General features: G+C 68.1%; 106 protein-coding genes, 1 tRNA gene and 2 pseudogenes (1 of these 109 only partly in view). 53 read left to right on the forward strand and 56 right to left on the reverse strand.

The features are described 5' to 3' along the window. The 11 genes from HZS55_RS06325 to HZS55_RS06375 all read right to left on the reverse strand — a co-directional run. Positions 1–467: the start of a histidine kinase N-terminal 7TM domain-containing protein gene (locus HZS55_RS06325; protein ID WP_179910866.1), read on the reverse strand. Its footprint begins 1507 nt before the window's first position; the window shows 467 of its 1974 coding nt (coding positions 1–467); it begins with the start codon at positions 465–467; the stop codon falls past the left edge of the window. Between the two features lie 131 nt (positions 468–598). Then, positions 599–2326, reverse strand: a complete 1728-nt coding sequence (locus tag HZS55_RS06330; RefSeq protein WP_179910867.1) for a helix-turn-helix domain-containing protein — start codon at positions 2324–2326, stop codon at positions 599–601. A gap of 195 nt (positions 2327–2521) precedes the next feature. Further along, positions 2522–2710 carry a hypothetical protein gene (locus tag HZS55_RS06335; protein WP_179910868.1) on the reverse strand — a complete coding sequence of 63 codons (189 nt, stop codon included), beginning with the start codon at positions 2708–2710 and terminating at the stop codon, positions 2522–2524. Next, positions 2707–3087, reverse strand: coding sequence for a hypothetical protein (locus tag HZS55_RS06340; RefSeq protein WP_179910869.1), 381 nt, complete (start codon positions 3085–3087; stop codon positions 2707–2709). Before HZS55_RS06340 ends, HZS55_RS06335 begins: the two co-directional genes overlap by 4 nt. After that, positions 3074–4363: a signal peptidase I gene (locus tag HZS55_RS06345; protein WP_179910870.1), complete on the reverse strand. Its 1290-nt coding sequence runs from the start codon at positions 4361–4363 to the stop codon at positions 3074–3076. The genes HZS55_RS06340 and HZS55_RS06345 overlap by 14 nt, the downstream gene beginning before the upstream one ends. 16 nt (positions 4364–4379) lie before the next feature. Beyond that, positions 4380–5336, reverse strand: a complete 957-nt coding sequence (locus HZS55_RS06350) for a hypothetical protein (protein ID WP_179910871.1) — start codon at positions 5334–5336, stop codon at positions 4380–4382. Positions 5337–5454: 118 nt separating this feature from the next. Next, complete coding sequence (locus tag HZS55_RS06355; protein ID WP_179910872.1) at positions 5455–6159, reverse strand: hypothetical protein; 705 nt, start codon at positions 6157–6159, stop codon at positions 5455–5457. Between the two features lie 211 nt (positions 6160–6370). Beyond that, complete coding sequence (locus tag HZS55_RS06360; protein ID WP_179910873.1) at positions 6371–8446, reverse strand: vWA domain-containing protein; 2076 nt, start codon at positions 8444–8446, stop codon at positions 6371–6373. A gap of 93 nt (positions 8447–8539) precedes the next feature. Continuing rightward, on the reverse strand, positions 8540–9373 hold the full coding sequence (locus HZS55_RS06365) for a hypothetical protein (RefSeq protein WP_179910874.1): 834 nt from the start codon (positions 9371–9373) through the stop codon (positions 8540–8542). A gap of 175 nt (positions 9374–9548) precedes the next feature. Beyond that, complete coding sequence (locus HZS55_RS06370) at positions 9549–10451, reverse strand: SipW-dependent-type signal peptide-containing protein (protein ID WP_179910875.1); 903 nt, start codon at positions 10449–10451, stop codon at positions 9549–9551. Between the two features lie 82 nt (positions 10452–10533). Then, entirely contained in the window at positions 10534–11670 is a 1137-nt protein-coding gene (locus HZS55_RS06375; protein WP_179910876.1) for a SipW-dependent-type signal peptide-containing protein, read from the reverse strand. A gap of 431 nt (positions 11671–12101) precedes the next feature. Here HZS55_RS06375 and HZS55_RS06380 point away from each other — a divergent pair, with 431 nt between their 5' ends. Further along, the gene (locus HZS55_RS06380; protein WP_179910877.1) at positions 12102–12635 is read left to right on the forward strand and encodes a DUF7344 domain-containing protein; all 534 of its coding nucleotides are present in this window, start codon (positions 12102–12104) and stop codon (positions 12633–12635) included. 65 nt (positions 12636–12700) lie between these two features. On the opposite strand, the gene HZS55_RS06385 is transcribed toward HZS55_RS06380, so the two are convergent. From HZS55_RS06385 to HZS55_RS06420, 8 genes are all read right to left on the reverse strand, one after another. Then, a complete protein-coding gene (locus HZS55_RS06385; RefSeq protein ID WP_179910878.1) occupies positions 12701–13288 on the reverse strand; it encodes a helix-turn-helix transcriptional regulator in 588 nt (195 codons plus the stop codon). A gap of 343 nt (positions 13289–13631) precedes the next feature. Continuing rightward, entirely contained in the window at positions 13632–15557 is a 1926-nt protein-coding gene (locus HZS55_RS06390) for a VirB4 family type IV secretion system protein (RefSeq protein WP_179910879.1), read from the reverse strand. Continuing rightward, on the reverse strand, positions 15554–16495 hold the full coding sequence (locus HZS55_RS06395) for a hypothetical protein (RefSeq protein WP_343063154.1): 942 nt from the start codon (positions 16493–16495) through the stop codon (positions 15554–15556). The genes HZS55_RS06390 and HZS55_RS06395 overlap by 4 nt, the downstream gene beginning before the upstream one ends. 74 nt (positions 16496–16569) lie before the next feature. Beyond that, entirely contained in the window at positions 16570–17928 is a 1359-nt protein-coding gene (locus HZS55_RS06400) for a hypothetical protein (protein ID WP_246308368.1), read from the reverse strand. Further along, the gene (locus tag HZS55_RS06405; RefSeq protein ID WP_179910881.1) at positions 17921–18766 is read right to left on the reverse strand and encodes a hypothetical protein; all 846 of its coding nucleotides are present in this window, start codon (positions 18764–18766) and stop codon (positions 17921–17923) included. The genes HZS55_RS06400 and HZS55_RS06405 overlap by 8 nt, the downstream gene beginning before the upstream one ends. Next, on the reverse strand, positions 18763–20388 hold the full coding sequence (locus tag HZS55_RS06410; RefSeq protein WP_179910882.1) for a hypothetical protein: 1626 nt from the start codon (positions 20386–20388) through the stop codon (positions 18763–18765). The genes HZS55_RS06405 and HZS55_RS06410 overlap by 4 nt, the downstream gene beginning before the upstream one ends. 95 nt (positions 20389–20483) lie before the next feature. After that, entirely contained in the window at positions 20484–20897 is a 414-nt protein-coding gene (locus HZS55_RS06415; protein ID WP_179910883.1) for a hypothetical protein, read from the reverse strand. A gap of 193 nt (positions 20898–21090) precedes the next feature. Further along, positions 21091–21516, reverse strand: coding sequence for an SWIM zinc finger family protein (locus tag HZS55_RS06420; protein ID WP_179910884.1), 426 nt, complete (start codon positions 21514–21516; stop codon positions 21091–21093). A gap of 265 nt (positions 21517–21781) precedes the next feature. On the opposite strand from HZS55_RS06420, the gene HZS55_RS06425 reads away from it, so the two are divergent. Together HZS55_RS06425 and HZS55_RS22580 are read left to right on the forward strand one after the other, a co-directional pair. Next, positions 21782–22297, forward strand: coding sequence for a DUF7437 domain-containing protein (locus HZS55_RS06425; RefSeq protein WP_179910885.1), 516 nt, complete (start codon positions 21782–21784; stop codon positions 22295–22297). 6 nt (positions 22298–22303) lie between these two features. Continuing rightward, a complete protein-coding gene (locus HZS55_RS22580) occupies positions 22304–22849 on the forward strand; it encodes a hypothetical protein (RefSeq protein WP_179910886.1) in 546 nt (181 codons plus the stop codon). A gap of 25 nt (positions 22850–22874) precedes the next feature. Here the strand turns inward: HZS55_RS22580 and HZS55_RS06435 are convergent, their stop codons facing one another. Next, positions 22875–23300 carry an SWIM zinc finger family protein gene (locus HZS55_RS06435; RefSeq protein ID WP_179911807.1) on the reverse strand — a complete coding sequence of 142 codons (426 nt, stop codon included), beginning with the start codon at positions 23298–23300 and terminating at the stop codon, positions 22875–22877. 149 nt (positions 23301–23449) lie between these two features. On the opposite strand from HZS55_RS06435, the gene HZS55_RS06440 reads away from it, so the two are divergent. Beyond that, positions 23450–24025, forward strand: a complete 576-nt coding sequence (locus HZS55_RS06440; RefSeq protein ID WP_179910887.1) for a DUF7342 family protein — start codon at positions 23450–23452, stop codon at positions 24023–24025. Then, positions 24022–24471: an immunoglobulin domain-containing family protein gene (locus HZS55_RS06445; protein WP_179910888.1), complete on the forward strand. Its 450-nt coding sequence runs from the start codon at positions 24022–24024 to the stop codon at positions 24469–24471. Before HZS55_RS06440 ends, HZS55_RS06445 begins: the two co-directional genes overlap by 4 nt. Positions 24472–24785: 314 nt before the next feature. Here HZS55_RS06445 and HZS55_RS06450 read toward each other — a convergent pair whose 3' ends face one another. Beyond that, a complete protein-coding gene (locus tag HZS55_RS06450; RefSeq protein ID WP_179910889.1) occupies positions 24786–25724 on the reverse strand; it encodes a transcription initiation factor IIB in 939 nt (312 codons plus the stop codon). Positions 25725–25816: 92 nt separating this feature from the next. After that, positions 25817–26371, reverse strand: coding sequence for a DUF6735 family protein (locus HZS55_RS06455; RefSeq protein ID WP_179910890.1), 555 nt, complete (start codon positions 26369–26371; stop codon positions 25817–25819). Here HZS55_RS06455 and HZS55_RS06460 point away from each other — a divergent pair. The 4 genes from HZS55_RS06460 to HZS55_RS06475 all read left to right on the forward strand — a co-directional run bounded on the left by HZS55_RS06460 (position 26355) and on the right by HZS55_RS06475 (position 30650). Further along, complete coding sequence (locus HZS55_RS06460; RefSeq protein WP_179910891.1) at positions 26355–27941, forward strand: hypothetical protein; 1587 nt, start codon at positions 26355–26357, stop codon at positions 27939–27941. The genes HZS55_RS06455 and HZS55_RS06460 overlap by 17 nt on opposite strands. Next, positions 27938–29797, forward strand: coding sequence for a hybrid sensor histidine kinase/response regulator (locus HZS55_RS06465; protein WP_179910892.1), 1860 nt, complete (start codon positions 27938–27940; stop codon positions 29795–29797). The genes HZS55_RS06460 and HZS55_RS06465 overlap by 4 nt, the downstream gene beginning before the upstream one ends. A gap of 92 nt (positions 29798–29889) precedes the next feature. Further along, positions 29890–30177 carry an AbrB/MazE/SpoVT family DNA-binding domain-containing protein gene (locus tag HZS55_RS06470; protein WP_179910893.1) on the forward strand — a complete coding sequence of 96 codons (288 nt, stop codon included), beginning with the start codon at positions 29890–29892 and terminating at the stop codon, positions 30175–30177. Then, positions 30174–30650 (forward strand): type II toxin-antitoxin system VapC family toxin, encoded by a 477-nt coding sequence (locus tag HZS55_RS06475; protein ID WP_179910894.1) that lies wholly within the window; start codon positions 30174–30176, stop codon positions 30648–30650. Before HZS55_RS06470 ends, HZS55_RS06475 begins: the two co-directional genes overlap by 4 nt. A gap of 1093 nt (positions 30651–31743) precedes the next feature. Here the strand turns inward: HZS55_RS06475 and HZS55_RS06480 are convergent. Continuing rightward, positions 31744–32922 carry a phage NrS-1 polymerase family protein gene (locus tag HZS55_RS06480; protein ID WP_179910895.1) on the reverse strand — a complete coding sequence of 393 codons (1179 nt, stop codon included), beginning with the start codon at positions 32920–32922 and terminating at the stop codon, positions 31744–31746. Between the two features lie 268 nt (positions 32923–33190). On the opposite strand from HZS55_RS06480, the gene HZS55_RS06485 reads away from it, so the two are divergent. Both HZS55_RS06485 and HZS55_RS22980 read left to right on the forward strand, forming a co-directional pair. Continuing rightward, the gene (locus HZS55_RS06485; protein ID WP_179910896.1) at positions 33191–34585 is read left to right on the forward strand and encodes an ATP-binding protein; all 1395 of its coding nucleotides are present in this window, start codon (positions 33191–33193) and stop codon (positions 34583–34585) included. A gap of 398 nt (positions 34586–34983) precedes the next feature. After that, positions 34984–35319 (forward strand): annotated as a pseudogene (locus tag HZS55_RS22980) (ion channel); the annotation flags it as partial. A 200-nt stretch (positions 35320–35519) separates the two neighbouring features. Here the strand turns inward: HZS55_RS22980 and HZS55_RS22585 are convergent. Continuing rightward, positions 35520–36737, reverse strand: coding sequence for a hypothetical protein (locus HZS55_RS22585; RefSeq protein ID WP_246308369.1), 1218 nt, complete (start codon positions 36735–36737; stop codon positions 35520–35522). 286 nt (positions 36738–37023) lie between these two features. Here HZS55_RS22585 and HZS55_RS06500 point away from each other — a divergent pair, with 286 nt between their 5' ends. Beyond that, positions 37024–37467, forward strand: a complete 444-nt coding sequence (locus tag HZS55_RS06500; protein WP_179910899.1) for a hypothetical protein — start codon at positions 37024–37026, stop codon at positions 37465–37467. 156 nt (positions 37468–37623) lie between these two features. Further along, positions 37624–39687: an alkaline phosphatase PhoX gene (locus tag HZS55_RS06505; protein WP_179910900.1), complete on the forward strand. Its 2064-nt coding sequence runs from the start codon at positions 37624–37626 to the stop codon at positions 39685–39687. A gap of 101 nt (positions 39688–39788) precedes the next feature. On the opposite strand, the gene HZS55_RS06510 is transcribed toward HZS55_RS06505, so the two are convergent. After that, complete coding sequence (locus HZS55_RS06510) at positions 39789–44090, reverse strand: FG-GAP repeat domain-containing protein (RefSeq protein ID WP_179910901.1); 4302 nt, start codon at positions 44088–44090, stop codon at positions 39789–39791. Positions 44091–44622: 532 nt separating this feature from the next. Here HZS55_RS06510 and dpsA point away from each other — a divergent pair. Then, the gene (gene dpsA, locus HZS55_RS06515; RefSeq protein ID WP_179910902.1) at positions 44623–45168 is read left to right on the forward strand and encodes a DNA starvation/stationary phase protection protein DpsA; all 546 of its coding nucleotides are present in this window, start codon (positions 44623–44625) and stop codon (positions 45166–45168) included. Positions 45169–45286: 118 nt separating this feature from the next. Here the strand turns inward: dpsA and HZS55_RS06520 are convergent, their stop codons facing one another. Next, positions 45287–45454, reverse strand: a complete 168-nt coding sequence (locus tag HZS55_RS06520) for a hypothetical protein (protein ID WP_179910903.1) — start codon at positions 45452–45454, stop codon at positions 45287–45289. Positions 45455–45507: 53 nt separating this feature from the next. After that, positions 45508–47034, reverse strand: a complete 1527-nt coding sequence (locus HZS55_RS06525) for a sugar transferase (RefSeq protein ID WP_179910904.1) — start codon at positions 47032–47034, stop codon at positions 45508–45510. A 288-nt stretch (positions 47035–47322) separates the two neighbouring features. Between HZS55_RS06525 and HZS55_RS06530 the strand changes: the two genes are divergently transcribed. Both HZS55_RS06530 and HZS55_RS06535 read left to right on the forward strand, forming a co-directional pair. Beyond that, positions 47323–48438 (forward strand): glycosyltransferase, encoded by a 1116-nt coding sequence (locus HZS55_RS06530; RefSeq protein ID WP_179910905.1) that lies wholly within the window; start codon positions 47323–47325, stop codon positions 48436–48438. Positions 48439–48607: 169 nt separating this feature from the next. Next, positions 48608–49822 carry a glycosyltransferase family 39 protein gene (locus HZS55_RS06535; RefSeq protein ID WP_179910906.1) on the forward strand — a complete coding sequence of 405 codons (1215 nt, stop codon included), beginning with the start codon at positions 48608–48610 and terminating at the stop codon, positions 49820–49822. Here HZS55_RS06535 and HZS55_RS06540 read toward each other — a convergent pair. The 5 genes from HZS55_RS06540 to HZS55_RS06560 form a co-directional block, all read right to left on the reverse strand. Beyond that, positions 49730–49999, reverse strand: coding sequence for a hypothetical protein (locus HZS55_RS06540; RefSeq protein ID WP_179910907.1), 270 nt, complete (start codon positions 49997–49999; stop codon positions 49730–49732). The two genes, HZS55_RS06535 and HZS55_RS06540, sit on opposite strands and share 93 nt — an antisense overlap. Before the next feature lie 83 nt (positions 50000–50082). Beyond that, complete coding sequence (locus HZS55_RS06545; protein WP_179910908.1) at positions 50083–50361, reverse strand: DUF7521 family protein; 279 nt, start codon at positions 50359–50361, stop codon at positions 50083–50085. Then, the gene (locus HZS55_RS06550; RefSeq protein ID WP_179910909.1) at positions 50358–50735 is read right to left on the reverse strand and encodes a winged helix-turn-helix domain-containing protein; all 378 of its coding nucleotides are present in this window, start codon (positions 50733–50735) and stop codon (positions 50358–50360) included. Before HZS55_RS06550 ends, HZS55_RS06545 begins: the two co-directional genes overlap by 4 nt. 142 nt (positions 50736–50877) lie before the next feature. Further along, positions 50878–51846, reverse strand: a complete 969-nt coding sequence (locus tag HZS55_RS06555; protein WP_179910910.1) for a transcription initiation factor IIB — start codon at positions 51844–51846, stop codon at positions 50878–50880. Between the two features lie 175 nt (positions 51847–52021). Beyond that, positions 52022–53212 (reverse strand): glycosyltransferase family 4 protein, encoded by a 1191-nt coding sequence (locus HZS55_RS06560; RefSeq protein WP_179910911.1) that lies wholly within the window; start codon positions 53210–53212, stop codon positions 52022–52024. Between the two features lie 359 nt (positions 53213–53571). Between HZS55_RS06560 and HZS55_RS06565 the strand changes: the two genes are divergently transcribed. Together HZS55_RS06565 and HZS55_RS06570 are read left to right on the forward strand one after the other, a co-directional pair. Continuing rightward, on the forward strand, positions 53572–54771 hold the full coding sequence (locus HZS55_RS06565; RefSeq protein ID WP_179910912.1) for a M20 family metallopeptidase: 1200 nt from the start codon (positions 53572–53574) through the stop codon (positions 54769–54771). Between the two features lie 36 nt (positions 54772–54807). Continuing rightward, on the forward strand, positions 54808–55476 hold the full coding sequence (locus HZS55_RS06570) for a DUF192 domain-containing protein (protein ID WP_179910913.1): 669 nt from the start codon (positions 54808–54810) through the stop codon (positions 55474–55476). Positions 55477–55704: 228 nt separating this feature from the next. Here the strand turns inward: HZS55_RS06570 and HZS55_RS22985 are convergent, their stop codons facing one another. The 3 genes from HZS55_RS22985 to HZS55_RS06585 all read right to left on the reverse strand — a co-directional run bounded on the left by HZS55_RS22985 (position 55705) and on the right by HZS55_RS06585 (position 59295). Continuing rightward, positions 55705–56781, reverse strand: coding sequence for an archaellin/type IV pilin N-terminal domain-containing protein (locus HZS55_RS22985; protein WP_179910914.1), 1077 nt, complete (start codon positions 56779–56781; stop codon positions 55705–55707). 146 nt (positions 56782–56927) lie between these two features. Continuing rightward, positions 56928–57989 (reverse strand): Gfo/Idh/MocA family protein, encoded by a 1062-nt coding sequence (locus HZS55_RS06580; RefSeq protein WP_246308370.1) that lies wholly within the window; start codon positions 57987–57989, stop codon positions 56928–56930. Positions 57990–58200: 211 nt separating this feature from the next. Beyond that, complete coding sequence (locus HZS55_RS06585) at positions 58201–59295, reverse strand: aminopeptidase (RefSeq protein WP_179910915.1); 1095 nt, start codon at positions 59293–59295, stop codon at positions 58201–58203. A 120-nt stretch (positions 59296–59415) separates the two neighbouring features. Here HZS55_RS06585 and HZS55_RS06590 point away from each other — a divergent pair, with 120 nt between their 5' ends. The 3 genes from HZS55_RS06590 to HZS55_RS06600 all read left to right on the forward strand — a co-directional run bounded on the left by HZS55_RS06590 (position 59416) and on the right by HZS55_RS06600 (position 62845). Continuing rightward, the gene (locus tag HZS55_RS06590) at positions 59416–60639 is read left to right on the forward strand and encodes an ABC transporter substrate-binding protein (protein WP_179910916.1); all 1224 of its coding nucleotides are present in this window, start codon (positions 59416–59418) and stop codon (positions 60637–60639) included. 110 nt (positions 60640–60749) lie between these two features. Continuing rightward, the gene (locus tag HZS55_RS06595) at positions 60750–61913 is read left to right on the forward strand and encodes a FecCD family ABC transporter permease (protein ID WP_179910917.1); all 1164 of its coding nucleotides are present in this window, start codon (positions 60750–60752) and stop codon (positions 61911–61913) included. Next, the gene (locus HZS55_RS06600; RefSeq protein ID WP_179910918.1) at positions 61910–62845 is read left to right on the forward strand and encodes an ABC transporter ATP-binding protein; all 936 of its coding nucleotides are present in this window, start codon (positions 61910–61912) and stop codon (positions 62843–62845) included. The genes HZS55_RS06595 and HZS55_RS06600 overlap by 4 nt, the downstream gene beginning before the upstream one ends. Positions 62846–62945: 100 nt before the next feature. Here HZS55_RS06600 and HZS55_RS06605 read toward each other — a convergent pair. Both HZS55_RS06605 and HZS55_RS06610 read right to left on the reverse strand, forming a co-directional pair. After that, positions 62946–63260 (reverse strand): annotated as a pseudogene (locus HZS55_RS06605) (type II toxin-antitoxin system PemK/MazF family toxin); the annotation flags it as partial. Then, positions 63257–63628 (reverse strand): MarR family transcriptional regulator, encoded by a 372-nt coding sequence (locus HZS55_RS06610; protein ID WP_179910919.1) that lies wholly within the window; start codon positions 63626–63628, stop codon positions 63257–63259. The pseudogene HZS55_RS06605 and the gene HZS55_RS06610, both read right to left, overlap by 4 nt. A 337-nt stretch (positions 63629–63965) precedes the next feature. Here HZS55_RS06610 and gnd point away from each other — a divergent pair, with 337 nt between their 5' ends. From gnd to HZS55_RS06625, 3 genes are all read left to right on the forward strand, one after another. Next, positions 63966–64880, forward strand: coding sequence for a phosphogluconate dehydrogenase (NAD(+)-dependent, decarboxylating) (gene gnd / locus HZS55_RS06615; RefSeq protein ID WP_179910920.1), 915 nt, complete (start codon positions 63966–63968; stop codon positions 64878–64880). A gap of 121 nt (positions 64881–65001) precedes the next feature. After that, positions 65002–65583, forward strand: a complete 582-nt coding sequence (locus HZS55_RS06620) for a 2Fe-2S iron-sulfur cluster-binding protein (protein WP_179910921.1) — start codon at positions 65002–65004, stop codon at positions 65581–65583. Between the two features lie 73 nt (positions 65584–65656). Beyond that, positions 65657–65729: transfer RNA gene (locus HZS55_RS06625), tRNA-Arg, on the forward strand. A gap of 244 nt (positions 65730–65973) precedes the next feature. Here the strand turns inward: HZS55_RS06625 and HZS55_RS06630 are convergent. Then, positions 65974–67530, reverse strand: coding sequence for a polysaccharide deacetylase family protein (locus HZS55_RS06630; RefSeq protein WP_179910922.1), 1557 nt, complete (start codon positions 67528–67530; stop codon positions 65974–65976). A 4-nt stretch (positions 67531–67534) separates the two neighbouring features. Further along, complete coding sequence (locus HZS55_RS06635; RefSeq protein ID WP_179910923.1) at positions 67535–67744, reverse strand: hypothetical protein; 210 nt, start codon at positions 67742–67744, stop codon at positions 67535–67537. A 265-nt stretch (positions 67745–68009) separates the two neighbouring features. Between HZS55_RS06635 and HZS55_RS06640 the strand changes: the two genes are divergently transcribed. The 4 genes from HZS55_RS06640 (at position 68010) to HZS55_RS06655 (ending at position 71309) form a co-directional block, all read left to right on the forward strand. Then, positions 68010–69527 carry an FAD-dependent oxidoreductase gene (locus tag HZS55_RS06640; RefSeq protein WP_179910924.1) on the forward strand — a complete coding sequence of 506 codons (1518 nt, stop codon included), beginning with the start codon at positions 68010–68012 and terminating at the stop codon, positions 69525–69527. A 75-nt stretch (positions 69528–69602) separates the two neighbouring features. After that, on the forward strand, positions 69603–69833 hold the full coding sequence (locus HZS55_RS06645; protein WP_179910925.1) for an MOSC domain-containing protein: 231 nt from the start codon (positions 69603–69605) through the stop codon (positions 69831–69833). A 55-nt stretch (positions 69834–69888) separates the two neighbouring features. After that, positions 69889–70725: a YqcI/YcgG family protein gene (locus HZS55_RS06650; RefSeq protein ID WP_179910926.1), complete on the forward strand. Its 837-nt coding sequence runs from the start codon at positions 69889–69891 to the stop codon at positions 70723–70725. A 2-nt stretch (positions 70726–70727) separates the two neighbouring features. Further along, entirely contained in the window at positions 70728–71309 is a 582-nt protein-coding gene (locus HZS55_RS06655; protein ID WP_179910927.1) for a cysteine hydrolase family protein, read from the forward strand. 6 nt (positions 71310–71315) lie between these two features. Here HZS55_RS06655 and HZS55_RS06660 read toward each other — a convergent pair whose 3' ends face one another. Next, on the reverse strand, positions 71316–73565 hold the full coding sequence (locus tag HZS55_RS06660) for a beta-glucosidase (protein WP_179910928.1): 2250 nt from the start codon (positions 73563–73565) through the stop codon (positions 71316–71318). A gap of 189 nt (positions 73566–73754) precedes the next feature. On the opposite strand from HZS55_RS06660, the gene HZS55_RS06665 reads away from it, so the two are divergent. Then, a complete protein-coding gene (locus HZS55_RS06665) occupies positions 73755–74390 on the forward strand; it encodes an IS6 family transposase (protein ID WP_179909309.1) in 636 nt (211 codons plus the stop codon). 180 nt (positions 74391–74570) lie between these two features. After that, entirely contained in the window at positions 74571–74765 is a 195-nt protein-coding gene (locus HZS55_RS06670) for a hypothetical protein (RefSeq protein WP_179910929.1), read from the forward strand. Between the two features lie 77 nt (positions 74766–74842). Here HZS55_RS06670 and tgtA read toward each other — a convergent pair whose 3' ends face one another. From tgtA to HZS55_RS06685, 3 genes are read right to left on the reverse strand one after another with little or no spacing between them, the layout of a single operon-like run. Further along, on the reverse strand, positions 74843–76318 hold the full coding sequence (gene tgtA, locus HZS55_RS06675) for a tRNA guanosine(15) transglycosylase TgtA (RefSeq protein ID WP_179910930.1): 1476 nt from the start codon (positions 76316–76318) through the stop codon (positions 74843–74845). 25 nt (positions 76319–76343) lie between these two features. Then, positions 76344–76631 (reverse strand): hypothetical protein, encoded by a 288-nt coding sequence (locus HZS55_RS06680; RefSeq protein ID WP_179910931.1) that lies wholly within the window; start codon positions 76629–76631, stop codon positions 76344–76346. A gap of 43 nt (positions 76632–76674) precedes the next feature. Next, positions 76675–77226 carry an NUDIX hydrolase gene (locus HZS55_RS06685; RefSeq protein ID WP_179910932.1) on the reverse strand — a complete coding sequence of 184 codons (552 nt, stop codon included), beginning with the start codon at positions 77224–77226 and terminating at the stop codon, positions 76675–76677. 100 nt (positions 77227–77326) lie between these two features. Between HZS55_RS06685 and HZS55_RS06690 the strand changes: the two genes are divergently transcribed. Further along, positions 77327–77803 (forward strand): NUDIX domain-containing protein, encoded by a 477-nt coding sequence (locus HZS55_RS06690; protein ID WP_179910933.1) that lies wholly within the window; start codon positions 77327–77329, stop codon positions 77801–77803. 99 nt (positions 77804–77902) lie between these two features. After that, positions 77903–79219: a hypothetical protein gene (locus tag HZS55_RS06695; RefSeq protein WP_246308372.1), complete on the forward strand. Its 1317-nt coding sequence runs from the start codon at positions 77903–77905 to the stop codon at positions 79217–79219. Between the two features lie 40 nt (positions 79220–79259). On the opposite strand, the gene HZS55_RS06700 is transcribed toward HZS55_RS06695, so the two are convergent. After that, positions 79260–80558 (reverse strand): outer membrane protein assembly factor BamB family protein, encoded by a 1299-nt coding sequence (locus HZS55_RS06700; RefSeq protein WP_179910934.1) that lies wholly within the window; start codon positions 80556–80558, stop codon positions 79260–79262. 129 nt (positions 80559–80687) lie between these two features. Between HZS55_RS06700 and HZS55_RS06705 the strand changes: the two genes are divergently transcribed. Beyond that, positions 80688–80885: a hypothetical protein gene (locus tag HZS55_RS06705; protein WP_179910935.1), complete on the forward strand. Its 198-nt coding sequence runs from the start codon at positions 80688–80690 to the stop codon at positions 80883–80885. A 107-nt stretch (positions 80886–80992) separates the two neighbouring features. Continuing rightward, complete coding sequence (locus HZS55_RS06710; protein WP_179910936.1) at positions 80993–81691, forward strand: type 1 glutamine amidotransferase domain-containing protein; 699 nt, start codon at positions 80993–80995, stop codon at positions 81689–81691. A gap of 23 nt (positions 81692–81714) precedes the next feature. Here the strand turns inward: HZS55_RS06710 and HZS55_RS06715 are convergent, their stop codons facing one another. Continuing rightward, entirely contained in the window at positions 81715–82143 is a 429-nt protein-coding gene (locus HZS55_RS06715; protein WP_179910937.1) for a DUF2391 family protein, read from the reverse strand. Positions 82144–82272: 129 nt separating this feature from the next. Here HZS55_RS06715 and HZS55_RS06720 point away from each other — a divergent pair, with 129 nt between their 5' ends. Further along, positions 82273–82953, forward strand: coding sequence for a class I SAM-dependent methyltransferase (locus HZS55_RS06720; protein ID WP_179910938.1), 681 nt, complete (start codon positions 82273–82275; stop codon positions 82951–82953). A gap of 108 nt (positions 82954–83061) precedes the next feature. Further along, the gene (locus HZS55_RS06725; protein WP_246308373.1) at positions 83062–84225 is read left to right on the forward strand and encodes an AI-2E family transporter; all 1164 of its coding nucleotides are present in this window, start codon (positions 83062–83064) and stop codon (positions 84223–84225) included. Between the two features lie 84 nt (positions 84226–84309). On the opposite strand, the gene HZS55_RS06730 is transcribed toward HZS55_RS06725, so the two are convergent. Then, entirely contained in the window at positions 84310–85152 is an 843-nt protein-coding gene (locus HZS55_RS06730) for a sulfurtransferase (RefSeq protein WP_179910939.1), read from the reverse strand. Between the two features lie 301 nt (positions 85153–85453). Between HZS55_RS06730 and HZS55_RS06735 the strand changes: the two genes are divergently transcribed. The 8 genes from HZS55_RS06735 to HZS55_RS06770 all read left to right on the forward strand — a co-directional run bounded on the left by HZS55_RS06735 (position 85454) and on the right by HZS55_RS06770 (position 89821). After that, the gene (locus tag HZS55_RS06735; protein ID WP_179910940.1) at positions 85454–86317 is read left to right on the forward strand and encodes a sulfurtransferase; all 864 of its coding nucleotides are present in this window, start codon (positions 85454–85456) and stop codon (positions 86315–86317) included. 180 nt (positions 86318–86497) lie between these two features. Further along, positions 86498–86764, forward strand: coding sequence for an AbrB/MazE/SpoVT family DNA-binding domain-containing protein (locus HZS55_RS06740; RefSeq protein ID WP_179910941.1), 267 nt, complete (start codon positions 86498–86500; stop codon positions 86762–86764). Further along, entirely contained in the window at positions 86740–87183 is a 444-nt protein-coding gene (locus HZS55_RS06745) for a type II toxin-antitoxin system VapC family toxin (protein WP_218927284.1), read from the forward strand. The genes HZS55_RS06740 and HZS55_RS06745 overlap by 25 nt, the downstream gene beginning before the upstream one ends. A 66-nt stretch (positions 87184–87249) precedes the next feature. Continuing rightward, positions 87250–87480: a hypothetical protein gene (locus HZS55_RS06750; RefSeq protein WP_179910943.1), complete on the forward strand. Its 231-nt coding sequence runs from the start codon at positions 87250–87252 to the stop codon at positions 87478–87480. 123 nt (positions 87481–87603) lie between these two features. Then, complete coding sequence (locus tag HZS55_RS06755) at positions 87604–88128, forward strand: HPP family protein (RefSeq protein WP_246308374.1); 525 nt, start codon at positions 87604–87606, stop codon at positions 88126–88128. 45 nt (positions 88129–88173) lie between these two features. Next, positions 88174–89106, forward strand: coding sequence for a DUF106 domain-containing protein (locus HZS55_RS06760; protein ID WP_179910944.1), 933 nt, complete (start codon positions 88174–88176; stop codon positions 89104–89106). 159 nt (positions 89107–89265) lie between these two features. Beyond that, on the forward strand, positions 89266–89547 hold the full coding sequence (locus HZS55_RS06765; protein WP_179910945.1) for a ribbon-helix-helix domain-containing protein: 282 nt from the start codon (positions 89266–89268) through the stop codon (positions 89545–89547). Beyond that, complete coding sequence (locus tag HZS55_RS06770; protein WP_179910946.1) at positions 89540–89821, forward strand: type II toxin-antitoxin system RelE family toxin; 282 nt, start codon at positions 89540–89542, stop codon at positions 89819–89821. The genes HZS55_RS06765 and HZS55_RS06770 overlap by 8 nt, the downstream gene beginning before the upstream one ends. A 30-nt stretch (positions 89822–89851) precedes the next feature. On the opposite strand, the gene HZS55_RS06775 is transcribed toward HZS55_RS06770, so the two are convergent. Then, positions 89852–90826 (reverse strand): aldo/keto reductase, encoded by a 975-nt coding sequence (locus HZS55_RS06775; protein ID WP_179910947.1) that lies wholly within the window; start codon positions 90824–90826, stop codon positions 89852–89854. Between the two features lie 103 nt (positions 90827–90929). Then, the gene (locus HZS55_RS06780; protein WP_179910948.1) at positions 90930–92372 is read right to left on the reverse strand and encodes an MATE family efflux transporter; all 1443 of its coding nucleotides are present in this window, start codon (positions 92370–92372) and stop codon (positions 90930–90932) included. A gap of 127 nt (positions 92373–92499) precedes the next feature. On the opposite strand from HZS55_RS06780, the gene HZS55_RS06785 reads away from it, so the two are divergent. After that, on the forward strand, positions 92500–93192 hold the full coding sequence (locus HZS55_RS06785) for an AEC family transporter (protein WP_179910949.1): 693 nt from the start codon (positions 92500–92502) through the stop codon (positions 93190–93192). A 39-nt stretch (positions 93193–93231) separates the two neighbouring features. Here HZS55_RS06785 and HZS55_RS06790 read toward each other — a convergent pair whose 3' ends face one another. After that, positions 93232–94509, reverse strand: coding sequence for an MBL fold metallo-hydrolase (locus HZS55_RS06790; RefSeq protein WP_179910950.1), 1278 nt, complete (start codon positions 94507–94509; stop codon positions 93232–93234). Between the two features lie 253 nt (positions 94510–94762). Here HZS55_RS06790 and HZS55_RS06795 point away from each other — a divergent pair, with 253 nt between their 5' ends. Continuing rightward, entirely contained in the window at positions 94763–96607 is a 1845-nt protein-coding gene (locus tag HZS55_RS06795; RefSeq protein ID WP_179910951.1) for a sensor histidine kinase, read from the forward strand. A gap of 81 nt (positions 96608–96688) precedes the next feature. Here the strand turns inward: HZS55_RS06795 and HZS55_RS06800 are convergent, their stop codons facing one another. Continuing rightward, complete coding sequence (locus HZS55_RS06800; protein ID WP_179910952.1) at positions 96689–98617, reverse strand: ABC transporter ATP-binding protein; 1929 nt, start codon at positions 98615–98617, stop codon at positions 96689–96691. A gap of 124 nt (positions 98618–98741) precedes the next feature. Between HZS55_RS06800 and HZS55_RS06805 the strand changes: the two genes are divergently transcribed. The 4 genes from HZS55_RS06805 to HZS55_RS06820 all read left to right on the forward strand — a co-directional run bounded on the left by HZS55_RS06805 (position 98742) and on the right by HZS55_RS06820 (position 102171). After that, positions 98742–99422, forward strand: coding sequence for a TetR/AcrR family transcriptional regulator (locus HZS55_RS06805; protein WP_179910953.1), 681 nt, complete (start codon positions 98742–98744; stop codon positions 99420–99422). 25 nt (positions 99423–99447) lie between these two features. Next, on the forward strand, positions 99448–99753 hold the full coding sequence (locus tag HZS55_RS06810) for a cupin domain-containing protein (protein ID WP_179910954.1): 306 nt from the start codon (positions 99448–99450) through the stop codon (positions 99751–99753). A 103-nt stretch (positions 99754–99856) separates the two neighbouring features. Then, a complete protein-coding gene (locus HZS55_RS06815) occupies positions 99857–100669 on the forward strand; it encodes an aldo/keto reductase (RefSeq protein WP_179910955.1) in 813 nt (270 codons plus the stop codon). Between the two features lie 65 nt (positions 100670–100734). Next, positions 100735–102171 carry an FAD-dependent oxidoreductase gene (locus tag HZS55_RS06820; RefSeq protein ID WP_179910956.1) on the forward strand — a complete coding sequence of 479 codons (1437 nt, stop codon included), beginning with the start codon at positions 100735–100737 and terminating at the stop codon, positions 102169–102171. A gap of 48 nt (positions 102172–102219) precedes the next feature. On the opposite strand, the gene HZS55_RS06825 is transcribed toward HZS55_RS06820, so the two are convergent. The 4 genes from HZS55_RS06825 to HZS55_RS06840 all read right to left on the reverse strand — a co-directional run bounded on the left by HZS55_RS06825 (position 102220) and on the right by HZS55_RS06840 (position 107403). After that, on the reverse strand, positions 102220–103224 hold the full coding sequence (locus HZS55_RS06825) for an oxidoreductase (RefSeq protein WP_179910957.1): 1005 nt from the start codon (positions 103222–103224) through the stop codon (positions 102220–102222). A 108-nt stretch (positions 103225–103332) separates the two neighbouring features. After that, a complete protein-coding gene (locus HZS55_RS06830) occupies positions 103333–104685 on the reverse strand; it encodes an MFS transporter (RefSeq protein ID WP_179910958.1) in 1353 nt (450 codons plus the stop codon). A gap of 93 nt (positions 104686–104778) precedes the next feature. Further along, positions 104779–105420: a thiamine phosphate synthase gene (thiE, locus tag HZS55_RS06835; RefSeq protein WP_179910959.1), complete on the reverse strand. Its 642-nt coding sequence runs from the start codon at positions 105418–105420 to the stop codon at positions 104779–104781. A gap of 141 nt (positions 105421–105561) precedes the next feature. After that, positions 105562–107403, reverse strand: coding sequence for an ATP-dependent DNA helicase (locus tag HZS55_RS06840; protein ID WP_179910960.1), 1842 nt, complete (start codon positions 107401–107403; stop codon positions 105562–105564). Positions 107404–107514: 111 nt separating this feature from the next. Here HZS55_RS06840 and HZS55_RS06845 point away from each other — a divergent pair, with 111 nt between their 5' ends. After that, positions 107515–108864, forward strand: coding sequence for a hypothetical protein (locus HZS55_RS06845; protein ID WP_179910961.1), 1350 nt, complete (start codon positions 107515–107517; stop codon positions 108862–108864). 97 nt (positions 108865–108961) lie between these two features. Beyond that, a complete protein-coding gene (locus HZS55_RS06850) occupies positions 108962–110344 on the forward strand; it encodes a hypothetical protein (RefSeq protein WP_179910962.1) in 1383 nt (460 codons plus the stop codon). A gap of 53 nt (positions 110345–110397) precedes the next feature. Here the strand turns inward: HZS55_RS06850 and HZS55_RS06855 are convergent, their stop codons facing one another. Beyond that, positions 110398–110601, reverse strand: coding sequence for a DUF7561 family protein (locus tag HZS55_RS06855; RefSeq protein ID WP_179910963.1), 204 nt, complete (start codon positions 110599–110601; stop codon positions 110398–110400). Positions 110602–110807: 206 nt separating this feature from the next. Here HZS55_RS06855 and HZS55_RS06860 point away from each other — a divergent pair, with 206 nt between their 5' ends. Further along, positions 110808–112301, forward strand: a complete 1494-nt coding sequence (locus HZS55_RS06860) for a sensor histidine kinase (protein WP_179910964.1) — start codon at positions 110808–110810, stop codon at positions 112299–112301. Positions 112302–112440: 139 nt separating this feature from the next. On the opposite strand, the gene HZS55_RS06865 is transcribed toward HZS55_RS06860, so the two are convergent. Then, complete coding sequence (locus HZS55_RS06865) at positions 112441–112935, reverse strand: DUF7573 domain-containing protein (protein ID WP_179910965.1); 495 nt, start codon at positions 112933–112935, stop codon at positions 112441–112443. Positions 112936–112984: the final 49 nt, after the last annotated feature.

The following is a 112984-nucleotide window of genomic DNA, read 5'->3' on the forward strand; positions in this document are numbered from 1 at the left end:
CTGTACGCCGCGTGCGGGTAGAACAGCGGGCCGTAGACTCTGTCGAGCCCGCCGCCGGGCAGGGGCGTCGTCCCCGGCGCCCAGAACAGCTCGTGCGTCCGGTTCGTCCACGCGAAGACCTGCGTCGCGGCCGGGATCGCGAACAGGGCGACCAGTGTCCGGCGCGACGGAAACCGCTGGCGGGTGTACTCCAGCGCCATGAGGAACCAGCCGACCGTCCCGATGCCGGCCGCGAGGATGACGAAGTTGTAGGCGACGACCGGCGGGACGACCGTCTCGAAGGCGAGCGCGATTCCGTAGGCCGCGAGCCACACTGTCATCCCGCCCATCGAGAGCGCGAGTCCACGGGCGCCGACCTCCGAGCGATGGGCCAGCGCGACCCTGGTCAGCCCCGCCGTGACGACGGCGCTCGCGAAGGCTAGCCCCGCGACCGCGTCGACGAACTCGATCACCTGACTGTGTACCATTCGGTTGCAGAGAAGTATATATCTGGTTACCACTTCGACGGTCCTCGGACCGGCTGGGGACAGGATTGGGACGGTCGAACACGGACGAGGGCGGTCGAAACGGATGATTTCGGACCGACGCGGACGGGCCGTCAGTCGGGGTCGAACAGCCGCGCGAAGACCTTCCGTTCGGCGGTCCGGAGGTGCTGAGTGAACGTGACTCGGCTGATCCCGAGCGCGTCGCCGATCTCGGTCGCGTTGTGTTCGCGGGGTTGTTCGAAGTACCCTTGGTGATACGCGGTCTCCAGCGCCTGTCGCTGTTTGTCGGTGAGGTCAGCCGCGAGCCCTTTGTCGACGACTGGTTCCGCGCCGGATTCGTCGGCCCTGATGCGTCCGACCTCGACCTCGGCGAACTCGTCGCGGAGCGCCCGCGAGAGCGCCTGAATATCCCCTTCTCTGGGATATGACACCGAGACTATCACCGCGTCGTTCTCGACGGCGGTTCCGGTGACTTTCGCCCCGCGGTTCGCCAGCAGACGCTCGGGCGTCGGCCCGTCGGCGACGAGTTCGACTCGGACGGGCGACGCGTCGTCGTCGACGCGCACCGATTCGGCGCCCGGCACGGTCGTCGCGTCCGGGATCGCCGACCCGGAAGCGTCCGACACCCGGAGGAGATACAGCAGCGACCGGTCGCTCTTGACCGCCGTCGAGGCCACCGACACCGACGTTCCGTCGGGAAGCTGGCGGCCGAACGCGACCAGCGGCACCTCCTCGCCGGAGATCCGGAACTCGACGGACACCGGGACCGACGATACCAGCGACCGCTTCCAGCTCGCCGTCCGTAGCGCGTAGGCGATGGTCTCCGCGTAGTCCGATAGCAGCCGACACTCTCGGTCGTCGAACGCGCCCGGTTCGGCCGCGAAGACCGTCAGAACGCCGACGCGCCCGCCCTCCTGACCCAGCGGAACGGCCGCGACGCTCCGGAAACCGGCCGCAAGCGCCGCCGACCGCCAATCGGGGTCGTCGGTCCGGCCGGCGCTATCCCCCTCCGACGGGGCCATCGCGTCGGGGTCGTCCGGTCCGATCCGGTCGACGACGCACACCTCGTTCCGATTCCGCGCGGTCAGGGCGGGGTTCTCCCCGTCACCGGCCCGCAGAGCGGAGCCGACGCAGTCGAGGTAGCCGCCGCAGTCGACCGCCGCCCAGGGGTCGAGACCGTCGACCCCCTCCTCGATCCCGATCCACGCGCCGGTGTAGCCGTGTTCGTCGACGAGGAGGTCGCAGAAGGCCTGACAGAGCGTCTCCCGGGACGCGGTCGTGGTCACGATATCGAGCATCGCTTCCTTGCTCCGGCGCTCGCGGGTCAGCGCTCGACGGGTCCGATAGGCCCGGATCGCGGAGGTGACTCGCTCGGCCAGCAGCTCCGGGTCGTCGCTGTGTCGGCCCTTGCGGACGTAGTCGGTCGCGCCGCGCCTGATGGCCTCGCTGGCGACCCCTTCGTCGCCCTCGCCGGTCACGAGGACGAACGGTCGGTCCGGGTCGACCCGGCGCACTGTCGAGAGGAACTCGAAGCCGGTCGCGTCGTCGAGCCGGTAGTCGCAGACGACGCAGTCGGGGTCGAGGCGTTCGAAGGCCGTCTCGGCCTCCGGGAGCGCTGTGGCCGTGGTGACGGAGAGCCGGTCGCGCTGGCGTTCGAGGAGCCGAGCCGCGGTCCGCGCCCACGTCCCGTCATCGTCGACGACCAGCACCGCCGCCCGCGACGAGAGGCCGCCGTCGGCATCGATCCTCTCGGTCTCGGCACCGGTCCCGTCGGAATCGACCACATCGGTGTCAGTTCCGGCTCCGCCGGTGTCGTCCCCCTGGGGGTTCTCACCGGTCATCTACACCCCCATCCGCGGCCGGGCCGCAAGGGAGGTCCGTGCCGAGCGGTGTCGATCCCGATCTCGCCGGTGATTCCCCTCGAGGGCGACACACCTGTCGTCGGTGGTCGGCTCCGGCATCGCGGGTGACGGCACATGGCCGGGTCGCTCGGTCAAACACTGGTGAAATCGTTGAACAGTATACAGGTTTTCCACTCATATTACCGTTTGTGTCCCGGCGAAGGCCCCCGCCAACAGCAGGTCGGCCGCGGCCGTCATCCCGGAGAACGCAGTGGCCAGCAGCAGCAGGTACGTCAGGAGAACGATGATGTTTCGTTTCGGCGTGTTCGGCCGTGTCCCCGGGACGACCGACGCGAGCGACCGGCTTGGCCGTCGCTCCGTCACACCGGGCCACCCCTGCCACCGTTCGGCCCGTCGGAGGAGCGGCGCCGTCGCCCGCTGGAGGACGGACGCACTACCGGCGCCTCGGCCGGAAGCTCGCCGGAAACGGGCGGCGGTCCCGCACTCCCCGGTGCGTTTCCGGCACCACTCGGCGCGTTCCCGGCACCGCCCGGTCCGGTTTCGGGGGCGTTCCCCGTCTCGATGGGCCCGGATAGCGGGGTGTTCCCGGCGCCGACGTTGCCGGCGAGCGTCGCGCTCACCGACTCCCGATCGACGAGGACGCTGTGGGTGAGTCCGCCGGTCGCCGCGGCAAACAGCAGCGCCGTCGACAGCGCGAGCGCCGCAAGTTTCGCCTCCGAGCGGCGCTCACTCTCGGCCATCGTCGCGCTCCCGGCCGTCGCGGTTCCGCGGCCCGTCAGCGACCCCGCCGGTGCCGACTCCGCCGTCGGTCCGCCCCGCGGCACCGTTCGCGTCCGCATCGTCTGTGGCCGCGCCGGCGGGTCTGACGAGCGGGTCGTCCGCTTCACCATCCGACGGAGCATCGTCTCGTTGCTCCGACTCCGTCGCCGCGGTCGCCGGGTCCGCCGACTCGGTCGCGACGAACGTCACGCCGTCTTCCAGCAGCGCGTACTCGCCGGCGTCCTCGTCGTGGACGACCCACGCGTTCGAGTCCGCGGCCAGCTCCCGGAACGCAGCAATGTCGCGGACTTCGACCCGCCTGGCGTGGGGGCGGTTCGAGACGACCGTCCCGGGGATGACCTGTTCGCCGCCGGTAGTCCCCGTGTCCGGGTCCGCACCGCCGTCGGGGTCGGACCCTTCCCCGGCCGTCTCCCCCGGCGCGGCGCCGACGAGAAACGCCACCAGCAGGAGCGCGCCGACGCCCGACCCGACGGCGACCACGGCCGCGAGCGGGCGGCGCGCCTGGAGGGCGTAGCGACCGGCGACGACCGCCAGCGCCGCCAGCGCGACGGCGAGCACTCCGCCGATTCGCGGGGAGAGCGTGACGATCGGGTCGGGTTCTCCACCAGCCGAGGCGTCCGTCGCTGCGCCGGTGTCCGTCGTGTCGGCGCCGTCGTCGGGATCGTCGGTCCCGGCGTCGTCGGCCTCGCGCCGGCGGGCGAACGCGTCCCACGCTTCGGAGAGAACGAGCAGCGACAGCGGCGTGACCACCAGTGCGACGAAGCCGTGGGTGGTGTTGGCAAATTGGACGACGAACCCGAGGTAGGGGACCACGAACAGCGTCGGACCGAGGGCCGGCAGCGACGGCTCCATCACTCGCCCGGAGACATCACCGGCCGACACCGGTTCGGGGTCGGGCGCCTGGTTGTTGTCGCCTTTCGTCTCGAAGACGAGTTCGCCGGCCTCCCGCTCGACGCCGATCACCCTGTGAGTCGTCGGCGGCTCGGTCGAGCTGCCGCCGAAGGTGATCACGTCGCCCTCGGTGATCACCGACGGTGACACGTCGTTGACGATCACCACGTCGCCGGGGCTGATCGCCGGCTCCATGCTCCCGCTGAGGACGACGTAACTGGCCTCCGCGCCCACGACCTGCGGGACCGCGAAGACCACGAACGGGACGACCAGCGCGACGAGCAGCGCCACCAGTGCCGCCCTGAGGAGACTCCACCTGTCGTACGATGCGACTCGCGCCTGCATTCTGGTTCGGAAATTCTCAGTCATGGTCACACCCGTCTGATTCGAACCCGCCACCGTCGACGTCGTACTTCAGTCCGCAGTTCCCGGGACACGGCGTCGGGTTCGAGCGGCCCGACCCGGGGAAGTCGGGGCCGCGCTGGTCGTAGGTGTCGCCGCTCCCGGCGACGAACCGCCCCGGTGAGGCCCGTTCGAAGACATCCAGGTTCGTCCCGTACTTGAGCAGGACCGTCCCGAGAGCGGCCGGCGCGTCGGCCAGTTCGAGGACCGACCCGTCGACCGCGAAGCGCAGGTCGTCGGGTCGAAGCCGCTCGCCGCCGGCCGCACAGAACCCGACCCAGCTGAGGTCCGCCGTCCCCGGCTGGCGGTCGACGCACTCGGTCGGGCAGGTCCATCCCGGGCCGAAGGTCTCGGGGTCCGCGACGTTGCGCGTCTGGACCGCATAGAAGTCCAGGTCGACGGAGACCGTCGCGTCGGCCGTCAGCGGCTCTCGGAGCTCCCACTCGACGGTCAGCCGCCAGTCGTCGCCGGGCGCGATCGACCCGTCGAGCCGGACGCCGTCGCCGAGGGTCGCGCGGGCGTCGCCGAGACGCCCGCGGAACAGCTGTGTCTCGGTCCCGTCGGCGACAAGCGAGAGCGTGACCCGCAGGTTGCGCTCGAGTTCGGTACACCGCCGACACCGCGTCCGAGCCCAGACGTACGCCGGGTTGCTCCCGGGCGCCAGCGACAGGGCGACTGCGTCGCTCCCGCCGTCGCCGACCGACCGGACGGTCCCGAACGACGCATCGCTCCCGCCGCTCACCCACGACGCGCGGAGGTCGACGACGCCGCTCCCGACCGATCCCTCGACTCGCTCGCCGTCGCGGAACACCGCCCTCGTCCCGACGCCGGCACCGGCCGCCGCGACCGCACCGGCCGATGTGAGTCCCGCGAGGACGGCTCGCCGGGACAGCGACCGATCGTCGCCGTCGGTCACGGCGGACCACCTCCACGCTCGGTGGGCCCAAGTCCGGAACGGTCCGACCGGCTAGGACTTGCGACCTCGGAGTCGACCGCGTGCAATCCGGGAACCGAGGTCTGTGGAGACACCGGGGTCACCTCGCGACCTCGAAGCGGTCCGAGCCGGCGTCGCCGGCGCGGCCGAACGTCACGGTTCGGGAGTCGGTCACGGCCCATCCGAGCCGGTCGTACAGCTGTCGGGATCGCTCGGCGTCGCCGCTCAGGTCCGCCCACAGCGTCGCGGTGACCTCGACACGCCGACTGGCCCCCGCCTCGGGGTCGAGCCCGGTATCGGTCCAGTCCGTCCGGGGGCGCTCGCCGACCGCACTCGGTTCCGAGATGGGGAAAGGGTTCGCCTCCCAGACCGGGACGGGCACCTCGCGGTACTCTCCGGGGGCCAGAACGCGGACACCGACCAGCGATTCGGGCGAGGTCGGATCACCGTCGCCGACGGAGGCGGCGTGGACGCCGAGGACGAACGAGTCACTCTCGTTGACATCAGACGCCATTCCGGGGTGCTGGTCTGCCCGCTCCGAGCCCCCGCCCGCGTCTGTGGCGGCCGGAGCTGCCTCGTCGTCGGGGTCGAGCGATACCGACAGCTCCGAGGGGTGCAGGTCGTCGGGCCCGACCGGCGTCCGCGGCAGCAGGGCGCTCCCCCGCCAGTCGTCCCCGAGCCGGCCGATCGCCGTCTCCTCGGCGACGAGCGCGGCCAGCGGGAGCGCCGTCGGCCCCGAGTCGCAGGGGCAGACGACCCGCGGGACGACGAGCACGTATCCCGTCCCGGACTGGACGCACGCCACGGTCGTCACCTCCGCCCGCCGCTCGCGCGGCCTGGGGGTTCGAACGGCCGCGCGTGGCGGTCTCGACGGCCGGAAACGGCCGTCGGCTCTCCGTCTCCCGAACGATGCGAGTGATCCCGGATCATGGTTTTGCGTACCGGTCTCCCGGTGCAGGCCCACCGGCGGAGTCGAACCGCCGTGCTCCGAGTGGGCGAGTCGCCGCGTCGCACCGCTATATCGTCACCTGGTCCGCCGAGTCGATCGCGCTGTCGTCGTCGTCTTCGAAGACGAAATCCACGTCGTAGGTCCCCGACGGTGCCGTGATACCGTTCACCGTCACCTCCAGGAAGGTGTCTGACGTGTACGTGTTCGAGTTGTCGGGATAGTCGAGTTCGACCGTGTTCCCGTCGATCGCGACGACCTCCGACCCCGAGGGCCCGACGCTCCATGAGGTGTCGTCGACCGATGCCCCCGAGAGGGCGAAGGGGAACTCGACGTCGACCGTCTCGATGGTCGCGCCCTCGTCGTCGTCGGAGTCGCCGCCGACGCTGGGGAAGCCCTGCACCGTCACTGTCGCGGTCTCCTCCTCGTCGTCGCCGTTATTGCCGTCGTCGCCGTCACCGACGGTGCTCGTGCCGCCGCCGTCGTTGCCGCGGCACTGTTCGGTGTAGAATCCGACATCGAAACTCACGGCGTCGCTCTGGACCTCGTTGCCCGCGTCGACCGGGAGCCACCAGCCGAATCCGACGAAGTGGTTGACGCCGGGCTGGAAGCACTCGCGGTCGTCGCTGTCGGCGGGGTCCGACAGCTCGTCGAAATCGGTTTCGAGCCCAGCGTCGAGCGGGACCCCTGCGCCCGAGGACAACGCTGCGAGGTCGTCGGCGAGGGTGCCGCGATGGAACACCTCCTCGTCCATGGCGATCGCGTCGGTTATCGCACTCAGGACGCCCGACACGGCACCCGGGTTCTCGCTGCTGAAGTAATCGCCCGGGATCCCCGCGATCTCGTCGCGGAGATACGTCGACAGCAGCGGGACGCCCGACTCGCCTTCGCGGCCGGTCGGTTGCTTGTCGTCGTCGATGCCGGCCGCGAGGATGCGGTGGTCCCCGCGGATCGCGTCCGCGACGGCCGCGGTCTCGTCGAGCTCGCTGTCGTCGACCGTCGAGTTCCCGGGGTTCCCGCCGGTGTAACCGCTGCCGACGGTGTACCCCCCGGTCGAGTACTCCCTGTTCTCGTAGTTGGGGCCGCCGTCGGTGAACAGCACGACGAACGTCTCGGCGCCCGACCGGGCGTTGGCGTCCAGCTCGGCGGCGGCGATGTCGAGCGCGGCGGGCATCGCGGTGCTCCCGCCGGACGAGAGCCCCGAGAACGAGACTGGCCCGTCGGCGAGCGCGGTGAAGTCGTTCACGTCGTCGCCGAACGATAGCCCGCCCACGCGGGCGTCGGCAGCCGCGTCGAGGTCGGTGACGAGGTCGTTGGCCGCGGTCTCGAGCTCGCCCACGTCGTCGTCGGTGAGCGACCCCGAGGTGTCGACCGCGATCATCACGTCGACCGAACCGACCGAGTCGTCGACGACGTTGTTGCCGTCGGTGTCGTACCACCAGACGGTCCGGATCTGCTCGGCAAGCTCCGGATCTGCGGGGCTGTCGTCGACAGTCGCCTCCGGCCCCGTCAGGCCGTTCTCGGACTCCGAGACCCCCCGCGCTCGCAGCCAGACGTAACCGGGATTGTCACAGAGGTGGAAACTCAGCGTGAGCTCCCCGAAGTCCCCGGGTTTGACGTCGTCGAGGCTGACCAGCGGCTCGACCTCGCCGTCGACCAGCGTGTCCGCGTTGTTCGTCCGCAGCCCGCCGACCGGGTCGAAGTGCTCGTCGAGGTCGGCGCCGTCCCGGCAGGGCGTGTAGGCGAACTCGCCCTCCTGCATCTCCTGGACCCCGTCGTCGTTCGGGTCGGGAAACGACTCGATCGACGTGTTAGCCATGTAGGCCGGTAGGTCGTCCTCGGCGACCCAGACCACGGGGTTCTCGGGGTCGGGGAGGCCGACGTACCCGTCGCCCTCGGGTTCGACACGGGTCACGTCCAGGTCCGTCGTCGGGTCCTCGAACCCGTAGCGTTGCGGGTAGGAGTAGTGTTCCTCCCAGTCGACCTTGAGGTCGAGTTCGCCCGCAGCGAACGTATTGCTCTCGAACGATTCCTCGTCGCTGAACAGCGCGGATGTCCCGAGTCCGGCGCCGGCGCTGGCGAGCCCGACCGCGCCGAGCCCGCCCAGCAGTTTCCGCCGTGAGAGTTCCATGGGTTCGTCGGTCATCGTACCACCCCGTCAGGGGCAGGCCCACCGGCGGAGTCGAACCGCCGCCGCCGCTTGCGGGCGCCCGCCTGGGTGTCGTGAGTCATCGATCGGTCACGCTCCATCGAACGGCGTCGCGTTGTTGCGGGTCTGCTCGGCGTCGAACCGCAGGGTGAACGACACCTCGTCGCCCTGAACGTCGTTGCCGACGCGGATCGGCAGTTCGAGCAGCTGGTAGAACCAGGCCGCGTCGGAGTTGGTCCCGACCGCCAGCGGCTCGCCGCTCTCGTCCCGGAGCAACACGCCCGACCGGTAGACCTCGTGAGCCTCGTTCATCGTCGTGTAGTGGGCACCGCTGTCGGTCACGCCGTCCAGGTCCGGCCGCTCCCAGGCCGGGAGGTCGGTTTCGGCCTTGTCGGTCGTCGGGTCGAGCCACTCGAGGTCCCCTCGGCTGATCCCACCGCTGAGGTCGTCGTACGACGCCCAGACCGTCGACAGGAGCGCGTCGCCGAGGTCGCCCGGCGCGTCGGTGTCCGTCTCAGAGTCGGGGGTGCGGCCCTCGGTGTTCGCGAAGTCCTCGTCGACCGAGGTGACCCGCACGTACCCCGGGTTGGCGATCACCTCCGGGTTCCACTCGAGGACGAGCCAGTCGCCCGGCTTCAGGTCCGACACCGTGATCGTGACGGCCTCGCCGTCGGCCGTGTCCTTCGGCGAGATCTCGGTGTTGTCCCGAACCGTCGTGGTGCTGTGGGCGATGTTGTCCACCGTGACGCGCAGGTTCAGCGCGCCCGCGCTCAGCTGGTTGTCCGCGAACGATTCCCCGTCGCTGAACAGCGCCGTCGTCCCGAGACCCGCGCCGGCGCCGGCGACACCGATGGTGCCGAGCCCGGCGAGCAGCGAGCGCCGCGTGAAACGGACGCCGTCGGTCGAGTCGTTGTCTTCGGTCATGGTTGCTACACCCGATAGTCGGGCGAGGCCCGCCGGCGGAGTCGAACCGCCGTCGTCGGGGCGACGAGCACCGGCGCGGGTCCCGGCGGCTGTGCCGCCGGAGCGGTCGCACCAGCGCGGGCGCGACCGAGTGTCGCAGGGGGTATGTGGGGTCGGGGGAGCGGTTACCCGAGGGTCACTCGGGGGTCTCAGTTCCGTCCGGCGTGCCGGTCGGATCGGGCGTCGGCGTCGCGGTGGGCTCCGGGGTCGCGGTGGGATCCGGGGTCGCCGTCTCGCTGACTGCGCTGTCACCGTCGAACGGCACGTCGTTGTTGCGGACCTGCTCGGCTTCGAACACGAGGTCGAACGACAGCGAGTCGCTCTGGATGATGTTGCCCACGTCCTCGGGGACGTACAGCAGGAGACACCACTCGGCCGTCGCCTCGTCTTCGACCGAACCCACCTCTAGCGGTTCGCCGTCGCTGTTCCGCATGATCACGCCGCCGGAGAACGCGTTGTAGGTCTCCTGGAGCGTCGACCCCTCGGGAGCCGCAGGGTCGCCACCGCTGGGCGAAAGGTAGCTACGTGGCGGGTCGCTGTCGGCGCCCCCGTCGAAGCTCTGGTACACTTCGGCGAGCATGAAGTCCTGTAGCTCGCCCGCGCCCTCGGGCTCGTCCGGGTCGTTCTCGTCGTCGCCGTCGGTCGGTTCGGGCTCCGTGTAGCCGTTCTCGCTGGTCTCGAGGCCCTCGGCGCGCGTGCGGATGTAGCCGGGGTTGTCGCCGACCGCGAACTCGAAGCAGATGATGCCCCAGTCGCCGGGCTTGACATCCGAGACCTGGAGGCCGGTGACGGCCTCGCCGTCGGCGGTCGCCTCCAGCTCTTCTAGGTCGACCTGTTCGGCCCAGTATTCGTTTGCGGCCTCGATCGACGCGGTGACGCTCATGTCGAGCGTGCCCGCGGTGATCGAGTTGCCCTCGAACGATTCCTCGTCGCTGAACAGCGCCGTCGTCCCGAGTCCGGCGCCCGCCGAGGCGACACCGATGGTGCCGAGCCCGGCGAGCATCTGCCGGCGGGACAGTCCGAATTCTTTGTCTGACATAGTTGTTGTACCGGGACGACCCCGGTGAGGCCCACCGGCGGAGTCGAACCGCCGTGCTCCGAGTGGGCGAGGGTCGGTCGGTTCAGTCCGAAACCGGTTGCCACTCGACCTCGTAGCCGTCGCTGGTTTCGCTGATACCGACGAATTCGTAGTCGTCCCCGCCGCTGGGGTGGGGAGTCCCGATCCCCGTCGGGATCCGGACCCACGGCGCGGCGCTCCCCTGGTCGTGAAAGTCCGACCCGTCGTAGGCGCCGACATTGAGACTCACCGATGTCGACTCCGTCCCGTCGTCGACCGCGACGGAGATCGGCTCGGCTGTCGTATTGACGTAGATCGGCTGCCCCGGCTCGGGGAGATCGCCGAAGGTGTCGCCGGGCGAGAGCGCGAACTCGTTGTCGTCACCGGGTTGGTTCCAGAAGACGCCGCCGGCGTCGGTCTGGGCCGTCGCCAGCCAGGGGTCCTCCGGGTACGCAGCTCCGAAGGGGGTGTCGTTGTTCCGGACCTGCTCGGCCGCGAACGTGAGGTCGAACGACAGGCCGTCGCTCTGGATCTCGTTGCCCACGTCCTCGGGGACGTACAGCAGGAGACACCACTCGACTGCGTCCTCGTCGGCCCCGACTTCGATAGGGTCCTCCAGTCCGCCGAGCGTCACGCCCGTGCGGTAGGTCTGGTACGCTGTCTGCAGGGTCGTCCCCTCCGGCGTGGTCGGGTCCCGTTCGCTCAGATGGCTGCGCGGCGGGTCCCCGTCGGCACTCTCGTCGAAGTTCCCGTAGACTTCCGCCAGCATCGCCTCTTCGAGTTCCCCTTCACCGTTGTCGTCCTCGGGCTCGGGTTCCGTGTAGCCGTTCTCGCGTGATTCGAGGTCCGCAGCTGTGACCTGAACGTATCCCGGATTGTCCCCGATGGAGATGTCGAAGCAGATGATACCCCAGTCGCCGGGCTTGACGTCCGAGACCTGGAGGCCGGTGACGGCCTCGCCGTCGGCGGTCGCCTCCAGCTCTTCTAGGTCGACCTGTTCGGCCCAGTATTCGTTTGCGGCCTCGATCGACGCGGTGACGCTCATGTCGAGCGTGCCCGCGGTGATCGAGTTGCCCTCGAACGATTCCTCGTCGCTGAACAGCGCCGTCGTCCCGAGTCCGGCGCCCGCCGAGGCGACACCGATGGTGCCGAGCCCGGCGAGCATCTGCCGGCGGGACAGTCCGAATTCTTTGTCTGACATGAGTTCCCTCCGCCCCGGTCGGGACGGGCGTGTCAGCACCCACAACTGGACACCCCATAGGTAATTACCAAATTTTGTATCAATCGTCTCGTTTGATGGGTTCGAACGCGTCGTTGGACGCGGAAAACCGGGGATTGTCCAGCCAATGGAGTTGTTTGACGGCTTAATCGAGGGTTTAGGCGGGTTCTGGATGGAACACCGATAGCGGCGGTTCCCTCGGAAATCGGGAACGCAGCAGTCTGGTCGGGACGGTGATGCCGTTGTAGGCCGATTTAATCTGCCGTTCGGTCGACTAAACGGTCGACTTCGGACGTAAACTGGCGAATAAGGAGAGCGCACGAAACACGGTCTTGGAGGCCTGAAACGGACGATATCGGCAAAGTGGGTCGATAACTAAGCGAACGGGGGTCGACGACACGGTCGGGACGGGTATGGGTACGTTACGAAACACGCGGTCGTTGGCCGAGGAACAGATCCACGACGTTCTCAGGAACGAGCGGCGACGCGCGGTGCTCACGCACCTGCAGCGGACCATCGGGTCGGTCTCGCTGCGCGAGCTATCGGTCTCCATCGCCGAACGGGAGGCGGGCGAGTCGCCGCCGCCGAGTGACCTCCGGGAGAGCGTGTACAACTCCCTCCACCAGACGCACCTGCCGAAGCTCGACCGCGAGGGCATCGTCGTCTACGACAGGGACCGGAAGACGATCGCCCTCGACGAGTCCGCTCGCGAGGTCGACATCTACATGGAGGTCGTCTCGCCGTACGGCATCACCTGGGCATCGTTCTACCGCGCGCTGGCGACGATCGGGCTGTTCGTCCTGTTGAGCGCCGAACTGGAGTTCCCGGTGTTCGCGCGGCTCGACCCGTTACTCCTGATCACGGTCATGCTGCTCGCCGTCGCGATCTCAACGAGCTACCAGCTCTGGAACCGGCGCTGGTTCGTCCTGTGGGCGCTCACGGAGTAACCACGGCGGGCGATTTCAGTGAGACGGCGGTCGCCCGTTCGGCGACCACGATCTGCTCGCTCCGCTCACCCGTGTCGTCCCTTCTGATAGACCAGTACGAGCAATACCACGAGCAACGACAGTTCCGCGAAGACACCGTCCAGCATCGCGGGCGTCAACGTCCAGACCGACGGGTCGACTACCGCAAGCACGAGGCCAACCGCGGCGACGGCGATACTCCACTCCAGCCGGACCGGGTCCGGAGACTCCGCCCCGTCCGATCCCACAGCCTCGCTCCTGTCGGTCCCCTCGCGTTCCGTGCCGACGATGGCGAGGCCGCGCGGTTCCACCGTGACGGTCTTGCGCTCGGAGTCGTAGTCGACGACCCCGTGCTGTGCGAGCTTCGGTAGGTGCGATTGGTGGAGCGTCACGTAGACGCTTTGGCGTTTGTCCCGAGGAGGCGGCCGCTCCCCGGTCTCGCTGGCCGCGACCTCCTCGGCGAGGTCCGAGAGGTCCCACGTCCGTTCGCTCCCCAACAGCTCCAGTACTCGCATCCGTCGTTCGTTGCTCAGTAGTTCGTGGACCGTCGTGCGGTCCAGTTCGTCGCACCTATCGTCCCCACCCGGAGGCCCGAGCCCCGGAGACGACGCCTGTGGCGTGGTCGGTCGTGACATGTGTATTGGTCCCTCCAGTTGCCACTGATCGTGGCGCTGGCGGTGTTCCTGGTCGCCCCGGCCGGCGCCCTCTACACCCGTAGAACCCGCCGGAACGTCGTCTATCTGGACACCGCCGATCGACTAATCGTTGGTGACTACATGCGTAGTATGATCAGTTACTAATCTGATTCGTTCCACCCCTGCCCCGGCCTACACCGTTTTGGTAACTAACGGTCGCGCCATTGATGAATTCGAGCCGAGGAACGAGTATCGAGAACTCGGGAACTACCGAGCGGTCTGGGGGCCGTGGCGGGACGACGAGTGGATCGTCTTGCGACTCGATCCCGAGCTGTCCCACAGATTAATCGAGACTCTCGATCTCGAACTCACTTGCTCTCACCCGAAGCGGGAACCAGCCCTCCTCGTCGATCCCGAGCAACGCCTCGGAGAATCCGTCCTCGTCGTTGCCGGCCTTCGCAGTCCGGATCCAGTTCACCTCACATTCGCTCAATCCGAACCACTCGGCTAACTTCTCGGCTTCCTCCTGCACCCGGTGGGTCAGCGTCATCGAGCACAGATTCGCGATTGTCCGTGTCTCCGGAGTGAGCGAAAACTCGCCGCCCGTCTGGGTGATGAAGTGCAACGAGAGATCGTAGTGGCGACTGTGACGAACGGCCGTCTCCAGAAACTCCAGCGAAGTCGCGTCGTTCATCAGATAGTGCGCTTCGTCGATCGCGAAGACAACTCGTTTGTCTGTCCCCTTCGCCCGCTCGTACACCGCATTGAACAACACCTGCATCATCAGACTCGTCTCCGATCGCCCGGTCGCGCCCTCTTCCTGATGCAAGTCGAGATACAGCACCGACGAATCCAGGTCGAACTTGGTCGGCGCCGCGAGATTCGCCAGATCACCACCAGTCCGAAAGGACGGCCGAAGGTCGGTCAACAGTGACTGGGCATCTCCTTGCACGCTCTCCTGCTCACCCGCAGTTACGTACCCGAACTCCGTCGGGTCGGCGAGCATGTCCTCGAGGACGACGATCACGTCGCGGATCGTCGGTGATTCCCGGTCGTGCGTCGACGGTGCCCGCGTAATCCCCTGTCTATCGTAGGCCTCCTGAACCGCCCGCCGAAGCGTCTGCTTCCGTCCCGCGAGTGGATTCGTCGCGACGTGGGTGAAGAACGTCTCGAAGAAGGTCAGCACCCACGCGATCTGCTCGGACCACGGATCCAGATCAGGCACGTCCGCGAGCACATCCGGCGGCGTCGCTCTGATCTCTAGCGGATTGAATCCGCGTGTCCCGCCGACGGTGATGCGCTCGCCACCGAGTGCTTCGTTCACGCCGGCAAACCCCTCCAACGGGTCGAGCATGATGATGACCGTATCCTGGTCGTACATCGCCCGCCGCAGCAGCTGAAGTTTCGTCGAGAAGGACTTGCCTGCACCGAGTTGCCCGATGACCATCGTGCAGTAGCCTGTCTCTCGATTGAATCGGTCGAGAATGAGCGGACTCTCGTTCAACGCGTACGTGCCGTACTCGATCCCGGGTTCGGCGAACGCGCCAGCGACGAACGGAAACATCGCACCGAGCGCACCACCGAGCATGGGCGTCGTCGTATCCATCGACTCGTTCAACTTCTCCACACCCACGGGACTCCCCGAGATCAACGAATCCAGCTGCGCCCACCGAGGCACTACAGGTGTAAGATTCGCCGGTGATTGCCGTGCGATGCTCGACACGTTATCTCCAGTAATCTCGTCCCGAGAGGCACCGTGCGTCGTCAGATACATCGACGTATCGAACGCCTGCATCGAGGTGTTCCGGAGGGTGTCGTACAGCGTCTGGTAGTCCTCGAGGTCCTTCCGAACCCCGCGAGCGCCTGCCCGGCGTTTCTCCGAGAGGTACTCTACGTCGGCCTCCAGGTCTTCGATCGTGTTCTCGATCGTATCGAGCGTCGCGCTGGTCTCCCGCGGTCTGATGTGCAGACTGATGTCCGTCGACCGCGTCTCCGCCGTCGCATAGAGGCCTTCGAAGAGGCCGTCGACGGGCGCGTCAGGGTAGTCCCCGACCCAGTGGGTGCGTGCCCACGTCTCGCCCGTTCGAACGGCATCAGGCGACCGCTCGATGGCCGACGGCCCGACGACGGTCCGATGTGAGTCACCGATGTCGGGCAGGGCTTCAGGCGCCGGCTCGAAGTCGACAGTGACGCCGTCGCTGTCGTCATCTTCGCTTCTCTCTCCACCGGCGCTCCCTCCCGGTAATAGTGACCGAAGTGTCTCGATCACTGCCGCACCTCTCCAACCATTGCCCGCGTCCGCAGCACCTGATCCATATCGCCATACTCCTGCGATTCGCCCGCCCAGAACTCGCCGACGACCCGTGTCGCCTCTGCGGTGTCGACGCGGTGTGCGTTACAGCCGTCGATCTCTCGGAGCCCCGTTCGGATGCGTCGAAGCCGGTCGTCGAGTTCCTCGAACAGCGCGTCTCGCCGCTCCTCGACTCGGGGCGCGAAGTACGCTCGAACGAACACGCCGAGGACCGGTAATCCGGCAAGTTTCTGCACCAAACTCTCCTGTTCGAACTGAACTTCCCCAGGTGTCACCGGGACCACGACGTAGTGGTCGCGAATCGTCATTTGCCGCTCGGCGAGCTCCGGCTCGTACCACTCGACGTAGTTCTCGATGAGCGCTTCCAACTGGGGATTCGCTTCCACGTCGGGGTCGTCGAGTCGGGATTCGTACTGTGCGAGATACTCCTCGGCGGGAAACGCCCGCGTCGTCGAGTAGACCTGGATGGGGAACTCGACGCTCGTGTTCAGGAAGTTCTGGAAGGCCTCGGCTTTCTGGCCCCATTCCTCGTCGGTCGCGAGCGCCATCGTCGGCGGCGCCACCTGCACGAGTCCGAGAAACGCACCGTCGGTTCGCTCTATCGCGCCGCGGTTCGGATACACTCGCTCGACCTGCGTGTGTTGTTTCGCCTCGTCGTGGCCGAGTTCGTCCGAGCGCTGGTGGAAGGTGACCATCGCAGTGACCCAGTCCGCGCTCGTCGTATACGCCGGCGTGAGATAGACGAAGATCGAACCGACGAGGATCATCACGCCGGCGAGGGGGAGCGTGAGCGTCTCCAGCCGGTAGCCGCCGATAGTCATCGAGGTCGGCAGGAGCACCTGAAAGCACAGGACGACGAGCACGCCCGGAAAGAGCGCGACGCCGATGTCGGTCATGGTGTAGCTCCCGAATAGTTTCGCGTCTGTGCCGAGGGATTTCGGAATTCGTTTCGCGGGGTCTCGTTCGTGCATTATTGGATATACCGGGGGTCGTCGTCGACTGCGCCGCTATCGCGTGATTCACGCTTCTGTTTGTTTCTCGAGTCCGTCCGGTCACGGAGCGTGTCGAACCGCTGGTTGCGACTCTCGCTCGATCTGTCCGAGGACGACCGAACCGAATCGCTTCCAGACGCGCTGGTGTTGGTCTCGGCTTCAGCGGTATGTTCACGGGCGAACGTGCCGCGAAGTCGAGAGCCGGTCGTGTTGAGTCGAGAGCCTGCGGCGTGGGCTCGTGAATTACCGGAATTGAACACCGCTTGCCCGTCGGCGTTCACTGCCTGTTGCCCGCGGACACCGCGAACGAAATTCCGCCCGCCGTGACTTGCGATCTGTCCCTTCTCTTGAGCTCCAGCGATTCGACCGTGAGCGCGACGCCTCGAACTGTGATGCGAGGCGCTCTGGGCCATGAAGAATATCGACCCCGCCTGCCAGAACAGGATGAACGGGGAAACGACTGCGACGATCGGGATAATGAGCGCAACGAGCCAGGCGCCGAGGCCTTCCACGGTGAACCCGAAACTGTTCCCCAGAATCTCGCCGAGACGGAATAGCAACGCGACAGGGACCGTCATGAACAAGAAGGGCACGTAGAACCCAGCGAGTCGCTTCATGAACTCCGAAACGAGACGGAATGGTCCGACACCGGGGATCCAGAAGGCGATCAAGATCGGGACCAGTAGCGTAAACAGATACAGTACGACTTCTCTGACGAAATATATGAGAAGCACGAGTCCCAGAAGGAAGAGATCGACCGATAACGCCGCAATCGCCGTGACACTACCGACCGCTCCAAACGAGAGCGTCTCGAAGAGTGTGATCTCGGAAAGGTCCGGGGCGAGGAAGAGCGTAAGTTCGTGAATGAACTGACGCGCAAGCGCGTCCATCCACCACCACGCCAGAATTCCGAGTAGCCCGGCAAACGCCCGGCGTTTGAGTTTCGCCCGGTGATAGCTGCTGAAGAGATAACTCGTCGACTCCAGGAAGATGACGATCCCGGCTGCCAACGCCCACAACAGGAGTGAGAGTGGGACGATCACATCCCAGAAGTAGGTGTAGATTCCCGGCCAAGAGTTGTTCGTCGGCTCTGTAAATACCGCGTTCGGGTGAGGCGTGCCAATAATGACCGTGAGAACATCGTTCGCGTGATTCTGAATGATCCCCTCGAGCGGACTAAAGAGGACTTTGAGAGACTCTGTGATCGCCCACACGATCACATCACCAAGGGCACCGCCTCCGCCGCCTTCGCCCGCCTGGGCACGGACAGCACCGATGAAATACTGGATACCAACAGCGGAGACGACAATTGGTACGATCCGATCGGATCTACCCATCGGCAGCCTCTATCTCGTCAAGGAGTTCGATCTCGATCTCACTACAGATCTCTTTGGCGTTCTCTGTCGACTGTTCGGTACCGAGTGTAGCCTGGAGTGGGCGCCGAACATCGTCTCCGACCCCGGTTAGAATGACAGCTGAGAACTCTACAGTTCTACCGTCACAATGATCCTGCCCAGGATGGAGCGGTGGCTGGCGGCCCAGTAACGTTCGAGATTCCCCTGGCTCGATAATGAACTCCTGCTCTGTCTCAGGCTGTCGGAAGTTGTGGTGGGGGGTTGTCTGTACGTATTCGGTGGATGGGAAGATCGTAGCCGAACTATTCGGTGCATCTTCATAGCCGAGGAAGTACATCCAGGTCGGTCCAGTCCCCAGATTCTTCGCAGTGACCAAGAGGTTCCCTCGGTTGGACAGTGTTTCACGTCCTCCCATGTAGGGTTCTACGTCGGTTATTTCGAGCTTTGGAGCCAGTTCCAAGGGTATCGAAGCGAGTTCTTCGTCCGCTGCAATTGCGACCAGTACGTGTTCACCCGGAGTGTAATGGCTCATGACCCGATGCTGGAAGAGCGAAAATCGGACTGTAGTCGCTCCTGCCGCCACGCCTGTTGAGAGGAAGCCGCTCCCATCTGGTGCTATCAGATTGACCTTGTCTACCTCGTTATCCTCCTGAAGATCAACCACCAGATCCGACCCGGAGATCGAGGTCTCTTCGAAGACCGGATTCGAGGGGGTGCTGGTACCAGCTGACCCAGCGCCAGCGCAGCCTGCGAGCCCGGCCGCGCTCACTACGAGCCCGCCTTTCAGGAATCGTCGTCGAGAGGTCCACTCTCGCTTCATAGGCCCCTCCACGGGGGCCAGATAGCCATCCCTGTGACTCGGTCGATGAGGAAGACGGCCAGCAAGAACAGTCCGACCGGAACGCCAGCCCGGTACAGCGAGCCGAGGATCGATAGCGTCGTTCCGTCAACGGACACTGCATCCGAATCGCCGACGTATGCCGTCGTGGACAGCCACCACTCGCCGGGCTCGTATCGCGCACCGATCGCCCCGCTCGGCCGCGAGATCGTCGTCGTGAGCGTTCCGTCGCGACCGGTCTGGACTTCCTTCCCCGCGAGTACGATTCTCCCTTCACGGTCTGCCGTCTCGATCGGCGTATCAGTCTCCACATCCCGAAGGGACACACGGACACTCGCCGTCGTCGCTGTCGTGTTCAGAACCGACAGCGAGAGATTGCTCCGGTGGATCGCGACCTCCTCGAACAGTCGCGGGTCCGCACTCGTCTCGACACCACGCACGAGCCCGTGAGCGGTCACGTCCGAGATATCTTGGGCGGGCGTGTCTATCCGCGTCGCGATGCTGAAACTCTCCGTGTACGGTTCTTCGAGTACGTCCAGATCGACCGCACCGGGGAGCGTTGGCGGCTGGCGCTGTCCGCCGTTGACCATCAGCAACTCGACTTTCTCGGCCGGTGATACCGTCGGCCCCGTTTTGATAGGGTAAGCAAAGACCCGTAGGGGATGGACGGGGGAGTGACTCCGAGACGAACCCGAGGCACTCGCGCTGACGAGCGTATCCCACGTGGGATCGCGTGCCGAGTAGAACCGCCAGACGCCCCGAACGTCTCCCGTGGGCAGCGAGTATCCTAACCACGGATCGCTTTTGATGACGACCGTCCCGAGGTCGCCATCGGGATAGCGGGCGTGAAAGCCCATGATGTCCAGATAGTACTCTGTAACCGAGATCGAATCCCGGACGGTTACTTCCGATGTCTGGTTCTCGAACGAGGTGATCCAGTACGAACACTCGTCGTCCGGTGGGGTCGGGACACACCGTTCGTGTAACCGACCGACTGTCACGGTAATGGTCGATTCGACCGTCAGCGTGTGGTCGATGCCCACGTTGTCGCCGAAGTCGTATTCGAACCGTGGCCGTCGATTCCCATCGTTGCGGGCTTCTTCTTCGCCGTCGACGAGCAACCGCGTCTCGGTCACGTCGTGACCGGTGAGGTTCCAGTAGGTTCGTTCGGTTTCGGTCACCGAATCTTCGGGAATGCGAACGCGGTAGTCGGAGACCGCCAGAAGGCTCCCAGTCGGTGCGACGTAGCGGGGTTGGTCGTCGGGTGAGAGCTTAGCCCGGGTAGACGGTTGGGCAGTGAATATCTCGATGTAGGCGTCCCGGACGTATCGCCGGTCAGTCAACGAGACACCCGGTGGGTGAACCGACGTGTCTCGATCGAAACTCGGGAAGTCGCCCACGTTCTCTCGATTCCACTGCTCGACACCGCGCGGTGGAGAGTCGAACGGGATATCGGTCGTCAAAGCCAGCGCGTCTCGGCCCGTCGTTTCGTCGTCGATCAGCGCGTCGAGTGCTACTGGGTCGGAGATATCCTCGTCACGCGACCAGAGGGCGGGATCGCTGGACCCGTGCGCGCCCCCGTTCGCGTGGCCGTACTCGAACACCTGATCGTCAGTCGATCCGGCCAGCGCCTGGGTCGCGGTCGTGCCCACAGCAGTGAGTGCGAGCGCGATGGCGAGCAGACCTCCGAGCGAGTGGTTCAGAAGCTGCAACTGGAGCCACCTGCGACGACACTCGTCAGGAGGAACTGCAAGATCACAGTACCGAGCGGGGCGACGATGACGCCCCAGATGATCGCCTGATTGCGCATCGATTTCAACTCCTTCTTCGAGTCGACCGTCCGGATCGCCGTGAGCGCGATCGTCGTCCCGAGAGCGATGACACCGCCGATGAGCGGGCCACCGAACTGGATGAGACTGAACATATTCCGGATGGTCGTGGCCATCTCCGTCTCACAGAAGGCTTCTCCCGTGGTCTGGGCACTCACGGGGTCGATCGCGAACACTCCTAGCGTCGCGATCAACAGGCCCACGGTCGGACCTATCTCTCGTAGCGAACGAGTGAATCGATACGTCGGTTCGTCTGCACCGTCGAGATCGTCAGCGTCGTCCATGTGTTTATAGTTGTCACTCGATACATCGATGCTCTCAGGAGAGCGACGATGGGCGAACGACAGTATCTCAAACCGCTTGCGTTCGAGATAAATATCTTCCTAGATGTGGTTGAAATTAGTCGATTCGCCAATTAATACGGAGTAACTGGAGATATATACCAAATAACTACAGATGGAGACGAATAGTTACCACCTACTCGGGAAGGGGTTTCTTGCCGGTTCGAACGCATTCCCAGCAGGGGAAGTCGTCGAGACACTCGCTGCACTCTTCATCGGAAACTGGTCCATTCTCACTCGGATCGGCTGGGGTATCGATCCGACCACCGTCTGGAGCGACTACTTTGGGGTCCACTTTGGTCGCGATCGCATCGACGAGCGGTCGCCGAATCGCCACCGCGACGCGGTGCTTGCACGCGCCCTCGTAGTGTTCGTCGGCGGGGCAGGTACACGAGGCCGGGACCCCATCGTCGCTGCGGACGAGGTATTCGTGTTCGCCCGGGTGTTCGTGACTGCCGTTGCGGATCTGGACGCCCTCGGAGACGAGGGTGAATTCGAAGGCCTCGTACTGGGCTCGCTTGGCGATGCGACTCGAAAATTCGAGTTGGTTGAGTGGATGCATACTGGCTTCCAGAGCACCCGACCGAGAGCGCTCCACCTCTGGTGGCGCCGATAAAATTGCCTGTGGGTACCTCTCCCGTTCATCATGTCTTATGTAACAACTGTCCCGAAAGACAGCTGAGTGTTACATAAGAATATTAATTTGAACGCTCCGGCCGGAGCGTGTGGCCTCTGTGAGTAATCGATAGAAGAGTACCGCTATTGTTGGTGACGGTAGATTCTCTCAGCAACCCTTATTGCATATTGCGTGCAATTCGCTACTACGGATGGCCACAAGAGAAGCGAACTGGGACACCCCGCTCGATACTGGCGGGGAGGTGTTCGAACTCCTCGGGAATGCCCGTAAAGCGTGGATCTATACGTATGTCCGCCATCACCCATCGACGACAATTCAAGATATCGTCGCGACACTTGATCTTCCCCAGCGAACAGTCTACGAATACGCCGATGACCTCGCAGCTGCGGGGTTTATCGAGCAGTCGAATGACGGACGGCCGGCAGAGTATACGGCTCACGAGATCGATATCCAGCTGGTAGAAGGCGATGCCAAACGGCGAATCACGCCGGAGTTAGTTGAGGCGATTGCCCGCCGAACACGGGATGACGATATCGATACGTACATCGATCGCTACGGACTGGACGGACTTGCCGTCGCACTCGAATACACTCGTGAATACGTCGAGGGTTCGATCACGCATCAGATTCTGGCTCGTGAGCAAGATATCTCGCCGTTGGAAGCAGGAGTGATTCTGGACGCACTTCGACCCGTCGTTGAGGACTGAGCCTGGATGGACCACAACAACGAGATCGTTTTTGTCGATTCGTCGGTCCTCATCAGCTGCGGCCGGCGTGGCAGCCCTGGATTTCAGGCGCTCGCTCGTGAAGCCCGCCAACGTGATGTAGTCCTCCGTATCTCGCCACAGGTATATGCCGAAGTGACTGGTGACCCATCTCTCGACACGTATGCAATCGTCGACTCTGCGGTCGACAAGGCACTGCAAGAAGGATGGATGAAGGTCACTGAAAGTCCGTCTTATTCGAACTCAGACATCTCAACCGTGATGGATCAGGCGCGGAGCTTCATTGCGAATGCTAGCGATCGATCAGAAGACATCATCGAGAAAGCGGATACAGAGATCGTGGGGCTTGCGCTTGAAATGCTCCTCAATGCCACAGCTGACCGAGTGACAATCGTAACAAACGATATTCCGCTCGGCGAAGCAGCAGAGTCGTTAATTCCGCAGTACGGATTTGATGACGAACAGATCGTCTGGCTCACCGGTAAACAACTTGCTGACGAACTCGCTGCGGATTTCGTTTCTGAGTTCGATTAGCCGCTCTTGATGCTGTGTCGGTTCTTCACTCCGGAAGTGGCTTGTTCCCGGTTCGAACGCACTCCCAGCAGGGGAAGTCGTCGAGACACTCGGAACACGCTTCGTCGGCAGTTCGCTCTTCATTGTTCGAATCGGTGGCCGTCTCGATCCGACCCCCGTCCGGGGCGACTGTCTTGCCAGTCGCTCTGTCTGCGATTGCATCGATGAGTGGTCGTCGGATCGCCACCGCGACGCGGTGCTTGCACGCGCCTTCGTAGTGTTTGTCAGCCGGGCAGGAACACGAAACTGGTACCCCGTCGTCGATACGGACGAGGTATTCGTGCTCGCTCGGGTGTTCGTGACTGCCGTTGCGGACCTGGACGCCTCCGTGGGAGAGCGTGAATTCGAAGGCCTCGTACTGGGCTCGCTTGGCGACGCCACTCGAAAATTCGAGTTGGTTGAGTGGATGCATACTGGCTTCCAGAGCACCCGACCGAGAGCGCTCCACCGCAGGTGGCGCCGATAAAATTGCCTGCGTGCGTCTCATTGTCCACACCTTGCTTGAAGCGTAATATTATGTATATACGAAGGATTATTCCGTCCGAGTGCCGTCACTCTGGTATGGAAGAACCACGTCCCGAACTGAAAGCAGACCCCGACGAACGTCGGGATGCACCGGACTTCGATGAACTCGTACCTCTGGAAGAACTCGTCACCGGTGATCGCACACGCGACGATTTCTTCGACGCCGTTCTCGGTCTAGATAGTCCCACAACAGCTAGTGATGTCGCTGACCTTGCGGGCCACGGAGTAGACGCTGCCCGAGAATATCTGGAGTGGTTTGAGCGTCTTGGAGTCGTCGCGCAGGTTACTGATTCTCCAGCGACGTACGAACGCAATCAGGAGTACCTGAATTGGCGGCGTGTGCAACGTCTTCGAGATCAGTACACCGAGGATGAACTTATCGACCTCCTGGAAAAGACGGCTGAACGTGACGAAGCGTTCGCGGAGGAGTTCGGTGCCGAATTTCCAGATGCGGTAACTATCACTGCACACGCAGCCCACATCGACCGATCTATCGAGGAGGTATGGAGGGACGTGTCTGCGTGGAAGACGGTTCGCCGTCGGATTTCACTCCTTGAACGGGCATTGCAGACTGACTCAAATGACACCGCTGGCCAGCGAACTACCGCATGAGTGGTAGGCGAGACGACATCCCGTCGTCGGGCGACGGGAATGGTGCTCCAATTGATCTGGATCGTCTGGATGCCATCGTGGAACGGCTCGCCACGGATGAGCGCTTCACCGATGTTGAAGTCCAACCGGAATATGCGCCAGACCGACTCATGTGTCGTTACGACCTCGGATTCTATCCGCAGAGTGTCCAGAGCGCTCGTTTCACGATTGCGTGGTTCGAGAACGGCGACTTTTCGTTACACTATCACGAAGAGCATGAAGATGGCACGTTTGATCATCGATGGGATCGCCATCTCTCAACGCACAATTCACGTGACCACATTCACCCGAGTCCGAGTGCATCAACACCTGGCGACGACGCTTCGCACCCAGAAGAGTGGCGTGACGTGATGTCGATGGTTCTCTCCGAAATCGAAGAGCGCCAGCAAGCCTTCTGGACGGAATGAGTGCGCTGAACTTGAGTAATCAGACGCCAAATTTTAGCTGACTACAGGCGGTAAGCCCCCGTCCTCAAGGAACCGCCAACGGCGGTGGGTAGGCAGGGGTAGTTTACATTACTGAAATACTCATCCCTGTCTGAGATGCGACATTCCCTTCGAATCCACCGTCAGAGACTACTCGATCTCGTAGGTGGCGATACCCGTTCGACCACACGTCGGACAGGACGATCCGTCTCGATTGACTGTCTGACCACAGTGGCGACACTCGCGGATGCATCGCCCCTTGCGTCCTGCGACGAGCCGACCGAGCCATGAACGGATCATCGCTCACCCTCCCGCTGACCTTCGATCGTATCACGGTGCGTCCGGACAGTCACCGGACTTACGCTTGCCGCCTCGGCGAGGTCCTGCTGTACGAGTTTGACCTCCTGTTCGCGACAGGCGACTTCCACACAGGCCGCCGCGAACCCTGCAGGGTGGACGCCGATACTCACGCCATCCTCCCACGCCGCCTCGGCGACTTCGACTGCCGACCGCTCGATTTCCGGTGGAACACCAATGGCCGACACCTGCCCGGCGACGAACTCGCGCGGTCGCTGGGGTGGGGCTGGTAGGTCGAGTTCCGCGTTCAGCACTCGATAGGCGTTGGTCACCGCCGACTTCGAACACCGCGCCCCCTCCACTACTTCGCCCAGCGTTCGCACTACGTCCGTACAGCGACAGACCGCATACACGCTCGCGGCCGCGAACCCTTCGATCGACCGGCCGCGTAGCAGGTCCTCGCTCTGGGCCGACCGGAACAACACACTCGCTTGTTCGCGAACACTCCGGTCGAGGTCGAGCGCCGAGACGAGTCGGGCGATCTCCGTACAGCCGTGGCCGAGATTCCGCTCGGCTTTCGAGCGCCACTTCGCCCGCGTGTGTTCGCGCCGCAGCCGACCCAGGTGCGTCCGTCTCTCACTGGAGAGGCGATTCCCCTTCCCGTCGACACGAAATCCGATCTCGGTCGACAGCCCGCGGTCGTGTCTGGCCGCCGTCAACGGCGCGCCGGTCCGCTCACGATCCGGCCCCTCGGGAAAGTCGAGCGGCGCCGCCGCGTGGTCGAGGTGGTACTCGTTGACGATAAGTCCACACTCGGTGCAGCTGATCTCGCCACCTTCAGTTCGGAGATCGCCGTCGCATTCGGGGCACTCCGTCGCCGCGATCGTCTTGCCGGCCGATTCGTCGAAGCCGTCCGTGTAGATATCTCTCGTTGCCATCGTTGTGCAGCGCGAGGCACGTCTACCCCCCGCACCCCTCAGGGGGAGATAAAATCACGTCGCGAAAGCTCACAGGTGGTGACGGTCTGTGCCTACCTGTCGACGAGAGCAGCGGTGCGGACGACGAGTTCGTCGTCTTCGCCGACCCACTCATCGAGTTTCCGTTCGAGGTAGCCGGGTGCCTCCGCGCGGGTCAACACGCCTTGGTCGATCAACTCTCCCGCGATGTCTTTCAGCGCTCGAAACTCACCTTGGGCGAACCCGTCGCCCACAGGTTCGCCGTCGTACCACCGAACCGTCCGTAGCACACCGTTGCCGATCGTGGGCGCCTCGTCGATCAGCGCAGAGTCGTATTGCAGGCCGAACCAGTGCGTCCGATAGGCGGTCACCTCGAAATTCACGTCGACGACGTAGAACGCTTCGTGGTGCAGGAAATCGAGTCGCTCGCTGATGATCGCTTCGAGCGTACACCTGCTGTCCCACGGTTCGATATCCACGGGTTGGTTCGGATATTCTCGTCCATCGAGCAGCGCATCGAGTTCTCTATCCGTCTCGGCTTCGCGCAATCCATCGAACAGTGACTGCAACGCTTCGTCCGGGCTCTCGCGGCCAAAAGGTGTTTCCGCCGTAATGCCCCCGCTGTTCAACTACGCGCCGGACGCCGACGCGCCGGACGCCGACTCTCCTCCGGCTGTCGAACCCTTCGACTGGCGGGCGAAACTCGACGAGGACTGCGTCGTCATCATCGATATGAGCAAACTCCGGGACGAGCCCCAGCGCGTGCTCACGCTCGTGGTCCTCTCGCAGATCTGGACGGCGCTCAACCGCCGTGACCGCGAGCGCCGCAACAGCTACGCGGCCACCGGAGACCCGCCGCTCGTGAACGTCCACCTCGAAGAGGCGGGGAGCGTCGCCGCCTCGGGAATCGTCGCCGACCTCTTGCGCGAGGGGCGTAGTTTCGGCGTCAGCCTCACGCTCTCGCTGCAGTTCCCCGAGCAACTCCGGCGCGCCGACGAGGCGGCCTACGAGGAGGCCATCAACAACATCGGGACGGTCGTCTCGGGACAGGTCGCGGACGACGCCGGCCTCGCGCGCCTCCTCTCGACCGATGACATGCCTCCGGCCGACGCAGCCAATCGTCTCCGCGGGCTGGCCTCCGGTGAGTGGATAGCCACGCTCCCGTCGCCGTTCGGTGGCGAGCCACCGCGCCCGTTCTTACTCGAATCGCTCCCGCTGCCACCCGGCCATCCCCAGGGGGATAACCCACTTTCACCGGCACAGCGGGCGACCTTCGAGGCCGCCTGCACCCAGCGCGCCGACCGCTCGCGTCGCCACGCAGTCTCTGTCACGCAGTCAGCGGTGACCGCACGTCCCTCCTCGGGCGAGCACGACGGTCGCACTGACCCTGACTCACCCGAACCGCTCGCGACCGAGCACACGACGCTCGATACCACGCTCCCGTTCACACGCCGTCTGCCGGCCGCTGTCGAGTTTCATCCGCCATCGCAGTCAATCACCTGCGCGGCCTGCGGAACGCGCTACGGGCGCCGTCTGGTCCCGCTGCTCGATGCGATCGAGTGTCACGGTTCGCTTGAGGAGGTCGACCGGGCGAACGTCCCGACGGTCGACGCCGGCGTGACGCGCTCGCCGGCCGAGCGCTCGACGTACGACTACTCCGACGCCCAGTTCCTTTTTCTCCAGCTCGTCTACAACGCCCACCAGCAGGGCTACGACACCCGTTGGGAGTACGATATCGTCTACGACGGCATGGAGCGACTCCGGGCCTATGCCGGCCTCTCCGACGAAGAATTCGACGAACTCGTCGTCGACGGCCTCATCTCGTGTGACGGTCGCCATCCCCACACGCTCTACACGGTGACACCCGAGGGCCGCGAACTCATCGGCGCCGCCCATAGGGAGGGCCACGCCCACGGCGACGGCGTCGGCGACCTCAGCGAATCCAGCCTGCACGTCATGATGGTCGAGACGATGCGCCGCGGATTCACCACCCGCTTCGTCGACGACCCCGACCACCCCGCGGCGAGCGTCGAGACGTACTATCCGGTCGAGGATGGCCGTCTCGACGTTGCGGTGCTCGACGCCGACGGCGATTACCATGGCCGGTCGCGGCCGTGCGATTTCGGTCCTATCTTGTATTCTGAGGTGATATTCGAGCCAACAGTGTTATCGGTCCGACTAGGGGAGTGGAGACAATGACTCCATCGTCGCCGAATCCGATACGGATACTCCACGTCGACGACGAACCGGACTTCGCGGAGATGGCTGCCGATTTTCTCGAAGGCGAGAACGAGCGGTTCGATATCGAAACTGCGACGACCGCCGCGGACGCCCTTGCAACACTCGACGAGCGGTCCGTCGACTGTATCGTCTCGGACTACGAGATGCCGGGGATGCACGGGATCGAGTTCCTCGAACGCGTCCGTGCCGACCACCCCGATCTGCCGTTCATTCTCTACACCGGGAAAGGCAGCGAGGAAGTCGCCAGCGACGCGATCTCCGCGGGGGTCACCGACTACCTCCAGAAGGAGACCGGGACCGACCAGTACACGATCCTCGCAAACCGGATCGCCAATGCCGTCGAGCGCGCTCGCGCGGAACAGTCCCAGCAACGCCACCTCAGCGCCATCGAAACCGCCCAGGAGGGGATCAGCATCCTCGACGGCGGCGAGTTCGTCTACGTCAATGAAGCGTATGCCGACCTCTACGGCTACGATCGCGAGGAGTTGCTCGGCGAACACTGGGGCCTGCTCTACCCCGACGACGACATCGAAACACTCCGCGAGGATATTCTCCCGAGAGTCGAGGCCAACGGGCACTGGCAGGGCGAGACGATCGGGCTCCGCGCGGACGGCACCACCTTCGTCGAGAATCACAGACTAGCCACGACCGAACACGGCGAGCTCGTCTGTACCGTGTTGGACGCTCAGTCCCAGTACCGACAGAAACAGGCGATCCGCGAGCTGCACAACACCGCTCGTGCATTGATCGAGGCCAGCACGGCCGAGGAAGTGGCCAACATCGCCGTCGACGCGGTCCGAGATATCCTCGACATCCCGGGCAACGGTCTGCACCTCTACGACGAGGCGGCCAACGGGCTCGACCCGGTCGCCTGGACCGACCGGACGGAGACGCTCGTCGGGACCCCGCCGACGATCGGCCCCGGAGAGGGGCTCGCCTGGAAGGCCTACGAACGCGGCGACCCGCACGTCTACGACGATGTGTCGACGAACTCCGACCGCTTCAGCGAAGATACGCCCGTCCGGAGCCAGATCCTGTTGCCGCTTGATGACCACGGCGTCCATCTCCTCGGCGCCACCGAACCCGACGCGTTCGACGAACTCGACGTCTCGCTCGCGAAGACGGTCGCCACGCACACGACGGCCGCGCTCGACCGCGTCGCCCGGGAGGAGGAACTCGCCCGCCAGAACGAGCGACTCTCGACGTTCGCGAGCATCGTCAGTCACGACCTCCGGAATCCACTCAACGTCGCGATCACCCGACTGGAACTCGCCCGGGAGGAGTGTGACTGTCGGTATCACGAGGATATCGACCGGGCGCTCGACCGGACGGCGTCGCTGCTCGACGACCTGCACGCGTACGCGGAGGCCGGGTCGGCGACGCTCGACCCGGAGCTGGTCGATCTCGCCGGGCTCTGCGAGACGAGCTGGCGCCACGTCGACACGGGCGAGGCGACGCTCGTGACCGAGACCGACCAGCGCGTCCGCGCCGACCCGAGCCGACTGCAAGAACTCCTCGGAAACCTCGTCCGGAACGCCGTCACCCACGGTGGCGACGGCGTGACCGTCACCGTCGGCGACCTCCCGACCGGCTTCTACGTCGCCGACGACGGCCCGGGGATCCCGGACGACGACCGCGAGACGGTGTTCGAACGCGGCTACTCGACGACCGAGGACGGCACCGGCTTCGGCCTCGCGATCGTCGCGGAACTCGTCACGGCCCACGACTGGGAGATCCGGGCGACCGAGAGCGATGCGGGCGGGGCCCGCTTCGAGATCACGGGCGTCGATACGTCCGCTGCCAGCGATTGCTGAGCGCTCGCCCTCGGTGCTGACCAGCGCTAACGAGAGTAATTTTTTGGCCGTAATACTCATATTGTATTACTGCCTACTTTCCAAGAACCACAATGCCTCGCGTCACGACCAAAGGCCAAGTCACGATCCCGAAAGAGATTCGCGAGTCGCTGGGAATCGAGCCGGGGGATGAGGTCGCGTTCGAACGGACCGAGTCCGGCTACGAGCTACGGAAAGAAGAACCGACGACAGCAGGAGGCGAAGACCCGTTTGAAAAACACCGTGGCAGCGCAGATAGTGACGAGACGATGCCCGAGCGGATGCGCAGGCTCCGGGGAGAGTATCCCCGTGACGTCGGCGACGAGGCTGACGAAAACGGGGATTCGGAGGCCGAGGCGTGACGACGGCGGTCGATACGAATGCGCTCCTTGCACTTCTGTACGAGGATGAGTACACGGACGCCAGCGAAGCGACACTCCGGCGTGCCTACCGGAAGGGTCGAGTTGTCATCACGCCGGTCGTCTACGCTGAACTCGCCGCAGACGGCCACTTCGACACGAGAGCGGACTTGGATCGGTTCCTCGAAGACTTCAGTATCCAACTTGCGGAGCCGTCGCGGGATGCTCTCTTCGAGGCCGGTGATATGTTCCAGCGATACACCGATCGTCGGCCAGATGGCCTTCAATGTCCTTCCTGTGGCACGAAGCAGACCGTCAGGTGCGAAGAGTGCGGGGAGGATCTCTCTCCACGACAACACATCGCAGCTGACTTCCTCATCGGCGGGCACGCAACTGTTGACGCCGATTCGCTCGTCAGTTTTGATGACGGATTCTACAGTACGTACTTCCCATCACTGATTGTCCACCCCGAATAGTTGCAGTCGAAACTGGGGGTGTATGCGGACGAAACCCCCGGAGTAGACGAGAATTTGGTCGGAGAATTGCCCTGAAAATAGCCGATCGCCGTTCACTGCTGCTCCATCTCATCGCTTCAGTTACGGATTATGGTCACAGGATGGTTCTATACCGGTGTTTCGACTGAATCACCTCTCCAGATGGAGGTACAAGCCCGATTTCGGCCGCAAGATGTGGTTTCTGTGGCGATGTACCGGTTGCGGGATGCGCTGGCACTTCGGCGAAGCGAGCTCCGAACGGACGGCCTGCAGACACTGACGATATCGAGGTGTTCGCTCGTTTGGGCGCCATCTGTGAGCGTCGCTGATTCGGCCGTACACTTGTTCTCGACTGTGAATTCGCCCGCGTACCGGAGGTTCTTCGCCGACTACTCGATGCAGAACCCTCGGGGGCATCGGATGGCTGGGTGTATTCATCTCCCCTATCACTTGAGTCGCCGGGAGAGCGCTTTCTACCGTCGAGACGCGGGCATTGCCTGTTCGGTCTTGATGCACGAGGTGCTTCCCGGATCGTCCTAATTGACGACCGAGACGCCTCTGTACCGGTGAATCCGGTTCCATTCCATATTCGATTTCTCTCTCTCGAACTGGCGCTTCCGCTCTATCCGCTTCAGTCGCGGCCGTAGCGCAGCGGACTCGCTCGTCGTCGATATCCCTGCCCCCGCACCGATAGCATCCAGATTCAGTAACCGTCAGTACACCCCTTGAAACACGATACTTTGCGGGAATCGAGTCATTCGTACCGCTGTCGAGTGTGCTATCACTGTCCGAATATACCACGTTCACCGAGAAGACCGGCTCTCTCTGGCGTGTACCCGATCTGCACCCATCTTCTCCGGGTGATCGCACTCTGCGAGAGCACGAACCATCCCCTGCTACGCCGGCTCCGAAAGCCTTCTGCGATCCACCCCCGTTTCAGCTGGAACGAGTCTGCTCCGTTGTCTTCTTCCGATGCAGTCCCTCCGGTCACGTGCCTCTACGCGAGAGTATCTGTCGGAGTTTCGCGAAGGCCGAATCGGGTTCGGCGGCGGGATTTCCCTGGCTGGAGTTTCCCTCAGACCGGGCGGTTTCGAGTTCGGCCGTGAGTCGTCGATTCCGCGCTTCGAGGCGTTCGACTTGCGCTTGTAGATCGGCGATAAGGTCGAGGTGGCGCTCCTGACGCGTGGTCAGTTCGTCCCGTTGCTCGAAGGGCGACCGCCTCCGCCGTGACCTCGTCCGGTTCGTTCAGTTTCGGTGCGTCGTCGTCGGTACCCGCGGCTGTCGTCTCGGACCGGGTCGGTTCGTAGAACTCGGTGGTCCCTGCCAACACGCGTTCGATCGTCTTCTCTCCGTACGTGCTCCCGTCGGCGAAGTGGCGCTCGTCCCACTTCTCGCGCAGCAACCCCGAATCGCGGAACAGGCGATCTATCTGCGTCCGGTCGCCCCCGGTCCAGAACGCGAGCAACGCACACAGGGCCATGTCCGCCTCCGAGTGGCTATCGTAGCCCATCGTCCGCCCTTGCCACAGTCGCTCGAACTTCTCGCCGTTCGCCGCGGCGTTGGCTCTGTCGACGACCTCGTCGTCCGATAACCCCGGTTCCTCGTCGTCTCCCCCTCGATCATCCGCGTCGGACGCATCGGCCGCCTCCGTCGGCGTGTCGTCCACCTCGGTACTCGCCTCGCCGTCGTCATCGTCGTCTTTCGACCCCAGCTCGTCGGCGACGAACTCCGTGTGGACGGCCCCGATGGCGGGGGTACGGCTCTCGACGGTTACTGGCGTCCCATCGAGATGGTCGCCGGTGACGGTGAAAAAGCGAGCGTCGTCGTACATCTCGACCCAGTCCTTCCGGTTGCGGTCGCCAGGGAGGCTACCGAGCGCGAGGATATGCACGCCGGTCCCAGACGGGCTCACCTCCGTGTAGGAGGCGAGGCGTTCGACGATATCCGTCGCATCGTCGGAAAGTGTCCCCGTCTCCGGGACGCGACACGTGTCGAGGTCGACGCCGACCAGCGGGTCCTCGTCAGTGAAGACGAATCCGAGACCCTCGGCGGCCCCATCGGTAGCGTATTCACGGGCAGTCTCGAACGATGCCCGAGAGTCGGGATTCGTTGCCGACCCGAACGAGCCCGTGTGCGGATTGATCGGCACCTTCGTCTCTTTGCCGCTTCGCTCTTGAACCCGCCAGCAGACCCACTGCTCGCGCTCCGTCAGCTCGTCGGGGAGACTGTCCGCCGTCGGCGCGTCCGTATCCATGTATCTCTGCGTCTACTCACCCGGCGACCGATATGACTATTCGATTCTGGTCTTGCGATCGGTTCGCCTCAGAAATCGTGGCCCTACAGGTAGTTCAAGGCGAGTACCTCGGAACTTGACCTCGGGGTGAGTCCACTCGCTTCCAATCGCTGTCGACGAACGTATCCGGGAGCTCGATACAGATTCGGGATCGACCGGCGGCCGGCTCATCGCTCAGTGAAGTCGAAGCAAGACATAAGTCATTATCACAGTAATCATTATTCAGAGTATGACCTTCTACGACCGGGGGGACGAACTTGCCGCACTCGAAACTGCGTTCGAATCCACGGGCCACGAGTTCTACGTGGTCTACGGGCGTCGCCGCGTCGGAAAGACGGAACTCCTCAAGGAGTTCTGCGCCGACCGGCCACACATCTACTTCCTCGCGGCTCAGGAGGCAGAAACTCGCCAGCGCGAGAAATTCGTCGAGACGATCGCTGAGTACTTCGATGACCGCATCCCCCGTATCGACGGGTGGGACGAGGCGTTCGACTACCTCGGCGAGAAGCTCGCGACCGAACAGTGCATCATTGTCATCGACGAATTCCCGTATCTCGTCGGGGAGAACGGCTCGCTCCCCTCGTATATCCAGTCGTTCGTCGACGAGCAACTCCGGGATACCGAATCGATGCTCGTCCTCTGTGGATCCAGTGTGAGTACGATAGAATCTGAAGTGCTCGGCCACGAGAGTCCGCTGTACGGCCGCCGAACGGGACAGATCGACCTTCAGCCGTTTTCTTTCCAGCAGGCCCACGATGTCATCGCATACGGAATCGAAGACGCGATCCGATCGTTTGCCGTCACTGGAGGGACTCCGATGTATCTCACCCGTTTCGACTACGACCAGCCGCTCGGTGAGAACATCCGGACACAGATTCTCTCCCCCACGGCCGTTCTCTACAACGAACCCGAATTTCTCCTCCGAACGGAACTCCGCAATCCCGCCCGGTATCTGAGCATCCTCGAAGCAGTCGCAACGGGACAGACGACTCCCAACGAGATCGCTGGCAGGACGGGAATCGACTCCGGGCCCCTGTCGAAGTATCTTCAGACGCTCCGCCGCCTTCGGCTCATCGAGCGCGATGTCCCTGTAACGGCATCCCCAAAGCAATCGAAGCGGTCGCGGTACCGGGTCGCCGACGAGTTCCTCCGCTTCTGGTTTCGCTTCGTCGAACCGAACCGCTCCGGTATCGAAGAAGCCCCGAACGTCGTCTACGACGGGACGATCGAACCGAACCTCCCGGACCACGTGGCAACGACGTTCGAAGACGTCTGTCAGGAAGTCGTGTGGGAGGCGATTCGGCAGAGAGCACTCGGCCCGTACTCCGAAGTCGGCCGATGGTGGTACGGAGAGGACGAGATCGACATCGTCGGACTCGCCCCGGACGACAACCGTATTCTGCTCGCGGAGTGCAAGTGGACGACTGATCCAGTCGGCCACTCACTGGTTTCGCAGTTACGCGAGAAAGCCGAGCGCGTCCGATGGGGACCGGACACGCGCGACGAGGAGTTCGCGCTGTTTTCGAAGAGCGGCTTCGTCGACGGACTCGCCGACGGTCTGGGCGACCGCTGGTCGCTGTTCGATCTCACTGCGATCGACGGCTGCCTTTCCTCTGGCTCGTAGCTGTGTTCATTTTTGGACCGGGCTTGAGATCTTCTTCGTTTGTTCGGAGGCATCGAATCCACTGGTGACCAGTCCTGAGATGCGTCATTCCTGGACAGCGAAACAGATGTCAAGAGACGGCTCCAGCGGTCGGAATGCAACGTTGTTGATTTTCCGTCTCGAACGCGAAACAGGCGTGTGCTCGTTCCGTTCGGTTCGAACCCTGCCAGCCCAACGGGTGTGGTCGGCGCTCCGGACGTGCCAGGGTATCGGCTTGCTCAGTGCGATTCCGACAAGCGCGTGCGATGAAGCCCGCGTACCTCCTTCTGAGCCTCCTGTGTCTCGCTGTGGTCGTCGTCGATCTGCTGTGGACGACGCTCTGGGTCGAGGGCGGAGCTGGCCCGGTCACGACTCGACTGATGAACCGGACGTGGCAGCTGTTTCGCAAGGTCGCAGGTGACAATCCCCGCGTGCTCTCTCTGGCCGGACCGGTGGTACTGGTCGTCAGTCTCACCGTGTGGATCGCGCTCCTCTGGTTCGGCTGGACGTTCCTCTTCGCCGGCGGCGAGAACACGCTGATCGATACCCGTGACCCGGCCCCCATCGCCTGGACGGAACGCTTCTACTTCGTCGGCTACTCGGTCTTCACGATGGGGAACGGGGATTTCACCCCGCGTGACGGGCTCTGGCAGGTCCTAACCGGTCTCACGACGGCGAGCGGGATGCTCTTCGTCACGCTGAGCGTGACGTACGTGCTCAACGTCCTCGGCGCGGTCACGCAGAAGCGGTCGCTCGCCAGCAGTATTCACGGCCTCGGTACGCGAAGTGCCGAGATCCTCGAACGAAGCTGGGACGGCGACTCGTTTCGAGGGCTGGACGTGCCGCTCGATTCGATAGCCACCCGACTCGACACCCTCACATCGAACCACAAGGCGTACCCGGCCCTCCACTACTTCTACGCGCCACAGACGGCACAGGCACCGGTGACGAACATCGCCATCTTCGACGAGGCGCTGACACTCCTCGAATTCGGGGTCGCCGAACGGGAGCGGCCGAGCGAGATCGCCGTCGGCCAGGCTCGGTCGAGCGTCCAGGGGTACCTGAACACGCTCGACACGGCGTTCGTCGAACCGGCTCGGCAGCCCCCACCAGCGCCGCCGATCGATTCCCTTCGAGAGCGCGAGATCCCCACCGTGTCCGACCAGCAGTTCGACGAGGCGCTCGCCTCGATAGCCGATCGCCGGCGGAAACTACTGGGGCTCGTCGAAGCCGACGAGCGGCGGTGGCCGCACTCGAACAGCCAGTGAGGATTCCCGAGCGGTCTATTACGGTGAACGGCCTCAGGGGCAAGCCCCGAGGCACTCGGCCTGCTCTGCTTGTAGACGCCGCCGAGTCGACCGAAGACGATCCCAACGTCCTCGACGAGGTGCCGATGGCCTACAAGTCGTCCGAGGCGCTCCTCCGAGAAGGAGAGGTTTGTCTCCAGGTCGCGGTAGTCGCCGTGGTAGACGAACAGCGGGACGCCGACGCCGTCGCAGGAGATGTCCTCGATGGCGGGGTCGCCCATCAGCGGGTCGATCTTCCCGTAGCGCACGAAGTCCCGGCGCAGGTAGTAGAGCACCCGCAGCAGCGTCGCCGGCGGCACGGCGGCGGCGTGCTCGTCGAAGACCCGCTGGACCTCCAGCTCGAAGATCTCGTCGCGCTCCTCCTCGGCGCCCACGTCCCGGTGCATCAGGTCCTGTCGGAGGATCCGCGTCAGGTCCTCGCGGACGTACTGCTCGAACTCGGTCAGCACCGGCGCCTCGGCGCGGTAGCGGCGCTCGTTCTCCGCGGGGTCGTAGACGATGGCCGTGTAGGAGTAGGGCCGGCGCGACCAGCGCCAGGAGACGACCTCGCAGTCGTCGAGATAGCCGAAATCGAACCACCGCCGACGCACCGACGCCGGGTCCGGCGCGTCGATCCCCAGCGCCGCCGGGTCGTAGTCGTCCTCGAAGTGCTCGACCACGTCGTCGACGATCGCCGCCTCGACCGCGTCCCGGGACATCGTCTCGGCCCTCGCGGTGGCGGTGGGATCGGCGTCGAGCGCCGGGTCGGCGTCCGCCCGGCCGAGCTCGTCGAGGACGAACGACTCGTCGCCCTCCGACGCGGTCGCCGGCCGGTGGTCCTCGCTCATTCCCCCGAAGGTTTCGCACCGAGTGTAAAAAAGACATGGCCAACATCCGGTCGATATCCCGCAGCGGACTGGATCCCGTTCCGCCTTCGGTCGTGTCCGGTGACAGATCGCCCGTCGCTCGCCGGATGTCACGGCGGTGCGACTGGACCGCGGTGGCGCTCTGTAGCTCTCGTGGGCGGTATGGAGGGGTCCGGACGCCTCCTAGTAACCCTCATTGACGCGACGCGCCAGCGCTGACACACGCCGGGAACCCGGTCTCACGGCCCCGGTTCGACCGACCCACACCATGTCAGACTCAGACTCCAGTCAGTCGTCGGACACCGACCGCGTCCATCGGGAGTACCCCCTCGACGTGCGCGTCGTCGAGTTCCGTCCCGCGGGCGCCGAGCAGCCCCAGTACCGCTTCGAGGCGCCCGAACACACCGACATCAGCTTCGCGGACCCGGAGACGGCGACGCTGTACGCCGACGTGTACTTCGACACGAACGGGTTTCAGGAGGCGGGCACCGGCCACCGCGGCGTCCCGCCGGAGGTTGTCCAGGCCGGCCGCGACACGATGGCGGCCTACTTCCTGACGATGGCCGGGACCGACACCAACTGGGTCGCCTCCTTCTACGGCAAGAAACCGTCGGAGATCGAGCGCTACGTCGGCGCCGTCCGCCGGCGCGCCGAGGAGATACGGACCGAAGCGGCCGAACGCGGCGTCGAACCGGCCGCCAACGCCGCCTGAGAGCGACACCGGTTTTCCCGCCGACCCACCCGTCGATAGCCGCAGCGATTCGGTTCCCGTCCGCTACGTAGCTCTCAGTACCGCTCTCGGTCGGTAAGACGCGAACGTATCACTCTTAGAAGACTTCATCTGGTGATCGGCTGACCGGACGGACGCATGGTCGATCTCAATCGGCGGACGCTGATGGCCTCCTCGGCGGCAGCGGCGCTCGGCGCGAGCGTCTCCGGCGTGGCGAGCGCGGAGGCCGCGGACGACGAACAGACAGCGGGGGCACCGACGGTGCGCGGCGACCTCAAGCGCTTCTCCTCGACGGCGCTGGGCGCGGAGGTCACGGGCCCGTACGTCTTCGACGACGGGGAACTCCTCTACAGCCTGCAGCACCCGAGCCGGGACAACCCCGGCGAGTACGGTCGCGCGGGCATCGGCTACTTCAGCGGCTTCCAGTTCGACTTTTCGGGGACGAACGACGACTTCGAGGAGCTGTCGACGCCCTCGACGGAGGACGAGCGCGGGCGCGTCCGTGGCGCCGACGGCGAGTACACGCTCCTCGCTCGGGAACAGGACCGGATCGACGGGGGGAGCGAACGGCTGGGAGTCGCTCAGACGCCGGACGGCTGGGACCTGACGACCGAGAACTTCGCGGGGACGCAGTACGGCGACGCCGGCTACAACCCCGACTGCAACCAGTTCGTCGCCACCGACGGCGCGCGCACCGAGGGGTATCTGTTCACCAACTGGGAGAACAGTCCGGGCAACGTCTCGCGCATCCCGCTACACAAAGACGACGGCGAGTGGCACGCCGACCTCGACGACGCGATCAACCTCGCCAACACCGAGCCGTTCCGCGAGATCGGCGGCACGCGCATCAACTGCTACGGCGACAAGAGCCCGTGGGACACGATGCTCTCCTCGGAGGAGAACTACGCTCACACGCGCGTCTCGCTGACGGCGACGGTCGGCGACATCGTCGAGGCCGACTCGGGACGGGGGCTCGTCGGCGCCTGCCAGTTCTGGAACCGCCCGAATCCCAGCGAGATCCAGGCGGCGATCGACGAATACTACGGCGAGGAGTCGTGGTCCGTTCAGGGGTACTGGGCGATGACCGGGGTCGAGCTGCTGGCGTACTACCTGGGCGCCGACCGCGTCGACCAGGCCGCGCCGCCGTACGCCGACGGCGCCGAGCAGGCCAACACGACCGAGCCGATCGGCGACAGCTACCCCAACCCCTACCGCTACGGCTACCACGTCGACATCCGCGAGCCGGCGGCCGAGACGCCCCAGCCCGTCAAGTACTACGTGATGGGGCGGGCCGCCTGGGAGGCGCCGGACGTCCAGACCGACGAGCGGACCGTCTACGAGTGCTCCGACGGCGACAGCAAGGGCGTCTACAAGTTCGTCGCCGAGGACCCGATCCCGAGCTACGACGACCCGATGGACGTCGAGGGGACGCTGTACGCGCCGAAGATCACCAACGGCGACGCGGTCGCCGGCGACTCCCCCGCGGAGACGGACCTGGAGATCGAGTGGTGGCCGCTCGGCAGCGCCACCAACGCCGCGGTCGAATCCTGGATCGCCGCCTACGACGACGTGACCCAGGTCGACTACCTCGCGACCCACTCCTCGTGGACCGAGGGCGAGGAGGTCACCGCCGAGATTCTGGAGGAGGCCGACCGCGAGGTCGTCGCGAACGGGAACCGGAACTACGTCACTAACGAGGAGATCGTCCGGTGGGCCGACCAGTGGAGCCCGAACGACCCCGACAGCGTCGACGACGACCTCCGCAAAGTCCCGTTCCTGGAGACGCGGGCGGCGGCCAAGGAGATCGGCGCCTCCATCGAGTTCAACAAGGCCGAGGGCGTCGACAGCGTCGCGGGCGCGACGAGCGGCGACTACGTCTACTTCGCCCTCTCGGAGTTCAACGACGACTTGGCCGACGACACGGGCGACCTCCGGCTTGACCGCGTCGACGGCGGCGTCGTCTACCGCGGGACCCTCGACTCGAACTACGATATCACGACGCTGGAACCGGTCATCGTGGGCCCGGACGCGACCGATCCCGCCGACGTGGCCGACGACGCGCTGATCAACGTCGACAACCTCTACGTCATGGAGGACGGCCGCGTCCTCTGCTGTGAGGACGCCGACCAGCTCGGCCGCTCCTACAGCAACGACTGCCTCTACGTCTTCGCGGACGAGGACACCGTCCGGCGGCTGGACTGACGAGCGCCGTCGACACCCGTCGCTTCGCCGGTCTCGTTTCGGGGCCGTCGCTGGCTCGTCGGTCGCCGCCCGCTCACTCGTGGCCGGGGACCGACGAGCCGTCAGTTCTCGGTGTCGTAGCGCACCTGGAGCAGCGAGTTGTGGCTCGACACGTCCGGGTCGTCGGCGGCGAGCCGCGAGTAGTCGGCCGTCGAATCACTGTCGGTTCCCTGTCTGTGGTAGAGGACGAACTGGACGCGGTCGTCGCGGTCAGCCCGAGTCTCCCAGGCGTGGCGGACGGCTCTCGTCACGTCCACCTGTCGGCCGCCCCAGCCGTCCTCGAAGGGGACGACCGAACGACCCGGCAGCAGCCTGAGCGACTTCGTCCGGTAGTCCGACGGCTCGATCGCGTCGCCGTAGTCGACGTGGACCGCGCTCAGATCGAACAGGTCGCCGTAGGGGTCGCCCTCCGGCGGCCGGAGGACGAGGGTCAGCGTCGCGTCCGTTATCGCCGACGGCGAGAGGTCCTCGGGGAGCGCGAGGTCGAACGTCAGCATCGCCTGGGTCGAGACGTTCTCGGCGTCGTCGCCCACCGGGAGCGTGTCGGTCTCGGTCGCGGGGACGACCGTCCCGTCGCTGGACAGCGCCCCGCTCAGCGCCTGGTTCGCGTCGAACTGTCGGGTCCGCTCGTTCGGGCGGAACTCGACGGTGAAGCGGTCGGTGAGCGTCTCGTCGCCGCGGGTAGCCCGCGATCGGATACCGACGATCTCGTGGCCATCGGAGCCCGGGCCCGTGTCGGAGACTGGGAACCCGTCGAACTCGAAGACCGCCCCGGGGTCGCTGGCCCCCATCCGCTGGTGGTTCCCGTCACCGTCCCGGTAGGCCCACTCGACGGACCAGTCGTCGATGTCGTCGACGCCCCGCGGGGTGGCGACGAACTCGACCGTCTCGTCGACGTCGACCGGCTGGTCGTTGCGCACGTCCGCGACCAGCGACGGCTCGTACAGGCTCATCAGGTAGTCGGGCTGGCGCCAGAACACGTCGAACGACCGCACGTTCGCGCCGCCGACCTGGTGCTGGCGGATGTCGACGCCCATGGTGCCGGTCCCCCACTCGTTGTGGAGGAACAGGTCGGTGCCCTCGTCGGTGACGAGGCGGCCGTCCTCCGCGGTCTCGGGGCCGGTCCGGTGGAAGTCCCCGACCACGAGGTCCGTCTCGTCGGTCCAGTCGAACCAGCCGCCCCGCTCGAAGCTTTCCACGCGAAGTTCAGCACTGTCGTCGTCCCAGGACAGCAGCGAGACCCGTTCGTCGGCGACGTGGGCGATCCCGCCCCGGTTGGGCCGCGAGTGGTGGGGGAGAAATTGCCCGCCGTACGACCGGTCCTCGGAGCCGAGCGTGAGTCGGTCCTGGGCGTTTTCGAGTCCCTTGAGGTCGGTCGTACGGTGCCAGACCGACTCGAACCCGTCGCCGTCCCACGAGAGCACGGCGGCTTCGTTGACGGCCGGCGAGGAGACCGTCTTGCGGACGTACAGCTCGTCGCGGCCGTCTCCGTCCAGGTCCGCGACCGCCAGGTCGTCGTCGGCGCCGAGCGTCCAGTCACCGACCGCCTCGGAATGGACCGCCGCCGTGTCAAGCGCGCCGGCGGTCTCGTCCCAGCCCACCAGCGCCAGGCCGTCGTCGCCGACGACGACGACCTCCTCGCCGTCGGAGCCGGTGAACCGGCCCGCGACGGCGGTGTCCCGCGGGGAGAACGAGTAGTCGCCGACCGTCCCGCCGTGGGTCGCTGCCACGTCGAAGTCCTCGTCCCACGAGAGGACGGCGGCTCCGTCGTCGCGGAGCGCGAGTATCTCGTCGCGGCCGTCGCCGTCGAGGTCGGCCGCGACCTCGTCGTCTCGGGCGGTCAGCGTCCAGTCACCGACCTCGTTCCCGACGACCGTGGGGGCCTCGAAGCGCTCGCCGGCCCAGCGGAAGATCCCCGCCCACCCGTCGCTCCGGACGTAGATCTCCTCGCGACCGTCACCGTCGAAATCGCCGACGAGCTCGCGGTCGCGGCTCCCGAGGTTCCAGCCGTCGATCCGCCCCTCCTGTCGGGCGCGGACGAACCACTTCGTCTCGTCGTGGACCAGCAGCGCCCCCGCGTTGTCGTCGCGGAAGAAGACCTCGTCGCGCGCCTCGGGGTCGTCGCTCGTGAACCGGCCGGCGACGCCGCGGTCCGCCGCTGTACACTCCCACAGCCGCTCGTGGTCGATCGGGTCCAGATCCAGCCAGAACGAGGCGCTGTCGTCCTCGACCGTGATATCAGAGATCGAGAGCGTCGACGACCGCCCGCCGTAGAAGTCGCTGCTCGGTTCCGTGTGCGGGGCGAAGAGGTGGCGTCCGGAGTCGCCCGTGAAGAGCGCGCCCTCCAGGTCGGAACCGCGGAGCGGGCCGCCCTCGTCGCTGTAGTCCGCGAACTCCGGGTCGAAGTACGGCGCCTCGCTCACGAACCAGTTCATGTCGGACGGGCTGGCGTCCCCGCCGGTCAGCGAGAGGATCCGCTCGTTGACGTGCGTGATCAACAGCCCCGACTCGGAGAGGGCGCGGTCCGGCCGCCACACCTCCTCGCCGGTCGGGCCGCGGAACTCGACGACGAAGTACTCGTGGGGGTTGTTCTCGGGGTCGGGGACGACTTTCACCGCGTCGCCCGAGGTCGTGTACGGCTCCAGCGAGAACTCGTTCGCGTAGCCGGCGGTGCTGGACCCCTCGACCACCTCGGTGAACTCCAGCCAGCCGATCCGTTCTTTGTGTACGCTCGACACCTCGGACATCTTCGCCGGGAGCGACCCGTCGCCGAGCAGGTCCCAGTACAGCGTCGCCCCCGTCGGTGAGTACAGGTCGCCGAACTCCAGGAAGTTGTGGGCGTACTCGTGGGCCAGCGGCGACCCCCACCACCGCCGGGCGTTGGCTTCCTCCTCCTGCAACCGTACATCGAAGCCGTCGGCGCTCACGCCGCGCTGGCGCGTGACGACCGCCTGGTTGCCCGCCCGCGTCTGGGCGTGACTGAGTACGGCCGGGTCCGACCCGTCGGACAGGCCCGACAGCGACACCGACGCCCACTCCAAGTCCGTCCGAACCGTCCCGACCGACAAGTCGGTTCCGTCGGGCAGCTCGTGGTCGCCGCTCTCGAGGACGACGTAGCCGACCGACTCGGTCACGTGCTGCTGGTTCTCGTAGTCCCACTCCTCTATCTGGAACTCGAACGACCACGAACCGACGTTTCTGAGCCGCGTGTGTGCGGGCTGGCTCCCCTCGTAGCTCGTCACCTGTGTCAGCACGACGGGGTCCGCGTAGCCCGCGTCGAGCGACACCGGGTGCCACTCGTCGCCGCCGCTCTGGTCAGTCCGAACGGTTCCGGCCTCGCCGATCCGCGCGCCGTCGCTGTCGGTTATCTCCCCGTCCTCGACGGTGAGGTAGCCGACGGTCTCCGGGACGTGGTCCGTTTCGGCGTTCATCGAGCGTTCCTCCTCAACGGCGACCTCGGCGTCGGCGTGCGACCGCGAGCGCATCCGGATCCCCGCCGTGTCGGACCCCTCGAACGTCTGGAGGGAGCCGACGACGACCGGCCGTTCCGCGTACGCTCCGTCGAACGTGACCGTCGACCAGTCGTCGGTGACGCCGTCGACCGTTCCGGCAGGACCGCTCCCGGTCGTCTCGGCCGCGACGTAGCCGATGCGTTCGGTCCTGTGGTCGCCGAGGTCGAACGTGACGTGGGTCTGGTCCCCGACGCGGTAGGTCGTCCCGCCGACGGCGTGATCGAAGCCGTTCCAGTAGGCGCTGGCCCTATCCGGGTAGTTCTGCACGAGCACGACCGACGGGATCCACCGCTTGCCGCCTTCGTTTCCGTCGACGTACAGGCCGCCTGCGGCCTCCCAGATCGCCTCCGCGTTCGCGTCCAGACATTCCTCGATCAGCTGCTTCCAGTTCCCGGAGCTCACGCCCGATATCGTCGGGATCAGCGGGTCGCCCCGATCGTCACGCGGCGTGTCGACGCCGAAGGCGAGCTCCCCGTACGAGAGCGTTCCCCAGTAGTCGGTCATGAACTCTGAGATGGTCGGCGAACTCGGATCGTCGCCCTCGTCGAGCCATGCCTTCGCGTCCGCCGTCGTCGTCGTCGAGTATCCGCCGGGTTCGTTCCCCTCCGGCAGGTTGAAAAACAGCGCGACCGAGTCCCAGTCGGCGGTGAGCGACCTGTCCTCGGCGTCGTTCGGAAGGGGTTGCGGAAGCGTCTCGAAGATTTTGCGGCGCTCGGCCACGTTCCCTGTCGGTCCCAGGACCGGGTCGGTGTCGCCCTCGCCTTCGATACACGGCGGTCTGTACGGAACACTGGCGTCGTCGATCCGGGCGCTCGTCTCGTCGCCGTCCGGATCCGCTGGATCGTCGGGCACGTCACTCACCCTCCCGGCGGTCGGGCGCTCGCACGCCCCCAGCCCGTTCCGTTTCCGACCCGGGAGCGAGTTCGCCGGACCGACGGGACTCCCCCACCGGTCCGCGTGTGCCGCATCGGCCGATGCCCGTCCGCCGAGTTCGATAGCCGTGATCCGATTCTTCGGTCTTGGATGTCGTCTCTCCTGTCATCGTCTTCTCCGTGAGCGTTCCCCCCCACGCTCCGTCACACTTCAAGTAAACTCGACTGGAAGAACGCCTGTCACCAATATCGGACACGTAATTGATAAATATTTTCACCGAACCAGCAAGCGCTGCGGATTCGGACGACTGAACCGTCCGAACCGCCGTCTTCGGCTCTCGAACCCGCCTCCGGTTCGACCCGCTGCCGGCCCGCGCCGCGCGCCCGAATCGTCGATGCGCCGCCCGAAGCGACGGCGCCGATACTACTTCGCCGACCCCGGTTTAGGCCGTCCGAAAAATGTCTGGATCTTGAAAAGTTATAAGTGGTTCAGACGCGAACTATCGCTTGCAATGAGCACCCAGAAGACGGTTCGACAGGAGGCTGGGACAGTCGGAGAGAACCCCGTTCGACTCGACGAGGAGAAGGCCGCACAGGTCATCGAGGCGCTGAACGCCGATCTGGCCGACGCGTACGTGCTGTACCATCAGCTCCACAAGCACCACTGGAACGTCGAGGGCGCGGAGTTCCGCGACATCCACGTGTGGCTGCAGGAGGCCTACGAGGACGTCGAGGCGGCCGCCGACGAACTCGCCGAGCGCCTGCAGGCCATCGGTGGCGTCCCGCACGCGAGCATGCCCGCGCTCTCGGCGGCGGCGACCGTCGAGCCGGAGGACGAGGACGTCTACGACATCCGGACCTCCTTCGAGAACGACCTGGAGATGTACGGCGACATCATCGAGAGCTACCGCGAGCACATCGAACTCGCCGAGGGGCTCGGCGACCACGCCACCGCCCAGATGCTCCGCGAACAGCTCGAAGACCTCGAGGAACACGCCCACGTCATCGACCACTACCTCGAGGACGACACCCTCGTCACCGAAGCCGCGATGAACTGACCACTCGCGTCGACCACACCACCCGAGCGGAGACGTTTTTTCCGGCCCCGTCCGGGAGCGTCGGCTCCGTCGTGTCCGTAGCCGGTCCGCGTCCGGGGCCGATCCCGTTTCGAGGGCGCTACTGCGTCACGTCGACCGCGATGTCGCTGGCGATCCACCCGTCGGTGTTCCCCGACTCGAGAAAGACGGACGTTCCGGGAGCGCCTTCACAGACGGATATCTCGGGTCGATCGCGCGGTTCCACGTCGGGCGTGGCAGCGACGTGCGACTGTGTGCCGGCGGCCATTACGAGCGTTTAGGTATGCCTAAAAGATAAAGGATGCGGTTCGGACGCGGCCGTCACGCCGGACCGTCACCGAGCCGGTCCGCGAGCCGGCGGCGAGCCAGCCGGAGACAGTCGGTGAACACCATCCAGACCTGTCGGACGACGATCTTCACGTCGAACCAGAAGGACTGGTTGCGGATGTACGTGAGGTCGTACTGGAGCTTCGCCCGGGAGTTCTCGCTGGACACCTCGTTGATCTGGGCCAGACCGGTCAGCCCGGGTTTGACGAACCACCGTTTCTTCCAGGTCTCCATCTCGTGCTGGAGGAACTCCTCCTCGGCGGTCCAGGCGGCCCGCGGGCCGACGACGCTCATCTGGCCGGTGAAGATCGCCCACAGCTGGGGGAGCTCGTCGAGGTGCGTCCGCCGGAGGAATCGGCCGACGCGAGTGACTCGATCGGCCTCCTCGCCGGGCGCCGCCGACTCGCCCTCCGGGCGCATGCTCCGGAACTTGTAGACGGGGAACGTGTCGCCGAACTGCGTGGTGCGCTCCTGTCGATAGAAGACGGGCCCGGGGCTGTCGACTTTGATGGCGACCGCGATGGGGACCGACACGACGAGCGTGACGGCCAGCCCGACGCTCGCGAACGCCAGGTCGAACAGTCGCTTCGTGATGCGGTTCTGCAGGTCCAGCGGCTCCATGTTGATCCCGATGAGCCGTTTGGTCCGCTCGGCGGAGATGGCGCCCTCCTCTTTGACGAGGACGCTCTCGTTGTGTTCGGTGAGGATCTCCACGTTCACGTCGTGTTCGTGGCAGGTCTCGAGGACGCCGAAAAACTCCGCGCGGTCGGTCTGGGGCAGGGCGGGGATCACCGTCTCGACGTTCGACCGCTGGAGGATGTCGTCCAGTCGGGAGAGCCCGCCCAGACACTCGTACTGGGTCAGTTTCTCCGGGATCCCGGCGTGGCCGCCGTCGGTGCCGACCCCGTCTTCGGCGGCGCGGTCGCGCGTGTCGGTCGGCGAGAACGCGTAGCCGACGACCGGTTCGGCCGCCGCCTGGACCGCGGCCTCGATCCGCTTGGGGTTGTTACCGACGACCAGCGTCCCGCCGCTCCGCTTGAGCTGCCAGTGTTGCAGCGCCGCGAACCACAGCGGCAGGGCGACCGACAGGATCGCGACGGTCGCGAGTAGCGCCGCCCGCGGGAGCCGCAGCGTGTAGTCGAAGTACCCGGCGGTGGCGAGCGCCGCCGTCACCACCAGCAGCGAGCGGACCGTCTCGGTCACCGTGTCGAGGATCCGCCGCGGCTGGGGCTTGCACAGCGACAGCGTGGCGAGCACCGTCACGACGCCCGTCAGCGCGAGCATCGTCGCGAGGTCGCCGCTGTGTCCGCCCACGTCGCTCGCGTGCCACAACAGCCCGTGGCGGTCGAAGGCGCCGCGGACCTCCGCGAGCCCGACGACGCCGAGCGTCAGCGCCGTGATCCCCACCAGCCCCGCGCCCGAGAGAACCCGATACACGTTTTTCGGATGCCGGACGGAGCCGCCGCTGCCCAGCGACAGGCGGGAACTCGAACCCGTGTTCGACTCGGCGTCCGCGGCCATCGGACTGGTTTAGGCAAACCTAAAATAAAAGAGTACAGGTTTCGTCCTCGGCGGCGGGCTGCCCGCGCGAGGGCGGTGGCCGTCGCCGGCGCGCGGCCTGGTTTTGGCGAGCCTAAGAACCGAAGCGCTTATTCCGATTTCGGTCCGGAGTGGACTCACAGGGGCTCGGGCCCCTCGGGACGGCGTTCGGCGGTCGGGGCCGGCCGCTCGTCGCGAGCGATAGTGGGAGCGGCGGCCCGGCGGTGTGCGGTCGCGCCACCGGTCCGAGCCGACCGCTCGATCCGATCTATGTCCACCGACCCACCGGCGGCCGACGCGCCGAACGTCCTGCAGGTCTGCACCTACTACTACCCCTTCACCGGCGGGATCCAGAAACTGGTGCGGACGCTGGTCACCGGGATCGACGACGCGAACTTCCGGATACTCACGTGCGCGACCGGCGGCCGCGGCGGCGTCGACGAGAGACACGGGACCGAGGTGGTCCGCGCCGGCTCGCCCGGCGCGGTCAAGTCGACGCCGATGAGCCCGACGTTCCCCTACCGGTTGCGCCAACAGCTCGCCTGGGCCGACCTGGTCCACTACCACCTCCCGTTCCCGCTCGGGCCGGTGAGCCACCTGATCAACCGCGTCGACACGCCGGCCGTCGCGACCTTCCACGACGACATCGTCGGCAAGGGCCCCGTCGTCTACCCCTATCGCCCGGTCCTCGACCGCTTCCTCGGCGACGTGTCCCGGGTGATCGTCACCTCGCCGAACATGCGCGACGAGTGCGCCCGGATCGCGAAGTGGCGCGGGAAAGCCGAAGTCGTCCCCATCGGGATCGAGGCCGAGGACGGCCCCGTCGAGCCGAAGTCGCTGGCGGGCCGGAAGCTGCTGTTCGTCGGCCGGCTCGTCGAGTTCAAGGGCGTCGAGTACCTCGTCTCGGCGATGGCCGAGCTCGACGCGACGCTGTCGGTCGTCGGGAAAGGCCCCGCTCGCGACACGCTCGAACGCCACGCCCGCGAGGAGGGGGTCGCCGACAGGGTGACCTTCGAGGGGTTCGTCTCCGAGGCCCGGCTCGACCGGCTCTACCGCGAGGCGGACCTGTTCGTGCTCCCCTCGGCCGGCGAGAACGAGTCGTTCGGCATCGTCCAGCTCGAAGCGATGCAGCGCGGGCTCCCGGTGATCAACACGTCGCTGCCTACCGGCGTCCCGTACGTCAGCGTCGACGGGGAGACCGGACTGACCGTCGAGCCGGGCGACCCGGCGGCGATCGCCGAGGCCGCGCGGACGCTGCTGGGTGACTCCGAGCGCTACCGGCGCTACTCGGCGAACGCCCAGCGGCGCGTCCGCGAGCGATTCACCAGACGACGGATGCTCGACGAGACCCGCGCCGTCTACCGCGACGCCCTCGCCGGCGAGTGACGGCGACGGGTTCGGCGACGAGTGACAGCGACGTGCTCGGCGACGAGTGACAGCGACGTGCTCGGCGACGAGTGACGGCGACGTGCTCGGACGCGCGGCCGGTGCCGTCGACGGGCGCTCGCCCCGCCGATCCGCAGCTATAAACTTCGCCGACGAAAACCCGCGGCCGATGGTCGCCCTCGCCGTCGTCGCGGTCGCCCTGGCGTTCGCGCTCGTCGCGCGGCGCCGCTCGCGGACCTACCGGGTGGCCGGCGGGCTCGCGCTCGCGGCCCACCTCGTCTTCGCGCTGGTCGTCCTCCCCTTGCTGCCCTACACCTGGGACATCGGCGTGTTCCACGAGGTCGCGACGGGACTCCTCGAAGGCGCCGAGGCCGCGCCCCTCTCGTCGCTGGACGCGTTCGGGACCGTCCAGGCGGTCGTCTACGCGAGCTTCGGCGCCGACCCGACGACCATGGCGGTCGTCAACGGCCTGTTCGCCGTCCTGACGCCGCTGCCGCTGTGTTACCTCGCCCGGCGACTGTACGACCCCCTCGAATCGACCGACGGCCTGCTGCTCGCGCTGCTGTTCCTGCCTTTCCCCTTCCTGTTCGCCAGCCTCCCGATGCGCGACGCCCTCTCGACGCTGCTGGCGGCGACGCTGCTGGCGGTCTGCGTGCGCGCGGTCGCCGACCGCCGCTACTGGTGGGCGCTCGCCGCACCGCCGCTGTGGGGGATGGTCTTCCTCCTGCGCGAGGAACTCGCCTTCCTGGTCCTGCTGGGCGCGGCCGGGTCGCTCCTCGTCGCGACGCTCCGGCGCGTCACCGACCGCCGGATCACGCTGGCGTCGCTGGCGCTGGTCGGCGCGCCGGTGGCCGTCGCCGGCTTCGCGCTGTTCACCCGGCTGTTCCCCGTCGACGCCCTCAACTCGCGGCTGCAGTACCGCATCATGGGCGGGGCCGCCTACCTCGGCTTCGAGCGCTACGGCTCGTGGCTGGACGTGGTCCTGGCGGTGCCGGTCCGCGCCGTCTACTTCCAGTTCGCGCCGTTCCCGCTCCACGTCGACTCGGCGTTCGACCTCCTCGCGGTGCTGTCCCTGCCGCTGCTGGTCGTCCTCGCGACGGCCGCGTATCTGACGCTCCGCCGTGTCGAGAGCGACCCCGTGGTGACGCTCCCCCTGCTGGTCGTCTACCTCGGGGGGATCGTCGGCTACGGGCTGATCGACTCGAACTTCGGGACCACGATCAGACACCGCTCGTTTTTCGTCTGCCTGCTGGCCGTCTTCGCGGCGCCGACGCTCGAATCGTGGTGGCGGTCACTCCGCACCGGGGTCGACGAACCGTGCCGTCAGCGCCGCCAGGCAGACGAACACCAGCGCGAAGCTGAGGAACTTGACGCCCGAGCCTAGGTTCGAGCGGAACACCGACCCGACGCTGACGACCACGAGCGCGGCGAGCGCCCCGAACAGGACGCGCTCGCCGTCCAGATGCGCGAACAGGACGCTCCCCTCGGCCCACCGGCCCAGCGTGCGCACCGCTCGGTAGGTCGCCGATTCGGAGAACGGCTCGACGTCGATCCGGGCCATCGTCGGTCGCGGATCGGAGCGAGACGCACATAACTGTTCGTGGTTCGACGCACGCTCGGACGACTCCGCCGATCGTCGGTCCCTCACCCCTGCATGTACAGCGAGTAGGTGATGACGGCCAGCCCGACGGCCAGGAAGACGCTGTTGACGAGGACGCCGGTTTCGAGCGGGACGGCGAAAAACTGGTTGGCGGCGCCGGAGACGAGCGCGCCGAGGGTGATGATCGCGAACCCGGCGCCGAGGACGCCGAGCGAGCGCTCGCCCGCCCGGCGGTAGGCCCGGTAGGCGATGACGGTGATCGCGCCGCCCAGCACCAGGACGACGGACTTGACGACGGCGATCGCGACCGAGGTCTCGTTCACAGTTCGTCCCCCATCGTCGACCAGATGTCCGCGAGCCGCTGGTCGGCGGTCCGCTGCGGTCGGTCGACCGTCACCGAGAAGGTGTCGTCCTCGTTCATCGAGATCAGTACGTTGTCGAAGTCGCGTTCGTATCTCGTCGTTCGGCCCCCCTCCGGGTTGATGACGTCGCGCTCCCGGAGCAGCGCCGCCGAGCCGAGGAGTTCGAGCTTGCGATACAGCGTCGATTTCGGGATCTCGCAGGCGTCGGCGAGTTCTGTTGCGGTCATGGGTTCGGCAGTCTCCCGGAGTATCGCCCGGCAGTCGGGGTCGTCCAGCGCCTCGAGCACGGCCGTCAGGGACGTGTCGTCGGGCGACGGCGCTGACTCGTCCGCCATCATCCGGCCTTGCACGGACTCCCCGATATGCGATCCGGTCGGGACTCGGCGGCGCATGCGGGCTTCCCCACCTGTCCCGGGCTCCCGGGGCGCGACCGCCTCGGCTCGGAGCCGCGCGCGTCGCGCGCCGTCCCGCCCACCGTCACGCCTCTCGGGCGGCGTAGATGTCGAGCAGCTCCTGGTAGCGGTCCCGGATCGTCACCCGGCTCACGTCCGCGACGGAACTCACGTCAGCCTGCGTGAGCTTCTCGTTGGTCAGGTTCGCCGCGGCGTAGATGGCCGCCGCCGCCAGCCCCGCGGGGCTCTTGCCGCTGTGAGCGCCCGTCCGTTTCGCCACGTCGAGCAGCTCCCTGGCCATTCGCTCGGCCTCGTCGCTGACGTCGAGCGACGACGCGAACTGGGGGACGTACCGCGTCGGGTCTTCGGGCTCGATGGCCAGCCCGAGTTCCTGCTTGACGTAGCGGTACGCCCGCTGGACGCGCTTTTTCCGGACGCGACTCACGTCGGCGAACTCGGTCACCCGTCGAGGCGCCCCGTGCTGGCGCGTGGCGGCGTACAGCGACGCCGTGGCCATCCCCTCGATGGACCGCCCCGGAAGTAACTCCGCCTCGACCGCGCGCCGGTAGAGGACGCCCGCGGTCTCGCGGACCGGCTCCGAGAGGTCCAGCGCCGAGGCCATCCGGTCGATCTCGCCGAACGCCTGCTTGAGGTTGCGCTCCTGAGCGTCCTTCGCCCGGAACCGCTCGTTCCAGGTGCGCAACCGCTGCATCTTCTGGCGCTGGTTCGACGACAGCGTCTCGCCGTAGGCGTCCCTGTTCTGCCAGCCGATGTTCGTGCTGAGCCCCCTGTCGTGCATGAGCTCGGTCGTCGGCGCGCCGACCCGGCTCTTCTCGCCGCGGTCGCCGTCGTCGAACGAGCGCCACTCGGGCCCGCGGTCGATGGCGTCCTCGTCGAGCACGAGCCCGCACTCCGCACAGGTCGCTTCGCCGCGGTCCTCGTGTTCGACGACTCGCCCGTCGCACTCCGGACACGACCGCGCGGCGACCGCGTCGGTCGTCGTGTCGGGCTGCCGTACCTGTCCGTCGTCGGAATCGTACCGTGTCTGAGTCATTGTGTGGCTCGGGGGGGACGTTCGGGCGGCCGTGATCCCTGTTACCACCAACATCGGGGGTGTCGAAGATGAGTGAACGGCGCTGTCCCAGATACTGGGAATCCGCTCGATCCACCCGGATCCGGCCCGGTCGACCCCGGGCCGACCGGACCCGGGCTCACCGAACCCGGTCCGGCTACCCGCGAACGTCCGCGAACAGCGCCGCCAGCCGGTCGGTCACCGATTCCCAGGTGTAGTCGCTCTCCAGCACGTACGACCGACAGACCTCGCCCGCGGTCGCTCGCTCGGCCGGGGTCAACCCGGCCCAGGCGGTCAGCCCCTCGGCGAGCGCGCCGGTCTCGCCCGGCGGGACCAGCAGCGGCGCCGGGATCCCGGGTCGGTCGGCCAGCGGGCCGAGGATCTCCGGCGTCGCCCCCGCGGTCGTCCCGACCACGGGCGTCCCCGACGCCAGCGCCTCCAGCGTCGCGAGCCCGAACCCCTCGAGTTCCAGCGTCGGCAGGACGAACGCGTCCGCGCCGGCGTACAGCCCCGGCAGGTCGTCCTCGGGGACGTAGCCGAGGAAGGTCACCGCCGACGCGACGCCGAGTCGCTCGGCCCGCGCCGCCAGGTCCTCCCGGAGCGGCCCGTCGCCACCGACGTACAGGTGGGCGTCGAGCCCGTCGTCGACCACCCGCGCGAAGGCGTCGAGCAGCGTCTCCAGTCCCATGCGCGGCGTGAGCCGCCGTACCGTGAGAAACGAGATCGCTTCGTCGCCGACGGTCTCGGGAGCGGGTCCGTCCAGCGGCGCGAACCGCTCGACGTCGACGCCGCCCGGGACGACGCGCACGGGCGGCGCGTTCGGGTGGTGGTCGCGGACCCGCCCGCGCTGAAACTCGCTCAGCACGACCGCCGCGTCGCTGCGGCGGAGTACGCGTCCCTCGACTCGGTGACGGAGCGTCCGGTTGAGCCAGTGGTACGGTGCGGCCCACGGACTCGGGTCGACCAGCCGGTCGCGGTACTCGACGCCCCACAGCCCGTGGACCGTGTACGTCCGCGGGACCGCCTCGGGCGTCGCTCGGTCGACGCCGAACGAGCTCAACGCGCCGTGGAAACTCACCAGGTCGACCGGCTCTCTCGCCCGGACCGACTCGACGAGCCCCTCGATCGTCCGCATCGTCGCCGGCAGTCGCGCGATCGACGCGCCGTAGCGGTACACGTCCATCCCGGCGACCCGCTCGCGCGCCGGCGAACCGCCGCGCTGTCTGGTGATCACTGAGACGGTGTGTCCCCGCTCGGCGAGCCGACGACCGACCTCGTAGTTGTACCGGCCCGACCCCGTCGCCGACGGGTCCGGATAGAGGTTGTTCGTCGCCGCGAGGACGTGCATACCCCGCCTGGACGGCGATGCGGAATCAGTGTTGCGAACCCGCGTTTCGCGGCGGAGCGTTCCTCGCGGCGCTTCGCGCCGGTGCGGGGATCGTCCGTCTGCTCGCGGCGCGACGCGCCGTCTGCTCGCGGGCCTTTGGCCCGCTCGCACGGGCCGTGGGAGCGAAGCTCCCACGCTGTGCGCATGGTCCGAGGGACCGGAGGTCCCTCGCTACCGCAAAAACGCGGGGAAAACGGCCGCACGACTGGCTCCCGAGGTCGCTCGGCGGATGCTGGCGTGATCACTCCGCCACCGATACCGAACACCACCCGAAACCGGGGTCGCCGGGCTTGAAGACGACGGCGTCCGACGGGACGACCATGAGACCGCAAGGAGACGTGCGCGAGCTCGCTCGGGAGCTCGTCTCGATCCCCAGTCACGACTCGGAGGCCGCGGCGGGCGACCGGATCGAGTCCTGGCTGCGCGAGCACACCGACGCCGCGGTCGCCCGCGACGACGCCGGCGGGACCGAGCGCGGCGGGAACGTGATCGCCCGGAGAGGCGCCGGCGAGACATCGCTGGCGCTGGTCGGCCATCACGACGTGGTCCCGCCGGACGACCCCCAGGTCGACGACGGCGAGTACGTGGTACGAGCGGAGCGGGCCGACGGCGAACGGGCGGACCGCCGCCTCTACGGCCGGGGGAGCGCGGACATGAAAGGCGCCGTCGCGGCCGCGCTGTGTGCGTTCCGCGACGCCGAACCGCCCGCGGGGGTCGAACTCGTCGTCGCCTCGTTCGTCGGCGAGGAACTCGGGGGGATCGGCGCGCAGGCGGCCATCGACGACGGGTTCGCGCCCGACTACGCCGTCGTCGGCGAGGGGTCGACCGGCTACTCGGCCCCGGGGGTCACGGACGTGGCCGTCGCCCACAAGGGTCGACGGGGGTCGACGCTCGTCGCCGAGGGCAGGGCCGCCCACGCCAGCGAGACCGAGTCCGGCGTCAACGCCATCTACCGCGCGACCGACGCCGTCGACGCGGTCCGCGAGCTCCCCTTCCCCACCACCGAGGTGCTGGGCCACGAACTCTCGGGAAGCGTCGCGGTCACGGAGATCGACGGCGGGTCGGCCTGGAACGTGATCCCCGAGCGCTGCGAGGTGACCGTCGACGAGCGGACGGTACCCGGCGAGCGCGCGCCGCTGGACCGCGCGGAGTCGGTCGAGGGCGTCACCTGGACGGTCGACCAGGACCTCCCGCCGATGGCCTGCGACGACGCCGCCTTCGCCGAGGCGGTCCTGGCCGCGGCTCGGGACGCACACGAAACGGAAGGCGAAGCGGCGTCGGGCGACGGGGTGACCGCACCGAACGAGGACGCGGCAGCGCCCGGCGAGGGCGACCCCGAGCAGGTGGTCAAACCCCACGCCACCGACGCCGGGTGGCTCGCCGACGCCGGGACGACCTGCGTGGTCTGTGGCCCCTCCGAACCCGGCGAGGCCCACACCGCGACCGAGAGCGTCTCGCTCCCCGTCCTCGACCGCTGTTACCGGATCTACCGCGGCGTCGCCGAGTCCTGGAGCGTGTGACCTCGTACTTATCAGCCGACAGCTCTAACGAGGGGTATGCGACGCCGAGCGTTCATCGCCGCGTGTGTCGCCGCCGGGGTGGCCGGCTGTCGGAGCGACGGCGCGACGACCGACGGCGGGACCGACGACGGAGGGGCCGGACCGGACACGCCGACCGACCGGTCGGACGGGACGACACCGACGGGGACGCCCGCGACGGGGGGCACCGCGACGGCCACCGAGCGCTCGTCGCCGACCGGGACGCCGGCGGGGACCGCTACCGCGACGGCCTCGCCGACCGCGGCCGGCACCGGGACCCGCGAGGCGATGTTTCCCGACTACGAGACGACGGGCGTCCGGGTGACGACACCTGACGGGGAACGGTTGGGGTCGGTGACGGCCGCGATCGCCGACACCTACAACTTACGAGTGACCGGTCTGAGCGACACCGAATCGCTGCCCGAAGACTGGGGGATGCTGTTCGTCTACGGCTCCGTCGGAGACCGCACCTACATCATGCCGGACATGGACTTCGGGCTCGACATCGTCTTCGCCGACGGCGAGGGCGCGATCACCGAGATCCACCACGCCCCCGAGCCCGGCCCGAACGAGGACGGCGCGGACCAGGAGTACCCCGGTCGCGGCCAGTACGTGCTGGAGGTCAACCGGGGGTGGACCACCGAGCGCGGCGTCGAGGTCGGCGACGTGTTGCGATTCGACCTGTGAGCGACCGCGTAGGCGGTCGATTCGGCCGGTCGAGATGCCGGTCCGGGCGGTGACCCGCGCGTCTTTCGCACCTCCCGAGCACGGTGGAACTGCTCACTACAGTTGCGCACTAAGCAATTCTCAGATATGACGGGCATCTAATCGTTGGTCGCTCTTGGGGAAGGGATTGTTGTAGCTCCAATCCATCGATTTTCGCCAACAATTCTCTACCCGAGAGCGTCGTTGGTTTTAGAGGGTGACAGAGACTTCGCCAGAAAGCGTTTCTGGAACGGTAAGAGCCACTCTCGTTTTTGCCCCTTGTTGTGTAACTAAAAGCAAGTCGACGGTTGTACCTGGGCGGAGGCCTCGGATGTTCTCACCCTCAATTGCCGTGATATTGACGTTGAGGACGACTCGCTCTGTATCATCAAGCACCGGCCCATTATCGGAGAGCGGCGTTACTGAGAAATTCCTTGAAGCTGCTTGGTCGTCACCGTACACTAACCGCGCGGATGTTGTGTCGCTGATATAATGGATAGTGAGGTTTCGGAGGTCAATCTGATTGCTTCCGGGACTTCGTCGCACCGTGACTGATGCATTCCGAATTGCAGCGCCCACATGTTCAGTTGTCTCGGGTACTGTGACGTTGGCGGTCGGTTTTTCGATGGTCCAGCCTACATAACTCTCGTCTTGATCCGGGTCTCTAATCACAACTTCATTTGAACCATCAGAATTTCCCGTATCGATAAACTTGTCCTCTTTTAGGTAGAGCGCACTATCATCGGATATTTGTGCCCACATCCGTACCGGTGGTGAAACCGTATTGATGACCTCGCCGTTCGTGACATCCTTGACTTGGATTTTCTCTCCGGTAGCCTCGGAGAATCGGATCTTGATATTCGTATCGCTATTGTACGACTGAGATTGTGTCCCGTCAACGACTAATCGTCCAGACGCCCCGTTATGCGGAATATAAAGAAAGAGTGTCTGTCCTTCGTTTATTTGATATCCTTTCTCAAAGTAATCTGGATAATCCGATCCACCATTAGTGGTGACATCAGATCCGTTGAGATCTAGTGTAGACGGTTCTTCCTTCGGTACCAATCGAACACCACCAGGTCCGACTGTGCCAGTCGCACTCAGCACACTCAGTCTGTCAGAGACTTGGTCTGCCGACTGCTGGCCTGTCGTCTCCGATTTTGACTGTAAAAATCCAGTAGTATTGATGAGAACACCAGCAGCGATGGCCGCTACCAACACCATTGCAATAAACACGATGAGTGTTCCGACCCCAACCTGTCCACGGCCCTCAACATTGGAAGTCATTCAAATTCATCTCAAACGATCTTCACCCGACAAATAAATCTCGTGTTAGGAGTATCAATACTGAATACAGTCCATTGTTCTCTGCGCGCCCTGTACCGATCGATGGCTCCAGTCCAATGGGGCGGTCTGAACCGGCACCGTCTCGGCTACTGCGGGTCCAGGTCGCCGGACTCGACCATCGCTTCGAGGGGGTTGTCGTCGATCTCAAGCGGGAGGTCGACGCGACCGCGCCGCCGTGCGGATTCCCAGATTCCGAAGATGATCTCGGTGCTGTTGAGCGCGTTCTCGGCGCCGATCACCGGCTGGTCACCGGATTCCAGACAGTCGACGACGTGGGCGACGGCGTCGTGGATCGGGTCGGTCCAGGCGCCCTCCGCGACGGTCTTCTCCTCCCACTCGCCGCCGGTCCGCCAGCGCAGGTCCGCGTCGGACTCCTCGGGACCGATTTCGAGGCGGCCGTCGCTCCCGACGAAACGCATGTCCGCGGGGACGAACGACCGCTCGCCGCCGGTCGAGACGACGGCGTCGACGCCGTTCTCGTAGCGCCAGTGGGCGTGGGCCTGGTTCTCGTTGTGGGCGCCGAACCACGTGTTCTCCTCGCGGTAGTCGACCTGTCCGATGACCCACTCGGCGGGGCGGTCGCCGGCGACGCCCGTCGCGAAGTCGATCTGGTGGGTGCCGCCGTCGTAGATGTTGCCCGGTGCGAGTTCGATCCGCTCGAGGTCGCCGATGGCGCCGTCTTCGATGCGCTGACGGGCGTCGACCCACGTCGGCTTGAACCGGCGCATGTGGTTGAAGGTGAGCTGGACGCCCGCCTCGCGACAGCCCTCGGCCATCCGCCGGGAGTTCCCCCAGGTGAGGTCCATCGGCTTCTCGCAGTGGATCGCCTCGACGCTGTCGCTCCGCGCGCAGTCGAGGACCACGTCGGCGTGGTCCGCGGGCCATATCGAGATCGAGACGATGTCCGGTTCGGCCTCGGCGAGCATCGCCTCGTAGTCCTCGAAGACGCCCTCGTCGTCGATGTCGAAGCGGTCGGCGAACGCCGCGGCGCGCTCGGGGATCAGGTCGGCGCAGGCGACCATCTCGCAGTCGTCGAGCCGCTCGTAGCCCTCCCCGTGGTAGTAGTTCATCGCGAACCCCTCCGGGTTCGGGTTCTTCAGGTCCGCCTGATCGCCCGTTCCGACGAAGGCGATGTCGTGAGTGGTCACGACTACCCGTCTCGCGGGCGTTCCGTTAGTAGCTTGCGCCCGCGGAAGCGCACGTCCTCGCCCGGGCGCGAGCCGTCAGTCCTCGAACCCGTCCTCGCGGTTCGCGCCGCTCGCGTTTCCGAGGCGCTCCGTTCGTCGCGCCTCGCTTCGCTCGGCTCTCCCCTCACGGCTCCCTTCGGTCGCCGTTCGGTATCCGAGGACTTCGCTCCGCTCAGTCCTCGCTTTCCTCCCACCGGAACACGCCGTTGCGCTGGATCACCTCGCCGTCGACCTCCAGCCGGGAGTCGCCGGTCATGTCGGTGATGAGGTCGACGTGGACGGCGGAGTCGGTGCCCGATTCGCCCTCCGGGAGGTTGGCGTCGTAGGCGCGACCCAGGGCGAGGTGGACGGTGCCGGCCATCTTCTCGTCGAAGAGGATCCGCCCGGTCGGGCGGTCGATGCCGCGGTTCATCCCGATCCCGAGTTCGCCCAGCTGGCGCGAGCCGCCGTCGGTCTGGATGATCTCGTCGATCACGTCTTCGCCCTGGGCGGCCTCCCAGTCGACGACGACGCCGTCCTTGAACGTGAGCTTCACGTCGCGCACGTCGCGACCGCGGATCGTCATCGGCACGTCGAAGGTGACGACGCCGGCGGTGTCGTAGGGCGCGGTGAACACCTCGCCCGAAGGGAGGTTGTGGGAGTCGTAGGCGACGCTCGCCGCGGAGTTGACGGCGGTGCGGCCGTCGATGAAGAGGGTCAGGTCGGTGCCCTCGTTGACGATGCGGACCTCCTCGCCGTCGTCCAGTATCCCCTTCAACCGGTCCATCTCCTCGGCCAGCGACTCCCAGTCCCGGAGGGTGGCCTCGTAGACGAACTCCTCGTACTCCGCGTAGGCCATGCCGGCCTGCTGGGCGAGCGACCGGGTGGGATGGACGGTCGAGACCCAGTCGGTATCGAGGCGAGCCTCCCTGATCCCCTGCCGTGCGCGGCCGTAGCGCTGGGTGCGCTCGCCGGGCACGTCGGCCATCCCCGCGGTGTTGCGTCCACCGCCCAGCGAGAGCACGCTGTCGGCGTTTTCGTACAGCGATAACTCGTGTCCTGGGTCCTCGTCGAACTCGCCGTCGTGGGCGCGGAGGTAGGCCCGCTGGAGTTCCTCGGAGGCGTAGACGGTCGTCACGTTCGCACCGCGCTCGCCCAGCGCCCGCGCGACGGCCACCGCCAGGTCGTGGGCGCCCTCGTCGACCGACACGACCACGTCGTCGCCCGCCTCGATCCGCGCGCTCCAGTCGACCAGCGTCTCGGCGTGTTCGCGTACGCGTTCGTCCATACCGCTCCGTCGGCCGCCGCGGACTAAACCGTCCCGCTCTTGGCGATAGCGCTCCTGTCATAGACTTTAGGGTGACCTAAAGTTCGAAACGGCTTTATTGGATTAGGGCGACCTAAACGTGTGACCGACTTCGACTCCGACTCCGATGCGACGCGCAGAGCCTATCTGACTACCGCGGCGGCCGTCCTCGGCGGGAGCGCCCTGTCGGGCTGTGCCAGCGACGGCGACTCGACCGACACGCCGGGTGACGCCGGCGGGACCGACGAGCCCACCGCCACACCGACCGCCACGCCGGCCGATCCCGGGACGGCGACCGAGACGCCGGCAGGCACCCAGTCGAGCGTCGAGACGCCGTACTCGGTGTCGATCGAACCGATGGGGAGCGTCGAGTTCGAGTCGGTCCCCGAGACGTGGATCGCGAACAACGGCTCCTGGGCGGACATGGGCATCGCGCTGGGTCTCGACGCGCCGGAGGGCGTCTGGCTCACGGGCCGCTATCACACGCAGTACTACGACGAGATTCCGGGCGTCAGCGTCGACAAGAGCGATATCAAGCAGCTGTGGGGCGACAGCGGCGTCGGCAAGGAGCAGTTCTACGAGATCGACGCCGACGTACACGTCGCCGACCCGAACTTCCTCCTCAACCGCGGGAAGTGGGAGCAGTCCGACGTCGACGAGATCACCGAGGAGGTCGCGCCCTTCTTCGGCAACAGCATCTTCTCGCGGAACTACTCCTGGCACTCCGACTACCGGTACTACACCCTGATGGAGGGCTTCGAGAAGCTCGCGCAGGTGTTCAAGCGGACCGACCGCTACGAGGCCTTCGAGGCCGTTCACGACGACTTCCAGGCCGCGCTCGCGCCGGTCGTGCCGGCGGCCCGGAGCGAACGCCCGTCGGCCGCGGTCGTCTGGGGCGGCGGCGAGCAACCGGAGTCGTTCTACCCGTACACCTTCGACGAGGGGACGAGCTTCAAACACCTCAACGACCTCAAGGTGAGAGACGCGCTCGCCGACTCCGACGTCAAGGACTTCTACAGCAGCCGGGGCGCCATCGACTTCGAGACGCTCCTGGAGGTCGACCCCGAGGTCATCCTGCTCCGCGGGCAGGAAGCCAAGTCCCGGTCGGAGTTCGAGGACACCGTACTCACGTTCTTCGAGAGTCACGACACCGCGAGCGCGCTCACGGCCGTACAGAACGGCGACGTCTACCGCGCCGGCGCCCTCTACCAGGGGCCGATCTCGAACCTCGTCGTCACCGAACGGCTCGCGACGGCGCTCTACGACGCCGACGACGAACTGTTCGACCGCCAGCGCGTCGGCGACATCGTCGACGGGAACCTCTGACCGTGACGGACGGCTCGACCCGGGAGACCGTTCGCCGCGACCCACCGCTCTCAGCCGCGCACCGAACCGCAACCACTAAGCCGCTGTTTAGGTATACCTAAAGCGATCGAATGGTAGACGACGTCGCGTCGGAAGGCGGGTCGGAGGCGACCGACAGCGCCCGCCTCGGGTGGATAGACCGCTCGCTGCTGGGGCTGTGTCTGGGCAGTCTCGCGCTGACCGCGGCCGCGGGGCTCGTGCAGGTGAGCTTCGGGTCGTACTCGATGTCGGTCGTCCAGGCCTGGAGCGCCGTCTTCGACCCGGCGGTCCTGCTCGACCACCGCTGGGTCCTCAACTTCCTGCTCGGCGAGGGGCTGATGCGGACGGTCACGGGCTTCGGCGGCGAGCTCCCCGACCTCGCGACGCCGACGCTCATCGTCTGGACGATCCGCCTGCCGCGGGTGTTCGTCGCCGGGCTCGTCGGCGCGAACCTCGCCGTCTCGGGCGCCATCTTCCAGGCCGTCACCCGGAACGAGCTCGCCAGCCCGTTCGTGCTCGGCGTCTCCTCGGGCGCGGGCCTGCTGATCCTCCTGACGCTGGTGGTCTTTCCGGTGCTGGCGGCGGCGCTGCCCGTCATCGCCGCCGCCGGCGGGATGGCCGCGTTCCTGATCGTCTACGCCATCGCCTGGAAGGGCGGCACCTCGCCGGTGCGGCTGGTGCTGGCGGGCGTCATCGTCGGTACCGTCTTCCAGAGCCTCCAGACCGGACTCTTCTTCTTCGCCGACGACATCGGCGTGGTCCAGTCGGCCATCGCCTGGACCACCGGCTCGCTGACCGGCGTCGACTGGGAGCAGGTCCGGACCGCGCTGCCCTGGTCGATACTCGCTATCGGCCTCTCGCTCGTCGGCGCCCGCCAGCTCAACGTCCTGCTGCTGGGCGAGCGCACCGCCTCCTCGCTCGGCATGAACGTCGAGCGGATGCGGTTCGCCCTCTCGACGCTCGGCGTGCTCGCCGCGGCGGCGTCCATCGCCGTCGCCGGCATCGTCGGCTTCGTCGGCCTGATCGTGCCACACGTGGTCCGCAACATCGTCGGCAGCGACTACCGCCGGCTCGTCGTCGGCTGCGTCTTCGCCGGCCCCGCGCTGCTCGTCGCCGCCGACGTGGGCGCGCGCCTCGCCATCCCCGTCCTCGCGGGCGGGACCGGCCAGCTCCCCGTCGGCATCGTCACCGGCCTCGTGGGCGGTCCGTACTTCCTCTACCTGATGCGCAAGCAGGAGCAACTCGGAGAAATATGAGCCAGAGCGACACAACCCCGACCGGACCGAACCGCCGCGACGAACACACCGACTGCGACGAGACGCCCGACCCGCAGTCGGGGCTCTCGGCGCCCGCCATCGGTACCGGCGGCGACGGCGCCACCCCCTTCGAAGCCGATGACCTGGTCGTCGGCTACCCCACCGGCGAGGAGCCCGTCGTCGACGGCGAGTCCCTCGTCGCCGCCTCCGGCGAGGTCACCGCCCTCGTCGGCCCCAACGGCAGCGGCAAGAGCACCCTCCTGAAGGCGATGGCCGACCAGCTCGCCCCCGAGAGCGGCGCCGTCCGCATCGACGGTCGCGAGGTCGCCGACATGGACGCCAAGGACCTCGCCCGACGGCTCGGACTGCTCTCTCAGGAGAACGTCGCGCCCGACAGCATCACCGTCGAGAAACTCGTCGAACACGGCCGCTACCCCCATCGGGGCTTCTTCGACGGCCTCACCGACGAGGACCGCGCCGCGATCGACCGCGCCATCGACCTGGCCGGCGTCGACCACCTCCGCGACCGCGACGTGGGCAGCCTCTCCGGCGGTCAGAAACAGCTCGTCTGGATCGCCATGGTGCTCGCCCAGGAGACGGACGTGCTCCTGCTCGACGAGCCGACGACGTTCCTCGACATGCACCACCAGCTGGAAGTCATGGAGATCGTCGAGACGCTGCGCGAGGACAGCGACAAGACCGTCGTCGTCGTCCTCCACGACCTCCAGCAGGCCGCCCGGCTGGCCGACCGCGTCGTCGCGCTGAAAGACGGCGCCGTCCAGAGCCGGGGCGACCCCGGTGAGGTCGTCACCGAGACCCTGCTCGCCGACGTGTTCGAGATCGAAGCCGACGTGACCCCCACCGACCTCGGCCCGCAGATCACGCCGCTGCGCCCGCTCCACGACGACGCTGGCGACGACCGCCGCGACTGACTCCGAGGTTCCGCTCCTGTCGGCGCTCGTCGGCTGTTTCTCCCGGAGTTCCGTGTGGTCTCCTGTCCCCGAGCGCTCGGTCGCGTCTGGCGGTCGAGCACACGACGGAGGAGTCGAGTCGTCCCTGCCAGAAGTCGGTGTCCGCGCGATCGATCGACTGCACGCTCCAGGGGACGATCCGGCTCTCTACGGGGGTCCCGCCGCGGACCCAGGCGCCGTCCGGTATCTCGACCAGTCCGTCCATCCAGGAGTTCGTCGTGAGCGTGAGTGCGATGTACTGCTCGCCGTGGAAGGGTCGTCCCTCGTGATTCGAGATCACGAGCCACGGACGCGCCGCTTCCTCGCCCTTGAACGGGTCCGCCCCGTAGACGACATTCCTCCGTTCGAAGACCGGTTCGGGTCCATCGTCGCTCACCGTTCGTCCGCGACGCTGGGGTGGGGTTCGTCCGGTGCGCGGTCGCGCCACTCCTCGCGGTCCTCCTCGGCGAGTCGTTCGTTGAACAGCGCCGTCGCTCGCTCGTAGCCGCTCGCCGCCGCCAGCCGTTCCTCGTCCTCGGTCACCGCCCAGTACGTGGCCTTGTGTTCGACGAGCCCGCGCTGCTTCAGTCGCGTGAGCGCCGTGCTGACGGCGCTCTCGTCGAGGTCGACCCGGGACGCGATCTCCGCCGCCTCGAACGCCCGGTCGTCCCGCGCGACGAGAAAGCCGAGTACCCGCTCCGTGACGGACAGCTCCCGCAGTTCCCCTTCGCTCGCGTCCCGGAATCGGTCCCTGTCGATGGACATCCGTATCGGCACGTTGTACACCCACCGACAAGAGTGTTAGCGATGAAAGTATCGTAGCCGGCGTAAATAGCGAGATCGGAGCGACGTTCGGTGGCCCCTCCGATGGACATCTCCGACCCTGTTTCGGTCGGTACGGTCGACCGAACGGTTTGTTTCTCGCGCAGTTCTGTGCGATCGGGAGCGCGCGGGCGTCTGACGCTGTCAACGGCATGGCGATATATCGAATCTCCGGTGGTCGGTCCCGGCGGGGCTGCGAACCGGCGGCGACCGCGGGCGACCGCTCTCCGGGCGGCGTCGAATCGCAACCCCTACCTCCCCGCTCCGAGAGCGCCCACACATGCAACTGGGCGTCGTCGGACTCGGCCGGATGGGACAGATCGTCGTCGACCGCGTGAGAGAGGCGGGCCACGACGTAGTGGCCTTCGACCTCGACGAACAGGCCGTCGCGACGGCCGCCGACGCGGGCGCGACGCCGGCCGACTCGGTGGTCGACCTCGCCGAGCGACTCGGCGGCGACAAGCGGATCTGGCTGATGGTCCCCGCCGGCGACGCCGTCGACGCCGCGCTCGACGATCTGGAACCGCACCTCGATTCCGACGACGTGGTCGTCGACGGCGGCAACTCCTACTTCGAGGACTCCGTGCGCCGCGCCGAATCGACCGACGCCGCGTATCTCGACTGTGGCACCTCCGGGGGACCGGCCGGCGCCGAACTGGGCTTCTCGCTGATGGTCGGCGGCCCCGAGTGGGCCTACGAGGAACTCGTCCCCGTCTTCGACGCCGTCGCGACCGGCCCCGAGGGCCACGACCGCATGGGGCCGGCGGGCTCGGGCCACTACGTGAAGATGGTCCACAACGGCGTCGAATACGCGCTCATGCAGACCTACGGCGAGGGGTTCGAACTGCTGGCCAACGGCCGCTACGACCTCGACCTCGAATCGGTCGCGCGCACGTGGAACAACGGCGCCGTCATCCGCTCGTGGCTGCTCGAACTCTGCGAGGAGGCGTTCGCCGAGGAGGGCAACCACCTCGGCACCGTCGCCGACCGCGTTGAGGGCGGATCCACCGGGACGTGGACGGTGCAAGAGGCGCTCGAACAGGAGGTCCCCGTTCCCCTGATCTACCAGGCGCTCGCCGAGCGCTTCGACTCCCGCTCGTCGGGCGGCGAGGGCCCCGGTCGGTTCTCCCGGCGGCTGGCCAACCGCCTGCGCTACGGGTTCGGGCGCCACGAGGTGCCGCGGCGCGAGGAGTAGGCCGGACCCGCCGGGGAGTAGCCGCCGTCGAATCGCCGCGAGAACACGTTCGGGGGGCGCGTCGGGCCGCTGTCCGCCGTTGAAGCGTCAGTTAGTTATACGGGCACTCCGAAGCCCGAATATGGACACTACAGTGAGTGTCGCGATCGGGGCGGCGTTGACACTCGTCGTCGTCGCGGTCCACTACGCGCGGGGGACCGGCTGGGAGCCCCCGGCGGACATCTCCCAGGAGGTCCTCGAACAGCGCGCCGCGGCGGTGCCGGACACGGAGTTCCCCGAACCCATGAACCGCTCGATCGGCGGCGGCGCCGCGGGCGCCATCCCGTCGGGCGAGGGCGGCGCCGAACTCGCCGAGGGCGAGGACGAGGAGGAAGACGAGGGCTTCGACCCCGAGGCCATCGCCGACGACGAGGTCGAGTACTACGAGATCGAGTTCGCCAAGGAGGGCGAGACCATCGAGATCGCCAACAACGAGAACATCCTCGACATGGGCGAGGAGGAGGGGTGGGACCTCCCCTACGCCTGCCGACAGGGCCAGTGCGTCTCCTGCGCCGGTCAGATCCAGGACGGCCCCGCGCTCGATTACGTCCAGCACGAGCACAACGAGGCGCTGTTCGACGACGACCTCGACGACGGCTACTGCCTGACCTGCGTCGCCTACCCGACCGACGACTTCACCATCGAGACGGGCGAACAGCCCTGATGTCGGCTCGGATTCGCCGCTTCTCGCCGCGTCTCACAACCGTTAAGAGTGGTAACGCGCTACCCGATTACGTGGGCCCGTAGCTCAGTGGACAGAGTGCTTGGTTCCGGACCAAGTTGCCCGGGGTTCAAATCCCCGCGGGCTCGTCTCCGTCGTCGCTTCGCTCTTCGGTCGCCGAGCCCGCTGACCCTCGCGAACGCTTCGCGTTCGCTCAGTCCCCGCGAGTCCACTCACTCCGTTCGTTCCCTCGCGAGGTCGCACTCGCTGCGCTCGCGCGACCCCCGCGGGCTCGCTCCTCCGAACTCGTCCGACGCGGAGTTTCGTCTCCGCAGTCTCCCGAGAGACGGACCGACGGCGGTCCGAACGCACAGCCCCCGCCACAGAACGAACTCAACAGGGGTAGATACGCACGTTTTTGAGGTTCATCTCGTCTGCGGTCGTCCAGATGTCGAGCTCCCACTTGGTCTGGACATCCGCTCGCCCCGTGTCACAGCGGGGGACGCCCACCGGGCAGTACACCGTCTCCCAGTTCGGACCGACGGCGAAACTCGTCTCGGCGCGCGGGAAGTCCTCGAAGGAGTCGACGCGGACGTTCACGTCCCTGACGTTGTCCCGAACGCGCGCGTCGAACTGGACCATCATCGTCGTGAACTGGGGGTTCAGCTGGATGTCCCGGGTCCGCAACCCGCCGAACACCTCCTCGCCGGTCGACGACCCGATCGTCCAGTAGGGCTTGGCCCGGGCGTTGTCGACGAGGGGCGCGTTCCCCATCGGGAGCCAGAAGCTGTCCGCGAACTTGTCGAACTTGGGGGAGGACTCCTGGACGATGTCGCCCTCCGGGAGTGACCACGGAATGAGCAGCCCGCCGGTCGAGGAGGCGACGTGCAGGTCGCCCGCGTCCCGTTTGGCGACCAGGTAGTCGAAGATCTCCTCGACGCGCGGCCAGTCCTCGACCTTGTGGCTGTGGAAAAAGAGGCGCAGGCGACCCTTCGGCCGCTCGATGAGGCGGTCGATCATCTCTTTGGCCTCGTCGGCCGTGTTCTGGTCGGGCCGCTCGATCATGGCCGAGCTCTGGCCGTGTTTGGCCGTCGTCGCGGTCGCGGCGTAGTCCGCGCCGTTGGTCGCCCAGCCGTGACCGGAGGCGGCGAACAGCGACCGGACGGCGTAGAACTGCGGCTCGTCGAGTTCGCCCATGTTCAGGCCGCGCCCCTGTCTCGGCTGGAGGTGCGTCACCGGGAACCCCTTCGCTTCGAGGTCGCGCTTCTGTTCGTGGACGATCCGCAGCAGGTCCTCCATGGACTCGACGCCGTCGCTCTCGTTGCCCGGCTCGGTCAGCCGGCCGCCATCGTCGACCATGCCGCTGCCGGTGTAGAGGCCGACCTCGCAGCCGTGCAACAGCATCTCCTCGAGCTGCTCGGTGTCGATGAGCTGCTCCGCGTCGTCCTTCTCGAGCCGGGCCGGCGTCGCGCCCATCATCCAGGGGAGGCCCCGCTCTCTCATCCGCGGATACAGCTCCTCGTACTCGGCGATGTGGCTCCCCTCGCTGTGTATCATGACGACCGGCGTCTCGCGGGTCGGGTACGTGGCGATGTGTTCGGGCATCGCCATCGGCCTGCTCGGCGGTGCCGGACTCGAGATGCGTCCGGCCGCGCGTTCGTCGAGCGAGCAGCCGTGGACGTACCCCTGGGTGGAGCGGACCTGGCTGGCGTTGACCTGGTCGGCTTCCCGCGTCGCCGCGGTCCAGGAGTCGCCGTCGCCGTCGTACACCGCACCGGTGTCCGTCGCGACGAACGTGGCGGCCTCGTGGGGCGTGTACGTCCCGAGGTTCGCCTCCTCGTCCCTGACGACCAGGCGCTCCTCTATCGTCCCCATGTCCGGCGAGTGCGTCCAGTCCGTCTCGCCCGGCTCGTACTGGTGGAGGTCGTGGTTGGGCGTGCGTTCGACCATCGGATCACTCCCCCGGACTCCCGTAGGTCGCGGCGCCGTAGCCGGGTCGACCGTCCGTCCGCTCGCTCCCGGCCGCGCCGGACGTGTCGCCGTCCGCTCGCGTCCCGGGTCCGCCCCCGCCGTCCGGCCCGCTGGCCGGAACGGCGCCGTACCCGGCCGTCGCCGGTCGCCGCTCGCGTCCGTTCGGTCGCCGTCCGCCGGCGCGTGATGCCACCGCTCCCAGGGGGGCCCCGATCGCCGCCCTGACCAAGTCGCGTCGCGATAGTTGCAAGGTGTTCACCCACCGGGGCGATCCCCTGGGGGGCAATTAGTTATCAGTCGTATTCCTCGGTGTAGGCGCCGCATAACCGCAGCATCGGCGGTGCCGCCAGCCGCGTCCGGTGTCGACCGGCGCGTCCGGACCGGCCGGAGACGCTCGAACGGACGTGTTACCCGCGCTGAAATAGATTGATAAGCGCGACTCTCCCAGAGTATCGGAAATGGGCGAGCGCATCGAGGATGTGACCGTCGTCGGGGGCGGGGACTCGGGACTGCTGGCGGCGCTGGCGCTGGCGCGGACGAACCCCGGGCTGGACGTGTCGGTCGTCGACGACTTCGACCGCCCGATCCCGAAGGTCGGCAAGAGCACGTTTCTGGCGATCCAGCAGATCCTCCACGACTCGCTGGGGATCGACGAACAGCGTTTCGTCGAGGCGGTCAAGCCGGTCTGGAAGGCGTCGGTGTACTTCCGGGACTGGTGTGGCTGCGAGCCGTTCCACTACCCCTTCGACCAGCGCCGGAAGTTCCCGAACCCCGAGGAGCGCGACACCGGTGAGGCGTACTACTTCTACTACGCGGAGCTCGCCGACAGCGACGACCACCTGTCCAAATGCGAGCAGCTGGTCGCGCAGGGGAAATCGCCGTGGTACTTCGAGCCCCGCGAGGGCGGCGCCCGCAAGTACGAGAACGTCGCCTACCACCTCGACACCGAGCGGTTCAACGCCTTCCTGCGCGAACTGTGTCTCGACCGCGGTATCTCGCTGGTCGACGACGAGATCGTCACCGTCGACACCGACGGCGACCGGATCCGGCGGCTGCGCGGTCGAGACGGCGCCTACGAGGCGGACCTGTACGTCGACGCCTCGGGCTTCTCGCGCGCGCTCAGGAGCGAACAGGACGCGACGTTCCGCGAGTTCGACCTCCCGCTGGACGCGGCGCTGAACGCCCGGTCGGGGATCGACCTGTCCGAGGTGGTGCCGGCGACGGTCATCGACACGGGCGAGGCCGGCTGGTTCTGGCAGATCGACACCTACGACAGCCGCGACCGCGGCTACGTCTACGCCTCCGAGTACCTCTCCGAGCGCGAGGCCCGCGAGGAGTTCCTCGACCACTGCGAGGGGATCGACGCCGAGGACGTGGTGAACTACGAGTTCTCGTCGGGGTATCACGAGCGGGCGTGGATCGAGAACTGCGTCGCGGTCGGCAACGCCGCGGGGTTCGTCGAGCCGCTGCAGTCGACGGGGCTGACCGCCAACGCGAAGGCGTCGGTGACGCTCGCGACCCTGCTGTCGGGCCACGGCGGCGTGGCGACCGACGCGGTCCGCGAGCGCTACAACGCCTGGGTCGAGCGGACCTGGGAGTCGGTCTACGACTTCGTCAGCGTCCACTACGCCTTCGCCGACGGCGACACCCAGTTCTGGGAGTCGGTCCGGGACCTGGAACTCAGCCCGCGCGTCGACGTACTCCTCGAGGATTTCGACCGGAACGGTTTCGACGCCCACGTCGACCCGACGATGGGCCACAGCGACGTCGACGAGCCGCTCTTCTTCCAGCCGCTCGACTTCTACGCGCTGATACACAACATGGGCGCCACCTCCGAGTTCTACGAGACCCACGACTTCGAGATCGACGACGAGACGCGCCGAGCGGTCGACCGCAACTACGGGTCGATCCGCGACGACGTGGCCGACCACTACGACCACCGCGAGTTCTACCACGGCGCGCTCGGTCAGCACTGAGCGGGTGGAACCCCGTCCGGAATCGATGGCGGTCCGACCGCACAGTCTTATCTCGACCGCCGCCAACGGTGACGCATGGACGGGATCGTCGAGCGGATCCACGTCGTCCCGACGAGCGGCGGCGAGCGATTCCGGGTCGGGGAGGTCGTCTGCGTCGGGACGGGGCCCTGCGAGCCCTGTGCGGCCCTGGCCGACCGCCTGGACGAACCGGGCGCGACCGAGGCGCTGGCCGGACGCGGCGGGCTGCGCTGTCGGATCGCCGAGAGCGGCCCGACCCGAGTGGGGTGCCCGATCGGACGATCGTGAGCGTCGGCGACCGCCAACGACGGATTAAACAGGATACGGTGTCAGATACCGATCGATGACGGATCGAGTGGTCGGGAATCTGGTCGATCAGGCAACCGTCGCGGCGCGGGTCGAAGCTGGCGAGGCCCCCGACTGGGTCGCCGACCACTGGCGGACCTTTCGCGAGGGGCTGCTCGGCGAGCGCAACGATACGCCGTTCCCCTGCTTCTTCGGCGCCGAGTCGGTCGCCAACGGCGACCCGCTGTACACCGCCGTCCCATCGATGACCGACAAGGACGCGCTGCTGGATCTGGGGCGGACGCTCCTCGACTACATCGACAGCTACGAGGCCCACAGCGACCGCGCGTCGCTCGTCACCTTCTTCCGGCCGCCGGCAGAGCCGCTGTCGGAGGCCGAGTATCACCGGCGCCTGTGGCACGTCCTCCAGTTCCTGCACGTCCACGACCCCGAGCCGTGGCCGGCCGACATCCCGACCGAGCCCGACGACCCCTACTGGGAGTTCTCCTTCGGCGGCGAGCCGATGTTTCCGACCTGTCGGGCGCCCTTCTACGACGACCGCAAGAGCCGATACTGCCCCGTGGGCCTTGAGATCACCTTCCAGCCCCGTGCGCTGTTCGAGGATCTCGACGTGACGGCCGACACCGACGCGGGCCAGCACGCCCGCGAGGTCATCCAGGGTCGCCTCGAAGAGTACGACGGCGTCTGCCCCCACGCCGACCTGGGCGACTGGGGCGTCGACGGCGACCGCGAGTGGGTCCAGTACATGCTCTCGGAAGAGGAGTCGGCGATGCCCGAGGCGTGTCCGATCACAGTCACGCGCGAGCATCCGAAGTCGGACGCCCTGCTCGACGCCGGCCCCGGGCGCGGTCGGGGGGCCGCGGGCGACGACTGACGATGCCCGACGCCCCCTCTCCGGACGCCGCGCCGCCGGTCCTCGTCCTCGTCGACTTTCAGCGCGGGTTCGACGAACCTGGCTGGGGCGAGCGCAACAACCCGGGGGCCGAGGACGCGGCGCGCCGCCTGCTGGACGCCTGGCGAGCGGCGGACCCACCGGTCGCGCACGTCCGTCACGACTCGACGGAGGACGACTCGCCGCTGCGCGGCGACCGACCCGGGTTCGCGTTCAAAGACGGCTTCGAACCGCAGGAGGGCGAACCCGAGTTCGTCAAGCGGGTCAACGGCGCGTTCGTCGACACCGACCTGGAGGGGTGGCTCCGCGACGGGGGTCACGAGGCCGTCGTCGTCTGCGGCCTGACGACCGACCACTGCGTCTCGACGACGGCGCGGACGGCCGAGAACCGCGGGTTCGACGTGACCGTCGCCCGCGACGCGACGGCGACGTTCGACCGCTCGCTCGACGGTGAGCCCTTCGACGCCGACCTCGTCCACCGGACGGCACTGGCCCACCTCGACGGGGAGTTCGCGTCGATCAGGTCGGTCGACGACCTCCTCGCCGCGCTCGAAACGGGTCGGTGACGCTTCTCAGGACAGGTCGACGGTCGCTCGCACCCGTTCCTCGCGCGAGGAACGGCCGACGACGACGCCATACTCGCCGGCGTCGACCGTCCAGCCGTCACGGCGGTCGTAGCGGGCGAGCGCCCGCCGCGGGACCGAAAGCGAGACGGTCCGCCGCTCGCCGCCGTCAAGCGCGATGGATTCGAAGCCCGCGAGTTCGCGTCGCGGGCGGGCGACCCCCGCCGGCGCCGCGGGTGGTTCGACGTACGCCTGGACGACCTCCCGGCCCGGGCGGTCGGCGCGGTTCTCGACGGTAACGGTCGCGTCGAGGCCGGGAGCGTCGAGGCCGGGAGCATCGAGGTCGTCGACCGCGCCGCCGGTCCGCACGCGCTCGACGGCCAGGTCGTCGTATCCGAAGTCGGCGTAGCTCAGGCCGTGACCGAACGGGAAGCGGGGGGCGACGCCGTCGCGGTCGAACCCGCGGTAGCCGACGAAGACGCCCTCGTCGTAGTGGACGTGCTCGTCGACGCCGGGATACCGGCGCTCGTCGCCGGCGACCGGGTAGTCGTCGAACCGTCGGCCGACCGTCATCGGGAGGCGACCGCCGGGGTCGGCGCCGTAGAGCACGTCCGCCAGCGCCGCGCCGTCGGCCTGGCCGGGGTACCACGTCTGCACGACGGCGGCCACGTCGTCGGCCCACGGCATCTCGACGGGGCCGCTGGACCGACAGAGCACGACCGTCCGCGGGTTCGCCTCGGCGACGGCGCGGACGAGCCGGTCCTGGTTCCCTGGCAGCGCCATCGAGTCGCGGTCCTCGCCCTCGGTCGCGCCGTCCTGGACGACGACGACCGCGACGTCGGCGGCGGCCGCCGCCTCGACCGCCGCCTCGAAGTCGGGTCCCGTTCGCAGTCGCCGACGGAGCCCCGACCCCGGCACGTCGAACATCGACGGGTTCGCGACCGGCTTGACGCCGCGCTCGAAGGCGACGCGGGGAGCCCTCGACCGCAGGCCCTCGACGGGACTGACGGTGCGGGTGGGAGTCACCTCCGAGCTCCCGCCGCCGCCGACCTTCGCCTCGTCGGCGTTGGGTCCGACCACGGCGAGTGATTCGTCCCCGTCCAGCGGGAGGACGCCGTCGTCGGCCAGCAGGACGGTCCCGCGGCGGGCGACCTCTCGGGCGAGGTCGTGGTGGTCGTCCCAGTCGACGCTCGATGGGGAGTCACCCGGTCCGCGCGCCCCGCCCACCCCTTCTGCCCCGGGCGACCGACCCCCATCGAGCATCCCGAACCGGTCGTACAGCCCGAGGACGCGCCGGACTTTCCGGTCGATCGTCGCCTCGGCGACGAGCCCGTCGGCGACGGCTCGCTTCAGCGGCTCGCCGAAGAAGTCGAACGGGTAGGGGTCCGGCTGGCCGTCGTCGGCGAAGCGGTCGACGAGCCGCGAGACCAGCGGCGGGTCGATACCCAGCCGGTCGGAGGGGCGGAGCCGGAGCATCGCGCGCAGGGCACGGCTGCGGGGCGCGAACAGTTCGACGACGGAGGCGCCGGGCATCTCCAGGTCCAGCCCGCCCTCGGCGGCCGCGACGGCGTCGTGGGTGCCCCACCAGTCGCTCATCACCGCGCCGTCGAAGTCCCACTCGTCGCGGAGCACTCCCTCCAGCAGGTCGCGGTGTTCGCTCATGTAGTGGCCGTTGACGCGGTTGTACGCGGCCATCACCGCCGAGGCGCCCGCGTCGACCGCGGCGCGGAACCCGGGCAGGTAGATCTCCCGCAGCGCCCGCTCGGAGACGACGGCGTCGACCGTGTCGCGCCGGTGTTCCTGGTTGTTCGCGACGAAGTGTTTGGCCGTCGCCCCGACGCCTCCCGTTTCGACGCCGTCGACGTACGCCGCGCCGAGGGCGCTCGTGAGTTCGGGGTCCTCGCTCAGGTACTCGAAGTTGCGGCCGCCGGTGGGGACGCGAACGAGATTGAGACCGGGCGCGAGCAGCACGTCGTGTCCCCGAGTGCGGGTCTCGTCGGCGAGGGCTCGACCCAGGCGGCGAGCCAGGTCGGGGTCCCAGGCCGCCCCGAGCGCGACGGTCGCCGGGAACGCCGTCGCCTCGCGGTCGCGCACCCCGAGCGGCCCGTCGACGAGCCGAAGCGGCGGGACGTCGAGCCGCTCGACGCCGGGGAGATACCCCGTCGCGCGCCCTTCGGGGTCGGCCCGGCCGCGAACCAGTCGCAGCTTCTCGTCGAGCGTCAGATCCGACACGAGGGCGTCGATTCGGGCGTCGGTCATCTGTCGGTCGTGACGGGCGGCGTCCGGATATCCGTTGCGACGAGCGCGCGGTGTCGGTGTTCGCGTCCGGCGTTCGGTTCGATTCGAGCGGGCCCACCGCCAGACTCGCACCCGGATCCCCACCTGTCGCAGACCCGCGGTGTTCAGATAAGGTTTGAAGGGTGAGGCGTAGCGTTTTCTGAGTGATTCATGCCCGAAAACGCTAGCCTCGGCGGTAATCTCGACCAATTCGACTTAGATTTTGTGGAGCGAGAAGCGACACCACGACTGTTGATGAAGCTGAGTATTCAGTTGCATCTGGCTGGACTCTCACTTTCGAATACTGTTTCTATTCTTGAGGTATTCGGTGTCAAACGTGCTCGCTCAACTATTCATAATTGGGTTCACAAGGCTGATTTACAGCCCGAAGGTGGACACTCACCGGATCACGTCGCGGTTGACGAGACCGTGATCCGACTCAACGACGAGCAGTATTGGCTGTACGCTGCTGTCGATCCGGAAACGAACAAACTGCTGCATACAAAGCTAAGACCAACTACAACGAAGGTTCTCGCCCATTCATTTCTCGCCGAACTCAGCGAGAAACACGATGTTGACGACGCCGTGTTTCTCATCGATGGCTCCAAATCGTTAGAAGCTGCGTGTCACCGACATGGCTTCGATTTCAGATACGAAAAACATGGAAATCGGAACGCTGTTGAACGTGTCTTTAGAGAAGTAAAACGACGAACTGTATGTTTCTCAAACTGTTTTAGCAATGCCGAAGCAGAAACAGCCGACGATTGGCTCAGATCGTTCAGCTTCGCATGGAATCAGCTTATCTGAACACGATGCGCAGACCCGGGGCAACACTTACCGGACGGGGAGGCGTACCTGTCGGAACAGTAACGGCATCCGGTCGCCCGTCGCCGGGAGTCTTCGACGCCGACCGGCCTTCGTCCGACGCTGTCCCCCCAGGCCGTCGTCGTCGGCGCGACCGGCGCGGCGGCCGTCCTCGGCGTCACCGTGGGTGCGCTCTGGGGGATCTGTCTGGGCGCCCGACTGTTCGACCGCCGCGTCGGCGTCGTCGACTCGGTCGGCCTGGGCTGGTTGCTCGTCCCGTTCGTCCTCCCCTTCTACAGCCTCGCCGCCATCAAGGGGATCGTCGAGTACCCCATCTCCTGGCGGGGCGAGTGGTACCGCGTCGAGAAAGAGGGGTGAGGATGTGACCTATCGGAGCGACGACGGTGAGCGACGGCGACCGAAACCGATAGCGCGCGCCGAACGGAGACGAGTACCTACTCGCCGTCGTTCAGGTTCCACAACTCGACGCGCTCGGGAACCCCGGCGAGCGCGCTCGCGGGCCAGTCGTCGTGACCGAGCGTGAACGCGGTGTCGGGGTGACCCGCCACGAGGCGGGCGACGCCCGCGGCGGCGGCCTCGTAGGCCGGCGATTCGAGGCGTTCGGGCGTCTCGGCGGTGAGCGGGTAGCCGTCGGCGAGTTCCCGCGGGAACGGGCCGAACGGCGCGAGGACGTTCCAGCACTCGTCGAAGTCGTCGTGGCCGTTGCCCTCGGTCAGCAGGACCGAGTCGCCGCGCGGTTCCAGTCGATCGAGCCGCTGGTGGTGGCGCAGCACTTCGGGTCGGCGGGCGCTCTCGCCCGAGAGGTGGAAGAAGGTGTCCTTGGAGACGGGGTCGGTCCGTTCGAGCTGGGCGGCGTGGTCGAGCAGGGCGCGGTAGCCGTCGAGCATCGCCGGGTGGCTCCGCGCGCGGGCCTCGACGAGTTCCATGAGGCTCCCGCGGCGGATCGCCTGCTTGATCGTCCGGAGTTCGCCGTAGGAGACGTGGAGGTTGTGCTCGGCGAGCAGGCGCTCGCGCTCGTCGTCGTCCAGGCCCCTGACCTCCGCGGGGGTGTGGGCCGTACAGACCGGGCAGGAACACGGGAAGTACTCCAGGTCTTCGAGGTGTTCCGTGGTCCGAACGGTCATGTAGCGGTCGTCGCGGGCGTAGATCGCGTAGGCGGCCGAGTCGAACAGATCGCAGCCCAGCGCGACGGCGAGCGCGAACATCATGGGGTGGCCGGCGCCGAACAGGTGGACGGGCGCGCTCTCGGGCAGCCCGCGCTTGGCGGCGGCGACCACGTCCGCCAGGTCGGCGTAGCGGTACTCGTTCATCATCGGGACGACGGCGCCGACGGGGAACACGTCCAGCCCCGACCGGGCGGCGTGGGCGCCTGCCGCCTCGCGGAGGTCGGTGTAGGTCGACCCCTGGACGGGCGCGTTGACGAGCATGTCGCCGGTGTCGACCTCGGCGGCGACCCCGAGCCGCTCCTGTGTGGTCGCCAGCTCGTCTTCGGCCTGTTCGCGGGACACGTCGGGCGGCGTGGGGACGTCGACCGGCGTGCCGATGTCCGAGCCGATGTCGTGCTGGAAGGCGAGGATCTCCTCGGTAGTCACGTCGATCTCGCCGTACTCGGCGAGCTGGAAGGAGCCGGAGTCGGTGACGACGGCGCCGGAGAAGTCGAGCATGTCGTGGAGTCCCTGCTCCTCCACGGGCTCGCGCAGGTCCTCGCTGCCGTAGAGGACGTAGGAGTTTGTGATGAGGATCTCCGCGCCGAACTCCGATTCGAGCTGGGCGGGCGTGACGGTCTGGAGGTGGGGGTTGATGACGGGGAGGAGCGCGGGCGTCTCGACCGTGACGCCGGCGCGGGGCACCTCCAGTTCGCCCAGTCGCCCGGCGGCGTCGTAGCGGTCGACCTCGAAGACGTCGGTCATTGCCCGCGCTTTCCCGCGGGCGGGCCTAAGGGTTGTGTTCCTCGCCGTAGAGGATGTCGTCGATATCTTCTTCGTCGGTCTCGACACCCGAGGCGAACATTCCTTCGTTCATCCGCTCGCGTTCTTCCTCCGAGAGCGGGACTGTGCCCGCTTCGAGCGACTCGACGAGTTCCTCAGGCGACTCCTGTGCCGAAGCGACGAGTTCGTACAGGATCGCCTCCGCTGTGACAGACGTACCCATCTCGTCTTCGACTGAATCCTGTAGGTCCTCCAGTCGTGAAGCGAGCACTGCGTTGATCTCCACTCTCGGCATCGTACGCAACGATAGTCGCCGTGGTACTGTCAATATTCCCCAGCTACTGCTCGTCCCCGAACACCTCGAAGTACAGCACCCCGAGCATCGACCGCCCGTCGCGTAACTCGTCCTCCCGAGCGGCATCCACGAGCGCGTCGAAGGTCGTCGTGTCGACGCGGATGTCCTCGTTGTAATCGAGGTCCCGCTCGCCGGACGGTTCGCAGTCTCGGGCGACGAAGTAGTGGAAGACGGCGTCGGAGAAGCCGTTCGCCGGCTCGATGGTCGTGAGGTGTTCGACCTCGCCGGGCAGGTAGCCCGTCTCCTCTTCGAGTTCGCGGGCGACGCAGGCCTCGGGGTCGGTGTCCTCGTCCTCCATGCTTCCGGCGGGGAGCGCGCGGTTCACGCGCCCGACCGGCTGGCGCCACTGCTCGATGGCGACCACCTCGTCGTCGGGGGTAAAGGGGAGGACGACGACGCTCTCGCCCTCCGAGAGGTAGTCGAACTCGGCTTCCTCGCCCGACGGGAACCGGACGGTGTCGGTGAGGATGTCGAACCCCTCGCAGGTGTAGGACGTGCGGCTGTCGACGGTCTCCCAGGCCAGCTCGTCGGTCATGGTGGAGGGGGCGGCGCGAACGAGTTAGCCGTGTCGGCTGGTGAGCGGGGCCGGTGCCGGCGTCCGAAACCACGAAAGCCGCCCAGTCCGACGCAGAGGTATGGACGTTCGCGACGAGTTCATCCCCGCCGAGGAGTTCGCCACCGTGTTGAACCGCGTGCCGCAGGTCTGCGTCGAGGTCGTACTGGAGGGGGAGGAGGGCGTCCTGCTCGCCCACCGGACGAACGAGCCGGCGAAAGGCGAGTGGTTCTGGCCGGGCGGCCGCCTCTACAAGGGCGAGCAGCTGGCAGACGCCGCCCGCCGGGTCGCCCGCGAGGAGCTGGGGGTCGAGGTGACGGTCGAGGAGCGAGTGGGCGTGTACGGCCACTTCTGGGACCGTTCGCGGATCGACGGCGTCGACTCCCGGCACACGGTCAATATCGTCTTCCGCGCCTCGCGGGTCGACCCCGACGCCGCGATCGAACTCGACGACCAGCACGACGACTACCGGTTCGTGGCCGGCGACGAGGACGGCCTCCACGAGTACGTCCGCGAGTACCTCGTCGACATGGGACTGCGGGAGGGGGCGGACGACTGAGGGTCGGCCGCCCGAGGGGACATCCGGGACGGAGCGAGCCCCGATCGGATCCGGAGATGCCGAGCCCGGGCTTTTCCCGCCGGGACTCGAACGGGTCGCATGGAGGACCCGTCCGCGCCGGGGAGCGAGGCGACCGCCGGGGAGGCGAGCGGCCCGGCCGGGACGACAGCGGGGTCCGCCGGGGAACCGGCCGCCGGGGAGGCGAGCGGTCCGGCGGTCGTCAGCGGGGAGGGGGACGGGCCGACCGTCGACGTGGGACTGCTCGCGGCGACGGCCTCGCGGGTCGACCCCGACCGGCTGGTCGCGTTCGCCGGGCGACTGGCCGCCGACGCCGCCGACGAGCTCGCGGCGGCGACGGGCGTGACCTGGCGGTTCTACGACGAGGAACCGGAGCCGCTGGCCGACGGCGACCCGCGCCGGCCCTCGGAGTTCCTCGACGAGGCGGCGCTGCGGATGGTCGAGGGGCCCTACGACCTGGTCGTCGTCGTCACGGACGCGCCGCTGCTGGCGCGGGACCGCAGTCGGGTGGCGGGGCTGGCCTCGCCGCTGAGCCGCGTCGCGGTCGTCTCGACTCACCGGCTCCGGGTGTCCGGCCGCGACCGCCCCAGCAGACCGCTCGACGCGCCCGCGGTCAGATACAACGGCGCGGCGGTCCTGCTCCACCAGGTCGGCCACCTGCTCGGCGCCGCTCACGACCCCGACGGCGGGGTGATGGCGCCCTGCGAGTTCGACCCGGAGCGGCGCTCGGTCCCGTCGTTCGGCGACCGCGCGGCGGGCGACCTGGCGCGGACGGCGGCGCGGGTCCCGGAGGAGGCGGTCGAGTCGCGGAGCGTCCCGGGGCTGGTCGCCTTCCACGTGACGAGCGCGCTCAGGAACCCCCGGAAGATGCTCCGGGCGCTGGCGACGAGTCGGGCGCCGCTGTTGCCGCTGTTCCTGCCGAAACTGTCGACGGCGGCGGTGGCGCCGACGCTCATCCTCGTGTTCAGCGCCGAGACGTGGGACGTGGGGCTGAACCTCGGAAACGGGACGGCGGCGCTGTTCGCGGTCGTCAGCGTCCTCGCCGCGGCGGTGTACCTCGTCTTCTCGCTGAACCTCAACGTCCCGCGCGAGCGCCGCGGCGTCGTCACCGAACACGTCGCGCTGCTCAACGTCGCGATCCTGGGGATCCTAATCGCCGGGACGGTCGGGCTGTTCGCCCTGGTCGCCGGGATCATGCTCGTCATCGCCTACGTCGTCTTCCCGCCGAACCTGATGACCAACTGGCCGAGCCTCGAAGACCCCGTCGTGACGGCCGTCGACATCGTTCGCACCGCCGGGTTCATCGCCACCGTCGGCGTCCTCTCGGGCGCGCTCGCCGGCGGCCTCGAAGACCGCACGCTGTTGCGCCACCTCGCGCTGTTTCGCCGCCGGCCCTGAGGTCGCCGGCCACGCCCACAGCGCCGGCCACCGTCGGGGTTCACTCGCCGGCGTCGACCACCCGGTAGAGCGCGCCCGACTCCTCGGGGTCGGGGTCCCGGTCGTCGGCCTTCTTCGCGTCGAGGTACACCGGGGAGGCGCGCTCGGTGAAGTAGACGGCGTCGTCGGTGACAAGCGGCGCGCACGTGACGTTGCCGACGCCTTCGACGGCCCACACCTCCTCGCCGGTGGCCTTCTCGACCGCGTAGCAGGTGTCGTCGTACGAGCCGACGAGCACGTGTTCGCTCGTGACGGTCGGACAGCCGGTTATCCGGCCGCCGGTGTCGAACGACCACCGCTTGCCCCCGTCCTCGAACGCCAGCGCGTAGAGGTTCGAGTCATGGCTGCCGACGTACACCGTCCCCGTCCCGGCCTCGATCGAGGGGCCGGACATCACCAGCCCGCCCGTCCGGAACGACCACTCCTCGGTGCCGTCGTCCAGCGCGACCCGGTAGACCGAACCGTCCCACGACCCGAAGACGGCGCTCCCGCCCGCGGTGGCGACCGGGCCCTTGATCGGCCGTCCGGTCGGGAACTTCCACAGGTACTCCAGGTCGGGGTAGCTCCAGGCGTAGAGGTAACCGTCGTTCGAGCCGACGACGAGCCGACCGGCCCGGCGGTCGACCGCGGCCGTCGAGTGGGGGTGGTCGGTGACCCGCTGGTCCTCCCAGACCACGTCGCCGGTGACGGCGTCGACGGCGAACATCGCGCCGCTGGGGTCGTGGTACTCGACGGCGATGTAGACGGTGCCGTCGTGATACCCCGGGCTCGACCCGATGGCGTCGCCGAGTTTCGCCCGCCAGTAGCGCTCGCCCGATTCGAGGTCGAAGGCGTACAGCGCGCCGTCGTAGGCGCCGACGTAGACGGCGCCGTTGGCGACCGCGGGCGTCCCGTGGATCCCCCGCCCGGTCCGGTCGACCGACGACCGCCAGACCTCCTCGCCGGCGGGCGTCACCCGCCGGATCTCGCCGTTGTCGCCGGGGACGACGACGTCCCCGCCCGGGACTTCGACGGGGCTGGCCTTGGCCGCCGTGTGATCGCCGGTGTTGACCTCTCGGACGGTCCAGTCGACCGCCGGATCCGTCGGGACCGTCGCGTCGGGGTAGACGCCGCGTCGCTGGAGGCCGCCGCGGAACTGCGCCGCCGCGGCCTCGCTGAGCGGTTCGCCGTCGGTCTCGATCCTGCTGTCGGTCTCCGAGCCGCCGGGCGCCGCCACGCAGCCCGCGAGGCCGGTCGCGACGCCCCCGGCGGCGGCGCCGACCGTCCCGAGAAACGCCCGTCGTGAGTGGCGCTCGTCCATGGCCCGGTAGTCGTCGTCGGGTGGTTTCACTGTTGCGGGGCGCCGGCGGGTCGCCCCCACCAGGTCCACCTTCCGTCGCCGGTTCCGCTCTCCCCCACAGCTAAGGGCTCGGCGGCCGCGCTCGTGGACATGGCGACCGACGACGGGACGCCCTCGGGGGACATCCGCGTGTTGCTCGCCCTCGACTTGCTCCTCTCCTCGCTGTTCAGCGTCGGCGCCGTCTACGCCCTGGACTTGGCCGGGATCGGCGAGTACACCTGGGAGAACGTCGCGCTGGCGACGGTGTTCCTCGCAGTCGTGACGTACGTCGCGGTCCTCCGGGAGTGAGCGCTGGCGGGACCGGCGGGCGGGGACGACCGCGACCGCTCCGCGGAGCCGGCAAGCCGTTCGGCCGCCGGATCGGTTACCCGTCTCGCGGCCGTAGCGCGCGTGCCATGACATCAGCACTGTTCGTCGTCAGCGAGGAAGGCTACTGGGGAGAGGAGTGCGTCGAACCGCTCACGACGCTGGAGTCGGCGGGCGTCGACGTGACGGTCGCGACGCCGTCGGGCGACCCGCCCGAGGTCGACGAGCGCTCGGTCGACCCCGACGAGGTCGGCGCGGAGACCGCCGAGCGCGTGCGCGAGGTCCACGAGAACCACGCCGAACTGAACGACCCCGACCCGGTCGCCCGCGTCTCGGCCGACGGCTACGACGCCGTCGTCTTCCCGGGCGGCCACGGCACCGAGTGGGACATCAACCAGGACCGCCACGCTCGCGCGCTCCTCCGGGACGCCGTCGCGGGCGAGGAGGGGACGGCGCTCGTCGTCTGTCACGCCCTCGGGCTCCTGGCGTTCACCCGCACCGACGACGGCGCGTTCCTCGTCGACGGCCGCGACGTGACGGGCTTCCCGAACGACTGGGAGGCCGGCATCGTCGACGACGACGACCGGATGCCCGACGGCCGGAAACTCCCCTACTGGGTCGAGGACGAGGTGAGAGCCGCCGGCGGCGAGTGGGACGCCGAACTCGACACCGAGACGAGCGTCACCGTCGACGGCGACCTCGTGACCGGCCGCGGGCCGGAATCCTCGGCGGCCGCCGCCCAGGTCCTGCTGGACGAACTCGGCGTCGCCGCCGAAGCCGGCGACTGAGGCGGTACCGAAGTCGGACGGCGTCAGAAGACGGAGTCCGCCGTCGCGGCCCCGACGACGCTGAAGATGGCGCCGACGCTGACGGCGCGGGCGGTGACCGCGGCGCGCTCGGCGGTCGTGAGACCCGGGTCGGTGAGGAACGTGGTCGGCGCGGTCAGCGTCAGCGCGAGGACGGCGACCGAGCCGAAGGAGACGAGCATGAGCGAGAGAAAGCGCAGCGGGACCCCGGCGACTTCGGCCTCGCGGTCGGGGTCGCGGTCGTCGTCGGCCTCGTAGAGGGCGCCGTAGCCGATGGCGAAGACGATGGCGACCGTAACGGCGGTGTGGGACCAGGTCATCCGGTCGGCGAGCGTCCACACCTCCTCGGTGACGACGAACGGCCCGGCGAGGAGGAACCCGCCGACGACCTGCTGTGCGGTGTCGGCGAGTTTGTACCGGGGCGCCCGAGCCATGCCACTCCCTATTTCGGGGGCGGGCAAAACGCTGGCGGACCCGGTGGCCGGCGGCGGCGGACGGCTCGCCGACCGTCGCGCCGCGCTCGACACAGAACCGTTTTCCTCGCGGGCGCCCACCGCCGACCCATGAGCGTCAGCGAGGAGTTCGACGAGTGGGCCCGCGACGGCCGCGACGAGGGCATGGAACAGCGCCACTGGCACACCGCCAAACACGCCCTGGCGCGGATGCCCGTCGAGGCGGGCGAGGTCGTCCTCGACCTGGGCTCGGGGAGCGGCTACGCCGGTCGGGCGCTCCGGGAGACCAAGGACGCGGCCCGGTCCTACGGCGTCGACGCCGCGCCGCAGATGGCCCGCAACGCCCGCGCGTACACAGACGACCGCCGGTCGGGCTTCCTGAACGGCGACTTCGAACACCTGCCGTTCGCCGACGACAGCGTCGACCACTGCTGGTCGATGGAGGCGTTCTTCTACGCCCGCGACCCCGACGCCGTGCTGGACGAGCTGCGCCGGGTCCTGCGGCCGGGCGGGACGTTCTACTGCGCCGTGAACTACTGGGAGGAGAGCGTGCATACGCACAAATGGGACGAGCTGGTCGAGGTGCCGATGATCCGCTGGACGGAGGCCGAGTACCGCGAGCGCTTCCGGGCGGCGGGCTTTCACGTCGCCGGTCAGGACCGGATCCCCGACACGGAGACGACCATCCCGCCGGCGGGCGAGTTCCCGACCGAGGACTTCGAGACGCGCGAGGCGATGGTCGAGCGCTACCGCGAGCACGGGACCTTGCTGACCGTCGGCGTGGTGCCGTAGTGCGGTGGGGCGTCGTCCGCCGCGACCGGTCGGCGAGGTCGGCGCCGAGCCCCCTCGTCGGCGCCGCTCGTACCAAACGTTTTGTAGGTGTCGCGTCCACGGAGGGGTATGGCACTGACGCGGCGACAGCAGGTGCTCGGCGGCCTGTTCGTCGGTATGGCTGCCCTGACGCTGGTGATCCTCTCGCGGGTCGTCGGAACGGTGTTTTTCGCCATCACGGTGGCGTACGTGCTCTACCCGGTCCGGCGGATGATCGTCGGTCGGGGGGTCAACCGACGGATCGCGGCCGCGACGGCGACGGCGGTCGGGTTCCTGTTCGTCGCGCTCATCGTCGGACCGATCGTCTACGCGCTGTACGGCCGTCAGGCGCTCCTGCTGGAGTTCTTGCGGTCGATCCCGGCCGAACAACCGATCTCGGTCTTCGGGATGTCGTTCGTGATCGACGTGAGCGCGCTGATCGTGCGGGCGCGGGCTGCGGTCGTGGACATCGGGTTCGACATCGCGGGGGCGGCGCCCGTCCTCGCGCTGAAGGCGTTCCTGTTCGTCTTCCTCGTCTACGGACTGTTGCTCCGGCCCGGGAACGTCCGCCGGGCGACCCTGCGGCTGGTCCCCGGGGAGTACCACGACGTGGTGCTCGCGCTGCACCGCTGCGTGCGCGACACGCTGTACGCGCTGTACGTCCTGCAGGCCGCGACCGCGCTGGGTACGTTCGCCGTCGCCTACGTCGTCTTCTCGCTGCTGGGGTACGACAGCGCGTTCACGCTGTCGGTCTTCTCGGGCCTGCTGCAGTTCATCCCCGTCCTCGGGCCGAGCCTGCTCATCGCCGCCGTGGCGGTCGGCCAGGCGCTGGCGGGCGAGGTCACCGCGGCGCTCCTCGTGGCCAGTACGGGCCTGGTCCTCATCGGCTTCCTGCCGGACGCGCTCATCCGCCCGCGGCTGGCCTCGCTGACGACCGGGATGTCCGCGAGCCTCTACTTCGTCGGGTTCACCGGCGGGACGCTGAGTCTCGGCGTCGTCGGCGTCATCGCCGGCCCGCTCGTCGTCGCGCTGCTCGTCGAGGTGGTCGAACTCATCACCGACGAGCGCACGACCGTCCAGCAGACCTTCGACGGGGCCGCCATCGAGCCCGACGGGCCGCCGAGCGACCCGCCCGGCAGCCGCGCCGCCGACGCCCTCGCCGGCCCCGAACCGGGCGGGGCGGACGGCTCGTCCGGCGACATCGCCGACGGGACCGCCGGCGACTCCTCGGGCGGCCCGGCCGACGACGACTGATCCGACGGACGGTGACCGACTCCGACGCGACCGACTCCGACGCGACCGACCACGACGGCGACCGGTCGCCGGTCCCGGGAGCGCCTACGCCCCGGTCTCCAGTTCGCGTCCGTCGGCCTCCCACTCGGTGAGACTCCCCTCGTAGAACGCCAGGTCGGGGTAGCCCAGGTGACGGAGGACCGTGTAGGTGTGGCTGATCCGGCGGGCGGTGTTGCAGTAGAGCACGATCCGCTTGTCGGGGGCGATCCCCCGCTCGTCGAGGATCGACTCGATCTCGGCGCGGGGTTTCAGCCCGCGGGTCTCGTCGTCGACGAGCTCGCGCCAGTCCAGCCGGACCGCGCCGGGGATGTGCCCCTCCTCGAACTCCCAGGCCTCGCGGGTGTCGACGACGACGGTGTCGGGGTCGTCGGTCGCCGACGCGACCGCGTCGATCCCGACCAGCGGCGTCTCCGCCGGCGGGTCGACCTCGTAGGTCGAGCGCTCGAACTCGGCGACCTCGCTCGTGGTCTCGTGGTCCAATCGCCACGCGGAGAAGTCGCCGTCGAGCAGGTGCAGCCGCTCGGGGTCGTGGCCGTACAGCTCGGCGGTCACGAGGAAGCGCGCGGCGAAGACGCCGTGGGTGTCGTCGTAGGCGACGATCCGGTCGTCGTTCTCGATCCCGGCCTCGGACATGAGGTCGGCGAAGGCGTCGGCGCCGGGGAGCATCCCCTGGCCGTCCCCCGACTCCTCGGCGCCCGATCCGCCGGACTCGCCGCCCGCACCGTCCTCGGCGGCGTGTTCGTCGGCGCGAAACGAGTCGAACGGGACGCTGACGGCGCCCGGGACGTGCCCGATGCCCTCGAACTCCCAGGCGTCGCGGGTGTCGACGATCCTGACCTCGTCGAGGCGGTCGGCCACCCGGTCGGCCGGGACGACGATCTCGCTCATATCCCGGGTTCGGGCGAGCGTACGCTTCAAGATGTCCTTCCGCCCCGGTCGGAGGTAGGGGCAATTTTGACCGGGACGACGGCGGCGACCTCGTCTCATAAAGGCCGCGTCGACCGGCGGGCGCGTCCGGCGGCCGCACCCGTCCCCCGGTCCGAGCCGGTCGCCGAGCACGCGAGACAGAGGCCGTGAGAACCATAGTCACGGCCGCTATCGGCAACATGTTCCGCTATAGTCGTCAAGGGGCGGGACATGCCGACAGTCCTAGCTGTATATAGTCGGTAGACCAATGGTTCGATGAATCATGAGCGACTACGCCAAAGACGTGCTCGTCTCGGCCGACTGGGTCGACGAGCACCTCGAGGACTTCGAGAGCGACGACGACGACTATCGACTGGTCGAGGTCGACGTCGACACGGAACTGTACGACGAGAGCCACGCGCCGGGCGCGGTCGGCTGGAACTGGGAGACCGACCTCCAGGACCAGGTCGAGCGCGACATCCTCGAGAAGGAGGACTTCGAGGCGCTGCTGGGTTCGGCGGGCATCAGCGGGGACACCACAGTGGTCCTCTACGGTGACAACGCCAACTGGTTCGCGGCCTACACCTACTGGCAGTTCAAGTACTACGGCCACGACGACGTGAAGCTGCTCGACGGCGGCCGCGACTACTGGGTCGAGAACGACTACCCGCTGACCGACGAGGAGCCCGACTTCTCCGCGGTCGAGTACAACGCCGCCGGCCCGCGCGAGTCCATCCGCGCCTACCGCGACGACGTCGAGAACGCCGTCGAGAAGGGCCTGCCGCTCGTCGACGTGCGCTCGCCCGAGGAGTTCTCCGGCGAGGTCCTCGCGCCCCCGGGCCTGCAGGAGACCGCCCAGCGCGGCGGCCACATCCCCGGCGCCAGCAACGTCTCCTGGGCCGCCGTCACCAACGACGACGGCACCTTCAAGACCGCCGAGGAGATCGAAGAGCTCTACGCCGAGGAAGGCATCGAGGGCGACGGCACCGTCGTCGCCTACTGCCGCATCGGCGAGCGCTCGTCGGTCGCCTGGTTCGCCCTGCACGAACTGGCCGGCTACGACGACGCCATCAACTACGACGGCTCCTGGACGGAGTGGGGCAACCTCGTGGGCGCCCCCATCGAGAAGGGCGAGGCCGACGACTGACCGAAGGGAGAGAGGCGGCCTCGAATCGGAGCGGGGAGGCGTAGCCGACCCGCGGAGAAGGGCAACTGAGGTCGTTCAGGCGGTTCCGATTTTTTCGACGCTGTGGCCGATAGCCGCGCAACTGCCGGCCGTTCGTCCTTCGAGCGAACGTTTAACTTCGTTCCCACCGAAGTGGGAAACATGGGAACGAGCGAGGAGCGACGGGTCGACGAGAAGGGACGGGTCACGATCCCCCAGTCCATCAGAGACGCGTTGCACATCGACCCGGGCGAGGAAGTGGCCGTGGAACTGGTGGACGACCGGATCGTCATCCGAAACTCCGTCTCACGGGAGCGACTGGTCGAACGGCTGGAGGGCTGCATCACGGCGGAGACTCGGGCCGAGGACGCCGACCGGATCGACCCCGAGGACCTGAAATCGGAGTGGACGAGCGACCTGCCGAACTGATGTACTGCCTCGATGCGAACGTCTGGATCTACTTCCTCGATTCCGACCTCGACGAACACGACGCCGTCCGCGACGACGTTGCGGACGTGCTTCGCTCCCGGCCGCTGTTCACGACGACAGTCCTCCAGATGGAGGTCGTCCACTACTTGACGAATCAGCTGGCCGACAGCGAGCGACAGGTCGAACAGGTGTTGTCGATCGAGGACTCGACCGTCGCGGCGCTACGGACCACCGACGTAGAACGGGGAGCGGAGTTGCTCGCGGAGTACGACCAGTCCGGTATCGGCGGCCGCGACGCGACGGTGCTGGCCGCGATGGAGCGACACGGAGTCGGCCGACTCTGGACACACGACGAGGCGCTCGAGCGGATGGACGACCGTCTCGACTGGCTGACAGTCACCGACCCCGTCACCGAGTAGCGACCACCCGCGTAGTGGGTTGTCCCGGTCCCAACCGTTTTCAGCCCGTCGGCCGAACCGCGGGACATGGAACTATCGGCTTTCCGCGAGCCGCTGTCACGCGAGGAGACCGCGGGGCTACTCGCCGTCGCGGCCGTCGTCGCCGTGCTGCTCGGCCCCGACGCCATCACGCTGGCCGAGGGGTCGTCGCTCCTGCTGACGGCCGTCTCGGCGCTGGCGATGGGGACGCTCGCGTTCGTCGTCGGCGCGCTCGCGCTCGTCGCGATACGCGAACTGCGCGGCGACGGCGAGGAGTGAGACGACGCCGCGAGCACCGCCGACGGATCCGGTCGCCGGTGTCCGCGTTCGCTCGCCGAGCCGTTTCCGAGAACTGATCGAACGTCCACGAAACACCACCCTCTTTTACGCCGACGAGGACCGGTGGACGTGTCCCGCTTCGCCGTCCGGACGGCGGTCCACGCCGGCGCGCTGCTCGCGGTGACGGGCGCCGTCGCCTGGCTGACGGGGACGCCGTTCGTCTTCCCCAGTCTCGGGCCGACCGCGTACGTGCTGGCGACCCGGCGGACCGCGGACCGGTCGGGACTGGCCCGCGTCGTCGCGGCCCACGTCGTCGGCGTCGTCGCCGGTCTGGTCTCCTACCGCCTGCTGGCCGACGGCGTCGTCGTCACTGCCGACCTGGCTCCCCGGTCCCCCGCGCTGGCGGCCGTCGTCGCCAGCGGCGTGCTCGCGCTGGCGCTGACCAGCGCCGGGATGGTCGCGACCGGCGCCGTCCACCCGCCGGCCTGCGCGACGACACTCATCGTCTCGCTCGGGCTGTTGCCGACGCTCCGCGAGGGCCTGCTGATCGCCGTCGCCGTCTGCGTGCTCGTCGTCGCCCACGCCGTCGTGGTCCGGGCCATCCCGGACGGGGACGAGCGCGAGCGAGCGGCCCCCGGCGGCTCGTGACTCCGCGAGAGCAAGATTGACAAAGACGCGCTAACAGGTTTCCGTATGGACGAGACCCTCCGCGAGCGACTCGCGGCCGACGAGGCGCTCGCCGACGCCGCCGCCGTCGTCCTCGACCGCGCCGAATCGGGCGACGGCACCGTCTCCTGGACCGACGTGAGCGGTGCCGTCCCCGCCGAACAGTGGGGGCGATTGCTCGAATCCGAAGTACTCGTCGCGACGGACGCCGGCTTCGTCGTCGACGACCCAGACGCCGTCCGGGCAGTCGTCGACGACCGCGACGCCGCCGGGAGCGAGGTCAGTGACGCCGCGGACAGCGCCGACGCGGACGACGACGCCGACGCCGGCTGCTGGTCGGCCGCCGACAAGCTTGCCGGCGTCGCCGCGCTCGGACTGATGGCCAGCTACCAGGTGCCGGTGGCCCGGGATACCATCGGGAGCACCGCGGACATCTTCCTCGGCCCGGTCGAGGCCGCCCTGCCGTTCGGGGCGACGATCGCGCTGCTGGCGGTCGCGACGACGGTCGTCTCCACGACGCTGCGGCGCCGGCTGATGGACGGCAACCCGCAGGAAGCCGCACAGGAGCGGCTGCAGACCGTCAAAGAGCGGCTCGACGCGGCACGCGAGCGCGGCGACGACGAAGCGGTCGAACGGTTGCAGTCGCGCCAGCAGGAGCTGATGCTGGAGCAACTGGGAGCGATGAAGCGGATGGTCCGGCCGATGGTCTACGCGATGCTGGTCACGGTCCCGGTGTTCCTGTGGATCACGTGGCTGACCGTCAACCCCGCCGCGGCGATCACGCCGGCCGCGCAGGTGTTGCCGATCGCCGGCCGCGTCGTCTGGACGGCTAAGCTGGTCGGGCCGCTGCAGGTCTGGACGGTCTGGTACATCGCCTGCTCGATCCTCTCGAACGTCGCGGGCAAGCGCGTCGCGAAGAGAGTCGGGCCGAAGATCTCGAACTACCGGTCGGTCGTCTGACCGGCGAACGCAGTATCGCGGTACCGAAACCGGAATTTTGCGGCCGTGAACGGCTCTTCTCTCGTATTTTCTTCGTATCTGTCCGACTGGTGTCGGGGATTCGAAGTGGCGAGCACACCGGCGAAACGACTATCGGTAAGACCATCGTATCACGTGCGTATGTCCGAAGCGACCACGGGAACCGACAGGGAGGACGAGATCGTCACGGTGAATTTCAAGATCACCGAATCGTTTCTCGACGAGATCGACGGCACCTGGCAGGGTCGCGGGTTCAACAGCCGGAGCGAGTTCATCCGCTACACGCTCCGCGACGCGGTCGAGCATCCGACGTTCGAGCGGGACGAACTCGTCGCGCTGCTCCGGGCGGAGGAAGATGTCCGCGAAGGACGGACGATGAGCGCCGACGAGGCGCGCGAGCGGTTCGGAACGGACGATGAGTGACGAGTGGGCATGGGAACTTTCCTCGACGGCACAAGACGATCTCGCTGCGTTCTCCCCCGACGAACAGGATCGTATCCTCGACAAGCTCGACGAGGTCGTCGACTCCCCGTGGCGTGACCCGCCTGACTACGGAGAACCGCTGCAGAACAGCCCGTACAAGAAGATCCGCGTCGGCGGATTCCGTCTCTCGGTGTCCTTCGGGCGGGACGAACGGCGACTGGTCGTGGCTCGGATCAAGCGCCGTGGCGGCGCGTACAGCGCCGACGAAGACTGAATCCCGCGCTGTCTCGCGTGGTCGCAGGCGTTACTCGTGGCCGATGATCGGCTGCGGTTCGTACGGTTCTTCGAGGTAGGCCACGTCCGACGCCGACAGCGAGATCTCCAGCGCCTCGACGGCCTGTTCGAGGTGTTCGACGCTCGTGGTGCCGACGATGGGCGCGTCGACGTAGTCGTTCTGGAACTGCCAGGCCAGGGCGATCTGGGCCATCGTCACGCCGTGGTCGGCGGCGAGTTCCTGTACGCGCTCGTTGATCTCCCGCCCGCCGCCGCGCTCGTACTCGGGCGTCGGGTTGTGGAAGTTCTCCGGGTCGCCTCTGTTGGTGCGCTCCAGCTCGTCGAACGGGCGAGCGAGGAAGCCCTGGCCCAGCGGGCCCCACGGGACGACGCCGATGTCCTCCTTGTCGCACAGGGGCAGCATGTCGCGCTCCTCCTCTCGGTAGGCGACGTGGTAGTGGTTCTGCATCGTCTCGTAGCTGAGGAGGTCCTCGCGCTCGCTCGTCTGCAGTTGCTCGGCGAGGTCGTGGGTCCACATCGAGGAGGTGCCGGCGTGGCGGATCTTCCCCCGTCGCTGGGCGTCCGTCAGCGCCCGTAGGGTCGTCTCCGGCGGCGTGTTCGGGTCGACGCGGTGGGTCTGGTACAGATCGATGGTGTCGAGGCCGAGGCGGTCGAGCGAGGCGTCGAGTTCCTGCTCGATGGTCTTGCGGGAGAGGCCCGAGGCGTTGGGCGTGTCCTCGCCGACGGGGAACCGCACCTTCGTGGCGACGACGTGGTCGTCGCGGTCGTAGCCCGAGAGGGCGTCGCCGAGGATCTCCTCGCTCTCGCCGTCGGAGTAGGCGTTGGCGGTGTCGAAGAAGTTGACGCCCAGGTCGATGGCGCGCTCGATGACCTCCCGACCGTCCTCCTCGTCTAACATCCACGGCTCCTCGCTGCCGAAGCTCATGCAGCCGAGACAGATCTGCGAGACCTCCATCCCGGTCGAGCCGAGTGTGGTGTACTCCATGCTCGGCTCTCGGGAGTTCCCACGCAAAAGGCTGGCCCTCGCGGCTCAGGGTTCCGGGATCCGCTCCCCGGGATCCGTGTGCGGACAGGCGGCCGAACGGGGCTCAGTCGCCGGCGGCGGCGTCGGGGCGGTAGTCGCGACTGACCACCTTCCAGGTGCCCGAGCGATAGCGGTAGTAGGTGACGACCGCGGGGACCGCCATCTCGGCGAGGATGGCGACGTACAGCGCGGTCTGTCCGATGGAGGGCACGGCGACGCCGAGGTAGGCGATGGGGAGCGCGAACAGGTACAGCCCGGTCAACTGGGCGTAGAAGGGCCAGCGCGTGTCCCCGCTGGCGCGCAGGGGACCGGTCGAGCCGCCGTAGACGCCGCTGAAGAGGACGCCGAAGCAGGCGACGCGAATGAAGGTGACGACGGTCGGCAGGATCGACGGGTCGTCGACGAACACGCGGCCGATGGGGCGGGCGAGGACGAACACACCCACGGCGATGACGGCGTAGCAGGCCAGCGAGAAGCGGATGATGTCGTGGGCCCAGGCGCCGGCGTCGTCCTCGTCGTCCTGGCCGAGCGCCTGCCCGACGAGGCTGGACGACGCCATGCTGAACCCCCAGTTGGGCGTGTCCATCAGCGCGCGGACCCGCATCGCGACGACGTAGGCGGCGACGACGTTCGGGCCGAACAGGCCGACGATGTACAGTTTGGGGAACTGGCCGCCGCTGCGGGCGAGGTTGGTCCCGATCAGCGGCGTCGCCATCTCCACGAGGTCGCCCAGTAGCGACCGGTCGAGGTGGGGGCCCGACAGGGGGATCTGCACGGGGAACTCGCCGATGCCGGGGAGGCCGCCGCGGGCGAGGCCGACCGCGAACGCGACGGTCACGAGCGCGTTCGAGAGGGCGGTCCCGACGGCGGCGCCGACGACGCCCCAGCCGAACCCGAAGATGAGCACTGCGTTGATGAGGATGTTGAGCGCGGCGCCGCCGCCGCGGAGGATCATCGGCGTCCAGGCGTCGTCGGCGCCGACGAGCGCGCGGCTGCCGATGAGGTTCAGCGCCGCGAACGGGACGCCGAGCGCGACGACTTCGAGGTAGTCGGCGCCGAAGGCGACCGCGGCGTCGCCGGAGCCGATGAGCGCGATCAGCGGCTCGGCGAGGAACCAGTAGACGGCGATCAGCGGGACGGTGATCGCGACGGTCAGCAGCGCGCTGGCCTTCACGGAGAGGGCGAGTTCCTCGTAGGCGTCGGCGCCGAAGCGCTGGGAGACGAGGCCGATGGTCCCGCCGGCGACGCCGCCGCCGAGCGCGAACGCGAGGCCCCAGAAGGGGCTGGCGTAGCCGACGCCGGCGATGGCGGTCGGGCCCAGCGCGATGCCGACCATCGCCACGTCGGCCGTCGAGCGGGACATCCGCGCGAGGCCGGTGACGATGCGCGGCCACGCCAGGTCGGTCGCCCGTTCGACGCGCTCGCGGTCGATGATACCGGCGCGAGCGACGATCGACCCGACCCAGAGGAGCAGCGCGCGGACGGGGTTGTACCGGGACCAGGACACGGGGACCCGTCTACGCTCTACCGTGAAAACGGTTTAGAAACGGGATCGACCCGCCGAGACCGGCGCCCTCTGGCGGCGAGTCGACAGCGTTATCGGCGGCGATGTCGATCCCCGGACCGATATCGCCGTGCAGACACTCGACGCCCTCGGGTCGATCCCCTCGGTGTTCCTCTCGTCGGTCGCCCCGCCGCTGTCGATCGCCGCCGCCGGCCGGTCGACCGCCGTCCTGTTCGTCCTCGTCCAGAACCTGCTGTTGTACACCGTCGGCGTCTACCTCCTCAGCCGGGGCGGCGACGGGAACGACCGGGTTGCGCTCGGCCGCGTCGCCCGCCAGCCGGTCGTCTGGGCGCTGGTCGCGGCGGGCGCGGCGGTCGCGCTCGGCGTCGTCCCACCGGCGGGCGGCACGGCGATGGACACGCTCCGGCTGGTCGGGAACGCGTCGATCCCCGTCTTTCTCGTCGTCCTCGGTCTGCAGGTCGAGTCGATGGACCTGGGCGCCACCGTCCGCGAGACGCTGCCGACGGTCGGATTGAAACTGCTCGTCGCGCCCGTCGTTGCCGTCGGGATCGCGGCGCTCGTCGACATCGGCGACCCGACCGTGACCGCCGCGTTCGTCGTCCTCGCCGCCGGCCCCTCGGCGGTCATCCCGCTCGTCCTCTCCATCGAGTTCGGGGACGACGAGGTGAGCGACCCGACCGCCGACGGATCGGCCGTCTCGACCGCCGACTACGTCGGGACGGTCGTCTTCCTCACGATCCTCGGGAGCCTCCCCGTGGTCACCGGACTGGTCCTGCTCGCGGAGCTGGGCGTCCTCGGCTGAGCGGCGGCCGGCGACGGTCGACGGCGGTGACCGGTCCGGCTACACGTCGACGGCGTCGCCCACCGCGGGCGCCGTCGCGTCGAAGCCGTCCGCGCGGAGTTCGTCGGCGAACGCCTCGCAGCGGTCGCCGTGGTTGACGAGCACCGCGGCGTCGTGGTAGTCGTCGAGGAACTCCAGTATCCCCTCGCGGTCGGCGTGGGCGGAGAAGTCGTAGGACTCGACCTGGGCGGCGACGGGCATCCGCCGGCCGTCGATCTCGGCGCTGCCGGTGTCCAGCAGGTCCCGGCCGGGCGTGCCCTCGACCTGGTAGCCCGTCATCGCGACCTTGTTCGTCGGCGACCCGCGGATCGCGGGGATGTACGTCATCGCGGGGCCGCCCGAGAGCATCCCGCTGGTGGTGACGATGACGGTGTTGTCTTCGGCGATGCGCCGGCGCTGGCCGTCGCGACCGTCGACGAAGCGGGCCGCCGACTTGGCCCGCCCGAGCGCGTCGGCGTCGCGGACGAACTCGGGATGGCGGCGCAGCATCTCCGTCACGCGCTTGCCCATCCCGTCGACGTAGCAGTCGATGTCGTGGGCCTCGCAGATCAGCAGTATCTCCTGGGTGCGCCCGATCGCGAACGCGGGGACGACGACGGTGCCGCCCTGCCACACCGTCGTGCGCAGGCTCTCGGCGAACCGGTCCTCGATGGCTCCCCGGTCCTCGTGGGTCACGTCGGAGTAGGTCGACTCGCAGATGACGGCGTCGGCGTCGGGGCGGGCGGTCGTACCCGACACGAGCCGTTGGTCGCCCGTATGGAAGTCGGAAGAGTACAGCAGTCGCGTCTCGCCGTCGTCGGACTGCGTCCGACTGCCCGAGGTGCTTCGCACCTCGCTGTCGTCGACGAGGACGTGGGCGCTGCCGGGGATGTGGCCGGCCTCGTAGAACGTGATCTCGTAGCCGGCGGCCTCGAACGGCTCCCGGTAGCCGTGGGTCTCGGAGACCTGGGTGACCCTCCGGACCTCCGTCTCGGTGAACGGGCAGTCGTAGGTGCCGCCGTGGAGTTTCAGGGTGTCGCGGGCGAGCGTCAGCGCGAGTTCCCGCGTCGGTGGCGTCCAGTGGATCGGCGGCCGACGGTCCCCCGAGCACAGCGACGGCACCGCGCCGACGTGGTCGAGGTGGCCGTGCGAGACGACGACCGCCTCGGGTTCGATGTCGTCGACCGGAAACCGGGGCGGGTTGCCGGTCAACAGCCCGTAGTCCAGCAGGAGTCGGTCGTCGATCAGGATCGCGCTGCGACCGACCTCGCGGGCGCCGCCCAGGAACCGGACGTTCATCGCCCGCTTCTACCGCCCTCGGCCGCTTGGGTCCGTCGGTTCGCGGCCGCTTCGCGGAGTCGGTCGGTCCGTCCGCCGCCGCTCGGCGCCCAAATATCATTTCCGATACTACAAAAACGACTTCGAATGCATGTTTCTAAACCGCTATCTTCTCGGATATCGGGGAATCTACCTGTCGTATCTGTTAACCGAGTCTCAATATTGATTCCACAGCGAGAATTCTTTAGTCAGTACGCGTATCAGGTAGGGTATCGTGGTCTCGGAGACTGTCTACGTCGGGGTGGTGGCGCTCTCGACGGCGCTCGCCGTGGCGGTCGCGGTCTGGTTGTGGAACGAGGAGATGAACCTGCAGGGGCAGCTGTTCGTCGGGATCGTCGGCGTCTACGCCGTGTCGGGCCTGCTGGTGATCGGCGAGCTGCTGGCGCCGTGGCGGTCGTGGATGTTCGCGATGTTCAACTTCGAGGCCGCGCTCACGGGCTTTCTCCCGCTGCTGTGGTTCCTGCTCATCCTGGAGTACACCGGCTACCTCCGCCGGATCCCCCGACCGGCCGTCTACGCCCTGGTCGGGTGGAACGTCGTGGTCGGGGTACTGGAGATAACCAACCCGACCCACGACCTGATCTGGAGCGGATACGCGGTCGCCACGTCGCCGTTCCCGCACGTCCAGGCCGAAGGAACGGCACTCGCCGCCGTGGTGCTGCTCCCGGGGTCGATACTGTACTACGCGGCGGTCGCGTTGCTGGGCGCGCACCTCCTGGTCGGACCGCGCGTCGCTCGCAAACAGACGGCCGCGCTGCTGGTCGGCTACCTCCCGACGTTCGCGATCTTCACGCTGTGGTTCGGTGGCGCCGTCCCGGGGCCGCTGACCGGCGCGCTCGTGATCGGGTCGCCGCTGATCCTCGGCGTCGTCGCCTGGGCCGTCTTCCGCCACCAGCTGTTCGACCTGGCGCCGCTGGCGCGGGAATCGGTCCTCGAAGTCCTCGACGACGCCGTCGTGGTCGTCGACCGCGACCGCCGCCTGCTCGACTACAACGCGGCGGCCGTCGAGACGTTCGGCGCTCTCCCCGACCACGAGGGTGAACCCGTCGAGCGACCCCTCCCCGAACTCCGCCCGGTCGACGGGCCCGACGGCGACCGCGACGGGGACCCGGTGACCGGCGACGCCCCGGTCGTCGACCGCGGGGACGGGACCGCGGCCGCCGTGGGCGAGCCCGACCCGCGCGGCGATCCGACCGAGGTGGCCCCGTCGAACGGGACCGACGACTCTCCGTTCGTCTCGACGTTCACGCGGTTCGAGGACGGCGAGGTCAGGGAGTACGACGTGACCGTCTCGCCGCTGGAGGTGCGGGGGTCTGTCGCGGGGTACACGCTGGTGTTGCGGGACGTGACCGAGCGGCGCCAGCACGTCCGCGACCTCGAACAGCAGACCACCCAACTGGAGCAGTTCGCGGGCAGGCTCAGTCACGACCTGCGGAACCCGCTGAACGTCGCCTTCGGGCGGGTCGAACTCGCGCGCGAACGGCACGACGACGAGCACCTCGCGACGGCGAGCGACGCTCTCGAACGGATCGAGGGGATCGTCGACGACACCCTCACGCTCGCCCGCGAGGGTCAGACAATCGACGAGCTCGAACGGGTCGACCTGGCGACCGTCGCCCGCGACGCCTGGGAGACCGTCGACACCGGCGAGGCCGAGCTGGTCGTGGAGCCCGACGCCGGCGTCCGGATCTACGCCGACGCGACGCGGCTGCAGTCGGTCTTCGAGAACTGCTACCGCAACTGCGTCGAACACGGCGGCGCGTCCGTGACGGTCACCGTCGAACGCTGCGACGACGGGTTCGTCGTCGCCGACGACGGCCCCGGCGTCCCGGCCGACGAGCGCGAGCAGGTGTTCGAGTACGCCTACTCCTCCGACGACGACGGGACCGGACTCGGGCTCGCCATCGTCGAGGCCATCGCCCGCGCCCACGGCTGGGCGGTCGAGATGGCCGAGAGCGACAGCGGCGGCGCGAGGGTCGTCTTCTCCGGCGTCGAGACGGTCGAGACGCCCATCGCCGGCGACGGCGGCCGCGTGGTCGTCGGCGGGGCGGACAACTGAGTCGGGCCCGGCGTCGGTGGGAACGCCCGCATCGACCACCGACCGCACTGCCCGTCGACTGCACTGCGCTTCGGCCGCCGTTCAGTCGTCGTCCAGGCTGGCGCGCTCGCGCTCGGCGGTCCGCTCGACGAACTCCTCGGGGAGCGCGTCGACCTCGCCGACCTGGACGCTCCAGAGGTTGGCGTACAGCCCGTCCCGTTCGAGCAGCTCCTCGTGGGCGCCCTGTTCGACGACGCGACCGTCGTCCATGACGAGGATCGTGTCCGCGTCCCTGATAGTCGAGAGCCGGTGGGCGATGGCGAAGGTCGTCCGCTCGGCCGTCAGGTTCTCAAGCGACTGCTGGATCAGGACCTCGGTCTCGTTGTCGACGTGGCTGGTCGCCTCGTCGAGGACGAGGATCTCGGGGTCCTCGAGGATGGCCCGCGCGATGGCGATCCGCTGGCGCTGGCCGCCCGAGAGCTTGACGCCCCGTTCGCCGACGGTCGTCTCGATGCCGTCGGGCAGGTCGGCGACGAACTCCATCGCGCCGGCCATCCCCAGCGCCTCGACGATCTCGTCGTCGGCCGCTTCCAGCCCGTAGGCGACGTTCTCCTCGATGGTGCCGTGGAACAGGTACGGCTCCTGGCTGACGTAGCCGACGTGGCTCCGCAGGCTCGACAGCGAGAGGTCCCGGATGTCCGTCCCGTCGATACTGATAGTCCCCTCGTGGGGGTCGTACAGTCGCATCAGCAGTTTGAGCAGCGTGGTCTTGCCCGCGCCCGTGGGACCGACGAGGCCGACGAAGTCGCCGGGTTCGGCGGTGAAGCTCACGTCCTCGACGGAGTCCTCCTCGGCCTCGGGGTAGCGAAAGCGCACGTCCTCGTACTCGACGAGGCCCTCCACGCCGTCCAGGTCGACGGCGTCGTCGTCCTCGTGGATCGTCGCCGGGTCGTTCATCAGCCCGACGACCCGTTCCGCCGCCGCGAAGGCGTAGCGGTAGTTGTTGACGACGTTGCCGAACTGCCGCATCGGCCAGAGGAACCGTCGGGACCACAGTAGCATCGTCGTGAGCGTCCCGAGCGCGAGCGTGCCCGAGAACGGACCGGGCGCGCCAAAGAGGAGCCAGTAGCCGCCGACGAGGAAGGTGATCACGTAGCCGAAGCCGGTGATGATCCTGAGCGACGGGAAGAACTTGATCCGCGTCGAGATGGCGTCCCAGTTGGCGTCGAGGTAGTCCTCGGAGGCGGACTCGACGCGGTCGCGCTCGAAGGACTCCCGCCCGTAGGACTTGACGACCTCGATGCCGCCGATGTTGTTCTCCAGCCGGGAGTTGAGCGCCCCGACCGACCCCCGCACGCGGCCGTACTTCGGGCCGATCCGCTGGACGAACACGTAGCTCGCCAGCGCGAGGACGGGGATCGACAGCAGCGCGACCAGCGCCAGCTGGGCGTTGAGCCAGATCATCAGCGCGCCGGTCCCCACGACGAGGACGCCGATCCGGATGCCGGCGTTGAGGTCGTTGGTGAGGAAGCTCTCCAGCTGGTTCACGTCGTTGTTGAGGATGGACATGATCTCCCCGGTCTGTTTCGAGTCGAAGAAGCTCATGTCCAACCGCTGGACCACGTCGTAGGTGTCGACGCGCACCTCGTGTTGGAGGTGCTGGGCGAAGCGGTTCCACGCCCAGGAGTTGACCCAGTTCAGCGTCGCCGTCAGGACGTAGATGCCCGCCACGAGCCCCACGGCGAACCAGAACTGCCCCTCCGTCCCGTTCGGAATCACCGACGCCGGCAGGAGGGGGAGCCTGAACGCCTCGTCGCCGGCGAACAGCGAGTCGATGGCGACCCCGAGGACGAGCGCCGGGATCAACTCGAGGAAGCGAGCGATGACGCTCGCGACCGCACCGAGCGCGAACTCTCCCTTGTAGCCGCGCCCGTACTCCGTGAATATCTGCCACATCGGCCGCTCGGCAGCATCCCGGAGGTCCTCGAAGGCGTCGGCGTCGTCGTTCCCGCCGGAGAAACCCCATGACATAGCACCGCATAACGACCGCCCGGTTAAATAACTAACTCTCGTGTTAGTCGCGCGGCCCGCCGGACGCGGTTCGAACCTCCCAGCGGCGCGGAAGGTTTTTGCCCGCGGCCGGCAACACGTCGGTATGGCTTCCGAGGTGGACGTGCAGGGGGACACGCACCAGGAGATAATGGGCGCCACGTATCACGCCCTCTGCAAGCACGGCTACGCCCACCTCACGATGCAGGACATCGCCGACGAGTTCGACAAGAGCCGCTCGCTGCTGCACTACCACTACGACACCAAAGAGGAGCTGATGCTCGCGTTCGTCGACAACACGGTCGGCTGGGTGGGCGCGCGCCTCGCCGAGTCCGACACGGAGGACCCGCTGGGCCGGCTGGAGGAGTACGTCGACGGCTTCGTCATCGAGCCCGGCGAGGAGGACCGCGAGACGTTCGCCCTGGCCCTGCTCGAACTGCGCGTCCAGGCCGTCCACAACGAGCAGTTCCGCGAGAAGCTGGCGACCCACTACCAAACGAACATCGACACCGTGGCCGAGATCATCGCCGACGGCGTCGACGCGGGCGTCTTCCGCCCGGTCGATCCCGAGGAGATCGGCGAGACCATCTACACCGCGCTCGTGGGTGCCCGGATGTACCAGGTGACGCTCGGCGCCGGCCACGCCAGCCGGCGGATGCGCGACGAGATCGCCGAGTTCGTCGTCGACGACCTGCTCGTCGACGGCCGCGCGGTCGCCGAGTTCAACGTCGAGGACGCCGGGTTCGGCAAGGACGACGGCGACGACGACGACGACCGCGGGACCTAACGCCCCGGGCCGCAAACGACCGACCATGAAACGCGCCGACCTCGACTTCGAGGGCTTTTTCGACGTGCGCCAGACGACCGACGACGCCCAGGTCGCCCAGATGACGCTCTCGCCCGGCCAGTCGACCGGCGGGCCCGACAACCGCCACGCCGACAGCGACCAGTGGCTCTACGTCGTCTCGGGGTCGGGCCGCGCCACCGTCGACGGCGAGGACGTGCGCTTCGAGGCCGAGGACCTCCTCGTGATCGAGGCCGGCGAGACCCACGAGATCGAGAACGACGGCGACGAGCCCCTGGAGACGCTCAGCTTCTACGTCCCGCCGATCTACTGAGTCGACGGCTGCCGGCGACCGCGAGGGCGACCGCCACGCCGCCGACCGCGCCCGAACTTCCGCGACCAGCAGGGTCAAACGCCGACGGCCGTAACGTGGACCCATGCCAGTCGACGACCTCCCGCGACTCGGGCTTGGGACCTACTCCGACGACGACCGCGAGCAGTGGCGCGAGAACGTCCGGACCGCCCTCGACGCGGGCTTTCGCCACGTCGACACCGCACAGGTCTACGAGAACGAACGGTTCGTCGGCGAGGGGCTGGCCGACAGCGACGTGGCCCGCGACGACGTGTGGCTCTCGACGAAGACCGTCCACCACGACGTGCCGCCCGACCCGGAACAGGTGCCCGCGGCCATCGACGGCTGTCTCGACCGCCTGGGCGTCGACGCCGTCGACCTGCTGTACGTCCACTGGCCCTCGGGGGTCTACGACCACGAGGAAGTCCTCCCGGCGTTCGACGCCGCCTACGAGGCCGGCAAGACCCGCCACGTCGGGCTGTCGAACTTCACGCCGGAGCTCCTCGACGAGGCTCGGGAAGTGCTGGACGCGCCCCTCTTCGCCCACCAGGTCGAGATGCACCCGCTGCTCCCCCAGGAGGAACTGGTCGCGTACGCACAGGCGCACGACCACTGGCTGGTCGCCTACTCGCCGCTGGGGAAGGGGGCGGCGCTGGACGTACCGGAGATCCGCGATGTCGCCGAGAAACACGACGCGACGCCGGCGCAGGTCAGCCTCGCGTGGGTGACCAGCCACGACAACGTCGCCGCCATCCCGAAGGCCAGCAGCCGCGAACACATGGCACAGAACCTCGCCGCCCGCGACCTCGACCTCGACGACGAAGATTTCGAGTTGATCGACTCCATCGACGAGCGCCACCGGGAGATCGACGCCGACCACGGTCCCTGGAACTGGTAGGCGCCCGTCCGCGAGCGCCACACGATAGGCCAACCACTACGTCGCCGCGCCCCGAGGTTCGATCCATGACAGCCGAGCCGTTCGTCGTGATCGGTGGCGACGCCGCCGGGCTGAGCGCCGCGAGCAAGTGCAAACGGGAAGCCCCCGACCGCGAGGTGGTCGTCTTCGAGAAGGGCCGGTGGGTCTCCTACGCCCACTGCGGGACGCCCTACTACGTGAAAGGCGAGATCGACGCGCTGACCGACCTCCTGTCGCTGTCGCCGACGGCGATCGACGACCGGGGGATCGACCTCCGGCGCGAACACGAGATCACGGGGGTCGACACCGACGAGCGGACCGTCACGGTCCGCGGCCCGGACGGCGAGGCGCGCGAGCAGTCCTACGGCGACCTGCTGGTCGCGACCGGCGGGCACGCCCTGACCGGGCCGATCGACGGGACCGACCTCCTCGGCGCGTTCTCGTTACACGGTATGGACGACGCGGCGGCGATCCGCGCGGCGCTCGAACCCGCTGGCGAGGCGACCGTCGAATCGCTAGGCGGCGGGGAGTTCCTCGACCCGTCGGTGATCGAGCCCTACGCCGACCGGACGCCCCCCGAGACGGTCGCCATCGTCGGCGGCGGCTACGTCGGCGTCGAGATGGCCGAAGCGTTCGTCGCTCACGGGCTCGACGTACACGTCTTCCAGCGGGGCGAGCACGTCCTCGGCCCCTTCGGCGAGGCCGTCGGCGAGCGCGTCGGGACCGAACTGCGCGACCGCGGCGTGACGCTCCACCTCGGCGAGACGGTCGAGCGACTGGCCGGCGACGAGCGCGTCGAACGGCTGGAGTGCGCCGGCGGGACCGCCCTGGACGTCGATCTGGCGCTGGTCGGCGTGGGGATCGAGCCGAACGTCGGACTCGTCGCGGACACGCCGGTCGAACTCGGCGATTCGGGCGCGGTCGCGGTCGACGACTACGGCCGCACGGCCGTCGAGAACGTCTACGCGGCCGGCGACTGCGCCGAAGCGCGCCACGCCGTCACCGGGGAGTTCGACTGGGTGCCGCTCGGCCTGACGGCCAACCGCGCGGGCCGCGCGATCGGGCAGACGGTCGCCGGCGACCCGAAACCGACCGGCGATATCGCGGGGACGGCGGTCGTCAAGGCGTTCGACCGGGAGTGCGGCCGAACCGGCCTCGTCGACCATGAGCGGGCCGAAGCGGCGGGGTTCGACCCCGTGAGCGAGACGGTCACGGACGCCTCGCGGTCGGGCTACTACCCCGGCGCGGCGGAGACGGTCGTGACGCTGACGGCCGACCGCGAGACGGGGCGGCTGCTCGGTGGGACCATCGTCGGCACCGACCGCGCGGCCGTCCGGATAGACACCGTCGCGACCGCGCTGGAGGGCGACATGACCGTCGACGAGGTCGAGACCCTCGATCTGGCCTACGCGCCGCCGTTCTCGCCCGTCTGGGACCCCGTCCTGACGGCCGCGAAGGTACTGAACGGGTCGCTCGACGACTGACCGCTCGACGCGTCCGAAGAGTGACCGCGGTGGAGCGCGGTCGTCGCGTCAGTCCGCGGCGCTCGCGGCCCCGTCGCTCGCGTCTTCGGCGGTCTCCGACGCCAGCGCGTCGAAGTCGTAGGCGACGCCGGTCAGGTCCTCGGAGACGGTCCACAGCCGCTCGGCGAGGTCCGCGTCGTAGGAGCGGTCGTTCGAGCGCTGGGGCTCGGGGTGGCCGCGCATGTCGAACAGGCCGCCGGGACCGATGTACGAGCCGCCGTCGACGCCGGGCGCGGTCGCGGCGTAGGCCAGCGGGAGCGCGCCCATCTCGGCGGACTGGCCGAGGACGGCGTTGGCCGCCCGCATCGCGTACAGCTTCACCGTCGACCCCTCCTCTCTCGGGCCGCGAGCCTGCAGCGAGGTGTCGGCGTAGCCGGGGTGACAGGCCGCCGATGTCGTGTCGTCGATACCGGCCGCCGAGAGCCGACGCTGGAGTTCGTAGGCAAAGAGGAGGTTCGCGAGCTTCGACTGGCCGTAGGCCTCCCACTTGCCGTACGACTCCTCGTGGTGGAGGTCGTCGAAGTCGATCTCCCCGCCCTGGTGGGCGCCGCTGGAGTGGGTGACGACCCGCGTCTCGCCCGGCGTCTCGACGATCCGCTCTACGAGGTGGGCCGTCAGCGCGAAGTGGCCGAGGTGGTTGACGCCGAACTGCGTCTCGAAGCCGTCGGCGGTCTCCGACCGGGGGACCGCCATCACGCCGGCGTTGTTGCAGAGGACGTGGATCCCCTCGTAGTCGGCCAGCAGGCCGTCGGCGAACGACTCGACCGACGCGAGGTCGCCCAGATCGCACTCGCGCACGTCGAGGGCGGTCTCGTCGGCGGGGAACCCCTCGCGCCGGCGGATATCGGCGGCCGCCCGCTCGCCGCGGTCGGTGCTGCGACAGGCCATCACGACGGTCGCGCCCTTCCGGACGAACACGCGGGTCGCCTCGAAGCCGAGGCCGCTGTTGGCCCCGGTGACGACGATCGTCTGCCCCGATAGGTCCGGCACGTCGGCGGCGGTCCAGTTGCTCATACCCATCGTGCGGGCGCCACCTACTCAAGCCCGGCGCCAAACGACTGGGGGGGGGGGGGGGCCCGCCGGATCGGGCCGGCGGCGACGGTGCCGCCGTCGGCCCCCGACTCAGTCGGTGCCTTCGGCCGGCGTCTCCGCCGGGTCGTCGACGACCCGGACGGTGGTCAACAGGGCGACGATCCCGACCGTGAGGACCGCGCCGAAGACGAACGGCGACCAGTAGACGACGACGGCGTACAGCGCCGTCATGACCGGCGGGCCGACGGTCCGCCCGAGGCTGCCCGCCCCCTGCGTGACGCCGAAGGCGCCGCCCTGGCGGTCGGCGCTGGTCGCCAGCGAGACCAGCGTCGTCAGCGAGACGTTCAGCAGGCTATTCCCGAGCGACAGCAGCGTCAGCGCGCCCAGCAGCGCGACCACCCGCGGGCCGAACCCGAAGACCGCCCGCTCGCCCAGCAGCGCCCGGCCGATCTCCGGGGAGAACGGGAAGGCGGCGAGCGCGACGACCAGCAGCGCGGCGCCGGCGACGGCGAGCCGCCGGGCGGGGACGACCCGGGCGAGCCGGCCGACGAGGACGCCCTGGTTGACCACCGCGAGCGCGCCGACGTAGGTGAGCAGGAGTCCCGCCTGCGAGGCGTCGTAGCCGTACACGTCCGCGACGTATGGGATGAACGCCACCTGGATGCCCGAGAAGGCGACCGAGGCGACGAGAAAGGCGCCGACGAGCGGGCCCAGCGTGGCGTCGCGGACGGCGTCGACGAACTGGCCGACGACTCGCGGGCGGCCCCCGCTCCCGACGTGGCGGTCGGGTTCGGGCAGGAATCGCCACGTCCCGAGGAAGGCGACGAAGCTCAGGACCGCGGCGCCGAAGCTCGGCAGCGAGAAGCGCGTCGCCGGGACGAACCCGGGGAAGACGCTCGCCGCACCGGCGACGACGCCGTCGCTGGCCAGCACCGACCCCAGCGCCGGACCGAAGACGAACCCCAGTCCGAAGGCGGCGCCGATCAGGCCCAGCGCGCCCGCGCGGCGGTCGACGGGCGTCACGTCGGCGATGTACGCCTGTGCGGTGGCGATGTTGCCGCCCATCGCACCGGCGAGCATCCGCGCGAGAAACAGCGTCGCCAGCGCCGCGGTCGTGCCCGCGACCGTCTCGACCTCGCCGCCCAGCCCGAAGACGACCCAGGCGACGGTGTTGGCCAGAAGCGAGAGCATGAGGACCGGCCGCCGGCCGCGGGCGTCCGAGAGCTGGCCCAACAGCGGCGCGAAGACGAACTGCATCAGCGAGTACGACGCCGCCAGCAGGCCGTACACCACGTCGGTGCCGCCGAGATCGCGGACGTAGAACGGGAGGATCGGGATGACGATCCCGAACCCCAGCAGATCGATGAACACGACCGCGAGAACGGCGACGAGCGCCCGCCGCCGCCCGGCGACCGACGCCCCCACGGCGCGAGGGTCCAGCACGCTCGCTCGTTCGGTGCGTGTCGGGGAATAGCTAGGGGCGGTCCCCAGCTCGCCCCTGGCTCGCCGCTCGCTCCCGGTACGCCGTTTGCCCCCTCAGTCCCCGCGAGCGTCGGCGACGGTCCCGGCGAGGTCGCGGGTCGCCGCTTCGGGGTCGTCGGCGCCGGTGACCGCGGTGATGACCGCGACGCCGTCGGCGCCCGCTTCGACGATCGGCGCGGCGTTGTCGGCGGTGACGCCGCCGATCCCGACGACCGGGATATCGACGGCCGCGGCGATCTCGCCGACGCGCTCGGGGCCGATCTCGTACTCGTCGTCGTCGATGTCGTCCTTCGAGCCCGTGGCGTAGACGGCGCCGACGCCGAGGTAGTCGGCGCCGGCCCGCTCGGCGCGACGGGCGTCCTCGACGAACGACACGGACCGGCCGATCAGGGCGTCGGGCCCCAGCTGGTCGCGGGCGACCGGGACGGGCAGGTCGTCGTCGCCGAGGTGAACCCCGTCGGCGTCGACCGCGTCGGCGAGGTCGACCCGGTCGTTGACGACGAACGCGACGCCCGCCTCGCGGGTGAGCGTCCGGAGTTTCCGGCCGAGGTGATAGCGCTCGCGGGCGCTCCGGTCTTTCTCACGCAGTTGCACGACGTCGACCCCGCCGGCGACGGCCGCCTCGACGACCGCTCGCGTCGTTCGGTCCCCCGAGAGACTCTCCTGCGTGACGAGATACACGCCCCAGTCGGTCATTGACGACGACTCCGAGCCCACCTACCTGTTACTTTCGAACCGTCTCCCCGACCGACACGTCGGGGACCGCCGGACGGGACGGGGCGAACACGCCGTCGGAGCGCGCTCGGGCGGCGACTCGCGCCGGCTTCGCCGCCGCAGTCACTCGGTGTCCCACACGTCGGCGACGGGGTTGGACTTCGACTTCGAGCGCCGGGAGCGGCGGTCGCTCCGAGAACTGCCGCTACTGCCGTCGTCGCTCGACCCGGACCCGGAGGCCGACGCGCCCGAGGCCCCAGACGAACGCTCGCCGGACCCCGTCGAGTCGGACGACCGGGAACGAGCGGACGCGCCGGACGAGCCCGACCCGGTCGCGGCCGTGGCGTCCGCGGCGGGGAGATCGGGCCGACTCATCCGGTCGACCTGCTCGGCGAACCAGTCGGGCATGTCGACGCGGGCGCGCTCGAACAGGTCCAGCAGCGAGGAGTCGGCGAGGTAGGTCGCTCCGTGATCGTCTGGCGCTCGCACCGGGCGGCCGCAGGCCTGGATCACGGTCCGCAGGGCGGTCCGGTAGTACCAGCCCCACTGGTCGTCCTCCAGCCGAGCGGCCACGCGCGAGTCGCGGGTGTTCGGATACGGCGCCTTACACAGGAGCTGCCAGCGACACAGATCGCCTTCCAGGTCCAGCGCTTCCTCCATCTTCACCGAGAGGAACACGTCGGGGTCGTCGATCCGCTTCCACGTCGACAGCTGGGCGTCGCGGTCCTCGGAGTCGTGGCTGCGGACCCGCGAGTCGACGCCGAACTCCCGCAGGTGGGCCTGGAGCTGGTCCTGGATGGCGTAGGAGTGGCAGTGGACCAGCCCCTTCTCGTCGGGGTGGGCGGCCATGATCCGGACCAGAACCTCCGCGACCCGGGGGATCGTCTCGTCGCGGGCCTCGTAGGTCATCTTCCCCTGGGTCACGTCGTACAGCGGCCGGTTCTCGACGGGGAAGGTGTGGGGGACTTCGACGAGTTCGACGCGGTCGGGCGCGAGCCCGACGTTGGCGCAGAAGGCGTCCTTGTTGAGGATCGTCGCCGACAGCAGCGCGAAGTTGCTCGCGCGGTCCCAGACGGTGTGTTTGAGGTACTTCTCGGGCGCCATCGGCTTGATCGTCACGCGACTCCCCTCCCCGCCGTTCTGGTCGACGACCCAGGTGGTCCCGCTCTCGTCGTCGCGGTAGTCCTCGGCGAACCACGAGAGGTCCGACTGCAACTGGACGAGCTTGTCGCGCTCGGCGGCCTCCTCGGGGTCGAGTTCGGCCTGCTGGCGGACCTCCGTCAGTCGGCGGCCGGCCATCGTGTGGAGGGTGTCGGCGTAGCTGACGGCGTCGTCGAGGCCGTCGACGGCGGGCGGTTCGCAGGCGTCCCAGATCGGGACGGTGTCGGGACCGAGGTCGATGGTGGCGTACATCTCGGCCCAGTTGCCCAGGCCGTGGGCCTCGTCGACCACGAGCACGTCGCGCTGGCCGAACACGTCCGAGCCGGCGGTCTGCATGAAGTACGCGAGCGTCATCGCGGCGATGCGGTTGTTCGCGGCGATGGCGCGGTCGGAGAAGTACGGACAGCGGTGCTGGACCTGGCAGTCGAACATGCGCTCGCGGGCGCAGGGCGCCTGGTCGACCGGGGTGTCGGTCTCGCCGGGGAGGATGCAGTCGTAGTTGTTCTTCCCGCGGATCACTTTGAGGTCGGTCAGCAGGTCGTCGCGGGCGACGTCGTCCAGCTGGGAGACCTGCGGAGTGGTGTAGTAGGCGTCGATGGGCTCGCCGGCCTCGCTCTCGCCGGCGGTCCTGGCGCAGCCGGCGATGGCGCGGGCGAGCAGGGACTTGCCGCTGCCGGTCGGGGCGCGCACGAGGACCACGTCGTTGTCGGCCTCGAAGGCGTCGCGGATGTCGCGCAGGGCCTGCTCCTGCGCGCCGCGGTAGGACGGCGCCGGAAATTCGTCGAAGATCCGACCGGGTTGCACGCCCGATCCAACCGGTGCCGGGAGCGTAAAACTGCCGGAAGGCCCGGGACCGGAATCGGCGACGGTGTCGGACGGCAAGTATTTACCACCGCGCCGGAAAACGCGACGACGATGACATCCCCGCGACGACGCTTCCTCCGACAGAGCGCCGCTGCCCTCCTGGCCGGCGCGACGGCCGGCTGTCTGAGCGACGGCACGACCACGACCGACGGCCCCGGCGGCGCCGGGACCGGGACCGACACCGACGCGGCGACGGACGCCGCCACACCGACCGCGACCGGGACCCCCGAGCCGACGGCGACCCCGACCGACACCGAGACCGCCACGCCGTCCCCCGAGGCGCTCGGCAACGCCGACTACGCCGAGTGGCTGCCGGCCCCGGCGGCGTTCGGCCGCGACGGCTACGGCTTCACCTCGCTCGCGCCCCGGGACATTCTCGCCCACGAGTCCAACCTCGGCGACGGCGCCACGGACGGCCTGCGAGGCGACCCCGGCGTGCCGGGTATCGACTCCTACGCCGCCGCTTCCGGGTTCCACCGGCTCCGACCCGGCGTCCTCGTCTTCGAGGGCGATCTCGACCGCGAGACGGCCGTCGGCGACTTCAGGGCGCTCGGGCTCACCGAGGCCGAGACGAGACACGGGTTCGCGCTGTTCACCGGCGACCGGGGCGCGGCGGCGCTGGCCGACGCGGCGGTCGTGCTGGCGATGGGTACCGGCGACCCCGACGCGGCCCGCTCGGTCGTCGAGGCGGTGGTGGACGCGAAGGCCGGCGCCGGCCCCCGCTACGTCGACGCCGTCGCCGACTGCGAGCGCCTGACCGCGGCGGTCGGCTCGGCCCAGCTCGTCAGCGGCCGGACCTACGCCGCCGAGGCGAGGCTGGACGGCGCCGTCGCCGGCGGGATCGGGATCGAGATCGGCGAGCGCGAGACCCGCGTCCGGGTGCCCGCCGTCTTCCCCGAGGGCGAGGTCGACGAGGCGGTGCTGGCCGAGTGGGCGGCCGACGCCGGCGTGTTCTACGGACAGTCGGCCGAGACGACCGTCGACGGCCGGGTCGCGACCGCGCGGGCGACGGTGCCCAGCGCCGAGGTCGAGACCTTCGGAACCGGGTCGTTCCCCGGGTCGCGCCGGACCGCTCCCCGCACGCCGCAGGCCATCTTCGGGCTCGAGTACGAGGCGACCGGCGACGGCGTCGGGACCCTGGAGATCACACACGAGGGCGGCGATTCGATCCCGAAGGCCCAGTTGTCTCTCCGCGGTGCGGGCTTCGCCGACGTCGAGGGCGCCGACCAGACCGCGGCTGGACAGTGGCGAGGGACCGCCAGCGGCGACGACGAGGCGGTCGTCGCCGGGGACTACGTGACGGTCGGCGCCGCCGGCGACTACGAGATCAGCGTCGTCTGGGAGTCCGCCGAGGGTGACGCGTCGGCGACGCTCGACGAGGGGTCCGGTCCCGACGCCTGAGACCGGCCCGCCGACCGCAGGACCGTCGCCCGCTCCCGTGACGCTTCCACCATCAAATTCGCAATTATTTTACACGCAGTCGGGGAACACGGGTTCGATGCAGGAGACGCGACGGAGTGTGCTGAAGCGCGGGGGAGCAACGATCGCGGCATTGTCGGCGCTGTCGGGCTGTCTCGGTATCGGCGGTGGCGGAACGCCGACCGAAGCGCCGGACCGCGACGGGGGCGGTGGCGACGACGAGAGCGACGACGGCGGCGGTGACGCGAGCGAGTCCACGCCCACCGGGACGCCGACGGCGACGCCGACGGCGGCCCGGCCCGAGACGCCGGTGAGCACGCTGACGCGGTGGATGCCCGACCCGTCGCTGCTCGACCAGACCGAGGAGTCGGGCTACGCCTTCCTCGGGATGGCGCCGCGGGCGCTGGGCGAGTTCGAGGGCGCGCTCGGTTCGGGCGCGCTGCAACAGTTCCAGGGGCGATACCCCATCCCGGGCGTCGGGACCTTCGGCGAGCAGCGGGCGCTGTTCCGGTTCGCCCGGACGGCGTCGGTGCTGCTCGGCGACTTCGACCGGACGGTCGTCGAGGACGGTCTCCGCCAGTACGGCTTCGAGGCGGGAGAGGCCTCCCGCGGGTTCCGCTTCTTTAGCCCCGGCGACCCGCGAGCGGCGGCGGTCCGGGACGGCATGCTGGTCACCGCCGGCGCCGTCTCCAGCGAGGACACGACCGACAAGAAACCGGTCGTCGAGGCCATCGTCGACGCGCGGACGGGCAACGCCGACCGCTACGTCGACGCCGCCCCCGACTGCCGACGACTCCTCGGATCGATCGGCAGCGCGCACGTCCTCGAAGGTCGCACCCACGGGACCGGGGAGACCTTCGAACGGGGCCTCGGCGAGGGGACGGGGTATCACGTGGCCGAAGGCGAGACGCGCGTCCGGGCCGCCGCGCTGTTCACCGAGGGCAACGCCGACCGCTCGGCGATGGCCGACTGGACCGGGAGCGCGGACGCGTTCCTCGGCGGCGAGCCGACGCTCCGGACCGACGGACGGGCCGTCACCGCGACGGCGACGGTCCCGACGGGCGACGTGACCGAGTTCCCGGGCGGGTTCCCCGGTCCGTCGATCGAACGGGACTCCGGGTCGGGCGGCCCGCCGACCGTCGCCTTCGGTTTCGACTACGAGTCGACCGGCGACGGCGACGGCGTCGGCGTCGGCGTGCTCACGATCACCCACGACGGCGGCGACGCGGTCCCCCGCGAGGCCGTCCAGATCCGCGGAAGCGGCTTCGCCGAGGTCGACGGCGTCGACCAGACGGGGACCGGGGTCTGGCAGGGTTCGGCCGGTGGCGAGGGCGGATCCCTGACGGCCGGCAACGCCGTCGCGGTCGGGGTCGCCGGCGACTACGAGATAGCCGTCGTCTGGCGGCCGCCGGACGCCGACCGCTCGGCGACGCTCGCGACGGACGAGGGGCCGGACGCCTGATCCGGAGCCGACGGGTCGAGTCCCCGGGGGCCGACCTCGCCCTCGCGGCGTCCCTACAGGTCGGCCACGTCGTCGGCCGTCGGCTCGCGCTCGTCGGGGAGCCGTTCGATGCAGTCGTAACAGAGGAGGTGGTCGGAGCCGTCGGCGAGTTCGAGCGCCAGCCCGTCGGTCGTCGACTTCTCCGTGGTCCAGATGTTCGCGATGCCGCCGGCGATGCTCACGTCCTCGCCGCAGCCGTCGCATGGCCGGGTCGTCATACCCGCCGTACGGGAGGGACCGGCAAAAGCGACGCGGGCCGTTCGCCGCCGAACCGCCGAAGCCGGCGCCGACGCGTCGGGACCGGCCGGCCGCGACCGTCGTCGCGGGGTCGTCGCCGGCGTTCTCGGGTGTCCGTTCACACGTGACACGACCCGTCCACTTATCATCGGGTAGGGGTAACAGGTACACCGAACTCCGATCCCACATGTACGGTCCACCGGTCGTGCTGTACGTCGGGCCCGACGCGGCGGCGGTCGCCGACGCCTGGGCCGAGTCCGGCGACGGCCTCGTCGTCCGCGGGGCGGCTCCCGAGACCGACGTAGCGGAGCGACTCGCCGAGGACGGGGTCGACGCGGTCGTCTGCGACTGCGACGGGTCGTTCGACGGCCGGGCGACGGTCGAGGCGGTCCGCGACTCGTCGTCGCTCCCCGTCGTCGCCCTCTCGGTCGGCGACGCCCTGCCGCTGGCGGCCGCGACCGACCTGGGCGTCGAGAGCTACCTGCAGGTCGACGCCGACACCGACCGCGTCGAGTTGCTGGCGGACCTGCGCCCGCTGATCGAGCGCCGCCGCGAGGCCCGCCGCGAGTCGACGATGCTCGCCTCGCTGCTGGAGAACGTCCCGCTGTCGGTGTACTTCAAGGACCGCCAGAGCCGCCACGTCCGGGTCAGCGACGAGATGCCGCGGCTCAGCGGCCCCTCGTATCTGGAGAGCCCCGACGGGAAGCGCCACCACGCGCCCGCGGATGTCGTCGGGAAGACGGACTTCGACCTGTATCCGTCGGCGCTCTCGGAGGGCGCAGTCGCCGACGACCGTCGCGTCGTCGAGACGGGCGAGTCGGTCGACGACCGGCTGGAACACGCCTACGGCGACGACCTGGAGGAGAGCTACGTCACCACCTCGAAGGCGCCCTGGCGCGACGAGCACGGGACGGTGCTCGGGGTCGTCGGGGTGACCCGCGACATCACCGAGCGCAAGCGCTACGAGAACCAGCTCGAACGCCAGAACGAGCGGCTCGAACGCTTCGCGAGCGTCGTCTCCCACGACCTGCGCAACCCGCTGGAGGTCGCGCTCGGTCGGCTGGAGTTCGCTCGCGAGGACGGTGACGACGAGCACTTCGACGCCGTCGAGCGGTCGCTCCACCGGATCGACGACCTCATCGAGGACGTGCTGACGCTCGCCCGCGAGGGCGAAGCGGTGAGCGACCCCCGACCGGTCGACCTCGCGGCGGTGGCCCGCGCGGCCTGGGGCGTCGTCGAGACCGGGGACGCGACGCTGACCGTCGAGACCGACGCGACGCTGCTGGCCGACGAGAGTCGCCTCCAGCAGCTGCTGGAGAACGTCGTCGGCAACGCCGTCGAGCACGGTGGCGACGGCGTGACGGTCACGGTCGGCGACCTGGGCGAGCGCCGGGGCTTTTTCGTCGCCGACGACGGCCCCGGGGTTCCCGAGGACGAACGCGAGGCCGTCTTCGACCCCGGCTACTCGACCGACGACCAGGGCACGGGTCTGGGCCTGAGTATCGTCCGAACGATCGCGGAGGCCCACGGCTGGGAGAGCGAGGTGACCGACAGCGAGTCCGGCGGGGCGCGTTTCGAGTTCGGCGACGTGAACGGCGACGGCCTCGCCGATTCCCGCGCGGACGAGGGGACGGCGGACGAGGGGGCGACGGACGAACGGGCCGGCGCGGGCGACGACTGACCCGAGATCCCGCCGGCCGCTTCGTGTGCGTTCAGCACAGGTACCGTACGTATCACGCCGGCCGCCACCGAGCGACCGTCAGCGAGGGGCTCTCCGTCGAAACAAGCGGGTTCGTACGCGTATCTCCCGCGGCGCGCCGTCACCACTCCTTGCAGTCCGGACAGACCAGCCCGTCGTCGCTCCGCCAGCGCCGTTCGCCCGTCTCGCCGCAGTTCGCGCAGGTCCCGCCGTCGCCGCTCCACGTGTAGGTCGCTTCGGCCGGCTCGACGGTCGCCGGGTCGACGCGGACACCGTCGCCGTCGGCTTCGACACTCCCTTCTGTGTCGTCGCCGTCGGCCCCGGTACTCACCTCTGTGTCGTCTCCGTCGGCTCCGGCGCTCACCTCTGCGTCGTCGCCGTCGGCCGCGACGCTCGAATCGGTCCCGGCGCTCGTATCGCTATCGTCGCCCTCCGTCTCGGCGTCGGCGTCGCTCGATTCGACCGTGTCGCTCGCCTCGACCGCGTCCTCCCCGGCGGATCCGTCTGTCGACTCCGCGGGCTGGTCGGACGACTCCGCGGGCTGGTCGGACGACTCCGCGGCGTCGTCTCCGTCGTCGTCGGCGTCCAGAAAGTCGTCGAGCGACCGGTCTCCCATGCGTCGTGGTGGTCGCTCGGCCCTCTTAGCGCTGGCGACCCGACCCGGG

Origin of the sequence: Halosimplex rubrum (assembly GCF_013415885.1) — an archaeon.
Lineage (GTDB): Archaea > Halobacteriota > Halobacteria > Halobacteriales > Haloarculaceae > Halosimplex > Halosimplex rubrum.

Bases quoted from the DNA above. Each gene is read 5' to 3' on its own strand.
- HZS55_RS06440 (WP_179910887.1), top strand. From the start codon at position 23,450: ATGGAAGAACCACGTCCCGAACTGAAAGCAGACCCCGACGAACGTCGG.
- HZS55_RS06700 (WP_179910934.1), bottom strand. From the start codon at position 80,558: ATGGACGAGCGCCACTCACGACGGGCGTTTCTCGGGACGGTCGGCGCC.
- HZS55_RS06450 (WP_179910889.1), bottom strand. From the start codon at position 25,724: ATGGCAACGAGAGATATCTACACGGACGGCTTCGACGAATCGGCCGGC.
- HZS55_RS06415 (WP_179910883.1), bottom strand. From the start codon at position 20,897: ATGGACGACGCTGACGATCTCGACGGTGCAGACGAACCGACGTATCGA.
- HZS55_RS22580 (WP_179910886.1), top strand. From the start codon at position 22,304: ATGGACCACAACAACGAGATCGTTTTTGTCGATTCGTCGGTCCTCATC.
- dpsA (WP_179910902.1), top strand. From the start codon at position 44,623: ATGAGCACCCAGAAGACGGTTCGACAGGAGGCTGGGACAGTCGGAGAG.
- gnd (WP_179910920.1), top strand. From the start codon at position 63,966: ATGCAACTGGGCGTCGTCGGACTCGGCCGGATGGGACAGATCGTCGTC.
- HZS55_RS06445 (WP_179910888.1), top strand. From the start codon at position 24,022: ATGAGTGGTAGGCGAGACGACATCCCGTCGTCGGGCGACGGGAATGGT.
- HZS55_RS06595 (WP_179910917.1), top strand. From the start codon at position 60,750: ATGGTAGACGACGTCGCGTCGGAAGGCGGGTCGGAGGCGACCGACAGC.
- HZS55_RS06665 (WP_179909309.1), top strand. From the start codon at position 73,755: ATGCCCGAAAACGCTAGCCTCGGCGGTAATCTCGACCAATTCGACTTA.
- HZS55_RS06715 (WP_179910937.1), bottom strand. From the start codon at position 82,143: ATGGCTCGGGCGCCCCGGTACAAACTCGCCGACACCGCACAGCAGGTC.
- HZS55_RS06420 (WP_179910884.1), bottom strand. From the start codon at position 21,516: ATGCATCCACTCAACCAACTCGAATTTTCGAGTCGCATCGCCAAGCGA.
- HZS55_RS06730 (WP_179910939.1), bottom strand. From the start codon at position 85,152: ATGAGCGAGATCGTCGTCCCGGCCGACCGGGTGGCCGACCGCCTCGAC.
- HZS55_RS06405 (WP_179910881.1), bottom strand. From the start codon at position 18,766: ATGAAGCGAGAGTGGACCTCTCGACGACGATTCCTGAAAGGCGGGCTC.
- HZS55_RS06365 (WP_179910874.1), bottom strand. From the start codon at position 9,373: ATGACCGAAGACAACGACTCGACCGACGGCGTCCGTTTCACGCGGCGC.
- HZS55_RS06560 (WP_179910911.1), bottom strand. From the start codon at position 53,212: ATGCACGTCCTCGCGGCGACGAACAACCTCTATCCGGACCCGTCGGCG.
- HZS55_RS06660 (WP_179910928.1), bottom strand. From the start codon at position 73,565: ATGACCGACGCCCGAATCGACGCCCTCGTGTCGGATCTGACGCTCGAC.
- HZS55_RS06805 (WP_179910953.1), top strand. From the start codon at position 98,742: ATGGCTTCCGAGGTGGACGTGCAGGGGGACACGCACCAGGAGATAATG.
- HZS55_RS06550 (WP_179910909.1), bottom strand. From the start codon at position 50,735: ATGGCGGACGAGTCAGCGCCGTCGCCCGACGACACGTCCCTGACGGCC.
- HZS55_RS06340 (WP_179910869.1), bottom strand. From the start codon at position 3,087: ATGGCCGAGAGTGAGCGCCGCTCGGAGGCGAAACTTGCGGCGCTCGCG.
- HZS55_RS06380 (WP_179910877.1), top strand. From the start codon at position 12,102: ATGGGTACGTTACGAAACACGCGGTCGTTGGCCGAGGAACAGATCCAC.
- HZS55_RS06620 (WP_179910921.1), top strand. From the start codon at position 65,002: ATGGACACTACAGTGAGTGTCGCGATCGGGGCGGCGTTGACACTCGTC.
- HZS55_RS06825 (WP_179910957.1), bottom strand. From the start codon at position 103,224: ATGAGCAACTGGACCGCCGCCGACGTGCCGGACCTATCGGGGCAGACG.
- HZS55_RS06520 (WP_179910903.1), bottom strand. From the start codon at position 45,454: ATGGCCGCCGGCACACAGTCGCACGTCGCTGCCACGCCCGACGTGGAA.
- HZS55_RS06360 (WP_179910873.1), bottom strand. From the start codon at position 8,446: ATGACCGACGAACCCATGGAACTCTCACGGCGGAAACTGCTGGGCGGG.
- HZS55_RS06525 (WP_179910904.1), bottom strand. From the start codon at position 47,034: ATGGCCGCGGACGCCGAGTCGAACACGGGTTCGAGTTCCCGCCTGTCG.
- HZS55_RS06370 (WP_179910875.1), bottom strand. From the start codon at position 10,451: ATGTCAGACAAAGAATTCGGACTGTCCCGCCGGCAGATGCTCGCCGGG.
- HZS55_RS06690 (WP_179910933.1), top strand. From the start codon at position 77,327: ATGGACGTTCGCGACGAGTTCATCCCCGCCGAGGAGTTCGCCACCGTG.
- HZS55_RS06400 (WP_246308368.1), bottom strand. From the start codon at position 17,928: ATGGGTAGATCCGATCGGATCGTACCAATTGTCGTCTCCGCTGTTGGT.
- HZS55_RS22585 (WP_246308369.1), bottom strand. From the start codon at position 36,737: ATGAGCGAGGACCACCGGCCGGCGACCGCGTCGGAGGGCGACGAGTCG.
- HZS55_RS06540 (WP_179910907.1), bottom strand. From the start codon at position 49,999: ATGGCCCGGATCGACGTCGAGCCGTTCTCCGAATCGGCGACCTACCGA.
- HZS55_RS06500 (WP_179910899.1), top strand. From the start codon at position 37,024: ATGTCAGACTCAGACTCCAGTCAGTCGTCGGACACCGACCGCGTCCAT.
- HZS55_RS06860 (WP_179910964.1), top strand. From the start codon at position 110,808: ATGTACGGTCCACCGGTCGTGCTGTACGTCGGGCCCGACGCGGCGGCG.
- HZS55_RS06815 (WP_179910955.1), top strand. From the start codon at position 99,857: ATGCCAGTCGACGACCTCCCGCGACTCGGGCTTGGGACCTACTCCGAC.
- HZS55_RS06585 (WP_179910915.1), bottom strand. From the start codon at position 59,295: ATGGACGAACGCGTACGCGAACACGCCGAGACGCTGGTCGACTGGAGC.
- HZS55_RS06330 (WP_179910867.1), bottom strand. From the start codon at position 2,326: ATGACCGGTGAGAACCCCCAGGGGGACGACACCGGCGGAGCCGGAACT.
- HZS55_RS06685 (WP_179910932.1), bottom strand. From the start codon at position 77,226: ATGACCGACGAGCTGGCCTGGGAGACCGTCGACAGCCGCACGTCCTAC.
- thiE (WP_179910959.1), bottom strand. From the start codon at position 105,420: ATGACCGACTGGGGCGTGTATCTCGTCACGCAGGAGAGTCTCTCGGGG.
- HZS55_RS06640 (WP_179910924.1), top strand. From the start codon at position 68,010: ATGGGCGAGCGCATCGAGGATGTGACCGTCGTCGGGGGCGGGGACTCG.
- HZS55_RS06565 (WP_179910912.1), top strand. From the start codon at position 53,572: ATGAGACCGCAAGGAGACGTGCGCGAGCTCGCTCGGGAGCTCGTCTCG.
- HZS55_RS06505 (WP_179910900.1), top strand. From the start codon at position 37,624: ATGGTCGATCTCAATCGGCGGACGCTGATGGCCTCCTCGGCGGCAGCG.
- HZS55_RS06820 (WP_179910956.1), top strand. From the start codon at position 100,735: ATGACAGCCGAGCCGTTCGTCGTGATCGGTGGCGACGCCGCCGGGCTG.
- HZS55_RS06535 (WP_179910906.1), top strand. From the start codon at position 48,608: ATGGTCGCCCTCGCCGTCGTCGCGGTCGCCCTGGCGTTCGCGCTCGTC.
- HZS55_RS06680 (WP_179910931.1), bottom strand. From the start codon at position 76,631: ATGCCGAGAGTGGAGATCAACGCAGTGCTCGCTTCACGACTGGAGGAC.
- HZS55_RS06570 (WP_179910913.1), top strand. From the start codon at position 54,808: ATGCGACGCCGAGCGTTCATCGCCGCGTGTGTCGCCGCCGGGGTGGCC.
- HZS55_RS06345 (WP_179910870.1), bottom strand. From the start codon at position 4,363: ATGCAGGCGCGAGTCGCATCGTACGACAGGTGGAGTCTCCTCAGGGCG.
- HZS55_RS06760 (WP_179910944.1), top strand. From the start codon at position 88,174: ATGGACGAGACCCTCCGCGAGCGACTCGCGGCCGACGAGGCGCTCGCC.
- HZS55_RS06385 (WP_179910878.1), bottom strand. From the start codon at position 13,288: ATGTCACGACCGACCACGCCACAGGCGTCGTCTCCGGGGCTCGGGCCT.
- HZS55_RS06850 (WP_179910962.1), top strand. From the start codon at position 108,962: ATGCAGGAGACGCGACGGAGTGTGCTGAAGCGCGGGGGAGCAACGATC.
- HZS55_RS06810 (WP_179910954.1), top strand. From the start codon at position 99,448: ATGAAACGCGCCGACCTCGACTTCGAGGGCTTTTTCGACGTGCGCCAG.
- HZS55_RS06655 (WP_179910927.1), top strand. From the start codon at position 70,728: ATGCCCGACGCCCCCTCTCCGGACGCCGCGCCGCCGGTCCTCGTCCTC.
- HZS55_RS06470 (WP_179910893.1), top strand. From the start codon at position 29,890: ATGCCTCGCGTCACGACCAAAGGCCAAGTCACGATCCCGAAAGAGATT.
- HZS55_RS06740 (WP_179910941.1), top strand. From the start codon at position 86,498: ATGGGAACGAGCGAGGAGCGACGGGTCGACGAGAAGGGACGGGTCACG.
- HZS55_RS06485 (WP_179910896.1), top strand. From the start codon at position 33,191: ATGACCTTCTACGACCGGGGGGACGAACTTGCCGCACTCGAAACTGCG.
- HZS55_RS06725 (WP_246308373.1), top strand. From the start codon at position 83,062: ATGGCACTGACGCGGCGACAGCAGGTGCTCGGCGGCCTGTTCGTCGGT.
- HZS55_RS06705 (WP_179910935.1), top strand. From the start codon at position 80,688: ATGGCGACCGACGACGGGACGCCCTCGGGGGACATCCGCGTGTTGCTC.
- HZS55_RS06460 (WP_179910891.1), top strand. From the start codon at position 26,355: ATGCCCCCGCTGTTCAACTACGCGCCGGACGCCGACGCGCCGGACGCC.
- HZS55_RS06530 (WP_179910905.1), top strand. From the start codon at position 47,323: ATGTCCACCGACCCACCGGCGGCCGACGCGCCGAACGTCCTGCAGGTC.
- HZS55_RS06480 (WP_179910895.1), bottom strand. From the start codon at position 32,922: ATGGATACGGACGCGCCGACGGCGGACAGTCTCCCCGACGAGCTGACG.
- HZS55_RS06425 (WP_179910885.1), top strand. From the start codon at position 21,782: ATGGCCACAAGAGAAGCGAACTGGGACACCCCGCTCGATACTGGCGGG.
- HZS55_RS06435 (WP_179911807.1), bottom strand. From the start codon at position 23,300: ATGCATCCACTCAACCAACTCGAATTTTCGAGTGGCGTCGCCAAGCGA.
- HZS55_RS06790 (WP_179910950.1), bottom strand. From the start codon at position 94,509: ATGAACGTCCGGTTCCTGGGCGGCGCCCGCGAGGTCGGTCGCAGCGCG.
- HZS55_RS06720 (WP_179910938.1), top strand. From the start codon at position 82,273: ATGAGCGTCAGCGAGGAGTTCGACGAGTGGGCCCGCGACGGCCGCGAC.
- HZS55_RS06865 (WP_179910965.1), bottom strand. From the start codon at position 112,935: ATGGGAGACCGGTCGCTCGACGACTTTCTGGACGCCGACGACGACGGA.
- HZS55_RS06855 (WP_179910963.1), bottom strand. From the start codon at position 110,601: ATGACGACCCGGCCATGCGACGGCTGCGGCGAGGACGTGAGCATCGCC.
- HZS55_RS06800 (WP_179910952.1), bottom strand. From the start codon at position 98,617: ATGTCATGGGGTTTCTCCGGCGGGAACGACGACGCCGACGCCTTCGAG.
- HZS55_RS06610 (WP_179910919.1), bottom strand. From the start codon at position 63,628: ATGTCCATCGACAGGGACCGATTCCGGGACGCGAGCGAAGGGGAACTG.
- HZS55_RS06735 (WP_179910940.1), top strand. From the start codon at position 85,454: ATGAGCGACTACGCCAAAGACGTGCTCGTCTCGGCCGACTGGGTCGAC.
- tgtA (WP_179910930.1), bottom strand. From the start codon at position 76,318: ATGACCGACGTCTTCGAGGTCGACCGCTACGACGCCGCCGGGCGACTG.
- HZS55_RS06775 (WP_179910947.1), bottom strand. From the start codon at position 90,826: ATGGAGTACACCACACTCGGCTCGACCGGGATGGAGGTCTCGCAGATC.
- HZS55_RS06630 (WP_179910922.1), bottom strand. From the start codon at position 67,530: ATGGTCGAACGCACGCCCAACCACGACCTCCACCAGTACGAGCCGGGC.
- HZS55_RS06695 (WP_246308372.1), top strand. From the start codon at position 77,903: ATGGAGGACCCGTCCGCGCCGGGGAGCGAGGCGACCGCCGGGGAGGCG.
- HZS55_RS06770 (WP_179910946.1), top strand. From the start codon at position 89,540: ATGAGTGACGAGTGGGCATGGGAACTTTCCTCGACGGCACAAGACGAT.
- HZS55_RS06750 (WP_179910943.1), top strand. From the start codon at position 87,250: ATGGAACTATCGGCTTTCCGCGAGCCGCTGTCACGCGAGGAGACCGCG.
- HZS55_RS06645 (WP_179910925.1), top strand. From the start codon at position 69,603: ATGGACGGGATCGTCGAGCGGATCCACGTCGTCCCGACGAGCGGCGGC.
- HZS55_RS22985 (WP_179910914.1), bottom strand. From the start codon at position 56,781: ATGACTTCCAATGTTGAGGGCCGTGGACAGGTTGGGGTCGGAACACTC.
- HZS55_RS06845 (WP_179910961.1), top strand. From the start codon at position 107,515: ATGACATCCCCGCGACGACGCTTCCTCCGACAGAGCGCCGCTGCCCTC.
- HZS55_RS06710 (WP_179910936.1), top strand. From the start codon at position 80,993: ATGACATCAGCACTGTTCGTCGTCAGCGAGGAAGGCTACTGGGGAGAG.
- HZS55_RS06395 (WP_343063154.1), bottom strand. From the start codon at position 16,495: ATGACCGACATCGGCGTCGCGCTCTTTCCGGGCGTGCTCGTCGTCCTG.
- HZS55_RS06375 (WP_179910876.1), bottom strand. From the start codon at position 11,670: ATGTCAGACAAAGAATTCGGACTGTCCCGCCGGCAGATGCTCGCCGGG.
- HZS55_RS06555 (WP_179910910.1), bottom strand. From the start codon at position 51,846: ATGACTCAGACACGGTACGATTCCGACGACGGACAGGTACGGCAGCCC.
- HZS55_RS06765 (WP_179910945.1), top strand. From the start codon at position 89,266: ATGTCCGAAGCGACCACGGGAACCGACAGGGAGGACGAGATCGTCACG.
- HZS55_RS06600 (WP_179910918.1), top strand. From the start codon at position 61,910: ATGAGCCAGAGCGACACAACCCCGACCGGACCGAACCGCCGCGACGAA.
- HZS55_RS06465 (WP_179910892.1), top strand. From the start codon at position 27,938: ATGACTCCATCGTCGCCGAATCCGATACGGATACTCCACGTCGACGAC.
- HZS55_RS06650 (WP_179910926.1), top strand. From the start codon at position 69,889: ATGACGGATCGAGTGGTCGGGAATCTGGTCGATCAGGCAACCGTCGCG.